General features: G+C 69.6%; 67 protein-coding genes and 2 pseudogenes. 41 read left to right on the top strand and 28 right to left on the bottom strand.

Annotated elements, in window-relative coordinates:
• The 6 genes from AB0C20_RS04315 to AB0C20_RS04290 all read left to right on the top strand — a co-directional run.
• The coding region (locus AB0C20_RS04315) for a serine hydrolase (protein WP_357567301.1) at positions 1-1,677 on the top strand (1,677 nt) is incomplete at its 5' end.
• A gap of 25 nt (positions 1,678-1,702) precedes the next feature.
• A complete protein-coding gene (locus AB0C20_RS04310) occupies positions 1,703-2,671 on the top strand; it encodes an ornithine carbamoyltransferase (protein WP_357191336.1) in 969 nt (322 codons plus the stop codon).
• Positions 2,641-3,939, top strand: a complete 1,299-nt coding sequence (locus tag AB0C20_RS04305) for an MFS transporter (protein ID WP_357191338.1) — start codon at positions 2,641-2,643, stop codon at positions 3,937-3,939. Before AB0C20_RS04310 ends, AB0C20_RS04305 begins: the two co-directional genes overlap by 31 nt.
• Positions 3,936-4,691, top strand: a complete 756-nt coding sequence (locus AB0C20_RS04300) for an alpha/beta fold hydrolase (protein ID WP_357191340.1) — start codon at positions 3,936-3,938, stop codon at positions 4,689-4,691. Before AB0C20_RS04305 ends, AB0C20_RS04300 begins: the two co-directional genes overlap by 4 nt.
• 16 nt (positions 4,692-4,707) lie before the next feature.
• Positions 4,708-5,652: a TauD/TfdA family dioxygenase gene (locus AB0C20_RS04295; protein WP_357191343.1), complete on the top strand. Its 945-nt coding sequence runs from the start codon at positions 4,708-4,710 to the stop codon at positions 5,650-5,652.
• Positions 5,653-5,687: 35 nt separating this feature from the next.
• Complete coding sequence (locus tag AB0C20_RS04290) at positions 5,688-6,632, top strand: TauD/TfdA family dioxygenase (protein WP_357567300.1); 945 nt, start codon at positions 5,688-5,690, stop codon at positions 6,630-6,632.
• A gap of 178 nt (positions 6,633-6,810) precedes the next feature.
• On the opposite strand, the gene AB0C20_RS04285 is transcribed toward AB0C20_RS04290, so the two are convergent.
• The 4 genes from AB0C20_RS04285 to AB0C20_RS04270 all read right to left on the bottom strand — a co-directional run bounded on the left by AB0C20_RS04285 (position 6,811) and on the right by AB0C20_RS04270 (position 11,646).
• Positions 6,811-9,288, bottom strand: a complete 2,478-nt coding sequence (locus tag AB0C20_RS04285; RefSeq protein WP_357191347.1) for an FtsX-like permease family protein — start codon at positions 9,286-9,288, stop codon at positions 6,811-6,813.
• Entirely contained in the window at positions 9,282-10,019 is a 738-nt protein-coding gene (locus AB0C20_RS04280) for an ABC transporter ATP-binding protein (protein ID WP_357191350.1), read from the bottom strand. Before AB0C20_RS04280 ends, AB0C20_RS04285 begins: the two co-directional genes overlap by 7 nt.
• 128 nt (positions 10,020-10,147) lie before the next feature.
• The gene (locus tag AB0C20_RS04275; protein WP_357191352.1) at positions 10,148-10,927 is read right to left on the bottom strand and encodes an AfsR/SARP family transcriptional regulator; all 780 of its coding nucleotides are present in this window, start codon (positions 10,925-10,927) and stop codon (positions 10,148-10,150) included.
• 185 nt (positions 10,928-11,112) lie between these two features.
• Entirely contained in the window at positions 11,113-11,646 is a 534-nt protein-coding gene (locus AB0C20_RS04270) for a DedA family protein (protein WP_357191354.1), read from the bottom strand.
• A 180-nt stretch (positions 11,647-11,826) separates the two neighbouring features.
• Between AB0C20_RS04270 and AB0C20_RS04265 the strand changes: the two genes are divergently transcribed.
• From AB0C20_RS04265 to AB0C20_RS04245, 5 genes and pseudogenes are all read left to right on the top strand, one after another.
• Positions 11,827-13,116, top strand: a complete 1,290-nt coding sequence (locus AB0C20_RS04265) for a sensor domain-containing protein (protein ID WP_357191356.1) — start codon at positions 11,827-11,829, stop codon at positions 13,114-13,116.
• 47 nt (positions 13,117-13,163) lie between these two features.
• Positions 13,164-13,748 (top strand): response regulator transcription factor, encoded by a 585-nt coding sequence (locus tag AB0C20_RS04260; RefSeq protein ID WP_357191359.1) that lies wholly within the window; start codon positions 13,164-13,166, stop codon positions 13,746-13,748.
• A gap of 281 nt (positions 13,749-14,029) precedes the next feature.
• A complete protein-coding gene (locus AB0C20_RS04255; RefSeq protein WP_357191361.1) occupies positions 14,030-15,025 on the top strand; it encodes a helix-turn-helix domain-containing protein in 996 nt (331 codons plus the stop codon).
• A gap of 64 nt (positions 15,026-15,089) precedes the next feature.
• Positions 15,090-15,200: pseudogene (locus AB0C20_RS04250) on the top strand (transposase); the annotation flags it as partial.
• Positions 15,201-15,324: 124 nt separating this feature from the next.
• Positions 15,325-16,131 (top strand): FkbM family methyltransferase, encoded by an 807-nt coding sequence (locus AB0C20_RS04245; RefSeq protein WP_357191363.1) that lies wholly within the window; start codon positions 15,325-15,327, stop codon positions 16,129-16,131.
• A 318-nt stretch (positions 16,132-16,449) separates the two neighbouring features.
• On the opposite strand, the pseudogene AB0C20_RS04240 reads toward AB0C20_RS04245, so the two are convergent.
• A pseudogene (locus AB0C20_RS04240) lies at positions 16,450-16,919 on the bottom strand (tyrosine-type recombinase/integrase); the annotation flags it as partial.
• 2,067 nt (positions 16,920-18,986) lie between these two features.
• Between AB0C20_RS04240 and AB0C20_RS04235 the strand changes: the two are divergent.
• The 7 genes from AB0C20_RS04235 to AB0C20_RS04205 all read left to right on the top strand — a co-directional run bounded on the left by AB0C20_RS04235 (position 18,987) and on the right by AB0C20_RS04205 (position 33,057).
• Positions 18,987-21,866, top strand: a complete 2,880-nt coding sequence (locus AB0C20_RS04235; RefSeq protein WP_357191365.1) for an AAA family ATPase — start codon at positions 18,987-18,989, stop codon at positions 21,864-21,866.
• Positions 21,867-22,017: 151 nt separating this feature from the next.
• Positions 22,018-23,043 (top strand): hypothetical protein, encoded by a 1,026-nt coding sequence (locus AB0C20_RS04230; RefSeq protein WP_357567299.1) that lies wholly within the window; start codon positions 22,018-22,020, stop codon positions 23,041-23,043.
• A 151-nt stretch (positions 23,044-23,194) separates the two neighbouring features.
• Entirely contained in the window at positions 23,195-25,471 is a 2,277-nt protein-coding gene (locus AB0C20_RS04225) for a TOMM precursor leader peptide-binding protein (protein ID WP_357191368.1), read from the top strand.
• A gap of 79 nt (positions 25,472-25,550) precedes the next feature.
• Positions 25,551-27,014: a SagB family peptide dehydrogenase gene (locus AB0C20_RS04220; RefSeq protein WP_357567297.1), complete on the top strand. Its 1,464-nt coding sequence runs from the start codon at positions 25,551-25,553 to the stop codon at positions 27,012-27,014.
• Positions 27,011-27,820, top strand: coding sequence for a hypothetical protein (locus tag AB0C20_RS04215; RefSeq protein ID WP_357191373.1), 810 nt, complete (start codon positions 27,011-27,013; stop codon positions 27,818-27,820). The genes AB0C20_RS04220 and AB0C20_RS04215 overlap by 4 nt, the downstream gene beginning before the upstream one ends.
• Positions 27,817-30,000: an NHLP family bacteriocin export ABC transporter peptidase/permease/ATPase subunit gene (locus tag AB0C20_RS04210; RefSeq protein ID WP_357567295.1), complete on the top strand. Its 2,184-nt coding sequence runs from the start codon at positions 27,817-27,819 to the stop codon at positions 29,998-30,000. The genes AB0C20_RS04215 and AB0C20_RS04210 overlap by 4 nt, the downstream gene beginning before the upstream one ends.
• 24 nt (positions 30,001-30,024) lie before the next feature.
• Positions 30,025-33,057 (top strand): ATP-binding cassette domain-containing protein, encoded by a 3,033-nt coding sequence (locus AB0C20_RS04205; protein ID WP_357567293.1) that lies wholly within the window; start codon positions 30,025-30,027, stop codon positions 33,055-33,057.
• An 8-nt stretch (positions 33,058-33,065) separates the two neighbouring features.
• Here the strand turns inward: AB0C20_RS04205 and AB0C20_RS04200 are convergent, their stop codons facing one another.
• Positions 33,066-33,845 carry a MerR family transcriptional regulator gene (locus AB0C20_RS04200; RefSeq protein WP_357191379.1) on the bottom strand — a complete coding sequence of 260 codons (780 nt, stop codon included), beginning with the start codon at positions 33,843-33,845 and terminating at the stop codon, positions 33,066-33,068.
• 323 nt (positions 33,846-34,168) lie between these two features.
• On the opposite strand from AB0C20_RS04200, the gene AB0C20_RS04195 reads away from it, so the two are divergent.
• The 5 genes from AB0C20_RS04195 (at position 34,169) to AB0C20_RS04175 (ending at position 39,775) form a co-directional block, all read left to right on the top strand.
• Positions 34,169-34,531 carry a hypothetical protein gene (locus AB0C20_RS04195; RefSeq protein ID WP_357191381.1) on the top strand — a complete coding sequence of 121 codons (363 nt, stop codon included), beginning with the start codon at positions 34,169-34,171 and terminating at the stop codon, positions 34,529-34,531.
• Positions 34,532-34,679: 148 nt separating this feature from the next.
• Complete coding sequence (locus tag AB0C20_RS04190; protein WP_030487871.1) at positions 34,680-35,054, top strand: class IIb bacteriocin, lactobin A/cerein 7B family; 375 nt, start codon at positions 34,680-34,682, stop codon at positions 35,052-35,054.
• A 27-nt stretch (positions 35,055-35,081) separates the two neighbouring features.
• On the top strand, positions 35,082-36,248 hold the full coding sequence (locus tag AB0C20_RS04185) for a YcaO-like family protein (RefSeq protein ID WP_357191383.1): 1,167 nt from the start codon (positions 35,082-35,084) through the stop codon (positions 36,246-36,248).
• Positions 36,241-37,638: a TfuA-like protein gene (locus AB0C20_RS04180; protein WP_357191385.1), complete on the top strand. Its 1,398-nt coding sequence runs from the start codon at positions 36,241-36,243 to the stop codon at positions 37,636-37,638. The genes AB0C20_RS04185 and AB0C20_RS04180 overlap by 8 nt, the downstream gene beginning before the upstream one ends.
• A 10-nt stretch (positions 37,639-37,648) precedes the next feature.
• Complete coding sequence (locus tag AB0C20_RS04175; protein ID WP_357191387.1) at positions 37,649-39,775, top strand: radical SAM protein; 2,127 nt, start codon at positions 37,649-37,651, stop codon at positions 39,773-39,775.
• Positions 39,776-39,913: 138 nt separating this feature from the next.
• Here the strand turns inward: AB0C20_RS04175 and AB0C20_RS04170 are convergent, their stop codons facing one another.
• Positions 39,914-40,807 carry a LysR family transcriptional regulator gene (locus AB0C20_RS04170; RefSeq protein WP_357191389.1) on the bottom strand — a complete coding sequence of 298 codons (894 nt, stop codon included), beginning with the start codon at positions 40,805-40,807 and terminating at the stop codon, positions 39,914-39,916.
• A 92-nt stretch (positions 40,808-40,899) separates the two neighbouring features.
• On the opposite strand from AB0C20_RS04170, the gene AB0C20_RS04165 reads away from it, so the two are divergent.
• From AB0C20_RS04165 to AB0C20_RS04140, 6 genes are all read left to right on the top strand, one after another.
• Positions 40,900-41,826 carry a DMT family transporter gene (locus AB0C20_RS04165; RefSeq protein WP_357191392.1) on the top strand — a complete coding sequence of 309 codons (927 nt, stop codon included), beginning with the start codon at positions 40,900-40,902 and terminating at the stop codon, positions 41,824-41,826.
• 34 nt (positions 41,827-41,860) lie between these two features.
• Positions 41,861-43,375: a leucyl aminopeptidase gene (locus AB0C20_RS04160; RefSeq protein WP_357191394.1), complete on the top strand. Its 1,515-nt coding sequence runs from the start codon at positions 41,861-41,863 to the stop codon at positions 43,373-43,375.
• A complete protein-coding gene (locus AB0C20_RS04155; protein WP_357567302.1) occupies positions 43,376-43,597 on the top strand; it encodes a PhzF family phenazine biosynthesis protein in 222 nt (73 codons plus the stop codon).
• Between the two features lie 123 nt (positions 43,598-43,720).
• On the top strand, positions 43,721-45,238 hold the full coding sequence (locus tag AB0C20_RS04150) for a hypothetical protein (RefSeq protein WP_357567291.1): 1,518 nt from the start codon (positions 43,721-43,723) through the stop codon (positions 45,236-45,238).
• A gap of 1,110 nt (positions 45,239-46,348) precedes the next feature.
• Positions 46,349-46,690, top strand: a complete 342-nt coding sequence (locus AB0C20_RS04145) for a hypothetical protein (RefSeq protein WP_357567290.1) — start codon at positions 46,349-46,351, stop codon at positions 46,688-46,690.
• A gap of 331 nt (positions 46,691-47,021) precedes the next feature.
• Positions 47,022-47,633 (top strand): hypothetical protein, encoded by a 612-nt coding sequence (locus tag AB0C20_RS04140; RefSeq protein WP_357185329.1) that lies wholly within the window; start codon positions 47,022-47,024, stop codon positions 47,631-47,633.
• A gap of 105 nt (positions 47,634-47,738) precedes the next feature.
• Here the strand turns inward: AB0C20_RS04140 and AB0C20_RS04135 are convergent, their stop codons facing one another.
• From AB0C20_RS04135 to AB0C20_RS04120, 4 genes are all read right to left on the bottom strand, one after another.
• The gene (locus AB0C20_RS04135; RefSeq protein ID WP_357567288.1) at positions 47,739-48,275 is read right to left on the bottom strand and encodes a hypothetical protein; all 537 of its coding nucleotides are present in this window, start codon (positions 48,273-48,275) and stop codon (positions 47,739-47,741) included.
• Between the two features lie 395 nt (positions 48,276-48,670).
• On the bottom strand, positions 48,671-50,164 hold the full coding sequence (zwf, locus tag AB0C20_RS04130; RefSeq protein WP_357185334.1) for a glucose-6-phosphate dehydrogenase: 1,494 nt from the start codon (positions 50,162-50,164) through the stop codon (positions 48,671-48,673).
• Positions 50,165-50,857: 693 nt separating this feature from the next.
• Positions 50,858-50,992 (bottom strand): hypothetical protein, encoded by a 135-nt coding sequence (locus AB0C20_RS04125; protein ID WP_258395732.1) that lies wholly within the window; start codon positions 50,990-50,992, stop codon positions 50,858-50,860.
• Between the two features lie 445 nt (positions 50,993-51,437).
• On the bottom strand, positions 51,438-51,896 hold the full coding sequence (locus tag AB0C20_RS04120; RefSeq protein WP_357567286.1) for a hypothetical protein: 459 nt from the start codon (positions 51,894-51,896) through the stop codon (positions 51,438-51,440).
• A gap of 328 nt (positions 51,897-52,224) precedes the next feature.
• On the opposite strand from AB0C20_RS04120, the gene AB0C20_RS04115 reads away from it, so the two are divergent.
• Positions 52,225-52,773 carry a hypothetical protein gene (locus tag AB0C20_RS04115; protein WP_357185341.1) on the top strand — a complete coding sequence of 183 codons (549 nt, stop codon included), beginning with the start codon at positions 52,225-52,227 and terminating at the stop codon, positions 52,771-52,773.
• Positions 52,774-52,887: 114 nt separating this feature from the next.
• Here the strand turns inward: AB0C20_RS04115 and AB0C20_RS04110 are convergent, their stop codons facing one another.
• The 7 genes from AB0C20_RS04110 to AB0C20_RS04080 all read right to left on the bottom strand — a co-directional run bounded on the left by AB0C20_RS04110 (position 52,888) and on the right by AB0C20_RS04080 (position 61,411).
• Positions 52,888-54,141, bottom strand: coding sequence for an iron-containing alcohol dehydrogenase (locus AB0C20_RS04110; protein ID WP_357567285.1), 1,254 nt, complete (start codon positions 54,139-54,141; stop codon positions 52,888-52,890).
• Between the two features lie 129 nt (positions 54,142-54,270).
• Positions 54,271-55,731, bottom strand: coding sequence for an NAD-dependent succinate-semialdehyde dehydrogenase (locus AB0C20_RS04105; protein WP_357567284.1), 1,461 nt, complete (start codon positions 55,729-55,731; stop codon positions 54,271-54,273).
• Between the two features lie 245 nt (positions 55,732-55,976).
• Entirely contained in the window at positions 55,977-57,053 is a 1,077-nt protein-coding gene (locus AB0C20_RS04100; RefSeq protein ID WP_357567282.1) for an ABC transporter ATP-binding protein, read from the bottom strand.
• On the bottom strand, positions 57,053-58,120 hold the full coding sequence (locus AB0C20_RS04095) for an ATP-binding cassette domain-containing protein (RefSeq protein WP_357185356.1): 1,068 nt from the start codon (positions 58,118-58,120) through the stop codon (positions 57,053-57,055). The genes AB0C20_RS04100 and AB0C20_RS04095 overlap by 1 nt, the downstream gene beginning before the upstream one ends.
• Positions 58,120-59,031 carry a carbohydrate ABC transporter permease gene (locus AB0C20_RS04090; RefSeq protein ID WP_357185361.1) on the bottom strand — a complete coding sequence of 304 codons (912 nt, stop codon included), beginning with the start codon at positions 59,029-59,031 and terminating at the stop codon, positions 58,120-58,122. Before AB0C20_RS04090 ends, AB0C20_RS04095 begins: the two co-directional genes overlap by 1 nt.
• Entirely contained in the window at positions 59,031-59,981 is a 951-nt protein-coding gene (locus AB0C20_RS04085) for a sugar ABC transporter permease (protein ID WP_357567280.1), read from the bottom strand. The genes AB0C20_RS04090 and AB0C20_RS04085 overlap by 1 nt, the downstream gene beginning before the upstream one ends.
• Positions 59,978-61,411: an extracellular solute-binding protein gene (locus AB0C20_RS04080; protein ID WP_357185367.1), complete on the bottom strand. Its 1,434-nt coding sequence runs from the start codon at positions 61,409-61,411 to the stop codon at positions 59,978-59,980. Before AB0C20_RS04080 ends, AB0C20_RS04085 begins: the two co-directional genes overlap by 4 nt.
• A 378-nt stretch (positions 61,412-61,789) precedes the next feature.
• Between AB0C20_RS04080 and AB0C20_RS04075 the strand changes: the two genes are divergently transcribed.
• The 3 genes from AB0C20_RS04075 (at position 61,790) to AB0C20_RS04065 (ending at position 64,033) form a co-directional block, all read left to right on the top strand.
• Positions 61,790-62,533 (top strand): GntR family transcriptional regulator, encoded by a 744-nt coding sequence (locus tag AB0C20_RS04075; protein WP_357185370.1) that lies wholly within the window; start codon positions 61,790-61,792, stop codon positions 62,531-62,533.
• 89 nt (positions 62,534-62,622) lie between these two features.
• Entirely contained in the window at positions 62,623-63,192 is a 570-nt protein-coding gene (locus AB0C20_RS04070; RefSeq protein ID WP_210781253.1) for a DJ-1/PfpI family protein, read from the top strand.
• A 19-nt stretch (positions 63,193-63,211) separates the two neighbouring features.
• Positions 63,212-64,033 (top strand): alpha/beta hydrolase, encoded by an 822-nt coding sequence (locus AB0C20_RS04065; protein ID WP_357567278.1) that lies wholly within the window; start codon positions 63,212-63,214, stop codon positions 64,031-64,033.
• A 144-nt stretch (positions 64,034-64,177) separates the two neighbouring features.
• On the opposite strand, the gene AB0C20_RS04060 is transcribed toward AB0C20_RS04065, so the two are convergent.
• The gene (locus tag AB0C20_RS04060; RefSeq protein ID WP_357567277.1) at positions 64,178-65,749 is read right to left on the bottom strand and encodes an LPXTG cell wall anchor domain-containing protein; all 1,572 of its coding nucleotides are present in this window, start codon (positions 65,747-65,749) and stop codon (positions 64,178-64,180) included.
• A gap of 195 nt (positions 65,750-65,944) precedes the next feature.
• Here AB0C20_RS04060 and AB0C20_RS04055 point away from each other — a divergent pair, with 195 nt between their 5' ends.
• Complete coding sequence (locus AB0C20_RS04055; protein WP_357185380.1) at positions 65,945-66,286, top strand: VOC family protein; 342 nt, start codon at positions 65,945-65,947, stop codon at positions 66,284-66,286.
• Between the two features lie 37 nt (positions 66,287-66,323).
• Here AB0C20_RS04055 and AB0C20_RS04050 read toward each other — a convergent pair whose 3' ends face one another.
• On the bottom strand, positions 66,324-66,833 hold the full coding sequence (locus tag AB0C20_RS04050) for a DUF2199 domain-containing protein (RefSeq protein WP_357567275.1): 510 nt from the start codon (positions 66,831-66,833) through the stop codon (positions 66,324-66,326).
• A gap of 284 nt (positions 66,834-67,117) precedes the next feature.
• The gene (locus tag AB0C20_RS04045) at positions 67,118-68,362 is read right to left on the bottom strand and encodes a PQQ-dependent sugar dehydrogenase (protein WP_357185386.1); all 1,245 of its coding nucleotides are present in this window, start codon (positions 68,360-68,362) and stop codon (positions 67,118-67,120) included.
• A 180-nt stretch (positions 68,363-68,542) separates the two neighbouring features.
• Between AB0C20_RS04045 and AB0C20_RS04040 the strand changes: the two genes are divergently transcribed.
• Positions 68,543-69,052: a hypothetical protein gene (locus AB0C20_RS04040; protein ID WP_357185389.1), complete on the top strand. Its 510-nt coding sequence runs from the start codon at positions 68,543-68,545 to the stop codon at positions 69,050-69,052.
• 44 nt (positions 69,053-69,096) lie between these two features.
• Here AB0C20_RS04040 and AB0C20_RS04035 read toward each other — a convergent pair whose 3' ends face one another.
• Entirely contained in the window at positions 69,097-69,513 is a 417-nt protein-coding gene (locus AB0C20_RS04035) for a hypothetical protein (RefSeq protein ID WP_357567274.1), read from the bottom strand.
• A gap of 237 nt (positions 69,514-69,750) precedes the next feature.
• On the opposite strand from AB0C20_RS04035, the gene AB0C20_RS04030 reads away from it, so the two are divergent.
• The 4 genes from AB0C20_RS04030 to AB0C20_RS04015 all read left to right on the top strand — a co-directional run bounded on the left by AB0C20_RS04030 (position 69,751) and on the right by AB0C20_RS04015 (position 73,585).
• Positions 69,751-70,986: a low temperature requirement protein A gene (locus tag AB0C20_RS04030; protein ID WP_357185395.1), complete on the top strand. Its 1,236-nt coding sequence runs from the start codon at positions 69,751-69,753 to the stop codon at positions 70,984-70,986.
• Between the two features lie 193 nt (positions 70,987-71,179).
• Entirely contained in the window at positions 71,180-71,509 is a 330-nt protein-coding gene (locus tag AB0C20_RS04025; protein ID WP_357567273.1) for a hypothetical protein, read from the top strand.
• Between the two features lie 71 nt (positions 71,510-71,580).
• On the top strand, positions 71,581-72,144 hold the full coding sequence (locus AB0C20_RS04020) for a hypothetical protein (protein ID WP_357567272.1): 564 nt from the start codon (positions 71,581-71,583) through the stop codon (positions 72,142-72,144).
• A 1-nt stretch (position 72,145) separates the two neighbouring features.
• Positions 72,146-73,585: an NAD(P)/FAD-dependent oxidoreductase gene (locus tag AB0C20_RS04015; RefSeq protein ID WP_357567270.1), complete on the top strand. Its 1,440-nt coding sequence runs from the start codon at positions 72,146-72,148 to the stop codon at positions 73,583-73,585.
• A 97-nt stretch (positions 73,586-73,682) separates the two neighbouring features.
• On the opposite strand, the gene AB0C20_RS04010 is transcribed toward AB0C20_RS04015, so the two are convergent.
• Positions 73,683-74,291 (bottom strand): helix-turn-helix domain-containing protein, encoded by a 609-nt coding sequence (locus tag AB0C20_RS04010; protein ID WP_357567268.1) that lies wholly within the window; start codon positions 74,289-74,291, stop codon positions 73,683-73,685.
• Positions 74,292-74,472: 181 nt separating this feature from the next.
• Here AB0C20_RS04010 and AB0C20_RS04005 point away from each other — a divergent pair, with 181 nt between their 5' ends.
• Positions 74,473-75,246: an alpha/beta hydrolase gene (locus AB0C20_RS04005; RefSeq protein ID WP_357567267.1), complete on the top strand. Its 774-nt coding sequence runs from the start codon at positions 74,473-74,475 to the stop codon at positions 75,244-75,246.
• A gap of 94 nt (positions 75,247-75,340) precedes the next feature.
• On the opposite strand, the gene AB0C20_RS04000 is transcribed toward AB0C20_RS04005, so the two are convergent.
• From AB0C20_RS04000 to AB0C20_RS03980, 5 genes are all read right to left on the bottom strand, one after another.
• Positions 75,341-75,715, bottom strand: coding sequence for a DUF1152 domain-containing protein (locus tag AB0C20_RS04000; protein WP_357567266.1), 375 nt, complete (start codon positions 75,713-75,715; stop codon positions 75,341-75,343).
• Positions 75,716-75,995: 280 nt separating this feature from the next.
• Complete coding sequence (locus AB0C20_RS03995) at positions 75,996-78,203, bottom strand: UvrD-helicase domain-containing protein (RefSeq protein ID WP_357567264.1); 2,208 nt, start codon at positions 78,201-78,203, stop codon at positions 75,996-75,998.
• A 318-nt stretch (positions 78,204-78,521) separates the two neighbouring features.
• Positions 78,522-79,076 (bottom strand): hypothetical protein, encoded by a 555-nt coding sequence (locus AB0C20_RS03990; RefSeq protein ID WP_357567263.1) that lies wholly within the window; start codon positions 79,074-79,076, stop codon positions 78,522-78,524.
• A 128-nt stretch (positions 79,077-79,204) separates the two neighbouring features.
• Positions 79,205-81,052 (bottom strand): glycoside hydrolase family 15 protein, encoded by a 1,848-nt coding sequence (locus AB0C20_RS03985; RefSeq protein WP_357185420.1) that lies wholly within the window; start codon positions 81,050-81,052, stop codon positions 79,205-79,207.
• A gap of 145 nt (positions 81,053-81,197) precedes the next feature.
• Positions 81,198-82,202: a LacI family DNA-binding transcriptional regulator gene (locus tag AB0C20_RS03980; RefSeq protein ID WP_357185423.1), complete on the bottom strand. Its 1,005-nt coding sequence runs from the start codon at positions 82,200-82,202 to the stop codon at positions 81,198-81,200.
• A 139-nt stretch (positions 82,203-82,341) separates the two neighbouring features.
• Here AB0C20_RS03980 and AB0C20_RS03975 point away from each other — a divergent pair, with 139 nt between their 5' ends.
• The gene (locus tag AB0C20_RS03975) at positions 82,342-83,649 is read left to right on the top strand and encodes an extracellular solute-binding protein (RefSeq protein WP_357185426.1); all 1,308 of its coding nucleotides are present in this window, start codon (positions 82,342-82,344) and stop codon (positions 83,647-83,649) included.
• Positions 83,650-83,703 lie beyond the last annotated feature (54 nt).

The raw sequence follows: 83,703 nt of genomic DNA, 5'->3' as shown, positions 1-83,703 counted from the left end.
CGGGTGCGGTTGCCGGAGTACATGGTCCCGTCCGCGTTCGTCGGTCTCGACGTCATCCCACTCAACGCCAACGGCAAAGTCGACCGGCGGGCCCTACCGGCGCCCGACCGCGCCACGATGGACACCGCTGACGAGTTCGTCGCGCCGGAGACGCCCACCGAACGGCTCCTGGCCGGCATCTGGTCCGAGGTCCTCGGCGTCGACCAGATCGGCGTGCACGACCGCTTCGCCGACCTCGGCGGCCACTCGCTGCTGATGATCAAGGTGCTGGCTGCGGCCAGGCAGGCCGGGCTGACCGTCTCTATCTGGCGCATGTACCAGCACGAGACCCTGCACGCACTCGCCGCGGCCGTCGACGCCGACGAAGCCGAGGCAGCCGAGGAGGCCACGCAGGCCGCCGCCCCCGAACCCCAGGTGACGGTGTCGGCCGAGCTCCTGGCCGACCTGCTCTGGCGGGCCGGCGAGGCACCCGGGGCGCAGGACCCGAAGTTCGCCGTGGCCGCGGCCCTGGTGGACCGCGCCCGCGCGGCGGCGTCCCGGGCCGTCCTGCCGGATCTCGCCGACGGCCTCCGCGCTGTCATGGCGGAGAACCACGTGCCGGGCGCGAGCATCGCGCTGCTGCGCGACGGCGAGGTGGCGGAGACGCTCGGCCTCGGTGTGCTCGGCGCGGAGGCCGACCCGGCCGTCGAGCCGGGCACGATCTTCCAGACCGGGTCGATCAGCAAGCACCTGACCGCGTTCGCCGCCTTGCGGCTCGTCGCGGACGGGGTGCTGGACCTGGACCTGGACGTCGACGCGTACCTCACCTCCTGGCGGCCCGCGGCCGACGCGAACGCGCCGGGCCCGCTCACCCTGCGGCACCTGCTCGGCCACCGCGCCGGACTGGCCCGGCACCGCAGCGTCGGCTTCCGCCCTGGCGAGCCGGTGCCCACGCTGCTGGACCTGCTCACCGGACGGCCGCCCGCGGTCAACCCGGAGGTCCGGCGCGAGCTGGTGCCCGGGTCGGCGTTCCGCAAGTCCAGCACCCACTACTGGGTCGTGCAGCAGGTCCTCGAGGACGTCACCGGCGAAGCCTTCGAGCCGCTCATGCGCCGGCTCGTGCTCGACCCGCTCGCGATGACCAGCAGCAGCTTCGCGCAGGACTTCCCGCGTACGGCGGGGCGCAGCGTCGCGCTCGGGCACGACCGGCGGGGGACGGTGCTGGACGGCGGCTGGCGTGAGCGCGGGCACCTCGCGGCGGCCGGGTTGTGGTCAACCGCGGGCGACCTCGCCACCTTCGCCGCGCAGGTGCGCCGCTGCCTGCTCGGGGAGCCGGGGGCGCTGCTCGCCCAGCCGTACGCGCAGCAGCTCGTCGGCGCCGAACCGGGCAGCTTCTACGGGCTCGGCACGATCGTCGACGACACCGGCGCGGACCTCGAGTTGGGCCACGGCGGCGAACCCGCCGGCTACTGGAACATGGCGATCAGCCGGGTCACCGGTGGCTCCGGCTTCGTCGCCCTCACCAACGCCGACGGCGGCAAGGACGTCGTGCGGCACCTGACCGCCGCGCTCGCCGAGCGCGACGCATCCTTCGGCCGCGGCACTCTCGCGGCCGGCTGGGCGGGCACCGCCGGCCCCGACGCGGGCGCCGCGGCGGCCGTGCTGCGGCCCGTGATCACCGACGACGAGCGTGCCTGATCCGGCGCGCAGCCAGGGAGCGGACATGACCCAGCAACGCGTACGCCATCTGATCTCCATCGACGACCTTACCGACGACGACCTGCGGGCCATCGTCGCGCGGGGCGTGGAATTCTCGGCGGCCGCCGGCGACGGCACCAGCGGACGGGCGGCTCACACCCGCCCGCTCGCCGGGCGGGTGGCCGGCATCTACTTCAGCAGGACCTCCACTCGCACCCGTACGGCCTTCTCCGCGGGTGCGCTGCGGCTGGGCGCGCAGATCATCGCGTTCGGTCCCGCCGACCTGCAGCTGAACACGGGGGAGACCAACGCCGACACCGGCCGGGTCATGTCCCGGATGCTCGACGTGCTGGTCGCGCGGACCGCCGCCGACCCGGCCGAGATGCGCGAGTGGGCGGCGCAGGACCGGATGGCGGTCGTCAACGCGATGAGCGCCGACGAGCACCCGACCCAGGCGCTGACCGACCTCACCACGATGACGCGCCGCTTCGGCCACATCGACGGGCTGCGGGTGCTCTACGTCGGCGAGGGCAACAACACCGCCACGGCCCTGGCCCTGGCTCTCACCCGCTTCCAAGGCGTGACGCTGGAGATGCGCACCCCGCCCGGGTACGGGCTGCCGCCTGCGTACCGGCTCGGGGCGACCGAGCAGGCGGCGCGGTACGGCTGCTCGTTCGCCGAGCGCCACGACATGGACGACCTGCCCGCCAACCTCGACGTCGTCTACACGACCCGCTGGGAGACCACCGGCACGGTCAAGCCCGACCCGCGGTGGCGGGAGGTCTTCGCACCGTTCACAGTGGACGCCGGGCTCTGGCAGGCCAGCCCGAAGGCCGTGTTCATGCACGACCTGCCGGCCAACCGAGGCGACGAGGTGAGCGCCGAGGTGCTCGACGGTCCGGCCAGCATCGCGTTCGACCAGGCGGAGAACAAGATGCACAGCGCCATGGCTGTGCTGGAGTGGTGCCGGCCCGCGGACGGCTCGCCGCGGTGACCGCCGTCGGCCAGGCTCCGCCCGGCAGGGACGCGCCGCCGCCGCTGCGCCGCAACCGCGACTTCCTGCTGCTCTGGTCGGGCGCCGGCGTCTCCTTCGTCGGCGCCCGGGTCAGCGCCGTCGCCTACCCGCTGATCGTCCTGTGGCACACCAACTCGCCGCTGGCGATGTCCGCGGTCTCGTTCGCGGCGCTGCTGCCGGTGCTGCTCGTGCAGTTGCCGGCCGGGGCGCTCACGGACCGGTGGGACCGCCGCCGGCTGATGATCACCTGCGAGGCGGGCCGTGCGCTCGTGCTCGGCAGCGTCGCCGTGGCGCTGGCGCTCGGCTTCGTGTCGGTCGCCCACCTCGCGGCGGCGGCGTTCGTGGAGACCAGCCTCGCCGTCTTCTACAAGCTCGCCGAGCGCGGGGCAGTACGCAACGTCGTGCACCCCGCCCACCTCGGGCAGGCCCTGTCGCAGAACGAGGCACGCAGCCGGGCCGCCGGCCTGATCGGTCAGCCCGGCGGGGTGCTGCTGCATACCGCGGCGCGCTGGGCCCCGTTCTCGTTCTCGGCGCTCGCCTCGTTGATCTCCCTGGTCGCCCTCCTGCTCATCAAGAAGGAGTTCCAGGGCGAACGGGCGCCCCGCCGCAAGCTCACCGCCGAGGTGCTCGACGGGCTTCGGTGGCTGTGGCGGCAGCGGTTCCTGCGCGGAGCGCTGGTTTTCGTGGCGCTCAGCAACATCCTGTTCCAGGTGCTCGCCCTGACCCTGATCGTCGTGGTCAAGGAGGAGAACCGCAGCCCGGCGACGCTGGCCGTGATCGTCGGCATCGGCGGGATCGGCGGCGTCGCGGGCGCCCTCACCGGCGGCTGGTGGCTGCGCCGCCTCACCCAGCGCGCGACCCTGCTCGGCGGCGCGAGCGCCTGGGCGGTGCTGATGAGCGCCATGGCCTTCACCCGCAACCCCGTCGTGCTCGGCGTGCTGTTCGCCGCGACCGGCTTCGTCGGCGCGATCTTCAACGTGACCGCCGCGGTCTACCAGGTACGGGTCACACCCGACGCGCTGCAGGGCCGGGTCGCGGCGGCGATGAACATCGTCGGCTCCGGCACCAACGCGCTCGGCGCACTTGTCGGCGGCGTGCTGCTCGCGGCCTGGGGCGGGGGAGCGACCCTGCACACCATCGGCGCCGCGATGGCCGTGCTGGCCCTCGCGTGTGCGCTGAGCCCGGCACTGCGCGCCGAGGACCGTGCCGTGGGTGTCTCCCGATCCGAGCAGAGCGGACAACGATGACCGACATCCGCCGGCAGGCCCGGCCCGAGGACTGGTTCCGCGCGTACCGCCGGGTCGTCGAACCCCGCGTACGCCTCGTCTGCTTCCCGCACGCCGGCGGCAACGCCCAGCTCTTCCACGGCTGGTCCGCGCTGCTGCCGGCGGACGTGGAAGTGCTCGCGGTGCGCTACCCGGGCCGGCAGGACCGGCTCGCCGAGCCGTGCGCGACCGACATGGCCGAGCTCGCCGACGACATCACTGCGGCGCTGAGCCGGTGTCCGCCGCGCAGCGTCGCGTTGTTCGGGCACAGCATGGGCTCCTCGGTCGCATACGAGGTCACGCTCCGCCTGGAGGCTGCCGGCATCCCGGTGCGCAGGCTCTTCGTCTCGGCCCGCGCGGCCCCGCACCAGGCCCAGCGGACGGGGCTGCACGAGCTGGGCGACGACGCGCTCGTCGCGGGCGTCCGAAGGCTGGGCGATCTCGGTTCGGCGGCGTACGACAACGCCGAGCTGCGCGAGCTCCTGCTACCGGCACTGCGCGCGGACTACGCCCTCATCGAGGGCTACCGGCCGGCGGCTCCGGCCCCGGTGCGCGCTCCGATCACCGCGTACGTCGGCGACCGTGACCCCGGATGCGCGCCGGAGCGCGTCCGCGGCTGGTCCGATCTCACCGCGCCCGGGCGGTTCGAGCTGCACAGCTTTCCGGGTGACCACTTCTACCTGGCACCGCGCCAGGCCGAGCTCGTCTCGCACATCACGAGGCGGCTGTCGTGAACGAGAGGGTAAGTCAGTGACGCAGACGGAGCACACCAAGGTCTGGTCCCCGCTGGAGATCCCTGCGGTCGGCCGCAGCGGGCCGCAGGGGATCGTCGCACGCCTGGGCGACCTGGGCACCGAGCTGGGCGACCTGCTCACCGAGCACAAGGCGCTCGTGTTCCGGGGCTTCGGCATCACGCCGGAGACGCTGGACCCGGTCTTCGACCACCTGCTGCCCAACCGGCTCGCGTACGTGCACGGCAACTCTCCGCGAACCAAGGTCGGCAGCAACGTCTACACCTCCACGGAGTATCCGCAGGAGTTCACCATCTCGATGCACAACGAGATGAGCTACGCGCACGCCTGGCCGACCCGGCTGGCCTTCTACTGCCAGGTGCAGCCGGGCGGCGGGGGCGCCACGCCCGTGCTGGACGCGGCCCTGTGGCTGAACTCGCTCGACCCGGAGGTCCGCGAGGCCTTCGCCGGCGGCGTGCGCTACGTGCAGAACCTGCACGACGGGTACGGCTTCGGCAAGAGCTGGCAGGACACGTTCGAGACCACCGACCGGGCGCAGGTCGAAGCGTTCCTCGCCGACGCGGGTGCCACGTGGGAGTGGAAGCGCGACGGCAGCGTCCGGATCTGCTCGGTGCGCCCCTCCACCATCCGGCACCCGGTGACCGGCGTGGAGGTGTGGTTCAACCAGGCCGATCAGTGGCACACCGCCGGACTCGGCGACGACACCGCGGCCGCCCTGGCCCAGATCATGCCGGAGGAGGACCTGCCGCAGCACGTCACCTACGCGGACGGCTCGCCCATCCCCGCCGAGTACATCCTGCAGATCCGCGACCGAGGGCTGGACAACGCCGTCGACGTCGACTGGCGGGCCGGCGACCTCATGGTCATCGACAACATGGCGCTCGCGCATGGCCGCCGGCCGTTCACCGGCGGCCGCCGGGTCCTCGTCGCGATGTCCGACTGAGTCGCGGCCGACGGCAACGAAGGGAGCACGCCGACATGACGAGCAGCATCAGGCAGACGGTGGCCGCGGTCCGGCGGGCCCCGCACCCCGGCACCGATGTCCACGACTACATCCGGGACAACCGCGAGGACCTGCGCGCGAACCTCAGGGACCGGGGAGCCGTGCTGCTGCGCGGCTTCCCGGTCGGCGGGGTCGAGGGCTTCGACGGTGTGGTCCGGGCGTTCTCCGGCTCGGCCCCGCTCACGTACGCGGAGCGGTCCTCGCCGCGCAGCACCATCCAGGGGCAGGTCTACACCTCGACGGACTACCCCGCCGAGGAGGAGATCTTCCTGCACAACGAGAACTCCTACCAGGCCGTTTGGCCGCAGACGTTGTACTTCTACTGCATCGAGCCGGCGCACACGCGGGGCGCGACCCCGCTCGCGGACATCCGCGAGGTCTACCGCAACCTCGACCCGGCCGTACGCGAGGAGTTCGAGCGGCGCGGCTGGCGGGTGATCCGCAACTTCCACGCCGACTTCGGTGTGCCGTGGCAGCAGACCTTCGGTACCGACGACCGGTCCACAGTGGAGGTATACTGCCGCGACAAGGGCCTGACCCCGCACTGGCGCCCGGACGGTGGCCTGCGGACCGTGGCGGTGCGCTCCGCGGTGCACACCCACCCGGTGACGGGCGAGCGGGTTTGGTTCAACCACGCCACGTTCTTCCACGTGACCACGCTCGCGGAGGACGTTCGGGAGGGGATGCTGGCGATCTTCGAGGAGGAGGATCTACCGACCAACACGTACTACGGCGACGGCGGGCGCATCCCGGACGACGTTATGGACCACCTGCGCGCCACGTACCGGGCCGCGTCGTCCCGTTTCGACTGGGAGCGCGACGACGTCCTGGTCGTGGACAACATGCTGGCCGCCCACGCGCGGGAGCCTTTCACCGGGCCCCGCCGGATCGCGGTGGCGATGGCGGAGCCGTCCGCCTGAGCCGTTGCGCGGCAACTGCGCGACAAGTCGTGCCCCCAGACATCCCGGCCGCACCCGGCGGGACTGTCTGGGGGCACTGGTCCTTCGGGTCGCCGGGAGCCCGCAATGGGGGAAACGGGCTCCCGGCGGGACCGACCCGAAGCGGTCGGTGCCCGGCGCTGTCAGGGCCGGGCGGCGCTCACTCGCGGGCGCCGGCCAGCTCCACCGGGCGGGTGCGCAGCGCGCCGGCGGCGGGCAGCACGGAGGCGACCACGGCGACCACCACGCACGCCCCCAGCGTCGCCGCGAGCGTCTGCCAGGGCAGCACCACGCTGGACCAGACCGACAGGGCGGCCAGCGAGCCCCAGATGCCCAGGATGTTGACCACCGTCACGATCGTGCCCAGCACCGCGCCGACGACCACGACGGTCATCGCCTCCACGGCGACCAGGATGAGGATCTGCCGCTTCGTCGCACCGGCGAGGCGCAGCACCGCGAGGTCGCGTACCCGGTCGGAGGTGGCCATCACCATGGTGTTGCCCAGCGCGATGCCGGTGTAGATCAGCGCGATGCCGAGCACCACCAGGTAGCCGACGCGGGTCTGGCGGCTGTTGCTCGGGTACTCCGACTGGATCCACTCCGCCCGGGTCTGCACATCCGCGCCGGTGGGCTGCAGGGCGGCCCGGACCGCCGCGGTCCCGGCGCTCGCGTCGGCGCCTGCGGCCCAGGTGACCTCCAGCCGATCCGGCGTGACCCCGGGAGCGTTGCGCGGGGTCAGGTAGACGCCGTTGTTGCCGGTGCCGGCGGCGATCACGGCCGCGATCCGCAGCGACTTCTTGGTGCCGTCGCCGAGCCACACGTCGACCTGCTCGCCGACGGTGTGCTGCGCCCACTCCTCGTTGACGACGATGCTGCTGTCGTCGAGGTCGGCGATGTCGCCGGCCTGCACCGGCAGCTTGCGCGCTGCGGTGAGCTCGCCCGGGTCGACGGCCTGCGCGTCCGAGCGGATCAGCGCCGTGCCCTCCTCGAGGGTGTAGACGGCGGTGGCGGCGCTGGCCATCACCGTGGCTCCGGGCACCTGGCGGACCTGCGCCACCGTCTGGGCGGCGAAACCCCCGGCGGCGTCGTCGGCCTGCACGATCAGGTCGGCGCGGGTCTGCTCCCGGATCTCGTTCGCCTTCGCCTCGTTGATGGTCGCCGTCGCACCCAGCAGCGAGCCGGCCAGCGCCACGGTCACCAGCACGGGCGCCGCGATCGCCGCGGTGCGCCGCACGCCGGCGGCCGCGTTCTCGCGCACCAGCATGCCGGTGGCGCCGGGCAGTTGGGCCGGGAGCCACGCGAGCAGCCGGGTCAGCGGCCGCACGAGGATCGGCGCGAGCAGCGCCACCGCGGTGATCAGCAGCATCGGCTGGGTGGTGTATGTCTTGCGGTGCAGCGCCTCGCCCGGGTCGGCGATCAGCCGCCAGACGAGCATGCCGAGCCCGGTAGCGAGCAGGCCGGCACCGAAGATCCAGCGCCCCAGCGTCATGGCCCTGGTGTCCACCGAGGCCTCCCGCAGCGCCTCGACGGGACGGATGCGCCCCGCCCGCACCGTGGCGACAGTGACCCCGCCGAGCGCGACGAGCAGCCCGGTCCAGAACGCCACGTGGTACGGCCAGGTGTACGCCCCGATGGTGAACCACGGGGGCGCGAGCTGTTCGTCGACGAGCAGGCTCGCGAGCCACGGGGCGCCGTACGAGCCCAGCACACACCCGGCGACCGAGGCGAGCACGCCCACCACCACCGCCTCCATGAACATCATCGAACGCACCTGCCGCGGGGTGGCGCCGGCGGTGCGCATCAGCCCGATCTCGCGGCGCCGCTGGGCGACGGCGAAGGCGAAGGTGGACGCCACCACGAAGACTGACACGAACGTGGTGACGCCGCCCGCCGTGCCCAGCAGGGCGTTCATGGCGATGAGGGCGTCGCGGTCGCGGTTGGGCTCCGGGTCGGCCTTGTGCCGGTCGCTGCCGGTGAGCACCTGGACGTCCGAGCCGGCGCCGACCACCGTACGCACCATCTCGGGCGCCGCCTGCACGACCAGGTTGTCGATGCGCGGCGAAAGTTTGGTGGCCTCCGCGTCGGCGAAGAAGATGGGCTCCTCGAAGCGGGCCGGCGCGACCACGCCGGCGACCGTACGCGTGCTCAGCCCTGCCGGCGTGCGTACCGACAGCGCCTTGCCGACCAGGGACGCGTCGCCGGGGAGCACCACCTCGGTGGGCATGCGGGGCTCGTGCCCGGCGGTCAGCCGGTATCCGCCGAACGCGGCGATCGACCACGGGTGCCCGACCAGGCCGTCGTCGCCGCCGGGTCCGACCACGCGTACGGGGAACGACCGGTCGGCGACCGTGGGGGCCTTCGCGGCGAGCGCCTTGGCGACCTCGGGCGCGACGCCGCGCGGCTGGGCGAGGGGCTGGGTGCGGTCACCGATCGGCGAGGGCACCCGCAGCTCGTCGGCGCCGCGCACCACGACCGGCGCGCCGGCGAAGCGCTCGGGCTTCTGGTCGGGGGCGTCGAGGGTCGACGCGAGCCCGAGGCCCATCGTGGCGATCAGCGCCACGCCCAGCGCCAGCGCGACGAACGTGCCGACGAGCGTCACCCAGCGGGTCCGCAGGGTGCTGAGGGTCACGGTCAGCACGCGACGATCTCCATCTGGGTCATCCGGGCGGCGACGGCCTCGGCCGTGGGCGCCTCGAGCTCGCCGTTGAGGTGGCCGTCGGCGAGGAAGACGACGCGGTCGGCGTACGACGCGGCGACCGGGTCGTGGGTGACCATCACGATCGTCTGCCGCTGCTCGTCCACCATGGCCCGCAGCATCGTCAGGACCTCGCGGCTGGTGGTGGAGTCCAGCGCGCCGGTGGGCTCGTCGCCGAAGAGCACCTCGGGCTGGGTGATCAGCGCCCGGGCGATCGCGACGCGCTGCTGCTGGCCGCCGGACATCTCGCCCGGCCGGTGCTTGGCCCGACCCGCGAGCCCGACCTGGGCCAGCACGTCCTGCACCTGCGAGCGGCCGGGCCGGCGCCCGGCCAGCCGCAACGGAAGCGCCACGTTCTGCTCGGCGGTCAGCGCCGGCAGGAGGTTGAAGGACTGGAACACGAAGCCGATGCGCTCGCGGCGCAGCAGGGTCAGTTTCGTCTCGTTGAGCGTCGTCAGGTCCGTCTCGCCGAGCAGCACCGAGCCGGAGGTCGGCCGGTCGAGGCCGGCCGCGCACTGCAGCAGCGTCGACTTGCCCGATCCGGAGGGGCCCATGACGGCGGTGAAGGTGCCCTCGGTGAAGGACAGGGAGAGGTCGTTCAATGCGGTCACCGCTCCGTCGCCCGCGCCATAGGTGCGGGTGACGTTGCGGAGCCGGATCGCGTCACGGGTCATGGTTCAACCTTGGTGTACGGCGAGGCTTTGCACAGCCTCGCGGGAGCGAATCTTTGGGGTAGTGCTAGCGATACCGGGAAGGGGCACCGGCGTCGGGAGACGCCGGTGCCCCTTCCCGGGTGGAACGGTCAGACCGTGACGAGCGCGGACTCCCGGCTCAGGGCCGGCGTGCGCTCGAGCTCACTGTTGAGCACGGCCTGATAGGTGCGGGTGATGTGCGCTCCCGGATCCACGCCGAGCTCGTCGGCGAGCCGGCGGCGCCCCTCGTGGAAGATCTGCAGCGCCTCCGCCTGCCGTCCGTTGCGGCACAACGCCGTCATCAGCTGGGCGCGCATCCGCTCCCGCAGCGGGTGGTCGGCGACGAGCCCGGTCAGCTCGGCGACGAGCTCACGGTGCCGGCCGAGCATGAGATCGGCCTCCACCCTGTTCTCCACCGCGGCGGTCCGCAGCTCCTCCAGGCGAGGCAGCTCCACCGCGGCCATGTGCTCCGTGACGTTGGACAGCGCGTGGCCGGGCCACAGCTCGAGTGCCTCCCAGAGGCAGTCGCTGGCCCGTTCGTACCGTCCGTCCTGCAGCGACTGGCGGCCCTGTTCGGCGAGGTCCTCGAAGCGCACGAGGTCCACCTGAGCGCCGCCGGTGCGGATCACGTACCCCGGAAGTCGGCGCTCGATCTCCGCGCCGCCGCCGAGCTGCTTGCGCAGCCGCGAGACGTACGTGTAGATCTGGGCGCCCATCGTGACCGGTGGCGACCAACCCCACAGCAGGTCCGCCAGCCGGCCGTCCGAGACCACCCGTCCCCGGGCGAGCAGCAGCGCCGCCAGGACGGTCGTGACCTTCGTGCCCGAAAGGGTCACCCGGGTCATGTCGTCGCGGGTCGCCTCCACCGGACCGAGAATCCTGAATTCCATGTATCCCCCGCTGCCGAACCGTGTTGGGTGCCCACCGGTCATGGGCGATCAACCCGGAGTAATCCTCCGGGGTCCCAACCTTCACCCGGGCGTCCCTACGGCGTCAGGAGGCTGCGATGGCAGCAGGTTGCCACGTGCGAATCCCGCAATGGGGCGACAAATATGGAAGTCTTACGAGTATTCGCTCACGTAACGAGGCTGGTGACACTGCCTGCCCCGCGGGCGACGAGGACGCCGATGAGCGTCCAGGTCACCGCCCACACCACGCTTCCCGCCACCGACCAGGTCAGATACGCGCGCCAGGGGGTCCGTACCATGCCGCACAGTGTGGGCACGAGCGTGCGCAACCCGGGCAGAAACCGTCCGATGAGGACGGCCGCGCTGCCCCGCCCCTCGACCAGTTCGAGCGCCTTCGCGGTGTGCCGGCGGCGCAGCCCGTCACCCCTCGCCGCGGTGGACGCCGCCGCCTTCCACCGCTTACCGGCCCAATATCCGATCAAGTTGCCGAGCACGGCGCCGAGCAGAGCGGCGGCGATGGTCGCGGGTAGCGGGACGACCCGGTGCGAGGCGAGTATCCCGCCCACGACCACCGCGCTCTGTCCCGGCACCAGAATGCCGATGAAGGGAACTGCCGCCTCGAGCGCGGGAAGCAGCAGGACCACCAGCAATGTGCCCCACAGTCCCAGCATCATGACGTTGCCGGCCAGCCAATCGGTCATGGGGTGCTCACCCTTCAGTGGGGTGGTCGTTGCGGTGCGGATGCACTTCATCAAGAGAACAGGATTTGTGGGCCCGACACACGCCTCCGGAAGTGAGTCTTGTTGGTAACGCAGGCACTACCTCCGCCGGTCGCACCTGCTGGCTGGAAACGCGATCACCGGCCGTCTACGGTTGTCCAGGTGAGCGCGCAAAACGTATGGCAGGCCCTGGCCCGGCCGGCTTTCCTGCTGTCCGGGTGGCCTTTGCGCTCGATCGGATATCTGATCGCCAATGCTCTGACGGGATTGCTGACGCTGGTCGTCGCGGTGCTTCTGCTCTCGGCCGGCGGACTGCTCGCGGTCGTGGTCGTCGGCATCCCGCTGCTGGGCGCGATCGCCCTGCTCGGCCTGCCCGTGGCGGTCGTCGAGCGCTGGTCGCTGCGGATGATCGACGCCCGGCCGGTGCCCGACGCCCACCGCATCCCGCCGCGCCCGGGGCTCACCTCGTGGCTGCGGACCCGCTTCACCGAGCCGGTCACGTGGCGCGAGCTCGGCTACGCGGCGCTGCTCATGCTGGTGCTCTGGCCCATCGACCTGCTCGCCGTGACCCTGGGGGTGACCGTGCCGCTCGCGCTGCTCGCCACCCCGCTGCTGCTCGCCACCGTCGGCGAGGGCGAGCAGGTCAACGTGCTGAAGGCGTACGCGGTCACCACCTGGTCGGGCGCGTTCGCCGCCTGCGCCGTGGGGGTCCTCGCGCTGGTCGCCTGCGCGTACGGGCTGGGCCTGCTCGCCGGCTCGCGCGGGGCGCTGGCCCGGGTCCTCATCACCTCGACCGGCAGCCAGCTGGGGGAGCGGATCACCGAGCTGACCCGCTCCCGGGTACGCCTGGTCGACGCATTCGAGGCCGAGCGCGGCCGTATCGAGCGGGACCTGCACGACGGCGCCCAGCAACGGCTCGTCACCCTCACGATGATGCTCGGGGTGGCCCGGCTCGACGCGCCGGCCGGACCGCTGGCGGAGCAGCTGACCCGCGCGCACGACGAGGCCGGAATGGTTCTGGTGGAGCTGCGGGAACTGATCCGCGGCATTCACCCGCCGGTCCTCACCGATTTCGGCCTGGCGGAGGCGGTGGATGATCTCGCGGCCCGCTCGGCGATCCCGATCGACGTTTCCCTGACGGTGCCGCAACGATTCTCCCGGCCGATCGAGTCGACGGTCTATTTCGTCGTCTCGGAAGCGCTGTCGAACATGGCCAAACATTCCGGCGCCGACCGCGGGGAGATCTCCGGCGGATATGCGCAAGGCCGCCTGACGGTGAGCATCTGCGACAACGGTCGTGGCGGCGTCGACATCGACGCAGGGACCGGCCTGCTCGGCCTCGGTGACCGGGTCTCCGTCGTCGATGGCAGACTGACGCTGTCCAGCCCACCGGGCGGACCCACCCGAATAGTTGTGGAGATTCCTTGCCAGCCGCTTCCGAACTCCGAATAGTCCTCGCCGAGGACGGCGTTCTGCTGCGGGAGGGCCTGATCGGGCTGATGGCGCGGTTCGGTCACCGGGTCGTCGCCGCGGTTTCCGATGCCGACGGCCTGCGAGAAGCGGTCGAGACGCACGACCCCGACGTGGTCGTGACCGATGTGCGCATGCCGCCGGGATTCAAGAACGAAGGGCTGCGCGCCGCGGTGGAATTGCGCCGCACACACCCGGCCCTGCCCATCCTCGTGCTGAGCCAGTACGTCGAGACGATGTACGCGACGGAATTGCTGAACGCCGGCGACGGAACGGGCGTCGGCTACCTGCTCAAGGACCGGATCGGGCAGGTGGAGGAATTCCTCGACGCCCTTGACCGGGTCGTGGCGGGTGGCACAGTGGTGGATCCCGAGGTCGTGCGACAGATGCTGCGCCGGCGCCGCAATCCCCTCGAAGCGCTGACCAACCGTGAGCGCGAGGTGCTGGCTCTGGTCGCCGAGGGCCGGTCCAACGCCGCGATCGCCGCGAAGCTGGTGGTCACCGAGGCGGCAGTGGCCAAGCACATCCGCAACATCCTCTACAAGCTCGACCTCCCGCAGACCGAGGAGAACCACCGGCGCGTGCTCGCGGTGCTCACTTTCCTGCGATCCTGAGCCCTGACCTGCGGATCCTCGCCCTCCGCCCGGGCTCGCCGCGTTCGGTGCCCGGCGCGGGCCGAGCCCGGGGATCGATGGCATCTTCCGGCCATGGCAACTTTCTGCCACCGCCTCCAAACAGGACTGAAACCTAACTTGCGCGCCTCGTTCACCACCTTCGATGGGGTTCGCCGGGTTTAAGGGCCTTGGGTTGGCGACGTTGTTTCGTGCAGAATTCCCACCGTCCGTCGCGCTCCGCCGCGGGTGGTGCGGTTCGGTGGTCATGGGGGAGGAGCAGGATGCTGGCCGATCTCGGCTTGGGAACGGATGCTGAGGCTGTCTATCAGCAATTGCTGAAACATTCGGTAGCGACCGCAGTTGATATATCTCGACAATTGAAATGGTCGTCACAACGGGTGCACGCCGCCCTCGAGGAATTGGCAAGGCTCTCCCTCGTGCGCCCGTCGCTGGAGGCGCCGGACGCGCTGCGGCTCATCCATCCGGAGATCGGCCTCGGCATGTTGCTTCAACGTCGGGAGGCTGACCTGCTGGAACGCCAGCGAGCAATGGTCGACACGCGCGCCGCGATCAGCCAAATGGTCGTCGAATACGGCGAGACCCGTCCGCATTCGGACCGGGTCAGCGTACAAGCACTGACCGACCTGGATTCCATTTACGCCTGCAGCGAGCGACTATCACAAACCGTCGTCAGCGAGGTGGCCGTCGTCGCCCCGAGCGTCTTCCGCGGCCCGGAAGGACGGGTCTTGGAAACGGTCGACACGCGCCTGCTGTCCCGGGATGTCACTGCACGATGCATTTTCCTGGACAGCATCGTGAACGACGCCGAATCCACCTCCCGCGCCTGCACCCTGATCGACGCGGGCGCCCAGATCCGCACGGCGCCCTACCTGCCGCCCCGCATGACCATCTACGACCGGGCGACCGCCATCCTCGACCTGGACCCCGAATGCCCCGGCAGCGGCGCCCTGGTCCTGACCGGCGCCGCACCCGTCGCCGCACTGCACGCGCTGTTCGAGAACGTCTGGCGGCAGGCGAGCCCGCTCGGCAAGGGCGAGCAGACACCGGACGAGGAACTGACCCGGCAGGAGCGAGTGATCACGGAACTTCTCGCCGCGGGCTACACGGACGAGGTGGTGGCCCGCAAGCTCGGCGTTTCGGTCCGCACGGCCAGGCGCATCGTGGCGTTCCTGATGAAGCGGTTGCGCGCCAGCAGCCGCTTCCAGGCCGGCGTCCGCGCTGCCGAACGGGGCTGGATCAGCTCCGGCCGGGTCTGAACCGCTCTGGCCGGATCGAACGGCTGCGGCCGGAGCTGAACCGCTCCGGCCGGAGTGGGTGCCCTCGACGTGGCGTGACCTGCCGGAACGGTTCGGGCCGTGGAAGACCTGCCACGAACAGCTACGCCGCTGGACCGCGGACGGCGCCTGGGATCGGATCCTGGCCGCAGCGCAAGTCCGCCTTGCGCCGCGCCTCCGCAGCGGGGCCAGGGTTCGGGCGGGTCCCGCGATATAGATGCCGTATAGCGACCACCCCCACGCTGGCGTGACTTCGCGCTCCTGGAAGGGACGGTTCAGCCATGGACACAGGGACACGCCCGGCCCCGAGCCCGCGCCCGTTCGAACCGGTCGAGGTGCGTCTGCCGGGTCACGCTCCCGTCTGGGGCGTGGGCTCGGCCGAGACCATGTCAGTGTGGCGCGAGATGACCCCGGACGGCATGTACGGCCGCGCCGCCGCCCGTCTGCGCCCGGGCGACCGCGTACTCGACATCGGCGCGAACATCGGGCTGGCCTCGGTGTTCTTCCACGATGTCCAGCCGGGGATCACGACCGTCGCCGTCGAGCCCGCCCCCGACCTGTACGCCTGCCTGCAGGCCAATCTCGCCGCGCACGTCCCCGGCTCACGGGCCGTGAGGGCTGCGATCACCGACCACGTGGGTCACAGCAGGTTCGTCTATTACCCGAACGCCCCGAGCAACTCCGGGCTACACGCCGACCCGGTGACCGATGACGCGCTGACCCGCCGCTACCTGGAGAACTCCGGTGTGGAGGAGGAGTTCATCGAGATGGTGCTCGAGGGGCTGCACGACGGTGTGAGCCTCGAGGTGCCGACGCTGACGGTCTCCACGCTGCTGCGCGAGCGCCCGTACGGCGACATCGCGCTGCTCAAGGTCGATGTCGAGCGCGCCGAGCTGGAGGTGCTGCGAGGTGTGGAGGCCGCCGACTGGCCCCGTATCGGTGAGGTCGTGGCCGAGGTGCACGACGAGTGTGGCCGCCTCGACGCCTGTTGCGAGCTGTTGCGGGCGCAGGGCTTCCGCATCAGCGTCGATCAGGATCCCGCGCTGGCCGGGACGGAACTTTATGAGATCGAGGCCCGACGCGCCTGACCGGGGGCGCGATGCCTCACATCGGGGTGCCGTACCGTCCAGGCCCGCACGGTGTGTTGGATGCCGCCGTCCGGTCCGATCGGCACGCGCCGGCGCAGCGCATCGTGCACGGCGGCCTGCTGGTCGCTGCTCAGCGACTTCAGGCCTGTCAGTCGGGTGTGCTGAACGTGCGGCATTGTTGGCGGGTGGCGGTTTCGCCTCGGGTGAGACGGCGAAGCACCCGGAGGGGGTCGCTGCGGCATGGGCCACGCGCCATCGGCGTTTCTTGTCGGAAGATCGAGAAGGCCCCTCTGTCGTGCCTGGTGACTGACTGAGTGACTACGCTTCACCGTCGAAGATCCGATCCATGGCGACTGCGTCGCCCAGGAGCACCGGCCGTAGTTGGTGCCGGTAGACGCTCTCGGTGACCGCCGTGCCTGAGTGGCCGCAGAGGTCCGCGATCTGTTCGAGGCTCATGCCGCTGTCCGACAGTAGGGACACGAAGCTGTGCCCGGGGTGTCCAGTCGCGCGGGTCGAGGCCCGCTTTGGCGACGACGGGGCGGAAGGCCCGAAGCATGTTGTGCCGGTCGAGGGCCGTGCCGGCGGTAGAGGCGAAGACGAGGTGGTGAGGGACAGGCTGGCCTTGGCACTCGCGGTGGGTGGTGAGCGCGGTGACGCAGCGGGCCGGCAGAGCCAGGGTACGACGCGACTTCCTTGGTCTTGGTGTCTCCATCGGCGCGGACCGAGCGCCAGACCTGAATGGATGGCGGCACCGGGGGATCGTTGGCCGGCTTGCCGGCGAGGTCGACGTTGGTGTCGCAGGGAATGACGCACCCGCAGATCGCTCAAGTCGTCGGCATGACACGCGCCCGCGTTGGACAGCTCCCGTCGTCTGGACCCCGACCGGAACGAGCGATGCTGGGCAGTGGCCCACTCACCGACGCGGTCGGCGGCAATCTCGAGGCGGGCAGAACAACCCCTTACGCGGTCGTCTCCGCCGAAAAATGCTGGCCGCGTACGAGAAGCTGTCCAACCTGGCCCGGGGACTCGCCTTGAGGACCGAGTACGAGGTGGTGCCCCCTGCCGTTCGTCGGGCAGGTGCTCGCGTCCGATCCGAAGCTGGGCTTCGGCGTCGGTCTGTGCCCAGCACTATCGATGCTGGTCGGCGGTCCACAGAAGATCGGTAATGGCAAATTCCGGTAGCTCAAGTTCAGCCGCCGGGGTGACTTGGAACGTCCCACCCGACGCCTCCGGCGTCCAACCAGCACTCAGCCCGTAACAGACAAGAACGCGTACGTTCGCAGCTGTCGGGAACGGATACGTTTCCCCACTGCCATGCACGTCGGTCTCGACGTACCGATAGCCAGAGGCAACGGTGGGTTCCGAGGAGGGCAGCTCGGTCAAGTCGACTTGTAGGACACGGCCGTTCTTTCCTGAACCCCACACGCGGAGCCTTATGCAGCGGTGCAGACGACCGTCGGGGCCAGATACGGATCGGATGTCGGCCTTCCAGGTGGCGGCGTCGCCACTGTGACCAGCGCAAACGGTGGGCGATGCTACGGGTCGGTCGGGCGAGCAGGACGTTGATCAGACGGCCGATCTCGTTGACGGTCAGCCCGATCATGTCGGGCTGAGCGTGGCGGTCTGCTGCTCGGGCATCCGTGGCGCAGATCGCAAGGACGGCGAGGGCGGCCAGGGCGAGGGTGGTGAGCCGGTGCCACGAGGTCCAGCGGCGGACTTGGTGCTGGTCAAGACCGACCTGACCCTTTCCGGCCTGGAACGACTCCTCCACGATCCAACGAAGCGATGGTCTACTACGCCGAGCACGATGCCTACCGGCCTGAGTGACTAACTGGATGACGATCACGGAGTACACGGCTGGACGTTGGCGGACGACGATGGACGCTGACGCCAGCCCAAGGCGTGCGTTGAGGGAGCTTGACGGGTTCTGATCGTTGCCTGGGGGCCAAGGGGGCGTCGGTACGAATCGGGCCGTCCGGTCAGCGCGGTGGGATCTTCGCAAGGTTTTGTCGGTCCCCCGTTACCCCCCCGAAAATCCCGTCCGTGGTTGACGGTCAGTGACAAGAGGTGATCAACGCTTGATCGGGCCTGTGCGGCTCCGGATCACCCCTGACAGCAAGCAGCGGCTCAAGTTTTTGCGGTTGGCCACCGCACCGGCTCGCCGGCTGGAAGCCGGCGGGGCGCAGACACAGGGTGACGACAACGCAGGAGGGTGTTGTCCAGGGTCTGGTTCGTCACGGGCACTTGGCGCCGGCTAGCGCAGGGAGCAGGCCGCTCGGCCCGATTCCCGTCGGCTGGATGCCTGCGGCTTTTCTGTGCTCGTCTCGTATGTGCTTGTTGCGTCTGCATGTTGCTGTTCGCATGTTGAAAATTGGCGGCAGGGGGCCGGTTCTGGCGGTGGGATTCCAGTCAATTGCGGTCTGGGAATCCTTTGCCGTCGGCTCATAGTGTGGGATGAGCGTCACGACTGAGGAGTAAAGGTGGAAATATGGCCGCTTCGGGCGATTCAATATGGACGGCCATTATCGTGGTGATATCAGATTGGGCGCGGCCCTCCGATGATTGTCCAGGTGGGCTGGTCGTAGCCCCGGAGCCCGGTAGTGACCTGGGGTTCGTTGGCGATAGCCCGGGCGTAGTAGACGACAGGTGATTTATTGGGTTTCATGGACATCATTCCACGCTTCTGACTACCGGTCCTTTTCTGCCGGTTGTGGTGCGATGCCGGGAAGAACTGCATCTCGCCGCCACCTGTTCAATAGGGGTTGACCGCCGCGGTTTGTTTCGACAATTGGCGGTGCTCCGGTATAGTGCGACCAATTCCCATTGAGTGTGCCGGAAGGCGTCTGGTCTGCGTGATGACACCTGGGCTGGAAAGCGCATCATCGAGCCCGCGCTTCGTCGGGCGACGACCACAGTTGGCACGTATCGGGAGAGCCCAGGCCGCCGTGCTGAGCCGTGGCTGGCAAATGGTCTGCGAGGTGGTCGGAGAGCCGGGCATCGGCAAGACCCGGTTCGTCCGCGAGGCCCTGGAGCGGTGCGACTCCACAGTCCCCTCGGCCGTCGGGACCTGTTCGCCGGATGAGCGAGGAGTCCCCTTCCATGTGTTTCGACATGCCTTTACGGAGGGGCAGTCACTCCGACGCGGGGTGCGTGCTGGACGGCCCACTGGGGAGAGCTGGGCGGAGTCCGTCGCCGCGGTGCCGGCGTCGCCGGCGCGGGCATCGGACGCCCGGCGGTTCCGGACTTACCAGCTGGCCCGCCGGCTGATCGGCCTGGCGGCACGGGACGGTCTGGTGCTGGTCCTCGACGACCTGCACTGGGCGGATGCCTCCTCCACCGGTCTGATCACCCACCTACTGCGGTATCCGGTGCCCGCCCCGCTGCTGCTCGTGCTCGTCTACCGCCCGCGGCAGATGGCGACCCCGATGCCGTTCGGGCTACCGGATCCCGACAAGCACGCCGATGTGGAACCGACGTCACGCGATCGGATCGAACTTCGCCCTCTCAGCCTCGCCGAGGTCGCGCTCCTGCACCCCCACATCGACCACGTGGAGCTGCGCGCCCGGTACGACCTGACCGACGGCAACCCCGGTTACCTGGCGGTGCTGCCGAGCGACCCCACCTCGAACAGCGCGGACCCGGTCCGTGAAGCACAGGGTGGCCGGCTGTCCGACGCGGCGGTGGCCGTGCTGCGCCGCGAGTGGACGGACCTACCCCCCGTCGAGCTGGCCTGTCTGCGGGCCGGGGCGATCGTCGACGCGCCCTTCACCGCGGACCTGCTCGCCGAGGTTGCGCAGGTCCCGACGTCACTGGCGGTCGAGGCCTGCTGGCGGCTGGCCCGGCTTGACCTGATCCGCCGCGTCCCCGGCACCGGACGGTTCGCCTCCCGGCACCCGGTGCTGCGGATGGCGGTCGCTCAGGACACCGACACGCAGTGGCAGGTGGAGGCGTGTGCGCGGGCGCTCACCGCGCTGGTCGATCTGGGCGCGCCACCCGCGGATCGGGCCCGCTACGCGGAGCGCCTGCTCGCCCTGCCGAACGGTGGCTGGGCCGACCGCTGCGTCAACGTGCTCTGCCGGGCCGCGCAGGAGGTCCGGCGCGAGACGCCGGACCTGGCCATCCGCTGGCTGCGACTGGCGCTGCGTGCGCTGCGGCCGACGGCCGGTCTGACGCGACGTCGCCAGGACGTGTCGCTCGCGCTGGCCGAGATCACCGGGGAGGCGGGGAACCTGGCCGAGAGCAGGGCCCTGCTCCAGGAGATCGTGCCGCTGTTCTCCGCCGACCCGGAGGGACGGCGGGCGCAGGCAGTAGCTCTCTGGGCGCGCGTGGAACGTCTGCTCGGCAACTACGCGGAGGCGGTGGCCATCAGCCGGCGGGAGCTGTCCGCCCTGCCAGCCGATGCCGGACCTAGCGACAGCTACCGCCTCGCCACCGAGATCGGCGTCGCCGGCATCCTGGCCGGCCGCCCCGTGACCGGGCTGCCCGACGTGCTCAGCGGAGATCTCGGCGGCTCCGGCGCGGACCGGGCCAGCCTGCTGGCGGTGCGTAGTCTGGCCGCCAACCTCGACGGCGCACTCGACGCCGCCCAGGGCTTGCTCGATGCCGGCGCCGGGATCGTCGACTCGCTGCCGGACCGGGACGTGCGGGACCACCCCGACTGCTTCACCGCACTCGGCCTGAGCGAGTTGTATCTCGAACGGCAGGCCGACGCGGTGCGGCACCTCGACCGAGGGCTGACACTCGTCCGCGCCTCGCACCGCGACGACGGACTGTGCCAGCTGCTGCTCGGTCGTAGTCAAGTGGCCTACCACGGCGGGCAGCTGAGCGCCGCCATCGGATTGGCTACCGAGGCGGGCATCGTTGCCCGGCGCATCGGCAGTCGCGACCTGTTGAGCTTCGCCCTGGCGTTCGAGGCGGAGGCGACGGCGTGGCGTGGTGGCCTTCGGGACGACGACCGGGCGGTGGCGCTGGCCCGCAGCGCCGCCGGAATCGCCACCGACCTCGCCACCTGGTGCGGTCGTACCGCCGCGACGGCGCTGGCGACCGCGGCGCTGCTGGCGGGTGATCCGGCGACCTGTGCCGAACTGGTGCGCTCAGCCGGCGGCGACAGCCGGCTGAGCCGTCTCCAGACGTCCCTCCGGCCCAGGTGGTACGAGCTGCTCTGCGCCGCCGCGCTCGCCGCGGGCGACGTGGCAGACGCCGAGCGGCAGGCGCGGCTGGCATTGGCCGAGGCGGATCAGGTCGGTCTGCCCGGGCAGCGGGGCTTCGCCGAGTCGGCGTACGGCGAGGTGCTGCTCGCCCGCGGCGAGGTCCGGGCGGCGTTGCTGCACCTGGAGACCGCGGCTGACCTGTTCCGCGCCGGCGGGATGGTGCTACGGCGCAGCCTCGCCCTGGCCTCCCTGGTCCGGGCAGCCGAAGCCGCCGACCAGGCCGGCCTGGCGGCGCGGGCCCGCCGCCGGGCGCTGGAACTGGCCGGGTGGTGCGGAACGGAACGGGTCGGCCTGCGACTGGCCCGTCCGGTCGGCCCGCGCGAGGTCGCCGCCCTGACCGACAGGGAGTGGCACATCGCGCGGCTGGCGGCGACCGGGGCCACCAGCCGACTGATCGGGCGGCAGCTGAACATCAGCCCCCGCACGGTTGAGGCGCACCTGACCCGCCTCTACCGCAAGACGGGCGTCGCTTCCCGGTCGGGCCTGGCCGCCTGGGTCGCTCGTCTCGATGACACCGATCGGTGACCGCATTCCAGGCCGGATGACGTCGTTCGGTGCAACGTCGACAGGCCGGGCAGCACGAGGCCGCGCCGCCACCGTCGTGGCCGGACAGCCGCTCACATACTCGACTGCATCGGGCGCGATTCCCGTGCACCGGTGGTGGATGGAGGACGAGATGCTGGGCAGAAGATCCGTCAGCAGCCCGCGTACCCTCGCCGGGCCGGTGCGGGTGATGCCGTTCGCCGCCGCCACGGTGGCGTTGCTCGTGCTGACCGGCTGTGCTGGTGAGCCAGTGGACGCGGCGACCCCGGCACCTCACGGTTCGGCCACTTTCGGTCGGGACCGGGCCGCGCTCGTGCTCACCGTCTTCGACCAGGCCGACTCGGCCGCCTCGGTGGCCGGTGACGTCGAGGCGCTGCGGGCGCAGGAGGTTTCGCCCTCGCTGGACATCAGCATCGCCGCAGTACGTCGGGCCGCGTACAACCAGCGTGCGCAACCGTCCTTCCAGCACATCAACCCGGTCTTCGCGGTACCACCCGCCGACCCGGCCTGTTTCCTCGCCACGGCGACTCTCCGGCTGACCGGCTCGGAGCTGGCGCCCACGGACGTCAGCCAGTTCGTGCTCGGTGCTGACGGCCAGTGGAAGCTCAGTCACAACGTTCAGGTCACCCAACCTTCGCTGGTGGTCGCCCGGAGCATCGACGGCCGGCCGGCCACCGCGGGCGGCGCCGCCCTGGACGAGACCAGCCGTCGGGCCCTCACCGCCGAGGTGTTCGCCCGCAGCATCGGGTCCACGACGGGCAACCGGTCCCTCGTCGTGTCGAGCCCGCTGCTCGACGGCCAGTTCGCCGGCGGTTGGGAGGTCTACGGGCAGCAGCTCGCCGGTGTCGGCGGGGCGGTGCAGCGGACGATGGACCGGGCCGAGTGGTCCGACTGCGCGGTCGCGGTGCCGACCGGCACGCTCACCTTCTTGACGATCCACGCCACCGACACGCTGCGCCCGGCGCCCGGCGGTCCGGCCACCGTCCGATTGGAACCGCAGAGCCCGGATCTGATCGCCACCGGTCACCTCAAGGCGATCAGCGGAAAGTCGATCCGGGTCACCCGGGTGGAGACCTTCGTGCTGCTGGTGCCGGCACAGACCGTCGGCACATCGGTGCTGGGGCTCAACGACACCGCGTTGACAGTCACCGCCGACTGACCCTGCCGCCGAGCGTCCACGGCGTCGGCGACGGCAGAAACCGGTGGCATCACTCGGATTGGACGCCACCGGACCGCGACGATGACAGCAGCCGTGATCGCCGGCGGGGCCGCCGGTGCCGCGGTCCGGCCACGAAGCTCGGGAGGAACCCATGTGGCGTCCGCGCTTCCGATCGGACTACGTGCCGGTGCGGCTGCCCGACGGTCCGCTCGTGGTGCTGGGGGAGACCCGCAGCCTACTCATCGACGACCCGGTCGCCGCGGACCTGGCCGACCAGCTCGACGGTGCCGCCCCGTTGGCCGACGTGGTGGCCCGGCTGGCCACCCGACACCCGGTCGCCGCCGTCGCCGCAGCCCTCGCCCGGCTGCGCGACCACGGCCTCCTGGTGTCCGGTCCGGCGCACACCTCGGCAGCCGAGGCCGCCGGCTGGGACGCCCGGGGTGTGCCGCCCGACGTCGGGCGGCGGTGGATGGCCGGCGGAAGGGTCACCATCGTCGACCTCGGGGCGCCCCGGGTGGCCGAGACCGCCGACGCGCTGCGTGCCCTGGGCCTCGCCCCGACAGTGGTCGGGCCGGACGCACCGGACCCTGGTCCGGGAGACGCACAGGTGCTGGTGCTGCCGTCGTCGATGCTCGACCCCCGGCTGGCGCTGATCAACGACCGCCACCTGGCCGCCGGTCGCGCGTGGACGCTGGCCCGGCCACACGGCAACGTCGTCTTCCTCGGCCCGCACCTCGTGCCGGGCCGTACCGGCTGCTGGGCCTGCCTGCGCCAACGCTGGCAGGAGAACGAACAGGTGAACGCCTTCCTCGACGGGCAGGATCTGGCCGGTCCGCTGCCGCAGCCCGGCCGAGCGGTCCTGCCCGGACTGGCCACCATGGCGGCCGGGCTGCTCGCTGCGGAGCTCGCCGTGCTCGCCGTCCGGGGCGCGTCGCCCCGTCTCACCGGCCGGATGGTCGCCCTCGACACCCGGGACCTGAGCACGGAGAGCCACCAACTGGTACGCCAGCCGCAGTGCCCCGCCTGCGGTGACCCGGACCTCGTCCGCAAGGCCGAGCCACGGATCGACCTGCCACCTAGTGGCGCCCAGCCCAGTCGGGCCGGGGACTCCCGTGTCCGCGAACCCGCCGAGGCGTACGCCGCGCTCGTCCACCACGTCAGCCGGTATCTGGGCGTGGTGAGCCGGCTGACTCCGCTGGAGACGACCGACAACGGCGTCACCCACACCTACTCGGCCGGGCACAACTTCGCCCAGCCCCGCCAGCTCGCCGCGCTGCGCCGGAATCTGCGCGGGCAGAGCGGCGGCAAGGGCCGGACCGACCTGCAGGCCCGGATGAGCGCGGTCGGGGAGGCGGTGGAACGCTACTGCGGGGTGTGGCGCGGCGACCGCCCGGTGCACCGGGCGACCTACCGGCAGCTCGGTCCGGACCGCGCGGTACACCTGCGGGAGCTGCTGCTCTTCTCGGAACGCCAGTACGCCGACCGGCACCGGCTCAACCGCGACCTGGGCCACCTGCACCGCATTCCCCGCCCGCTGCCCGACGAGGTGGAGCTGGACTGGACCACGGGCTGGTCGCTGACCCGGCAGACACCGCGCGAGCTGCCCGCCGCGCACTGCTGGTACGGGCATCCGGAGCTGACCGGGTTGGGGGTGTGCTCGGCCGACTCGAACGGCTGCGCGGCCGGCGGCAACCTGTCCGAGGCAATCCTGCAGGGCATCTGCGAACTCGTGGAGCGGGACAGCGTGGCCCTGTGGTGGTACCACCGATCCCGGATGCCCGGGGTGGACCTCGCCTCGTTCGGCGACCCGTGGACGGCCGCCTGCCTCGACCATCACGCCACCGCACTGGGCCGCGAACTGTGGGCCCTCGACCTGACCGCCGACCTCGGCGTACCCACGTTCGCAGCGGTGTCCCGGCGGGTCGACCGAGGGCCGGAGGACGTCCTGGTCGGCTTCGGCGCGCACCTGGACGCGCGGGTCGCGCTGACCCGGGCGCTCACCGAGGTGAACCAGTTCCTGCCCGCCGTCGCCGGTCCCACTTCCGCCCGCAACCGCTACGGCGTCGACGACCCGGACACCGCGCGTTGGTTCGGCACCGTGCGGGTGGCCGACCAGCCCTGGCTGACCCCGGATCCCACCCGGCCGTCGCGCACCGCGGCGGACCACCCGACGCTGACCACCGGCGACGTCGGGGATGACGTGCGTCGTTGCGTACGCCGGGCGGAGCGGGCCGGCCTGGAGGTGATCGTCGTCGACCAGTCTCGTCCGGATGTCGACCTGGCGGTGGTGAAGGTCGTCGTGCCGGGCCTGCGGCACTTCTGGCGCCGGCTCGGTCCCGGCCGGCTGTGGGACGTGCCGGCCCGCCTCGGTCGGGGCCCACTGGCCGTCGACGAGACATCGGCCAATCCGCTGAACGTCTTCTTCTAGCCGCGCTCCCGGGCCACCGGGACCGTGGGAAGGATGTGGGGATGACCACCGTGGTGGACCCGGTCGGTCGGCGGTCGTCGTGAGCGGCTCCGTCGGCGGTCCGCCGATTCAGGAGTCGTACCGGCTGCGCCGGGACGCTGAGCTGCGGCTCGGCGAGGACGGCTCGCTGACGCTGCGGCAGACCCGCTTCCAGCTCACCCTGGAGCAACCGGGCATAGGCCGGCGGGCGCTGCTGCTGCGACTCGCCGCCGACTGGGTCAACGACGTCGAGGTCGGCCGGCTGATCAGCGGCCTGGAGGGGGAGAACCGGGTGTTGCCCGCGCAGATGCTGCTGCGCCGGCTGCTCGCCCACTCCTGGCTGGAGCGCCGCGTACAGGTCGACGATCGGCCGCTGCTCGACCTGGTCCCCACCGGCCTGGGCCGGGGCAGTCTGCCGGAAAGTCGCCCACACGCGCCCGGGGTCCGCTACCGGCTCTCCCGCTTCGCCGCCCTTCAGCACGAACGGGGCATGCTGGTGGCCGCATCACCGCTGAGCACCCTCGTTGTCGGCTGCGCCGACGCCGCCCTCGGCGCGGTACTGGCCGCCGCCGCGCCGGGCGTCGGACCCGAGACGGTGGCCCGCACGCTCGGCGTGCCGCCGGACGTCGCCGGACGGGTGCTCGACGAGCTGGCCACCGCCCGGATCCTGGTCACCGACGCCGAGTTCGAGGCGGAGTGCGACGACGCGCCGCTGGCCTACTGGTCGCCGGAGGAGCTGCGGCTGCACCACCGATCCCGGGCCGGCCGACACGCGCTGCCGGTGGGCGGCACCTACCGGATGCGGGGGAGCTTCGCCCCGCAGCCGCTGCGCCGCCCGTACGACGGGGGCCGGGCGGTGGACCTGCCACTGCCGGACCTGGCGACGATCGCCAAGGCGGATCCCGCGTTCAGTCAGGTCGTCGCCGAGCGGCGCAGCGTGCGCGAACACGACGACGCGGCGCCGCTGCCGCTGGAGCGGCTGGCGGAGTTCCTGCACCGGTCGCAGCACACCAGCGCCGTCGGCGAGGCCGGCGGGCAGGAGATCGGCCACCGGCCCTACCCGGGCGGCGGCGGCGTCTACGAGCTGGAGATCTACCCACTGGTCGCGCGCTGCGCAGGGCTCGACCCCGGGCTCTACCACTACGACGCCGTCGGGCACCGGCTGGAGCCGGTCGCCGGCTGGGGACCGGCCGCGGACCGGCTGCTGGCGTACGCCCGGGCGTCCGGCGCCCTGCCTCGGCCGCCGCAGACGGTCCTGGTGGTCACCGCCCGGGTCCAGCGGCTCATGTGGAAGTACGAAGGGATGAGCTACGCCATGATTCTCAAGGACGCGGGTGTGCTGACCCAGCAGATGTATCTCGTCGCCACCGCCATGGGGCTGGCACCGTGCGCCCTCGGCGCCGGGGACTCCCAGGCCTTCGCCGAGTTGTCCGGGCTCGACCCGCTGGTCGAGCCGAGCGTGGCCGACTTCCTGCTCGGCTCACACCGCGCCACCGGCCCGGCCGCGGCACAGGGCCGGCCATGAAGTTCCGGCGGCAGGCTCTGCGCCAGTTGGAGGCGCCCGAGCAATTGGACCGGGCGGTCCGGCTGACCACGGTGCCGAATTGGCTGGCCACCACCGCGCTGGTCATCGTCGTCGTCGCCGCAGGTGTGTGGTCGGTGCGCACAGTGGTGCCCCGGACCGTCGAGGCGGCCGGGGTGCTGATCCACTCGAACGGGATCTCGGCCCTCGACGCGCTCGACAGCGGCCAGGTCACCAAGGTGTGGGCGGCACCGCACCAGCGGGTGCCGAAGGGCATGCCCCTCTACAGCCTGCGCACGGCGGACGGCAAGGTGCGGGTGGAGACCGCGCCGGGTGACGCGTACGTCGTCGCCTGGCTGGTCTCGGAAGGCGAGATCGTCACCCCGGGCACGCACCTGGCCGACCTGGAACGGCTCGACACCGCCGGGGACGCGTTGCAGGCAGTCGTCTACGCCCCCGCCGTCGCCGCCCCGCTGCTGCAACCCGGTGTGACCGTCGAGGTAGCCGCCGCGGCCGCGCCGCGCAACGTGTTCGGCACCCTGGCCGGCCAGGTGACCACGGTCGGCGCCTTCCCGGAGACCGAGGCATCGCTGCGCGCCTTCCTGGGCACCGGGCCGGACGTCCGGCGACTGCTCGCCCGCGGCAGCGTGGTGCGGGTGACTGTCGCCCTGGAGCCCGACCCGGCCGCCCCGGGCGGCCTGCGCTGGACGAAGTCTCCGCCGCCGTTCCAGCTCAACTCGGCCAGCGAGGTCACCGCCTGGTTCACAGTGGACCGGGAACACCCGATCGATTGGTTGCTTCGGCGATGAGCGCGCCGACGACCGCCGTCAGCGGCACGCCGGAGCTGCCCAGGATCCGGCGTCGACGGGTCCGTACGCCCACCCTGATCCAGATGGAGGCGGTGGAGTGCGGTGCTGCCGCGCTGGGGATCCTGCTCGCGCACCACGGTCGGCACGTGCCCCTGGAGGAGTTGCGCCGGGTGTGCGGAGTGAGCCGGGACGGCTCCACCGCGGCCACAGTGCTCAAGGGCGCCCGCCGCTACGGCATGGTGGCCAAGGGTTTCCAGATGGACCTGGCCGGCCTGGCCACCGTGGCGTTGCCGGCGGTGCTGTTCTGGCGGTTCGAGCACTTCGTGGTGCTGGAAGGGCTCGGCCGCAAGGTCTCCATCAACGATCCGGCCACCGGTCCCCGTGCGGTGAGCTGGGAGGAGTTCGACGGCGCCTTCACCGGCATCGTGCTCACCATGGAGCCCGGCCCGCAGTTCCGGCCCGGCGGCACCCGCTACCGGCTGGTGCGGGCGCTGGCCGAGCGGTGGCGCGGCCCGGGCTCGGCGATCGCGCAGATGCTGCTGCTCGGCCTGCTGATCGCCGTGGTCGGTCTGACCATCCCGGTGATGGCCAAGGTCTTCGTCGACCGGGTGCTGTTGCAGGAGGATCGAGCCGCGTTCGCCGGTCTGGTGGCGGCGGTGGCGGTGGCCACCGTGCTGACCTTCCTGGCCAGCCTGCTTCAGCAACGCCTTACCGTACGCGCGGAGACGGCGCTCGCCCTCGCCAGCGCCGCCCGGTTCTTCCGACATCTGCTGCGGCTGCCGCCGACCTTCTTCGACCAGCGGCAGGCCGCCGACCTCAGCCAGCGGGTCCGCGGCAACGAGGTGGTCGCCGAGGTGCTCACCCGCCGGACTGCCACCACTGTGGTGGACACCGGCCTGGTGCTGGCGTATGGGGCTCTGCTCTGCCATTACGACCTGCTGCTCGGACTGTGTGCGGTGGTCCTCGCCGGGCTGAACGTCAGCGTGCTGCGCTATGTCGCCTCGACCCGGTCCACCGCCGTCGCCGGTCTTCAGGCGGACCGCAGCAAGCTGGTGACAACGGTGTACACCACCGTCCAGATGATCGAGACGGTGAAGGCCGGCGGCGAGGAGGAACGCGCCGTGGCCCGGTTCGCGGCGCGCCACGCCACCGTCGCCAACCGTCAGCAGCGGCTGGGCGTGCCCACCGCGGTACTCTCCGTGCTGCCGGCGTTGCTCGCCTCGGGGACCACCGCGGTGCTGCTGGGGTTGGGCAGCCGGCAGGTAGTGGCGGAGGCGATGAGCGTCGGCGTGCTGGTCGGCATGCAGAGCCTGGCCGCCGCGATGAACCGCCCGCTGGGCAACCTGACCGCGCTGGGCTCGCGGTTGCAGGACATGAGCGCCGACCTCAACCGGCTGCGTGACGTGGAGCGGTACCCACTGCCGTCGGCCCCGGACCGATCCGCCCGACCGATGACGCCGATGGAGGGGCACCTGCGCATCGAGGAGGTCACCTTCGGCTACAACCCGTTGGGTCGTCCACTGCTGGAGAACTTCAGCCTCGACTTGCCGCCGGGCGCCCGGGTGGCGCTCGTCGGGCGCTCGGGCAGTGGCAAGTCGACGGTCGGCCGGCTGGTCGCCGGGCTCTACCGTCCCTGGGCCGGACAGGTCACCGTGGACGGACTTGAGCGGGCCGCGGCCGACGACGGGCTCTGGGCAGCCAGCGTCGCCATGGTGGACCAGGACCAACGGCTGTTCGAGGGGACGGTCCGGGACAACGTCACCATGTGGGACCTCACGGTCGCCGATGAGGACGTCGTCAGCGCGCTGACCGACGCGTGCCTGTACGACGAGGTCGCGGCCCGTCCGGGTGGCCTCGGCAGTCCGGTGCGGGAGAACGCCCGCAACTTCTCCGGTGGGCAGCGGCAGCGGCTGGAGATCGCCCGAGCGCTCGTGCGCAATCCCCGGGTGCTGGTGCTGGACGAGGCCACCAGCGCGTTGGACGCCGAGACCGAACGTCGGATCGACATGCACCTGCGCCGGCGGGGGGCGACCTGCCTGATCGTGGCCCACCGCCTGTCCACCGTCCGCGACTGCGACCTGATCGTCGTGCTCGACGGCGGCCGGGAGGTGGAGCGCGGCACCCACGAGCAGCTGGTTGCCCAGGACGGGGCGTACGCGCGCCTGGTCCGGGACCACTGACCACGACGATCCGAGGAGACGCTGATGAGTGGCGCGGTGGAGGATCCCCCGGCCGGCGGCCTGATCGGCTTCTGCTCGGACGGCGTACGCCAGGTCTGCCGCCTGGACGGCCCGGCGGCCGGCTGGCTGGTGACCGGGGGCGAGGCCGACCTGTTCGCGGTGCGTCGGGCCGGAGTGAGCCCCTCGCGTCGTCACCATGTGGCCCGGCTGCCCGCGGGTGGCCTGGTGCCGACGTCCACCGCGATCGGTGCGTGGCGGTTGATCCTGGTGCCGCTGCCCGGCACGGAGTTGCGTGGGTTGTCCCGGCGTCACCTGTCCCTGCTGGAGCGGCATGTTCGGCTCGGCCGGGTGGCGGACGAGGGGGCGTCGCTGCGGGCGCGGACCGCCGCGACGGAGCTGGTCGCGGCGGTTGACCTGGTGCTGGTCACCGTTGCCGACGCGCTGCGCCGCGGGCAGGCCCCTCGGGAGGCGTCCACGCTCTCTGGCCGCGAGATCATCTCGCTGTCGGAGGGTAGTGCCCTCACCTCGACCGGCGGCGCGTGGTGGCTGCGCAGCGCTGGTGGGCAACTGCGACGCAACGACGGTGGCCCGGCGGAGATGTCGGGAGAGCGGGAGCTGCTGCTGGTCGCCGAGCGGGACTGGGTGGTGGCCGAGTCGCCGTGCGCGGTGGAGAGTCACGGCAGCTGGGACCTGCTGGTCAACGGCCAGCTCCGGCCGGCCGTCGACCAGCATGTGGCCCGGCTGCTGCGGATGGTGGAGACCCGGATCGAGGAGGCCGACGCGGCGTTGCTGAGTGCCGTGCAGCGGCGCCGGGAGACCGACGCGGCGGTGCTCGCCGCGGCGGCCCGCCGGTCGATCGGGGTGATCGGCGCGGGCGGTGCGGTTCCGGTTCCCGACGACGAGGCCGGCTTCGACCGGTATGGGCGGGCGGCCTCGGTGCTCCGGGTGGTCACCGAGGGGATGAGCAGCCCGATCAACGAACCGGCCGACCGCAGCCGGGCGCCGCTGGACGACCGGACGGCGGTGCACGCGGTGACCCGAGCGTCCAGCCTGTTCTTGCGTGAGGTGCGGCTGCCGGACCGATGGTGGCGGCGGGACCTGGGGCCACTGGTGGGGTGGCGGGCCGGCGATGCCCCGGAGCGCGCCGTCGCGGTGCCGCTGGTGTTCCGCCGGGGTCGCTACCACCACGTCGACCCGGACACCCGCGCGTACGGTCCGATCGACGCGACAGTGGCCGCGACGTTCGCTGCCGAGGCGACCGAGGTGCAGGCGCCGCTGCCGCCGACCGCTCGGATGCGCCACCTGCTGCGGGCCGGGCTGGTCGGTGCGTCCCGCGATGTGCGGGGTCTGCTGTTCGCCGCCACCTGCGTGGCACTGCTGGGCCTGGGCGTGCCGCTGGCCACCGGCGAGGTGCTCGGCCAACTGGCCCGGCAGGGCGAGGTGAACGGCCTTGGCGGTTTCCTCGCGCTGATGCTCAGCGCTGCGGTGGTCGCGGGGCTGGTGGGTGTGGTGCAGAACCTGCGCCTGCTGCGGTTGGACGGCCGGATGCAGTCCGGCGCGCAGCTGGCGATCTGGGACCGACTGATGCGGCTACCGGCCCGGTTCTTCGCCGGTCGCAGCAGCGGTGAGATCGCCAACTCGATGTTGGGGATCTCGTTCGTCGGTGAGGCGCTGAGCGCGCTGCTGCCGCAGCTCGTCGCGGCGGCCGCGACCGTCGCGGTGACCCTCGGCATGCTCCTGGTGGTCGAGCCCGTGCTCGGGCTGTGGGGAGCGGGGATCGTCGCTGTCACCATGCTGACCTTCGGCGCGTTCGCCGTGCTGATCGTCCGTCAGCAACGGTCCGCGCTGCCGGCCGAGCACCGGGCGGCGGCGATGACCAACCAACTGCTCGGCGGCATCGTCAAGATCAAGTTGGCGGCGGCCGAAACCCGCGCTCACGCACGTTGGTCGGAGGTCGCCGCGACGGCTCGAGCGGCGCTGCAACGGGTCCGGCAGAGTCAGGCGGGCCTGGTCGCCTTCGGCACCGTGCTGCCGGTCGCCGGCCAACTGGTCCTGTTCGCCGTGCTGATGGGGCCGCTGGCCGGCCGGGTTACGCCGGCCGACTTCTTCATCCTCAATGTCGGGTTCGCGATGCTGCTCGGCGCGCTGCTGGTGCTGGTGTCGGCCGGGGTCGAAGTGATCGCGGCAGTGCCCCGGCTGGGGAGCCTGCGGGAGATCCTGCGCGCCGATCCCGAGGCGCGGCCGGACCGGGTGGACCCGGGCGAGTTGCGCGGCGAGATCGCGCTGCACCGTCTCACCTTCGCCTACCAGCCGGACGAGCCACCGGTGCTCATCGACATCGACCTGCACGTCCGCCCGGGTGAGTTCGTCGCCATCGTCGGACCGAGTGGTTGCGGGAAATCCACACTGCTCCGGTTGCTGCTCGGCTTTGAACGCCAGCAGCAGGGCGCAGTGCTCTACGACGGCCAGGATCTCTCCGAACTCGACGTCCACGCGGTCCGCAGGCAGTGCGGAGTGGTCCTGCAGGACGGTCAGCTCTTCGCCGGCTCGGTACGCGACAACATCTGCGGCGCCGGCAGCTTCCCGCTCGACCAGGTCTGGGAGGCGGCGCGGATGGCCGGCCTCGCCGATGACCTGGAGGCGCTGCCGATGGGGATGAGCACGATGGTGCCGTTCGGCGGCGGGACGCTCTCCGTCGGGCAGCGTCAGAGGGTGCTGATCGCCCGCGCGCTGGCCCCGCTACCCCGGATCATCTTCCTCGACGAGGCGACGAGCGCTCTGGACAACCGGACCCAGGAGGTGGTCAGCCGGAGCACCGCGGCCCTGGCCGCGACCCGGGTGGTCATCGCCCACCGGTTGTCCACGGTCCGTGCTGCGGACACCATCGTGGTCCTCGAAGCGGGACGGATCGTCCAGCGGGGCAGTTTTGACGAGTTGATGGAGCACCCTGCAGGGCTGTTCCACCGGTTGGCGCGGCGGCAACTGCTCACTGAACCGGAACGGTCTGACACAGTGCCGGAGAGCCGAGAGGCGGACGGGCAGCCCGCGACAAGCTGACGACCCGGTCAGCCGTTGTCGATGACAGTGCTGTCCTCCAGGCACACGTCCGCGTCGAGGTGGTTCTCCAGCAGTTCGGCGATGTGCGCCTCCGACTGGTTCTCCACGGCGAGCCGGAACGCCTCGGTGAGCACGTTGACCACGCCCTGGGTCAGTAACAGGGTTTCCCGGTCGAGTTCGGCCCAGGACGACCGGGCGTCGCTGTGGACCAGTTCCGGGGCGAGGGTCAGCAGCCGGGCGGTGACGGCGGCGACCAGCTCGTCAGCCACCGGTCGGAGGCTGTCCAGCACCTCGCTGAGGGTCTGCAGTGCCGGCACCGTGCCCACTCGTACCCGATGCAGGTCCAGGGCAGCGCGCAGCGGGCGTGGCCGGACGGTGCGGACGGTGCCGTCGGTGGTCCGGCCGATCACGCCGTGCCGGGTCAGCGCGTGGGCCAGCGCGGGACGGTCGGCGGTCAGGCGTTGCAGCATCGCGGTGAGCCCGTCGGGCGCCTCGTCACTGGCCCGGACCCCGAGCATCGCCTCGATGGACACCAGGTTGAAGCCCTGACGTTGCAGTGCGAGGATCGCGTCCAGTCGGCGGACGTGGGAGTCGTCGTAGAGCGCGGCCCGACCGCGCCGCACCGGCGGGGGCAGCAGCCGTCGGGCCTGGTGCGCTCGGATGTTGCGCGGCGACATCCCCACCTTGCGGGCGAGCTCGTCCACGCTGTACCCGACCGGCCCGCCCGGCGTCGTCGTCACCTCGTCGATGGTCACGGTGGCCTCCGGCAGCACTCGGTGACGGAACACGGCAACCCCGTCGAACCGCTGTCACGCTGTGCGGTCCGCCGATCGCAGCGTAGGTGTGGGCGCCGGGCGGGTAAAAGGCGAGGAATTACTACTTGCCCACAGTGGTGACATTGATTAAGATCGCCGTCCGCCGTAAGTCGCTGATTCCCAATTACCCGGCTTTCGCCGCAGCGCGACCTTTTCGCGGCCACATTCGATGAAATTGCCGCTCTCCGGACGGATCGCATCCACAGGTGACCCACGATGAAGCGAAACCGGCGGCCCGGAACATCCCGCGCTGCCTGTCGCCGCCACCGGCGGCCGACCATCGAAGGGAGCAGGGTGTGACACCTGTCGATCGAGCGGTCTTCGTGGCCGCGTACAGCCGGCTGGTCGCCGACGTCTGGGCCGACCCGGTCAAGGAGCAGGCGCTCGACCGGGACCCGCGGGGGTTCCTCGCCGGCTACGGGCTCCAACTGTCCGAGGATGTGCAGGTCCGGGTGGTCCGGGACGTCGCCGACGCCGACCCGGATCTAGAGGTGCAGGTCGAGTCCTGGCAGCAGGCGGCCGCCAGCGGCGCCTTCGTGCTCTTCGTGCCGTCGCTGCTGCCGGTGGCTCAGGCGGAACTGGCCGAGGACGAACTGGACAGCGTCGTCGCCGGCCTGGACCCCAGCTGTGCCTGCTGCTGCCCGTGCTGCTGCACCTGACACCGAAGTTGGCCGCCCATGAGCTCGCGCGGCAGATTCTGATGGCAGTCACACGGAATCATTGATTGTCGAAGCTCGATCTTCGTAGCGTTCTCGCCACACCGATCAACCGCCCGTCTCGCAGCGATCCCGAGGAAAGGACCGAACGATGAGCAACGACGAACAGGAATATGGCGCGAGGTTCGTGACCAAGTACTCGGAACTGGTCACCGCCGTATGGCGCAGCGACGATGAACTGCAGCGCCTGCTCGCCGACCCGACCGGCTACGCGACGGCGGCCGGCCTGCCCGTCGCCGCCGGCTCCCGGGTCGAGGTCGACCGCGCCCAGCCCGCCACGCTCTACACCAAGGACCAGATCGTCGCCGACTGGGCCGGCACGCCCGGCCTGCACGTGCTGCACGTGCCCGAGGTGCCGCTGGTCGACCTCAACGAGCTGACCGAGGCCGAGTTGGAGACGGTCGCCGGCGGCGTGGCCCCGATCGCCGACAACAACGTCAACATCATCGCCGTCCTCATCCTCTGAGTTCCCCACCCCTCGCCGGGAGCCTCGATGACTGACACGACCGAGACCATCGCGTTCCGATCCGGCACCTACCGGACGGCCACCGTGGAGCAGACCTGGGAACGGATCGGGGGCCTGCTCGACCGGTTCCGGATCACCCGGGTCGCCGACATCACCCGGCTCGACGAGATCGGCCTTCCGGTGCACGTCGCCTACCGGCCGGTCGGAGCCACCATGGCGGTGAGCGTCGGCACCGGCGCCACGACGACGCAGGCCCGGGTCAGCGCGGTCATGGAGAGCATCGAGTCCTGGCATGCTGAGAACCTCCGGCCGGGGACCGTCGTCCGGTCCCCGGCGGAGGCGCTCGACCTGCCGTACGACGTCCGGTGGCTGCACCTGGCGGAACGGTCACCACTGACCCCCGCCGTCGAACTCGACTGGGTGGCCGGCCGCGGGCTGGTGACCGGTGCGGATTGCCTGGTGCCCCGCGCCACCATCGAACTCGACTTCACCATCCGGCGGGGCTGGGACCGTGCCCTGTTCACACCCAGCAGCAACGGGCTGGCCACCGGGAACACCTTCGCCGAGGCCAGCCTGCACGCTCTGCTGGAGGTCGTCGAACGCGACTGCATCGCCCCGTACTGCACCTCACCGTTGGCCGAGCGCACCTACGCCGACCCGGGCACCGCCACCAACGTGATGACCCGCACGGTGCACGAGGCGCTGGTGCGGGCCGGTTGCTGGGTGGAGGTCTGCGACATCACCAACGCGGTCGACGTACCCTGCTACGCCGCCTCGATCTGGTCGGAGGACCTGCCGGTCACCTTCGGCGGCTTCGGCTGCCACGTCGACCCGGAGATCGCCGTCGGTCGGGCCATGGCGGAGGCAGCGCAATCACGGCTGGTCATGGTCTCCGGAGCCCGTGATGACATCGACGCCACCGCCTACCACGATGTCGGCGCACCGCCGGTGCCGCCTCCCACAGTCGACCGGCCCGTCCGACCGGTCCGCCGGAATGCCCCGCCGGTGGGGGACGTGACCCAGGTGCTGCGCGAGCTGGCATCGCGGGTGCAGCGGGTCACCGGCGTCGAGCCGTTCAGCGTCGACCTGACGCACGACGACATCGGCATTGCGGTGAGCAAGGTGTTCGCCCCCGGCCTGCGGATGTTCGACGAGCGGGCCCTGAGTACCCGACCGGGAGTGCCCCGTGACTGACGTCGTCTTCATCGGTCCGAGCCTGCCGGCCGACGAGGTCGGTCGGCTGCTGCCCGACGCGGTGGTGCTGCCGCCCGTCGCGCACGGCGACCTGCTGCGCCTGGACGTCGCCCGCGGCGACCGGGTCCTCATCATCGACGGGTTCTTCCTGCAACACCCGCCGGTCCGCCACCGGGAGATCCTCGACCTGCTCGACCGTGGCGTGACCGTGGCCGGCGCCGCCAGCATGGGCGCGCTGCGCGCCGCCGAGCTGTGGCCGTTCGGCATGCGTGGCGTGGGCGAGGTGTTCCAGCTCTACCGCGACGGGGTCGTCACGGGCGACGACGAGGTGGCCGTCGTGCACGGACCTGCCGAGGATGGCCACCGCGCCTTGAGCGTCCCACTGGTGAACATCCGGGTCGCGCTGCGTCGCGCCGTCGCGGCCGGCGTACTCAGCGACGCCGAGGCGGTGCTGCTGCTGGACATCGGCCGGGACCTGCCCTTCCGGCGGCGGTCGTACCAGGCGCTGGAGCGCAGCGCGCCACCCGAGGCGGCGGCTGTGGTGGGCCGGTTCCTGACGTGGCACCGGCGGGACCCCTGCGACACCAAGGGCGCCGACGCGCGGATGCTGCTGTCAATGGCTGCGGACAACGCGCCCGAGCTGTGCCCGGCGAACGCCGGCGACCAGCCGCTCGACAACCTGCACACCCGCTTCCTCGACAGTTGGCGCGCACGGTTCGCCGGGAAGTCGGTCGGCGGGCACTGGGCCAGCGACCGGGAGGCCGCCGCGGTGCTGATGCTGCTGCATCCCGAGTCGGCGGCCTGGCACCGGCGGGGGGTGCTGGCCGGGCTGGCCGAGGTGGACATCGACGACCCGATGGTCGAGGAGCGCGCCAGCGAGGTGGCCCGCCGGCGAGGGCTGACCGGTGCGCCGCCGAGCGGGTGGGACTGGCTGACCGACCGGGAACGGGGTCTCGACGACCGCGAGGCGGTGTTGCGGGTGTTGGTGCGGGCGTTCGGCACCACGCCGCACCGCAGCCTGGCTCTGTGGATGCTCGCGCCGCCGCTGCGTACCCCCGCGTTACTCACCGCGGCACGGCAGGTCGCGGCGACCGCAGCGTCGCTGAACGAGACGCTCGTCCCGCGTACGACGGGGCATCGCCGCCCGGGTGCTCGGCTGCACTTCCGCACCGAGATCGTCGATGCGTGCTTCGCGAGGCTGTGGGGCTGTGCCGCCGACGGGCTGGAAGCGGCGGCGTGGGACCGGGGCTTCGTCGACCTTGCGGCGTTCCGGTACGCCGCCGAACCGCTTGTCGCGTACGTCAAGGCGTTCGGTACCCCGCGACTGCCTGCGGTGGGCATGCGCGCCCAGGAGGACACCCTGGCCGGTTCCGCGGCCCGGGTCGGCTGAGGAGGAATCGATGAGCGGCACGGTGAAGGCAGCATTGATCTACCCCCCGCTGACCGATCCCACCTCGGGATACCACTCCCTGAACTACCTCGATTCGTACGCCCGGGCACAGGGGCACCAGCCGGCGGAGATCATCGACGCCAACATCGAGGCGTTCCACCACTCGTACACCCCGTCGGCGTACGACTGGCTTCGGCGGGAGCTGTCCCGGCTCTCGATCGACGACCTCAGCGGCCCGGACGCGCTGATGGCCCGGGCGAACCAGCTCGGCCTGCCCGACCCCGATCCGGAGCGGCTGCGCCGGTCGATCGGGGTGCTACAGGATCCGACCCTGTTCTACGACTACCGGCACTACCAGGACGCCGTCGAGGGCGTGATCTCCTGGATGGACGCCCTCGGCACGGTCGGGTTCCCCGGGCAGTTCCACGCCGGCTTCCGGCTCCACCCACCGCCGATGATCTCGATCGGCTCGGTGGCCGCACTGACGGACGAGGCGCTGCTCGCTCGGCTCAACCGACCTTTCCTGCCGTACTACGAGGACGTGCTGATCCCGCGGCTGGCCGCCGGCGGGCACCAGGTGATCGGCATCAGCGCCACCTACCAGTGGCAGTTGCCGTTCGCGCTCTGGATCGCCCGACTCGTCCGGCAGGCCTGCCCGGACGTCTTCCTCATCGCGGGCGGCACGGAGATCTCCGACGTCTGGAAGTGCGCCAGCAAACCCGAGTACGTCTTCCAGGTGCTGGCCGACTTTGACGCGATCGTGGTCGGGGAGGGGGAGAGCGCGTACACGGAGATCCTGGACGCGGTGGCGGCGGGCACGCTGCCAGCCGGGCACCCCAACGTCCGGCTACACCCCAAGTACGGCCGCCAGCGTCAACTGCCCCTGCGTTATGAACGCCTGGCGCAGGTGCCGGTCCCGGACTTCTCCGGCCTGCCCTGGGACCTCTACCTCAGCCCGGAGCGGTTCGTCTACTATTCGCCGACCCGAGGCTGCTACTGGAACAAGTGCACGTTCTGCGACTACGGACTGAATACCGACGGTCCCACCAGCCCATGGCGGCAGGACACGGTGAGCACCATGATCGCGGACGTCACCGAACTGTCGAAGTTCGCCAAGTTCATCTATTTCTCGGTCGATGTGCTCGCTCCCGCGACCATCCTGCGCTTCGCCGAGCAGGTCGTCGAGCGAGGGCTGGACTTCCGCTGGGGTGCCGAGATCCGGCTGGAGAAGTACTGGTCGGACGAGCGCTGCGACCTACTGAGGCGCAGCGGCTGCGTGGCCATCTCAGTCGGCTTCGAGTCCGGTAACCAGCGCGTCCTCGATCTGATCGACAAGGGCACGAAGCCGGAGCAGGCACGACGCACCATGATGGCGATGACCAAGGCGAACATTGGTGTGCAGATGATGGGCTTCACCGGGTTCCCCACCGAGACCCGCGAAGAGGCACTGGACAGCGTCAATTTCCTGCGTGACAACCCGGACCTGTGGACCCTCGGCGGGCTCGGCGACTTCATGCTGACGCCGGGCGCCATCGTCGCCAAGGAGCCGGACCGGTTCGGCATCACCAACGTGCGGCCGGTGGAGGGATCGGACATCGTCCGGATGCTCAAGTACGACGAGCCGGTCACCGAGGCCGCGCAGGCCGAGGTCGCCCTGGCCAAGGCCGGCCTCAACCCCGGTCACTACCACCGTCCGTGGCTGGGCGCCACCGACACCCCGCACACGTTCTTCTACCACGACCGGTACGGCACTGCGGTACGCGGCGTCCTCGCCCACGACCGGGTACGCCACGACACCGACGACCAGACCGAGTTCCTCGCCAACGGCGCCTTCGTGGATCGCGACGACGAGCAGGTCTGGGAGGCGTACCGGCGAATCCGATCCGACGAGCAGGAAGGCGTCCCCGGCGACCTGCCGGCGGACCGGCACCTGTTCCGCCGGATCGACGGTCAGGTGTTCGCACTCAACCGCAGCAGCCGGCTTTTCCTGGATCTCTTCAGCGCGCCGCTCACCCTCGCCGAGGCGCAGCGTCGGCTCTGGATCGTCGAACCGACTGTCGCGGACCGGGTCTGGCGAACCTTCATCGGGCAGCGGCTGATCCGCCGGCATCGGCTCCCGGCTGATCCGGCGCGGTGACCCGCTGTCAGGCGACTCCCCGAAAACCCGCCCAGCGTCGACGAAGGGTGACAAGGGTGATGAGTGCCTGGCGATGTCTCTGCCGAGAGGCTGCGGCCGGATCAGCCATGTCGCGACCGCTACTGGGGACGCTTGGGTTCACTCCTTCGTGGCGTTCGTGAGGGCGTCGATCAGCGCACGCACCGCGGGCTGTGTCAGTGAAATTTCCCGAGCGGCCGCATAGATCGTGCGGATCGGCTCCGGATGGCGGACCTGCCGGACGACGATCCCCGGGTGGCGTGTGCCCAGCGCCAGGCGGGGGATGAGGCTGACTCCGAGGCCTGCGGCGACGAATCCCTGAGCCGTCGCGTAGTCCTCCGACTTGGCCACGATGTCAGGGGTGAAGCCCGCTGCGGCGCAGGCGTCGACTATTGGCTCCAGGCAGGGGCCGGGCGGTTCGCTGCCGACCCAAGGTTCGCCGGCGAGGTCGGCCAGGGTCACCACCTGCTGTGTGGCGAGCGGATGCCCGGTGGGCAACACGACCTGGTACGGGTCGTCGAGCAGGCGTACCAGTCGAATTCCCGGGCGGCTCTCGCCGGTCGGCCGGCGAACGACGATGGCCAGGTCGCCGTTGCCCTGCTCGACGTCCGGCAGGGATTCCTGCGGGTCGGTCAGCTTGGGGTCGACCGTCACGCCGGGATGCTCGCGTCGGAGCCGGGCGATGGCGGGCGCCAGCAGGGTCGGGCCGACCGAGGCGAAATAGTGGATCGTCAGGCGGCCCGTACGCCCGGCGCGCAGGTCGGCCAGCGCGGTCTCGGCCTCGGCGACGTGCTGGCTGATGATTGCCGCGTGCCCGATGAGCAGCTGGCCCGCCGCTGTGGGCTGTACGCCCCGGCCGACGCGTTCGAGCAGCTCAACCCCGGTTTCCTTTTCCAGTGCCGCTACCTGCTGGCTGACGGCGGAGGGGGTGTAGCCGAGGTGCGCCGCCGCCGCGGTCACCGACCCGCTGGCCGCCACCGCCCGCAGCACCTGCATCCGCCTCACATCGAGCATGTAGATGAACTTAACAGATATGCAGAATCTTTTGCTTGTCCTTCACGATCACCCAGGGCACCGTTCAGGCGAGAACCGACCGAGGAGGTCAAGTGAACGGTGTCGCAGGCAAGGGCTGGACGTGGGCACGCGTCGGGGTGCTCGCCCTGCTGTGGGGATCGACGTTCCTCTGGATCGAGCTGGCCCTGACCGCGCTGACACCGGTGCAGGTCACCCTCAGTCGATGCGTGTTCGGAGCCGCCACCCTGCTGATCGCCTGCCTCGCTACCGGCCGGCGGCTGCCCCATCACCGGGCGACCTGGGGTCACATCACCGTGGCCGCGTTCTTCTGCAACGCCCTGCCGTTCGCACTGTTCAGCGTCGGCCAGCAGACGATCGACTCGGGGATTGCAGGCGTCCTGAACGCGACTACACCGCTGTGGACCCTGCTGGTCGGCCTCGCCCTCGGCTCCGAGCGCGGACTGCGTCCGACCCGGCTGGCCGGGCTCCTGCTCGGATTCGCCGGCGTCGTACTGATCTTCGCTCCCTGGCAGATGACCGGGCCGGTTGGCTGGGGCGCGCTCGCGATCGTTGCCGCTGCGGCGAGCTATGCCGTGGGTTTCGCATATATGGGCCGCCACCTGGTCGGGAAGGGCATCCCCACCATCTCTTTGTCCGCCGCGCAGCTGATCGCCGCGACCGGCATGACCGCGCTGACCCTGCCGGCGGGCGGCCTCACACCGATCGACATCGACCCGCCAACGGCGATCGCCGTACTGATCCTCGGGATCGTCGCCACCGGGATCACGTTCCACCTCACCTACCGGATCATCGCCACTGAGGGCGCCACAAACGCTGCGACGGTCGGCTATCTGCTGCCGGCGGTCTCAGTGGCGCTGGGGACCATCGTGCTCGACGAGGGTTTCAGCCTCCGGATCGCCGCTGGGATGGTGGTCGTGCTCGTCGGGGTCGGCCTGACCCGCCGGCACAAGCCGCCGCCGGCGGTAACCCCGGCCGCGCTGGCCACGCCGAGAACCTGACCAACCTTCCGGGAAGAGAACAGGACGTACGTAAGTGACCGCACTGACGGTAAGCGCGACCCCCGCTGCATCGCTGCCCGCGGACTGCATCGTGATCGGTGTCGCGAAAAGTCCCAAGGGGCCGATGCTGGCGCCCGGCGCGGCGGCGGTGACCGACGCGTTCGACGGCACGCTGGCAGAACTCCTCGGCATCCTCGGCGTGACTGGTGCCGAGGGCGAGGCGGTCAAACTCCCCGCGCCCACCGGCATCGAGGCCAGACTGGTCCTCGCGGTCGGCCTCGGCGACGCCGCCGACAACGACACCGAGTGCGACGCCGAGGCGCTGCGCCGGGCCGCCGGGGTGGCCACTCGGGTTCTGGCCGGCGCCGGGACGGTCGCACTGGCGCTGCCGGCCGGGACCGTCGAGGCCGTGGAGGCGGTGGCCGTGGGTGGCTTACTCGGCGCGTACGCCTTCACCGCCTACCGCACCACCGATCACGCCGCGGCCCCGGTCCGCGAGCTGGTGATTCTCGTGAACCCTGACGGCCGGACGGACGCCGAGGCCGCCGTGCGACGCGCCGGCGTGCTCGGCCAGGAGCTGAACCGGGCCCGTGACCTGGTCAACACGCCGGCCAACGACCTGCATCCTGAGAGCTTCGCCGCCGCCGTGGTTACGGCCGGCCGGGAGCATGGGCTGGCGGTCGAGGTGCTCGACGATGACGCGCTCGCGGCGGGCGCCTTCGGCGGCATCCTCGGCGTCGGGCAGGGCTCGGCGCGACCGCCGCGGCTGGTGCGGATCGCCCACACCCACCCCGAGGCGGAGGTGAGTCTCGCCTTCATCGGCAAGGGCATCACGTACGATTCGGGCGGCATCTCGTTGAAGCCGGTTGGTGCCAACGAGATCATGAAGCGCGACATGTCCGGCGCGGCGGCCGTGTTCGCCGCGGTGCTGGCCGTCGCCCGGCTCGGCCTCCGGGTCAACGTCACCGGCTGGCTTGCGCTGGCCGAGAACATGCCGTCCGGCTCCGCCGTCCGTCCCGGCGACGTGCTGCGGATGTACGGCGGCCGGACCGTCGAGGTGCTCAACACCGACGCCGAGGGACGCCTGGTGCTTGCCGACGCGCTGGTGCGCGCGGGCGAGGAGCGGCCCGACGCGATCGTGGACGTGGCCACCCTGACCGCCGCCATGCGATTCGGCCTGGGTAACCATCTCTTCGGGGTGATGTCCAACGACGACGCCTTCCGTGACCGGGTCCTGGCCGCCGCCAGCCGGACCGGCGAGCGGGCCTGGCCGATGCCGCTGCCGGCTGAGCTGCGCAGAAGCCTGAACTCCCGGGTGGCCGACATCGCCAACGTCGGCGAGCGGATGGGCGGCGGCCTGGTGGCCGGCCTGTTCCTCCAGGAGTTCGTGCCGGCCGGCACCCCCTGGGCGCACCTGGACATCGCCGGACCGGCCTTCCACGAGGGTGAGCCCTACGGTTACACCCCCAACGGCGGCACCGGGTGCGCGGTCCGCACCCTGGTTCGGCTTGCGGAGGACACCGCGATCGGCGGCCATGATGTTTCTTGAATCAGTGGCGACGGCCGAGGCGCCCGAGCCGTTCGGCAACTATTCGCAGTGGCGTGGGAGCTGAACAACTCTGAAACGGCCTTCGTGCTGCCCGCCGACGCCGCCGATCACGACGTACAGGTGCGGTTTTTCGCTCCGACAACGGAGGTCCCGACCTGCGGGCACGATCGGTTCCTCAACGTCCATGCCGCAAATCCGCGACTACGGGCAACCAGGGATTGACCGCGGTCCTGGCGCGCGCCATGATCTCTCTCAACTTGATACTGATGGCCGTCGCTCGCACATCCAATGCTGATGCGAGGCGGTGGTCGCGCGTCGGCGTCTCACGGGGGAGATCGTTGCCGAATGACCATGTCCAGGATCAGGGCTGCCACCACGTCGGAAATCCGGGTGCAGGCGGCCGAGGACGACACACCGAATGATCGGCGGCTGACCGTCGGTCGTCGCCGGCTGCTCGTCGGCGGGTCCATCGCAGCCGCATCGCTGGTAGGCCAGGGCCTCGTGGGAAGCGCCGCACGGGGTGCGGCGGGCACCGAGCTGTCAGTCGGGAAGGTGGAAATCACTCGACCGGCGGGCACGTACCTGGCCGGTTACGGCGTCGACGTGCCCCGCAAGGCGACCGGGACCGCTGCCCCGCTGTTCGCGCGGTGCACGATCCTGTGGCACGCGGGTGTGCCCCACGCCATCGTCACCGTCGACGTCCTCGGTTTCGCGCGTGGCCTGCACCTGTCGATCCGCAGCCAGGTGGTCGCTCTTGGGCTGGCGTCGGAGAGCTTCGCGCTGACGGCCACGCACACGCACAACGGTCCCGTGCTCCCCGACAAACTCGACCCGTTCATCTCGTACTCGATGGACTCGGCCCAGCAAGCACAGGTGCGTGCCTACGGCGACCAGTTGGCCACGAAGATCGTGCAGCTGGTCCGGAACACGCTCGACGGCCCCCGCACGGCGTGCGTCCTCGACTACCAGGTCGTCGACCAGCACTTCTCGTACAACCGGGAAAGTCTGCCGTACGTCGAGTCGGACGTGCCTGTCCTGACGGCTCGTACGCCGGGTGGTGAGCCGCTGGCCGTGCTGTTCAGCTACGGGTGTCACCCGGTGGTGGCGGGGTCGCAGACCTTGTTCGACCCGGACTACCCGGGGGACGCGGTCACCCGGATGGAGCAGGCGACCGGCGCCTTCGCCCAGTTCCTTCTCGGGCCAGCCGGTGACCAGAACCCTGCCGGCGCGCGGGGTTGGGCCCAGCGGAGCATGCGGGGTGCCGAGCTCGCGCAGGCCGTCACGACGGCGATGCTGCGGCCGGGCCGGCCGGTCGCCGGCCCGACGAGGACCCACTACCGGGAGGTGAACCTGCCACTGGACGTGACGCCAACCGCGGATAACCTCCGGCGGGTGATCGCCTGTTACACCGCGCGATCGACCAACGCGGGCCTGCCGGGCTACTACCGACGGCACGCGCAACAGATGATCTCGCAGGTCGAGGCCGGCACGTTTGCGACGTCGATCCCGGTGCCCGTCCAGTCGTGGAGGTTCACCGGCAGCCCAGACCTTCGGCTCCTGCTGGCCGGCGGCGAGATCGTGTCCGGATACGCCGTCTACTTCCGGGCGCGATACGGCACGTCGAGCCGACTGCTGTTCGCCGGCTACGCGAACGAGGTGAGCGCGTACCTCCCCAGTGATGAACTGTTGCGGAGAGCTTCGACGTACGCCGGCGGGATCGACAGCGACTTCCCGGGCATCGCCGGCGGTTCGATGACTGTCTACGGCTGGTTGGGGCACCTCAAAGGAAAACCGACCGCTCAATCTCCCGACGGAGCAGAGCAGATCCTCATCAGCGCGATTGACGCGGCGCTGGCGGCGTAGGCCAGCCGCGTAGAGAAATACCTTGCTTCTGGAACCTCGACTGAGACCTCTACGACGTAACCCGGCGTCCCGCCATTTGGATCCCTGCGTTCGTCGGCTCTCGCAGCGAGTCAGCTACGAGGCATGTCGAGCATGGGGTGGGACGCGGTCCGAGGACTGCTCACCGCCCTCGTAGTGCGATCAACTCACCCACCCGAGCACGTCTGGGCCTGGTCACGATGGCGCCGACGACGCCGGCTACCCCTGACCAACTGCCGTTGCAGTACTAGACGCCGTCGTCTTGGCCCACCGAGCGGCTCCTGCTTATTCGCAGCTCACGGACTGCGTCCTGCGACTCAGGTCGATTCCATAGAGGAAGCGGGTCCGATTCGATCATTCTTTGTCCCCGCTCGACCGAAATAGAGTCATGCGAAGTGGAGCTGCGAGGCGCACGGATGAAAATTCCCAATGTCGTGCACCTGGCATGAGCCGACGTCGTTGACCGTGACGGCGGGGCCCTCACCCGTCCGGCGTATTGCGGCGCCGGGGTAAGACGTCTAGCGTCACGTCCAGCGGGTACCCATGTTCAGCCTAAAGGAGCACTCGGTCACCGGAAGTCTCATCGTGCCCGTCGCGCACAATGGATCCGAGCGAGAGGTGCTACATGGACTGTGTTCTCACGGGCCCTGGCCATCGGCTGCAGGATACGCATTTCATTTGGCTTGAGATAACGAGCAACTGCCAGCTCGAATGTCGGAAACTGCAACCCCGTCGTAAACCCGCCGCCCTGTAATCCTACTGCTGGCTCCCTCCACGGCCAGAGCCTGAGCCTCGACCGCCAGGACCCGTCTGTGGTCCATACTCGAGATAGTAAACGGTTTCCGGTCCCCTTCTTGCCTAAGCGTTTGAGTGGGGAAGGGGCCGGGAGGCACGATACTGCCCGGTGTGTGACCCCGATCCTCGCAGGCATCTGGAAGCTCCCAAGGGCGGCCACCAACCGAAGACGATAGTCATCTGCGCGGACTGCCCGATCGACCGCCGCTCGAGGGTGTGGGCGCGGCTGAGGTGATCCTCGACATCTCCGCTGAGCCTGCCCCCGGTTACGCCTAGCAGAAATGCAAGAGGTGTCTCATGGACCACCAGCTTTCCGAAAGTCAGAAAAATGAGTATCTAAATGAGATTCGAAAATTCTTGGCATGGGCGGCTAGCGATGGCCTTGGCCGTATGTCAATGATCCTTCGCATGACTCTTCCATCTGTGCACACTGATGCCCAAGGGCTAGTAGAAATGCGTGAGTATCTGGACGTTGTTCGCAGAGAGGGGTTGACCCCCGACGTCGGCATACCAGTGATTAAATTGCTCATTCAGACGGGGAAGCATGTGGAGGAGTTCGGCGCCCCGATGCCGTCCCATGAAGCGGTCTCCCATCTATCGGCAGGCAGGCTTGGTCATGGTGGCGGATCGTTGCTCTAGCTGCACAGTGCCGCTATCGAAGCGCAGGTGCACCAATACTTTGACCTGCGAGCCAGTCAGCGATGGCCCGTGGGCGTTGTTGACCATCAGGTAGTCAATGAGGTCGTGACCGCCGTCACCGGGCGTCTCGACCTAACGCTGAAGATCCGCGGCAGTCAGCCCGTTCAGACGGCCGATGTAACTCGAGCGATCCCGCGTCGGAGGTGCATGTGCCGTCATCGGCAAGAGGCGGCCAGTGATCGGGCCGTAACGACGGCCCGCATGAGGTACGAGCCAGTCGCGCTCCCGTCCCGCGTGGCTGAGGCAGCGCCTGACGTTGTGGGAGGAACCGTTGCCTGACAAGAAGACCTACGAAGCCACCACCCCGGACTGGGCGCGCATCCGGGCCTATGCCAAGCGCGTCGCCGGGGAGACCCGCAAGGCGAGGGAAAGCGCCATCTCCTACACCACGACCGAATACCAGACGCAGACAAAGCAGGTGGAGGTCAGATACGGCCTCTTCGATTTGTTCACCAGGGTCGAGAACAGGTCGGAGCGGGTCGCGGTGGCCCGACGGGTGGACGTCGTCGGATCCCACTGGCTGCTCGATCGACGTCACCATCACATCCAGCGCAACACCAAGCACCGGAACGTCACGCAACAAGAAACCACCCACGAGCAGCACTACGTGGTCCTGCTGCCGGACGGTGGGTTGAAGAAGATAGTGGTATGGGAAGAGGAGTTCCTCCGCACCGAGAACGGCAAATCGACCTTTTTTACCACCCGCAAGCACTTGGTGGCCGACCTCGACGATCGCGACGTGCGAGCGATGGATTTCGAGAAACGCCACACTTCGTACAGTGCCGACCGCATCCAGACCTGGGGCGACCACGAACTCGGCAAGCGGTTACTTACCCACGCTAAGGGCGTCGGACTTACCCAGGCCTTGAAACGCCTGCTCTGATGCGGCCGGAATCGGTCACAAAAGGCGTCGCTCTGAGCTGGCGACAAGATCCGGAACCTTTGTCGGCCGGGAACGCCCCGTAGCCGGACGGCACAGGCCGGATGCCTACCGCCCGGCCGTTGCGCGGGCGATCAGGGGAAGCCCGTGGTCGGGCAGGACAACGATGAACTGCCACGGTCCGTGCTCGACCCTGGCAAGCCCGACCCTTCTGTTGACGCTAAGCGCCGCGACCATGGCGGGGCCGCCTTCGACGGAATGCTCCAGTTGGACGTAGTGCTTGGCCAGGCTGACGGCGGGGCCGTTGATCCACAGCTTGATCTCGGCACCTCGGTGCAGAGCGTCGAGCAGTTCGTCGCGCGTTGGTCCCGCCGCAGCCGCCAGGACCCGGTCGTAAAGGCGTTCCTGATCGCAGGGGCGGGTAGGGGCGACGGCGGCCTGCTGCCGGCAGGTCGGGCAGGCTGCGGCGTCCTCGCGGTCGAAGAGGTGCCGGCACAACTCGATCTGGTCCTCGACGAGGCCGCACAGGGTTTCCTCGCTGTTCCAAGCGTGCTCCACGCCTGGTCTGAGCAGGTGGACCGCAGCGGCGAACTCGGCCGGTACGCGTGCGATGGCGAACGACCAGCCTTCTTGATCAGCAGACATCACGGCGCGAGGTTACCGAACCAGGGTTGAGGCGGGGCACCTCTGCCGCCAGGACCCAAGGAGCACGCTGGAAAAAAAGCCTCCCGGGGCGCAGCCGAGTGACCAATCCGGTGATCTGACACCTGCACCACCCGGCCCCGATGCCGAACGGCCCCATCGACGCCGCCCGCCGGTCCGAAACCCCGGCTCTGCCGCCCGTCGACGTCGCTACATCGTTCAGGCGCAGGCTGGCCCTTGTGGTGCCGTTGGACGCAATTCGCAGCCAGAGTCACTGACCCGTCCGCAAGGCCGGCCATCGACTCCGATGACCGGCTCACTGAGAGGACCGCGCTGCGCGTCGGTGGTGAGACCAAGCGATAGGGCTCAGCAGCGCGGTCACACTCGTTGTGGCAGGGTCACGCGGAGTTGCGCCACTTGCGGCCGTGCCGGCCGATGAGTCGGTCGGCGTCGGTCGGGCCCCAGGAGGCGGCCTCGTAGGTGGGGATCGGCGAGTTGTCCTTCTCCCAGTTGTCGATGATCGGGTCGACGATCCGCCAGCACTGCTGCACCTCGTCGCTGCGGATGAACAGCGACGCGTCACCGATCAGCGCGTCCAGGAGCAGACGCTCGTACGCCTCCGGGGACTCCTCGGCGAACGTCTGGTCGTAGGAGAATTCCATTGTGGCGGTGCGGACCCGGAAGGAGTGGCCCGGCACTTTGGCACCGAAGCGCAGCGAGATGCCCTCGTTCGGCTGAATCCGCAGGATCAGCGCGTCAGCATCGAGACCGGTGAGCTGGTCGGTCGGGATCGGCAGGTGCGGCGGCCGCTGGAACTGTAGCGCCACCTCGGTGAGCCGGGCCGGTAGGCGCTTGCCGGTGCGGACGTAGAACGGCACTCCCGCCCAGCGCCAGTTGTCCACGTTGAGCCGCATCGCGGCGTAGGTCTCGGTCCGCGACAGGGGGTCGACGCCGGCCTCCTCGCGGTAGCCGGCCATCAGCTCCTCGCGGGTGCCGCCCCGGGTGTACTGTCCCCGGACCGCCGCCTCGGCGATGTCCCGGTCGGTGGGGAGCCGGATCGCCTGCAGCAGCTTCACCTTCTCGTTGCGCAGGCCCTCAGCCTCGAATGAGGCCGGCGGCTCCATCAGTGCCAGCGCGAGCACCTGGAGCACGTGGTTCTGCACGATGTCCCGCATCGCGCCGGCGTCCTCGTAGAAGCCGCCGCGGCTGCCGACGCCGAGGGTCTCGGCGACGGTGATCTGCACGTGGTCGACCCAGGAGCGATCCCAGATGGGCTGGAAGATCGAGTTCGCGAAGCGAAGCGCCAGCACGTTCTGGACAGTGTCCTTGCCCAGATAGTGATCGATGCGAAAGACCTGGCGCTCGTCGAACGCGCTGTGCACGACGCCGTCGAGCTCGCGGGCCGTGACCAGGTCGCGCCCGTACGGCTTCTCGATGACCAGGCGGGAGAATGAGCCTTCGCGTGGCTGGTTGAGCCCGACACCGGCCAGTCCGTTGATCACCGGCTCGAAGGCCCCGGCCGGGGTGGACAGGTAGAAGAGCCGGTTGCCGGACGTGCCCCGCTGTGCGTCCAGCTCGTCGAGGGTCTCGACGAGCCGCTTGTAGGTCTCCGGGTCGTCGTAGCCGCCGGCCACGTACCGTACGCCGCCCTGGAGCTGGCGCTTGCTGACGAGGGTGCGTTCGCCGAGGGCGCTCTCGGCGAACTGCTCGTCGGTCATCGACGTACGGGCGACGCCGACCAGCGCGAACTGGTCCGGGAGCCGCTCGTGCCGAGCCAGGCTCTCGATGGCGGGCAGCAGCTTACGCCGGGTCAGGTCACCGGAGGCGCCGAAGATCACCAGCGTGGCCGGCGGGGCACTCCGCTCCTGGATGAGCTGAGATGCGTGGTCCATGGTCTGCGTTCCTCCGGGCACAAGGGGTGTGGGATCGGGGGCGGTGCTGTCCTGCCAGGGATAGCGCGGGCTGTGGCGGTAGTGTCCGGGGCCACGCGGCGTGCCCCGTTGGTCACGGAGCTTGAGCGTCCCATGCTCGGCTGATGGGTAGGCGATCCGGTGCGGTCTGTCGGCGTACGTGATGGTGGTACGAATGATCGTGGCCAGATAGCCCGCGGAGGTCAACGGTCTCGCCGACGGCGGCGCCGCGGACCGCCAGCGGGCGGTTGCGGCGTTGCGCTGGTCTGGTGGTGGTGGCCCATCCTGATGCCGGTCTCATTGAAGGGCTGTTCGTATCCGCCTGTGACCGGAAGATGACCGGCAGAGTGCTCGCCCCGCAGCACCAGGCCGCAGCGGATTCTTGAGGTGCCCAACGCGAGCGGGAGCGGCGTCGGTGGGCAGTGGGGGACCTCATGCTCGCTGCGTCAGCCAGCTCCACCGCAGCGGTTTTGCCTGCGGCTCTCATCTCGGAATGGGGCGTAGCTCATCATCCGCGGTCTGCTGGTCCTCGCTCGGCGTCCCAGCGCCCGCCGGATCCTCTGGGACTCTGCGACTGGCCCGCGGTTCTACGGCAGCAGCGGCAGGTGGGGACGTGACGATTGTCAGTCCCCACCGTCATCGCCGTACTCGGAGAATGGAGCGATTCTGCCGGCGTCAGCGCCCGGTGGACACGATGTTTGAGGATTGCCCGTTCTGCTCGTCGCGCTTCAGGCGCTTCGCAGTCTGCTTCTCCTTGATCGTCTTGCCCTTCTTCTTGACGTTCGCCTTGCTCGTCGAGTCCTTGGACATGATCGAACCTCCTGGAGCAGGTCGGTGAACGTGCAGCGTGGTACTCGCCTGATCGCGGCGGCAGATGACAGGAGACCCGCGGCGGGCGCGAAGTCCTTCACTGCACGCCGACCCTACGCTGTTCCAGCTCTTGCCGACGTTGGGAAGCGCATCGACGATCGTGGGGCGATAGTTCGTGCCGCCTCACCGCTGCGGTAGGCGGGTCGCGATAGCGCGGCCGGCGCGGCGGTCCTCGCCCACAGGGGCGTATTCCCAGGCCGCCTCCGGCGGGGCGCTCAGGCTGCGGGGATGGGTGGCCACCCCGTCGACCCTCGACCAGGCAGTAGCAGATCAGACCTGCCTGCGGTGACAAGCGCATTCGTCCGGTAAGGGGCGCTCCAGCTTGTCATCGGAGGGCGTGCCCGCTCCACCGTGTGCGGGTCAGCGGCGGACGGGCGGCACGGCCTCAGCCTGCGGCCGCAGCGGTGATGTAGGTGTGGAACGCCGCTACTTGTTCATCAGTGACAACTGGTTCGAAGTCCAGGTGCTCGCTCGGAACGATGCTGGTACCGGTACCGGTGACTGTTACGAACCAGGCGCCTTCGTGGCCGAACCAGCGCGCCTGCGCCAGGACACCGATGTCGGCGCTCTCGGAGGGGTCATCCCGATCCGCCACGAAGACGATGCGAACCCACTGCCCGTCCTGGCCGTAGGGCGGCTGGGGAACGTGCAGGGTGAGATTGTCCGCGCCGAGGCTTTCACCGAATAGGCGAGCTGCACCGGCCTGGGTCAGTGCCCAGAGATCTGCTGTCTTACCCGTGCGGCCTACCTCCACCTCGCCGTCCGGACCCTCGACCAGTACGGCGTATGAGCGATCAGGCTCGTGCCGCACCCGTGCTCGCACCTGCATCCTGGGGTCGCTCATCAGTCAATGATGCGGCAGCCGCCCTAACGGCAGCGCCGCCGTACAGCTTCTTTCCAGTCATGCCGGTCGACGCTTGCCGGCGGAGGGCGCTATCGGCCGGCGACCGAGCCGCCCAGGAGCACCCGGCCGTAGTTGGTGCCGGTGGACGCTCTCGGTCACGATCGTGCCGGCGTGTCCGCAGTGGTCTTACCGTGGTGCCGGTGGACATCCACCCCCTCGCCGCGGGGTATGCCTTGCGCGCGTCTGCGATCGTTGGCGGCGGATATGCGGCAGAGGTTAGGTGCCGTGGTGTCTGCCCTTGCGGGTTCGAGGCAGGTTTGGATGGTCGATGGTTGTCTTTGCCCAGCAGCTTCCGGCGCTGATCGGCGTGATCGTGGGAGCCCTCGCCTCTTACCTTGTCAGCAGCGCGGGGGAGCGAGCACGTTGGCGACGCAGCCAGGCGGTCCGTTGGGATGAGAGCCGCATGCGGGTGTATGCCGAATATGGCGGCTCCGTCAAGCGGTGGGCCTACCTGTCGTGTCGTATCGCGGCAGCACGAGGGTTCGACCACTCCGCAGCCCACCTGACCCCGGAAGAGGGACTCCCGCTCCTGGCCGCAGCGGAGGACGATCGTGGAGCGCGGTGGGAATCGATGCTGCTATTGGGCAGCCCGGAGACTGTTGCTGCTGCCCGTGATTGGCATCAAGCTGTCCACCGTCTCGATTGGTACGCACGTGGACGATTGACGGATGCCGAGCAGTGGCTGCCGGCGATTCGGGAGATGGAGAAGTACCGCGACAGGTACTACGAATGCGCGCGGAACGATCTCGGTGTAGGTGGCGGGTCGCTACCGCCGCCGGCATGGCCTCCTTCATGGGTTCCCGAGACCGGGACATGATCCAGCATCCCTGGGCTGGATTGCCGGGGACGCTCTACCGAGGGGGCAGCTACGTCCGGCGCGATGACGTGGCCGAGCACGCCGAGCCCCAGGGTGGGGGCAGTCAACTCGTCGTCATGTGGAGGGCCGGTCACTGTCTCCACTGGAAGTCAGGGCGTGTCGGTTCCGGTCCCCGGTCCAGGCCGCTTCGAGGATCGCGGTCAGGCTGGCGGTGTCGGTCGGGCCCGGATGGTTCTGGATCAGGCGGGTGACGCCACTGGCCATCTCCGCGAAGCGCGGGAGGTCGGCGCGTGCCACGCCGATGTCCGCCAAGGTGCGAGGGATGCCGATGTCGGCAAGGAGCCCGTCGAGCCAGGTGAGGAACGTGTCTGCGGCCTCGGCGTCGGAGGCGTCGGTCACGTCGAGCCCGCACACCCGGGCGAGGATGGCCAACCTGTCGCTGATGGCATCCTTGGCCGCGTCCAGCGCGTAGGGCAGGAGCAGCCCGACGCCCACGCCGTGCGGCGTGTGCGTGGCTGCGCCGATGGGGTACTGGAGAGCGTGCGGGGCCGCGTTGCCCGCGTGGGAGAAGGCGAGCCCGGCGAGCATGGACCCATAGGACATGTCCGCGCGCGCGTCCGTGTCGCCTCCGTCAGTGACAGCACGGCGCAAGCTACGGGCGATTCGCTCCGCGGCCAGGAGCGCGTAGTGGTCGGTGATCGGGTTGCGGCCGAGGAACACCTGCTCCACTGGGTCGCGCGGGCCGTGGGCCCGGGGTTGCGCGGTGTAGCTCTCCACGGCGTGACAGAACGCGTCGATGCCCGAGTGGGCGGTGACGGTCGCCGGGCAGCTGTAGGTGAGTTCGGGGTCGACGATGGCGAAGTCGGGCACGATGTGGACGCTGGAAACCCCCACCTTCAGCTCGCGGTCCGGGTCGGTCAACACCGAGACGGGTGTGAGCTCGGAGCCGGTGCCTGACGTCGTCGGGACCGCGACGAGAGGAATCGTCGGCCCCGGCACCTTCGACTCACCGTAGAAGTCGCGTGGGCTCCCACCGTGGCGCCGGATGACGCCGACGATTTTGGCGAGGTCGATCACCGTGCCACCCCCGACGGCGAGGATCACGTTGGCGTCCACCTCGGCGGCGGCCGAGACGGCCACTGCGACATCGGAGAGTGGCACGTCTGGAGTCGCGTCGGAGAACACCTCGATGGCCTTGACCCTCTCCCGCACGGCGGCCACGATCTCGGCCACGCCCGGCTGCCTCAGGAGAATCTGGTCGGTCACGATGAGGACTCGCGAGCCACTCTCGGCCACCACTCGTGGGATGTTCTGCGCGACCCCTTCGCCCACTATCAGCTGGCGTGGTCCGCGGACGGTCTCAAGCATGTCGGTGCCTCTCCGGAACGTCGGCGGCGATGAGCGGGGCGGACGTCCAGGTCATCTGCGAGACCGGGACGGCGTCGGCGAGGGTGGCCGCGCGGGCACGCGGGCCGGGTGCCCGGAGCGGCAGGCCGGTCACGGGAGGTCGATCGCCACGTAGGTGAGGTCGAGGTATTCGAGGATGCCCTCGTGCGACCCCTCCTTGCCGATCCCGGACTGCTTCACGCCGCCGAACGGAGCTGACGGGTCCGATATCAGGCCACGGTTGATGCCGAGCATCCCCGTGTCCAGGCCTTCGGTGAACCGGAGCGCCCGCTGGAGGTCACGGGTGAAGACGTACCCGGCCAGGCCGTGCTCGGTGTCGTTGGCCTTCGCCATCACCTCGTCGTCGGACGTGAACGAGATGATCGGCGCCACCGGGCCGAAGATCTCCGCCTTCAGCATCCGGGCGTCCTCGGGCACGTCGACGAGGACCGTAGGCGGGTAGAAGTGGCCCGGGCCATCGGGACGCTCGCCGCCCACCAGGACCCGGGCGCCGCGATCGACCGCGTCGGCGACCAGCTCGTCGATTTTGGTGACCGATGCCTCGTCGATCAACGCCCCGACGTTCACGCCGTCGTCGAGACCGTGGCCCACCGAAAGCGCGCCCATCCGCTCGGCGAAGCGCGCCGCGAACTCCTCGCGTACGGGCTCCTCGACGTAGATCCGGTTGGCCGCGATGCAGGACTCCCCGATGTTGCGCATCTTGGCCACCATGGCACCGTCGAGCGCGACGTCCAGGTCAGCGTCGGCACACACGATCAGGGCCGCGTTGCCGCCCAGTTCCATGGACGTGCGCAGCACGTTGTCCGCAGCCTGTCGAAGCAGTACGCGTCCGACCTCGGTCGACCCGGTGAACGAGAGCTTGCGGGTCCGACCGTCGGCCAGCAGTGCGGAGACCACATCGCCGGAACGCTTGGTGGTCACCACGTTGACGACGCCCGGAGGAACGCCGACCTCCTCCATGATGCGGGCCAGGAACAGCATGGTGAGCGGCGTCTGGCCCGCTGGCTTGGTGATCGTCGTGCAGCCCGCGGCCAACGCAGGAGCGATCTTGCGGGCACCCATGGCCAACGGGAAGTTCCAGGGCGTCACGAAGACACACGGTCCGACCGGCTTCGGCACGGTGAGGATGCGATATCCACCCGCGGGAGCGATGCTGTAGCGACCCTCGACGCGCACCGCCTCCTCGGCGAACCAACGGAAGAACTCGGCGCCGTACGCCACCTCTCCCCGGGCCTCGGCGAGCGGCTTGCCCATCTCGAGCGTTATCAGCCGGGCAACCTCCTCGGATCGCTCGGTCAGTGCCCGGTACGTAGCGGTCAACAACTCTGATCGTTTGCGCGGCGGGGTCGCCGCCCACTCCGCCATCGCCTTGCTCGCCGCACCCAAGGCGGCGAGCCCGTCGACGACGTCGGCGTCCGCCACCTCGGCGATGGTCTTGCCGGTGGCCGGGTCCTCGACGGCAAAGGTGGCTCCGCTTGCGGCGTCGCGCCAGGCGTCGCCGATCCGTAGCCGCCGATGCTCGGGGGCCAGCACGTTCATCGGGTCACTCATCGCGTCGCCTCCTGTGATCTTCTTCGTGATGTCCGGCGTGCCTCAGCGATCGCGCTGTGCGCGGAGACGGACGGGTCACACGCCCTCGTCGGGGGAGAGGTTGTCGAGCGGGGCGAAGCCCCGCGCCATCGATCGCCTTCGCGGGCCGCTGTCGTATCGCGTCGTCAGGTCGTGCGCACTGGTGACGGTCCGCCGAGGCTCGATTGACGCATGCTGGCGCATGTCGCTGTCGCCGCTGGGCGCCGTTACCGTCCCGCCTCGGACAGCGACAGCCCGGTGCCCGCATCGAACAGGTGCGCACGATCCAGGTCGACAGTGACGAGCAGCCGCTCGCCCGGCGTACCGGTGACTGTGGGTCGTGCCTTGACCTTGAGGATCTCCGTCCCCACTCGGACGTCGACCACCGTTCGGTCACCGAGTGGCTCGAGCCCGTAGAGCTCACCCGACAACGACGCGTGCCCACGTTGCTCGACGGACAGGTCCTCCGCCCGCAGGCCCAGCAGCAGCTCACGACCGTCCTCGGCCGTGGTCCAGCGGGGCCGCGGTAGCGTCCAGCCTGCCGCACCGACCAGACGATCTCCCTCGGCGTGGCAGGCGAGCAGGCTGATCGGCGGGCTCCCGACGAATCCCGCGACCCACTGGTTGGCGGGACGCTCGTACACCTCGGTCGGCGTTCCGACCTGTTGCACCTCTCCCTCCTTGAGGACCGCGACCTGGTCGGCCATGGACAGGGCTTCGACCTGGTCGTTCGTCACGTAGACGAAGGTCGCTCCGAGGCTCCGGTGGATGCGGGTGAGTTCGGTGCGCATCTCGACGCGGAGCTTGAGGTCGAGGTTCGTCAGCGGTTCGTCCATGAGGAACGCGCGCGGGCGACGGACCAGCGCCCGGGCCAGGGCGACGCGCTGCATCTCACCGCCCGACAACTGGGCGGGACGACGCTGCAGCAGACGTTCGATGTGCAGCAGGCCCGACATCTGCTCGACGGCGGCGGCGATCTCACGTGACGAGCAGCGGCGCGCCCGCAGCGGCGAGGCGATGTTCTCGTACACAGTGTGTCGCGGGTAGAGGGCGTAGCTCTGGAAGACCATGGCCAGGTCGCGGGCGGCCGGGGTGTCACCGGTCGCGTCCCTGCCGTCCAGATGCACCGACCCGGCGTCAAGCTTGTCGAGGCCGGCCATCGCTCGCAGGGTCGTCGTCTTGCCTGCCCCGGAGGGCCCGAGTACGACGAAGAACGAGCCGTCCGGCACGTCCAGCGTCACCCCGTCGAGGGCCTGGACTTTTCCGAAGGACTTGCGCAGCCCGTGCACTGCCACGGTTCCCATCAGGCCACCAGCTCTTCCGTGCTCACGTCGTAGACCGCCGGGGTCCCGCCGGTGTGCCGCAACCCGACCGTTGCGTCAGCCGCGAAACGGACAGTCGGTGGCATGCGAACCCGTACGTCGCGCTGGCCGCCGTGGTCGACCACGTAGATGATTTCGTCGCCCAGCCACTCCGCCGAGACCACGCGGGCCGGGACCGACTGTTCCGCCCCTGGTGCGGTGACTTCCAGCGCCTCCGGCCGGACGCCTGCGACCAGGCGACGGTCGCGCGGCAGGCCTGGCGGTGGCGCGAGGGCCAGTCCGCCCTCACCGCGCAGCTTCCCGTCGGCCACCTCCACCTCGATCAGGTTCATCGGCGGGGAGCCGATGAAAGCGGCGCAGAAGAGACTCGCGGGACGGTCGTAGACCTCCAGCGGCGTGCCGATCTGCTCGACGCGGCCCTTGTTGAGGATGGCGATTCGGTGACCGAGCGACATCGCCTCGACCTGGTCGTGGGTGACGTAGACCATCGTCGCCCCCAGCTCCCCCTGCAGGTGCTTGATCTCGGTACGCATGTCCGCCCTCAGCTCCGCGTCCAGATTGGTGAGAGGTTCGTCCATGAGGAATGCGCGCGGCCGCCGCACCAGGGCGCGAGCCAGCGCGACGCGCTGCTGCTCCCCGCCGGACAGCTGGCGCGGTCGCCGGTCCAGGAGCGGACCAAGCCTCATCAGCCGGGCAGCCTCGGTGACCCGCTCGTGCACCTCCGGCTTGGGCAGACCCTCTGCCCGCAGCGGGAACGCCAGGTTGTCGCGGGTCTTCAGATGCGGGTAGAGGGCGTAGAACTGGAACACCATGGCGATGTCGCGCTCGGCGGGCGGCATGTCGTTGACCAACGTGTCGCCGATGCGGATGTCGCCCGTCGTCTGCCGCTCCAGGCCGGCTATGGCCCGCAACGTGGTCGTCTTGCCGCAACCCGAAGGGCCGAGCATCACGAACAGCTCGCCGTGACCGATGGACAGGTCCACGTGTTCGACCGCTACCGTCCCGTCGGGGTAGCGCTTGTGCAGTGCTGTCACCTCGATGCCCGCCATCAGCGTCGCACCGCCCCGAGCGTCACACCGGCGATGAGGTGCTTGCGCACCAGGTACGCGAAGACGAGCACCGGCAGGGCGAACACCACGGAGGCGGCGGCCACGAGACCCCAGTCCGTCGTGGTGCCGCCGATGAGGCCGGCGATGGCGGGTGGGGCCGTCCGGACGTCGTCGCTGGAGGTGAGGAAGGTGGCGAACACGAACTCGTTCCACGAGAAGATGAGTGCGAAGACCGCCGTCGCGGCGATGCCGGGCACGAGCAGGGGAAGGGTGAATCGCCGGAACGCCTGTAAACGGGTGTAGCCGTCGAGCATGGCGGCATCCTCGTACTCCGCGGGCACCTCGTCGACGAAGCCCTTCATCATCCAGATCGTGAACGGGACGTTGAACGCGCTGTAGATGAGGATCAAGCCGAGCTTGTTGTCGATGAGTCCGACTTGGCGGTACATGAGGAAGATCGGGATCACGACCACCACGGGCGGCATGAAACGCGTGGACAGGATGAAGAACAGTTGGTCCTTCTTGGCCTTCACGGCGAAGCGTGAGTAGGCCCAGGCCGCCGGGACTCCCAGCACGGTGGCCAGCACCGTGGAAGCTCCGGCGACCACGACGGAGTTGAGGAACGAGACGGACAAGGCCGAGCGACCGCCGTCGGGGGAGACGAACACGTCCTTGTAATGGTCCAGAGTGACTGTGAAGTCGAACAGCTTCGCCGGGATGGCGTAGACGTCCCGGTTCTCCTTGATGGACGTCTCGATCATCCACAGCACCGGGAAGAGCATCACGACGGCCAGCACGGTCAGCAGCGTGACCTCCAGCACGGAGCGGCCTCGGCTGCCAAGGCGGCGCGCGGGGGGCGTGTGATCCCGGGCAGGACCTGTGGACACGGCCTCGTCGACGGAGACGGCCATCAGCCCTCCTTGAGCTTGTTCAGGTAGCGCAGGTAGAACTGCGTGAGGACGATGACGACGAGGACCATGAGGATCCCGTACGCCGAAGCGGTTCCGGTGTTGAAGCCCAGGAACGCGACCTTGTAGATGTGGAACGACAACGTCTCGGTGGAGACACCCGGGCCACCGTTGGTGAGGATGTAGACGAGGTCGAACAGCCGGAACGCCTCGATGGCCCTGAACATCACGGCAATGAGAAGCAGTGGCCATACCAGCGGAAGAGTGATGGTGCGGAACCGGAACCATTCGGACGCCCGGTCGATCGAGGCGGCCTCGTACAGGTACTTGGGAACCGCGGTGAGGCCCGCGAGTGCGATGAGCATGATGAACGGCGTCCATTGCCAGGTGTCGACCACGATCAGGGACAGCAGTGCCGTCCGCTGCCGGGTGAGCCACTCCACCTGCCCCAGGCCGATCGAGCCGAGCATGCTGTTGACCACGCCGAACTGCGCGTCGAGCATGAAGCGCCAGAACAGCCCGACCACGACCGGCGACAGCATCATCGGGACCAGGAACAGAGTGGTCAGCACTCCTCGCCCATGTGTGCGCCGCGAGATCAGGTAGGCGATGCCGAATCCGAGCACGGTCTGTAGGCCGACCGCACCGACCACGTAGATCAACGTCGTCAGGGCCCTCGTGTGGACCTGCGCCGACGTCAGGATGGCGGTGTAGTTCCCGAATCCGATGAAATTGGCGGGCCCTCCGCGGGTGGCCGAGTAGTCGGTGAAAGACAGGTACAACGCCCACAGCAACGGGAACACCGACATGGCGAGCAACAGCAGCATCGCGGGGGAGATGAAGGTGACGGCGAGCCAGCGGTCGCTCAGCCGAGGGGACCGACCCCGGGCAGGTGGGCTCGCGGACGCCACCTGCCCGGGATCGTCGGTCGTCAGAGGGACGGGGTCACTCACAGTCCGCCGCCACCCTTGCGGTTGCCGGAGTCGAGGACGCTCTGCTGCTCCTTGGCGATGTCGTCGAGCGCATCCTTCGGCTTCTTCGCACCGTTGAGAGCCGCGTTCACGTTGGTGTTCTCGATGTCGACGAGGCGCGCGTACTCGGGCACGTTCCACATGTCCCGCATCCGCGGAACCGAGTCGGTGTACACCTGGTTGAACGGCCCGGCGTTGAGGAACTCGGGCGACTCCAGGGCGTCCGTACGCGATGGCACGCCACCTGCCGCGGCCCACTTCTTCTGGACGTCAGCCCGCTCGAACCACTTCATGAAGTTCAGGGCCTCGGTCTGGTTCGCCGTGGCCGAGTAGGCCGACACGTGCATCCCCATGCCGCCGAGAGGGACCAAATTCGTCTTCTGGCTCGGCAGGGTGGCAAAACCCAGCTTGTCGAGGATCTGCTCCCGGGTGGTGCCGAGCGTCGACTGCTTCGGATCGAGCAGGCCGCCGCTCGCGGCGATCCAGTTGAACGCGATGCAGGCCTTGCCCTGGGCGACAGCCGCGTTCACCTCGTCGATGAACCAGTTGCCGGAGCCCTTGGCGGTCAACGGCTTCATCTTGTTGACCAGGACGTCCATCGCCTCCTGGCCCGCTGCGTCGTTGATGACGCCATCGATCTTGCGAGTCTTGGAGTCCCAAAGGTTGCCGCCGTAGACACCGTTGACAGTGTTGTAGGTGACGGCCGCGGCATCGGAGCCGTTGGCCTGGTGGAAAGCCAGCCCGCTGACGCCAGGGTTGTCCGCCTGGCACTTCTCGGCGGCTGCGATCATCTGGTCCCAGGTCTGCGGCGGCTTGTCGCCGATCAGGTCCTTGCGGTAGATCATCGTCCAGGTGTCGCCGAGCAGCGGCAGTCCGTACAGGCTGGCGTTCTCGTCGCGCTTGCCGGTCTCCGCCTGGGGAAACTGGCCGTAGGCCGCCAGGAGGTACGGGTTGTAGGCCGCGACGTCGATGTTCTCCTTGACGAAGTCGGTGAGGTCGAGGATGTTGCCGTTCGTCACGGCCTCGCCGATGTGTTGCGAGTCCAGGATCGCGATGTCGAAGTCGGTCTTGCGCGCCGCGAACTGGGTGAACATGGCGTCGTGCCAGTTCGCGTTCGGCACGGTGTTGACCTTGATGGTCGCGTTCGGTCGTTCCTTCTTGTACTCCGCGTTCGCGAAGGCTTCCAGTGCCTTGGCGGGCGGCCAGTCGAACCAGATGAAGCTGAGGGTCAGCGGATCCTTGGTGAGCTCCGGGATGGTCGCCGGCGCCTTGGGGGCGCTCGCCTTCTCGCCGTCGTCCTTGCCCTCGCCGCAAGCCGTCATGGTCGTGGCCACCAACAGCATGGCCGCCGTCGCCAGCTGCACCTTCCGGCCGGGATCGGACAATCGTCCTATTCGCTTCGGATACCGCATCTTCTTGCCTGCTTTCTGGATGGGGACTTCTAAGGCCTCGCTATGTGCTTCGCCGAGCAGTTGCTGGGTTGTTCAGGCGTGTTGCCGGGCCGTCGCGGGGACCGGCGTCACGAGTACACCGCGATGTACTGGGTCTCCCTGCCGTCGAGAAGTCCGTCGGTCCAGCTGCGACCCGGTGACGACCCGAGCAGGACGTCGAGCATGCTCATGGGAGTTCCAGGTGATCGAAGTAGAGCGGTGGCGGGCGGTGCCGCGATGTGCAGGATGGCGGGCGTTCGTCACTTTTCCTATACGATCGCGTGGGGGCGTCAGCATGCCGCAGCGTTGTGACTGATGTCAATAGGTTCGCGAAGGCGCAGGAAGGGACCTCACGTCACGATGGACGACGAAGCGATGATCGTGCGGGGCCGCAGGGCCGTGACGGGCGCAACGCCGCCGGGAAGATCTGGCGGCCGGCTTGCCGACGAGGTGTACGACACGCTGCTCGGACAGCTGATGTCGCTACGGATCGAGCCTGGCTCCCGCGTCACGATCGACGTCCTGGCTCGGGAGCTGGGGGTCTCACAGACGCCGATCCGAGACGCTCTGAACCGCATGGAGGCCGAGGGTCTGGTAGTGCGCGTACCCCATGCCGGCTACCGCATCCCTCCCCAAATCACCCGTCACCGATTCGAGGACATGCTCGAGGTCCGCCTGCTCCTCGAGCCGGCGGCGGCGCGCAGGTCCGCCGAACGCGCATCCTCGGAGCAGGTGGCCGGCCTGCGACGGATGCTGGAGGAGATGGCGGAGCTGGAGGGGGGCAACGGGCCCACGGCCTATGGCGCCTTCGGGCTACGCGACGCCGCCTTTCACGATCTCGTCGCCCTGAGCGCGGAGAACCAGGTCATCCGTGAAGCGCTCGCTCGCCTGCACAGCCACGTGCACCTCTTCCGGCTTCACCACGACACCCAGGTCACTCACCTGGCGATGGCCGAGCACGAGGAGGTGGTGGCCGCGATCGCCGCGCGTGACCCGGACGCCGCCGCGTACGCGATGCGTCGGCACATCTTGCGGTCCGGCGAGCGTTTTCGACGGTTGTTCGACGAGATCGAGGGCGCGGGCGCAATGGCGGTAGAGGCTTGACGAGCGCGCTGGGCCCAGGAATGCTAACTCAATCCTGATCGGATCGGATTGGATCCACCTCACCCGCCCCTAGATGCGAGGAGAAGCAGGTGCCCAGAGCGCTGCTCCTGACCGGCGATGCCGCCGAGGAGCTCGACACCATGTATCCCTACTACCGCGTGCAGGAGGGCGGCTGGGACGTCGACGTCTCGTCACGGACGATGCGCGACGTGCAACTGGTCATCCACGAGTTCGACCCCAACTCCGATGCCTACGTGGAGAAGAACGGCCGCAAGCTGCCGGTCGACGTGCCCTGGGCCCAGGTCGACGTCGAACGCTACGACGCCCTCATCATTCCCGGGGGACGCGCCCCCGAGTGGATCCGGGTCGACGCCGACGTCAGGCGCATCACCGAGCACTTCTTCGCGCGCAACCTACCCATCGCACTGGTCTGCCACGGCGCGCAGGTACCAGCGGTGTACGGGCTGCTGAAGGGTCGAAAGACGGCGTGCTTTCCCCCCATCACCGGGGACATGGAGAACGCGGGCGCGACGGTCATCGACGCTCCCGACGTCGTGGACGGCAACCTCGTCTCCTGCCGGGGGTGGCCCGACATGCCGCAATTCGGCAGGGCGATGATGGAGCTCTTCTCGAAGTCCGTCGACCCCGCATCGGCATGAGCGCACCGGGCCTGCCCTGGTGACCGCACTTCGGACCGTCACAGTCGACGGTTGCCCCGTCCACGTCCTGGATAGCGGCTCGGGGCACGCGGTGCTGATGCTGCACGGCTCCGGACCCGGCACGACCGGGTCCGGCGCCTGGGCAACGACGGCGCAGGCGCTGGGCACGTCCTGGCACCTGGTCGCTCCCGACCAGGCGGGGTTCGGACGTACACCCCTCCCGGCGGGCTCCAGGGCTGGGCTCCGGCTGTGGACGGAGCAGGCCGCGGGCCTGATGGATGCTCTCGGTATCGAGTACTACGACGTGGTGGGTCACTCGATGGGCGGTGCTGTGGCGCTGGCGTTGGCGGCCGCGCGCCCTGAGCAGGTCACCCGTGTCGTGGCTGTCTCGACGATGGGCGCCCCCGGGGCGCCGCTGTCCGCCGAGCTCGACGCGGTCTGGGCCGCCCCCGCCGGCCCGATCGGGGCCCGAGACATGCTGGGTCGCCTCGTTCTCGACCAAGCGCTCGTGACCGATTCGGCCGTCGACGCCCGTGCAGCCGCGATGCGAGCGGGGGCGGCCGCATTCGCGTCGTTGTTCCCGCCGCCCAGGGCACGATGGGTCGACGAGCTCACCCTCTCGGCGCAAACGCTGGCAGCGGTGCGCGCGCCCGTGCTGCTCGTTCACGGCGCCGAGGACCGGGTCACCCCGCTCGAGACGGCAGCCCAGCCACTGCTCGACCACCTGGCCGACGTCCGTCTGCACGTGTTCGGCCGATGCGGGCACGTGCCGTCGATCGAGCACCCGCAGGAGTTCAGGCAGCTGCTGTCGTGCTTCCTCCGCCCGGACCGAGGTCACTAACCGCTGCGGCAGGCTGCGCGACCTCAGGGCCGAGTGCTCTTGAGCGCCAGGGCGACGACCGTGCGGAGTCACGGCAGGTGCCGAGGGCGAGCCCGTGCCCCGCCGACCTGAGGTCGACGGGGCACGGTTGGTGCAGGGAGTGGATCAGGCGACGAAGCGGGTCTTGCGGCGGCGGGCCGCCACGAAGCCCGCAGCGCCGGCGGCGAGCAGTACGCCACCGATGCCGGCGGTCAGGCCGGCCTTGGCACCGGTGATCGGCAGCGGGCCATCGGTGTCCCCGCCTCCCTGGCCGTCATCCCCACCGGGACTCTCGCTCCCGCCGTCAGCGCTCGCGATGATGGTGATCTTCGCGCTGTCGTTGGCTGGGTTGAGATCCACGCCCGTGTCGAAGGTCAGCTGCACCTTGGCGGCCCGGGTGCCGGCCTCGTCGAGGCGCAGCTCGAACTCGTACTCGATCTTCTCGCCCTGCGCCAGGCGTCTGTGCTCGACGCAGCGGTACTCCTTGGCGCCGAGCTTCCCAGGCACCCAGTCGCCGCGGCTCGAGCAGGTCATCGGAACGCGTACGGCCGTGACGCCACTCGGCAGCGAGAGCACGGTACGGGCCCGGAGGTCCTTGGCTCCGTCGACGTTGACAGCCGCCGGGCCGTTGTTGACGTAGCCGACCTTCAACGGCACCGTGGCGCCGACCTTTCCGGTCGCGGTCGCCGGCGTCCCGAGCGCCGCCACCTCAGCCCCCTGGTCACCGCTGACGAGAAGTCTCATCACCGTATTGTCGTCTCGGTCGTTGATGTCTGTCTGCCGCGACCTACTTTGCAGACCAACCGGCTCAAGCCTCAGCTCCTCCTCGGTGCCCTGCTGCCCAAGTCGCGTTGGGTTGTGGGACTGGAACTCCTCCCAGTCTGCCGGCGTGTGCCAGCGCGCCGAGCCGGTGTGACCGTTCGGGGCCGAGTCGTCGGCCGGCACTGTGAAACCGAAGCTGGAGTCCAGTCGTGCGGCGCCGCCCGGCTCGATGGTGTTGGGGAACCGGCAGGCGAAGGCGTGGCGGAAGGCGTCGGCGGGGCTGTACTCGCAGTTCTTGTACCGCTTCGACGGGCCGAAACCGTAGCCGCCTTCGAAGTGCAGCACCACGCTGTGGACGGCCTTCTCGCCGCGGTTCGCCACCGTGAGCGGGACGTCGAGCGTGCCGCCGAGGACGCCTGTCAGCTGGAGCCCCTGCTCGACGCCGGCGAGATCCACGCCCTCACCGATGCTGACTCTCGAGCGGTGGGTGGCCGAACCGCCGTCACTATCGGTGATGGTGAACTTGATTTCGCCCTGCTGGTCGGGCTTGGCGCTCTTCTTCGCTCGCACGACCAGGTTGACCATGGTGATGTACGTGTAGTAGTCGTTTTCTTCTGCCACCACCTTGCAGGTGAGGATCGCACCAGACTCGGTGCAGGAGTCAGCACCGCCGTCGTTCCTCACGTCGGCGAAGCCAGCGACCTTGCTCCGGTCCACCTTGACGGTGTATTCGCCCCACTCCATGGTGCTGGTGCGGGTGCGGGCAGAGAGGTTCGATCCTTTTGCAGGGCCGCCGGGGGCGACAACCACATCTCTGGCGTAGAAATCGAGGTCCTCGGCGGCAGGGGCGGCGAAGGCGGGGACGGCGGAGGCCGCGATGAGCGCGCCTACGACCCCGAACCCGGCAAGCCAGCGCCGGGCGAGTTGCTTGGGCATTACCGGGTTCCTCCGTGGGATTGATCAGTGGAGCCCGTGGAGCTTATGAGGCCGTTAGGGCTGGTGCTGCCCCGCTCAAGCGCCAACGGCGGAGATGGGCCGAACGGAGGGCCAGCATCGCCGTAAGGTCGGGTGCCGCATCAGGGCGATTGTCATTTTTCTGATCCTCCGGGATCGAGCCCCTAGCATGGCGTCATGACCGTAGATCTCTTCGCGGGCATCCCCGTTCGCGACTACGCCGCCGCGGCGGCCTGGTACGAGCGACTCCTCGGGGCCCCGCCGTCGTTCCTACCGAACGACACCGAGGCGGTGTGGGAACTCGCCGAGCACCGGTACGTGTTCATCGAGGTGCGGCCCGACCACGCCGGGCACGCCATGCACACCGTCTTCGTCAGCGACTTCGACGCCCGCATCGCCCAGATCGTCGAGCGCGGCCTGGAGCCGGCCGTGCGCGAGACCTACGACAACGGCGTCCGCAAGGCGACTTTCCGCGACCCGGACGGCAACGAGATCGGCATCGGCGGCGAGCCGGTCTGACGCAGGCCGGCGGCGTGGAGGAACCCGGACATGGAAGCTATCCCCGTGGGTGGAGGAGCAGCTCCGCGATCTCCTGTACGCGTTTCACAGTGATACCGCTGCGTTGTTCCACTGCCAGCGGGTGGTCGGTTGGTTCGAGTACGACATGTGGACGAGTGCCGACTGGCCCGGAGTGCACCTCTGTCTTCAGGTTCAGCGTTCCCACGGGGTACACCGGAAGCTCGGTGGACAGCCAACCGAAATATGCCGGTTCCTGCTCCCGGCCTGGGGTGGTCCACAGGTCCAGAGTGCGACGGAAGCTGTCCCTGCTGAGCGACACCCATACGCCCCAGTCGAAGTCGTCTTCGGCGTCGAGGACGGGGATGACCAGCCGGGCCCGGACGAAGTAGTGCTGCGCCTGGATGACGCAGGTCTCGTCTTCGAGAACGCTGCCCTCGTCGCTGGCGAGATCGTCGCGCCAGTACGCCGGCGCTTCGGCCCCGTAGGAGAATGGGAGGCCTTCGTGGCGCCGGCCGCAGCGGCGGCAAGAGAACTCTTGATCAACCATGGCGCGACGGTACAGCCCTCCTACCGGGCCGGAAAGCGGGTGGGCGGCCGCCCCTTGAGCCGCCGCACCCTGATCCCGACCGTACGAGCTGGTGGGGCGCGACCAGCTCCGAGCGGGGGCGGCGTCAGCCTGATCACGGCTGCGACGATCCGTCACAACCGACCCTCTTCTAAGCCAGGATGGGTGTCCTGCAAACAGAGGTGCCCGAGTCTGCATCGGAGTGAGCCTGGGGACGGCCGCCGAACGCGGCCGTCCCCAGAGGTAGCGCGGGTGTCACCCGAGGTTCAGCGGATCGCCGCCCCGCCGGTGGGGGTCGGCTGGACCCGCTCGAACCGCACCTTGCTCAGCCACCCCGGGAGGTCACTGAGCACGTACAGCTCGCCGTTCACATCGGCGCCGAACGCCGTCGGCTGGGTGGGGAAGGTGCCGATCTCGGCGGTCTCGTAGCCGCCCGTGGACTTGGGACGCACGGCGAAAGCGCGGGTCGAGCAGTAGTCGCTGGCGATGTAGGTGCCCCGCGCCTCGGGGGTGACGGACCCCCGGTACACCAGGCCGCCGATGATGGAGCAGTTCTCCGTCATGTAGTGGTCGTACTCGACGATCGGGTCGGTGAGCCGCACGCCCGGCCGGCACTGCGTCTCGTCGAAGACCGGCGTGCCCTCTCGGCAGGACCAGCCGAGGTTCGCGCCACGCTGCGACGGGCGGACGTGGTTGATCTCCTCGATCAGGCCCTGACCGACATCACCGATCCACAGCGAGTTGTCGGCCGGGTCGATGGAGAACTTCCACGGGTTGCGCAGCCCGTAGACCCAGATTTCCGGCCGCGCGCCCGCCGTGCGGACGAACGGGTTGTCGTAGGGCACGCAGTAGGGCTTTCCCCCGCAGCTGCGGTTGACGTCGATTCGCAGGATCTTGCCGAGGAGGGTGCCGAGGTTCTGGCCGCTCTTGAACGGGTCGTTCGCGAAGCCACCGTCGCCGAGGGACCAGTAGAGGTAGCCGTCGCGGCCGAAGGCCACCTGTCCGCCGTTGTGGTTGCCGTACTCGGCGTGCTCCTGGGTGAGCAGCACCTGCACCCGGTCAGGAGCGTTGATGGGCACTCGCGCCAGGGTCAGCGCGCCGGCCGGCAGGCTGGTGTAGGCCACGTAGAGCATCCCGGTCCGCGCGAAGTTCGGCGCCGGAGTGATGCCGAGAAGGCCGCGCTCGTTGTCCGACGTGTCGATCCGGGCGGTCAGGTCGATCACCGGGTCGGGTGCGAGGCCGGTGTCGGGGTGGTAGGCGCGGACGGTGCCGTTCTTCTCCGCGATCAGCATCCGGCCGTCCGGCAGCCCCGTGATCGCGATGGGACGCTGCAGACCGAAGGCCACCCGTTCGGAGACCACTGTCAGCTCAGCGAGTGGCACAGCACGGGGTTTGGATGGGCCGGCCGCGGCGGTGCCGGCCACCGGCGATGGTGGCGACAGAGACGCAGCCAGGGCCAGAACGAGCAACCCGGCCAGCATGGCGGCCGGGCGACGACGTCGTCGTGACATGTTCAGCTCCTCGAGCAGGTGGGTGGTGGACGCGGTCTGGGAGCGTTCCCACGATACATTGGCCTAATTCAATATCCAACCGGCGTCTGCGTGTTGCGGAGCCGGGCCGTCGCGCGACTCCCGGAGCGGGTGACAACGGACGGTAGTGTGAGTCATCGATCAATACGAACGGTGGTGCCGGTGAGTCTGATCCAGGCGGGTGTCACAGCGGCGACGACGATGCTGGCCGTCCTGATCGGTGGATGGCTCACCGTCCGGGCTCAGGATCGGCTGTGGCGGCGCGACCAGGATCGACAGTGGCGAGACATCCGGCTGAACGCGTACACCGACTTCATCGGCGCGGTCCGGGAGTACGTGGCCCACGTCCTCAACCCGGCGGCGCGCATCACCGCCGTGCCGCGCCCGCGTGAACCGGGTGATCTCATGCCGTTCTTCGACGACGAGGGCAGCCGCTACCGGGAGCGACTGGAGAGCACCAAGACCGCGCTTCGACTGGTGGCCGGCAACGTCGAGGTGGTGAGCGGCTCGTCGGAGCTGGTGCGCCAGGCCCGGCTCCTGGCGGCCACACGAGCGGGTAGCGAGGCCCAGGCGTTGCCCGCGGATCGGTTCGACGCCCTGTGGGAGGCCGAGCGCCGATTCATCGAGGTGGCCCGGGCCGAACTCGGGCTGCCCTCCGCGTTCGTGCCATGACCGGTCAACGCCCGCCCGTCACGGTCACGCCAGACGCGCCGCCGTCATTCCAGGCCGAAGTCGACGGGGCTATCAGCAGCTCTGGCTCTGAACGCCGTCGCCACGGGCTCGCCTCGGGGGCCGAGGAGGGTCTCCAGGTCGTCGTCCCGGGAATCGGCGTGGTCACCGTCCAGGTCGTGCTCGATGACGTCTGCTAGCAGCTCGGCGAGTTCCGCCAAACCGAAGTACCGCATCGCGTCCACGGCTCGTCTCAGCCGGAAGGGCTCGTTCACCTCGACCGCGAAGCCCAGGCCACCACCCATCACCGAGTTGTAGACACGTAGCAGGTACGACAGCTGCACGATCCCGGGTGGAGTGCCGTCGGGAGCCTCGCCGTCAGCGCCGTAATCAGCGGCCTGGTTCCGGATGATGTTCAGGTCATCCATATCGGCGGGCGTCCACCCCTCCTCTACCTCATCCAATGTGCACCTGGGGCCCATGCGGGCGGGTTGTGTCATGAGGTGGAGGTCGGAGCACCGACGCAGGGTATCCAACCAGTAACCCCTCCCGGCGGCAGGCACACGTCAACGGCGCTCAGCCGCACGATCTGCACCTCAGAGACACCGGCGTGCGGTGCCACGCCAGACTCCAGGTGAAGCGCTGACGCAACTCCGCTGGTGGCCGGCTCGTTGGTAGTCAGGGGCGGACGGAGGCGGACGATGGCGGCGGGGCGGGGTGCCGAGCTGCTGCGCCCTCCACGGAGTTCGGGTCGGGCGACGTTCCTGGAGCTGTTCTTCGATCTGGCCTTCGTTGTGGCCCTCACCCGGGTCTCGCAACGATTCGCGGGATTGGGCGACGACACTGGCTGGGCGCTCGTCACGGGGGTCGGGCGTACCCTGCTGCTCTTTCTGGCGCTCTGGTTGATCTGGTCGCACACCGCCTGGATCACCAGCCGGTACGAACCGGAGCAGCCGATCATCCAGGCCGTCGTGGTCGGCACCATGTTCGCCGGCCTGGTCATGGCGGTGACGCTGCCCCGCGCCATGGAGGAGCGAGCGCTGCCGTTCGCTGTCGCGTACCTCTTGGTGATGGTGGTGCGGCCGCTCGTGGTCGCCGTCGCGCTGCGTGGCCATCCGCGACGGCTGGTGCCCTTCCGGCTTGTCGTGTGGGCTCTGGCGAGCGCTCCGCTGTGGCTGGCCGGCGCGTTGGGCCCGGATCACCTCCGCCTGCCGCTGTGGGTTGTCGCCCTCGCTGTCGACTACGTCGCCTGGACACTGGGCTGGCCGCTGCCGTGGCTCGGGGTCTCGAAGGTGGGTCGGTGGCGGATCGCGGGCACCCATCTCGCGGACCGTTACCAGCAGATGGTCCTCATCGCGCTCGGTGAGTCGATTCTGGTTATCGGCGTGGTCTTCAGCGGCGCGGACTACTCCGCGGAGCGGGCAGCCGCCTTCGCGGTCGCGTTCGCCACCAGCGCGCTGCTCTGGCGGATCTACTTCCACCGCGCCGGTCTGCTGCTGACTGAGGCGTTCGACCGGGCGGGTATGCCCGGCCGGCTGGGCGCGGTGTCGGAACGGACGCATCTGTTGATCGTGCTCAGCGTGCTCGTCACGGCGGTCGGCTACGAGCTGGTGATCGATCATCCGTTCGGGCAGCCTCGACCCAGTTGGCTGCTGTTCGTGGTGGGCGGTCCGATGCTCTTCCTCGTCGCCCGTATACGGCTGCAATACGAGATCTTCGGCCGTGTATCCCGATCCCAGATCATCGGCTTGGCCGCCCTGCTGCTGTTCACGCCGTTGTTGGCCCGTTGGACGCCGATGGCCGGGCTGAGCGTGGTGGCCGGTGTGCTGGCGGTGGTCGCGCTCCTGGACGCGTTGCGAAGGCGGGGCCGGCCGCTGGAGGTTTCCGCCTCGCCGATCGGTCGGGAGACGTCCGGAGATCGCGACTCCGAGGCGTGACGCGGGTCGGTCGCCGCGATAGGCCGTTTCGTCGCGTAACCGCACGGCCGGGCACACACCGCGCGTGATGTCGGATCTGTAGCGCGCCACCACCGATCGAATTTTCAAGATAGAACGGTCGGTCTTGACGGCGCGGGTCCAGGTCGGTATGGTTCTCACAGACAGAACGTTCGTTCTACCTGACGGTAGTCAGATGGAACGGCTGTACCTGAAGGAGAGCGCCGTGCCCACCAAGATCACCCTCGTCATCGGTAACCCCGCAGAACCCGACGAGTTCGAGAAGGTCTTCGCCGACGTACGCCGGGCCGCCGAGACGTTCCCGAAGCTCCAGCGGGTCGAGTCGGCCAAGGTGTGGCCGAAGGAGGACGGCACGCCGACTCCCGCGTACCGGACGCTCGACCTGTACTTCGCCAGCTACGAGGACGCCTCTGCCGCAGTCGCGACGCCCGCCGCCGGTGCCGTCTTCGGTGGGCTCCAGGGCGCCCAGGTGGAGATCACGGGGCTGTTCTCGAACATCGAGTAGCACCGCCCTTCCCCTCCCGGCGGCGGCCTCCACCCCGCTGGGCGTCCCTTCGCACCGGAATCACCGAGAGGATGACCATGACCACCCTCGCCGTCCCCGGCATCTCGACGACGGCCGCTGCCCTACGGCGGTTGTACTTCGGTCGCTTCGCCTTCGCCATCGTCTGGGCTGCCGTGACGTTCCCACTCGCCACGCACCTCAACCCCCTCACCGCCGCACTGCTCGTGCTCTACCCGCTGTTCGACGTGGCCGCGGCCATCGTCGACGTCCGCGCGTCAAGGGCCACCGGATCGCCCACCCTGCTGTACGTGAACGTCGCGATCAGCCTGCTCGCCGCGGTGGGCCTGGGCGTCGCCGGCGCGTCCGGCATCCCTGCGGTCCTGCGCGTCTGGGGCGCCTGGGCGGTCGTGGCCGGACTGGTCCAGCTGATCGTGGCCGTCACCCGCCGCAAGATGGGCGGCCAATGGCCGATGATCATCAGCGGTGGCATCTCCGTCATCGCCGGTGGATCGTTCGTCGCTGCCGCCTCCGCGGACAACCCGGCGCTGACCAACGCGATCGGGTACGCCATCCCCGGCGCCATCTTCTTCCTCATCGCGGCCATCCGCCTCGGCCGCGCCGCGAAGGGAAACTGACGTGGAGAACGCCACGTACGACGTCATTGTCATCGGCGCGGGGCCGGTGGGGGAGAACGTCGCCGACCGCGTCGTGCAGGGTGGCCTGACCGCCGCGATCGTCGAGCGGGAGCTGGTGGGTGGCGAGTGCTCGTACTGGGCCTGCATGCCGACCAAGGCGCTGCTGCGCAGCCAGACCGCGCTCCGGGCGGCTCGACAGCTGCCCGGTGCGCGCGAGGCGGTGACCGGCGAGTTGGACGCTGCGGCCGTGCTTCGCCGTCGGGACTCCTTCGCCTCGCACTGGCAGGACGACGGTCAGGTGTCCTGGCTGAACTCCGCGGGGATCGCCCTGTATCGGGGTCAGGGGCGGATCGGCTCCCACCGGATCGTCGAGGTGACCGGCGCGGACGGCGTCACCACCTCGCTCACCGCCCGACACGCGGTCGTCATCGCCACCGGAAGTAGCGCCCTGGTGCCGGACATCGCCGGTCTGCGCGAGGCGGCACCGTGGACCAGCCGTGAGGCATCCGCCGCGAGCGAGGTTCCCGGCCGGCTCGCCATCATCGGTGGTGGCGTGGTGGCCACAGAGATGGCGACCGCGTACGCCGGCCTCGGATCGGCGGTGACGGTGCTCGTCCGCGACGGAGTGCTCACTCAGGCGGAGCCGTTCGTCGGCGAGCGGGTCACGCAGTCCCTGCGGGAAGCTGGCGTGGCGGTCCAACTCGGTGCCGAGGCCACGTCGGTGATCCGCGACGGCGACGGCACGGTGCACATCACGCTCACCGACGGCGACCAGGTCGAGGCCGACGAAATCCTCGTCGCGATCGGCCGTACCCCGAACACGCACGACGTCGGCCTCGACCGGATCGATCTGAAGCCGGGTGCCTGGCTCACCGTCGACGACACCCTGCGGGTGGTCGACGATGCCGGCGCGTTGATCGGCGACGGATGGCTGTACGCGGCCGGGGACGTCAACCGGCGTGTGCTCCTGACCCACCAGGGCAAGTACCAGGCTCGCGCGGTGGGCGACGTGATCGTGGCGCGGGCCACTGGCGAAGCGGCAGACGACCGCCAGTGGGGTCGGCACGTCGCCACCGCCGACGAGCTCGCCGTGCCGCAGGTCGTCTTCACCGACCCGGAGGTCGCGTCGGTGGGGCTGACCGCAGCCGCCGCCGAGGCCGCTGGACTGCGGATCCGGGTCGTCGACTACGACCTGGCCGCCGTCGCCGGGGCCGCGCTGCACGCCGACGGCTACCAGGGGCAGGCCCGGATGGTCGTGGACGAGGACCGGCGGGTGATCGTCGGCCTCACCCTCGTGGGCCCGGACGTCGCGGAGCTGATCCACGCCGCGACGATCGCCATCGTCGGTGAGGTCCCACTGGAGCGGCTGTGGCACGCCGTGCCCGCGTACCCGACCGTCAGCGAGGTCTGGCTGCGCCTGCTGGAGGCGTACGGCCGCTGATCTGAGCCGTGCGGCCGTCCGCGCGATCGCCGACGAGCTGGGTCATCCCTCACCCGGGGTGGCCCAGCTCCAGTCGTGCGGGGCGGTCGCGCTGGGGCTAACCGGCTGACTCCGCCGACTGACGCTCCGAGTTGACTCTGAGGAGCCCTTCGACACCGCGCAGGAAGGTCTCGGACACCAACGTCGGGTCGGAAAGGCAACCGGCTGCCATGGCGCCGTCGCGGAGCATGACGAAGTGGCGCGCTGCGGGATCCGCCGTTCCTTCGTGGACCTGTGCCATGAGCGTGGTGATGGTGTCCAGGAACCATTGCCGGTGGGCCATGAGTTCTTGGTGCACGGGATGGTTCGTGTCGGGATATTCCGCCGCGGCGTTCAGGAACGCGCACCCACGAAACCCGGGGGACTGGATGTTCTGGGCGATGGAAGTGGCGATGGCCAGGAGCGGATCGACCGGCGATCGGTTGGCGGCGAGGGCCTCGTCGACCATGCCGCGCTCCAGCTGATGCACCTCACGCAGGTAGGCCAGGATGAGGTCGTCCTTGCTGGGGAAGTGACGGTAGAAAGTAGCCCTGGTCACCTTCGCTTCGGCAATGATCCGGTCGACGCCGACGGCGTGAATGCCCTCCGCGTAGAAGATCCTGGTCGCCGTCCGGAGAAGCTTGAGGCGTGCCTCGGAGGGCCGGGCAGTGGGTTCAGCGCTCGCCATCCCACCATCTTAGCGACAGAACGTTCGGTCTGATTGGTGCCTGCCAGGCATTTCGCTCCGACGTTCGGCGCGGCGCTTCCTTCTCGATCTCGCTGACAGTGGCCTGATCAGTGCTGGATTCTGGGTGCTGCCAGTCACCGGAGCCGGGATCGCCGGCGAGGCCACTCGAAAGGAACTCCAGATGAGCGCTGCTTCTGACATGTCTGCCCAGGAGATGCCGACAGTTGTGCTGATCCACGGAGCATTCGCCGGCTCGTCGAGTTGGAATGGGGTGATTGCCAACCTCAAACGTCGGGGTTACCCGGTCATTGCCGTCGCCAACCCGCTGCGCGGTGTGCAGAAGGACGCCGCGTACGTTCGGGCTCTTCTGGACAGCTTGCCCGGACCGGTCGTGATGGCCGCCCATTCCTACGGCGGGCTGGTCATGACCGAGGCCGCGGCCGGTGCCTCCAACGTCAAGGCCCTGGTGTACGTCGCCAGCGTGAGCCCGGACGTAGGCGAAAGTGTGATCGGGTTGGTCACCAAGTACCCCGGAAGTCAGCTCGCCACCAGCATCAACATGGTGCCGATCCCCTCCGACGACGGCGGCACGACAATGGATCAGTACATCTTCCAGGACAAGTTCCCCGAGGTGTTCGCCGCCGACGTCGACCCCGAAACCGCCAAGATCATGGCGGCGACGCAGCGACCGGCCTCGGCGAGCGCCCAGGAGGAGGGCGTGACCAAGGCCGCCTGGAAGACGATCCCCTCCTGGACCCTGATCACCACGCAGGACCAGGGCATTCCGCCGGACCTGCAGCGCTTCCTGGCCGACCGGGCGGGGTCCACGGCAGTGGAGATCGCCGCCTCCCACGCTGTGGCGGTCTCGCAACCCGGCCCGGTCGCAGACCTCATCGACACCGCCGCCCGCGCCACCGCCCGCTCGATGCAGATGTCCAAGAGCCGTCAAGGTTGACGAGGGCTCGCCGAAGCGGCGATGAGCCTTCGGTGGATCAGTCAGCAGGATTGACGGTGGCGGGCATGCCCGGCCGGCTGGGCGCGGTGTCGGATCAGTGCGGGAAGGCGCGGGGGATGCGTGCGCCGAGAAGCTCGTCGCGGAACGCTTGGATGCGTGTGATGACCTGCCGTCTGCCGATGGTGTTCTCGATGCGGTCGAGGTAGAGGCATCGGGCGTCGAGCGCGGCCAGGTTCTCCAGCACCTCGACATGGTTGACGCCGTCGTAGGCGTCGATGCCGAAGCCCAGACTGGTCACCAGCTTGACCGGTATGTCCAGCGCGGCCACGGCGGCCACGCTGGTCATGTCCTCCACTGGAGTGCCGAGGTTGCTTTCGTCGCCACGCAGCAGCACATCGGTGCCGCCGTCGACCAGCACCACCGCGTCGATGTCGAGGTGTTTCACCAGGTGCCGGTACCGCTGCGACATGCTCCACCACCCACGCGTCTCGGTCGATCAACTCGAGTTCCGAGAAGGAGAGGCTGGCCAGGTGCACCTGCGCGCCAGCGCCCCACAAGGCAAACGCCAAGGGCAGGCCCACGTACACGTCGAAACCCCCGCCCGCTCCGGCGATGAGGATGTTCCGCGCCGGAGCCAACGCGGCGATCAGTGGCGGAACTGCCAACGAGACCGCACCGGAGCCGGCCGGCGGCGCCACAGGGGTCATCACCGCTCAATGATCACTGACGGTCGGTGGACACGGCCATCCCTACTGCCTACGCGGCTCAGCCGCACAGCCTGATTGCTGCGCGAGTGTGACCTGTCCGAGTTCCTGGGTGCATCGGGTGAGCGCGACGTAGAGGCCGTTCCAGCCGCGCGGTTCGGCGGCGATGCCCTGAGGGTCGATGAGGAGCGTCGCATCCCATTCCAGTCCCTTGGACTGGGTTGCGGTGAGCACTGGCACATCACCCAACACGGCTTGGAGTGTGTCGATGCGCTCCGCGGGGGCGATGACGCCGACAGTGCCGCCGTGCCACCGTTGCCGCAACTGCCGCACCGCTTCCACGGCGGCGTCGGCGAGCTCAGCCGGTGTGATCGTGCGCTCCCAGGGGGCGATGCCGGAGGAGCGTACCGCTCGTGGCGGAACGTTGTGGCTGCCAGCCCTCTTCAGGACCGGTTCGGTGAGGTCCATGACCTCGCGCGGGGTCCGGTAGCAGATAGTGAGTTCCGCGGCGGTCCAACGGTCGCCGAAGGCAGCTCGTACCGCTTGTGCCCAACTGGTGTGCCGGTGGGCTGCCTCGGCCTGGTCGATGTCGCCGACGGCGGTGATGGAGCGACTGGGACAGCGCCGGAGGACCATCTGCCACTGCATTTCGGACAGTTCCTGCGCTTCATCGACGACGACGTGGCCGTACACCCAGCCGCGCTGGCGACGCGCGCGTTCGGCGAGGAACTCGCCCTGGGGTCGCGGCGTGTCGACCTCGCCGAGCAGGTCGGCGAGGGCATCGAGCAGCGGGATGTCGCTTGATGCCCACGGGGTGGGCTCGGCCGCGACGGCGGCGATCTCGTCGGGGGACAGTTGCGGGGCGAACCTGGCCAGCAGGGTGCTGTCGGTCAGGAAGTCACCCAACAGGGTTTCGGGGTCGAGGGTGGGCCACCATGCCTCGATGAACCGGGCGATGGTGGTGTTCTCGGCGATACGACTACGAAGCTGCTCGACTTCCTCCTCGGAGAGCAACCCGTCGATGTCGCTGCCGGTGGACGTCCGGGTGGAGGAGTGGTCCTGCCCCATGCCCTTGTCGACGCGGGCGAGGATGTCCTCGAAGCCTTCCTCCATCTCCGCCATCAGCGCCTCGCGCTGCTCGGCGACGACATCGGCAAGGAGGTGGTGCACCTGCTCGGCGAACGCCGCGCGGGCGCGGTGGTACGGGCGTCCCTGCACCGCCGAGGCGAGCGCCTGCGCCACGGTCGCGGCTGGAACGACGTAGAACTCGCCCTCCCAGCGCAGCTTCAGCTCGCGCGGTCGGGGGAGCAGCGACGCGACGTAGCCTTCGAGCGTGGGCTGCCAGAGAGCGCGACCCTTGATTTCGGCGAGAAGTCGGCTCTCGTCGCGGCCCACCTGAACGTCGGCCAGCAGGGTGTCGCAGGTCGCCGAGACGACGGCGGTCTCACCGAGCGCGGGCAGCACCTGGGCGATGTACTGCAGGAACCGCGGCGAGGGGCCCAGGACCAGGACCGCCTGGTCGGCCATCTTTCGGTGGGTGAACAGCAGGTACGCGACGCGGTGCAGGGCAACCACTGTCTTGCCCGTGCCGGGACCACCCTGGACGATCAGCGGGCCGGTCGCCTCGGCCCGGACGATGTCGTCCTGTTCGCGTTGCAGGGTGGAGATCGCTGTCGACATGCGACCGGTGCGCCGCTGGTCGAGGGCGGCCAGGAGAGCGCCTTCGCCGACGAGTTCCTCCGTTGCGCTCCCGTCCAGGGGCTCGTCGTCCACGCCGACGACGGCCGATCCCGTCGTACGGATGTGCCGGCGCCGCGCCTGACCCTGTGGGTCGACAGCCGTCGCGGTGTAGAACGGCCGAGCCGCAGGAGCACGCCAGTCCACCAGCAGTGGCTCAGTGTCGTCGCTGTCATCACGGAGACCGACACGGCCCACGTGGCGCACTGTGCCGTCGAGGCCGTCGAGGCGGCCGAAGACCAACCCCTCATCTGCTCGCCGTAGCTCGTCGTACTGCTGCCGGAGCATGCGCTGCCGGGCCCGCTCCAACGCGTCCATGGGCTCCGACGAAAGTTCGACCTGTAGGTGATCGGCCAGCCTGTCGCGCCGGGCCGTGGCCAAGTCCAGAAACGCCTGTTCCTCGGCGACCGCGGACCGGCGCGCGGCACCCTCTGCGGTAGAGGCCGGCAGTTGGCCGTCAGGTGCTACTTCGCCAACGCCGGCGGTGCCGTTGCTCGGGGCAGACTTCCGGTGCATTCGCAAATCCTTGTATCGGGGTAACCCTCGGCCCGGATGAGCCGCAGCGCATTCGGCGGCAAGCATAGAGTTGGTTCCCCTCAACGGCCACGAAATCCGCCGGCAGAGATCGGAATCTCAATGCCTTGCAGTTCCGGGGATGCTTATGGCCTCACCGGTGCCATTTTCTTATTGACAGTCGAGTCTTTTTCTGTTCTGCGGATGCTTTCCGAGCAGTGAGGCGCTCTTCGGCCTCAGGCGGGGGTTGGGTTGTTCTCAGCCGGACTCCGGGCGGAGTCGGCTGTCGCATCAGGGGCGGTGAGGGCCGTTCCGCGCAGGTCAGCTCAATGTGAAGGACACGTCGTCGACGTCGAAGGCGGTAGCGCCGTTGCCAGCCGTCTCGCTGGCGAGGAAGCTGGCCGTCGCGGTGCGCTCGATAGTGCCCGTTCCGCTCGACATGACGTACTGCCGCCACTGCGCCCCGCCGTCGAAGGCCAGCGAGAACCTCGTCTTCGGGGGTATCCCGGTGACCGCCAGTCCGACGTTCAGGTAGTCGCCGCGGCTGGTCTCCGTGGTGGTGGTCCGCACCCAGAAGCGGACCGTCAGGTCGCAGTTGGCCGGCACTGTGACGGTGGTGCGCAGCAGGTCGGCACGCGTCACGTCCAGCCCGGCGAAGGTGGCGTACGCGCGGCCGGTGTGTGCGGGTCGGGCCGCGTCGCCGAGCACGACGATGCGGGGGCCGGCCGTCCAGTCGGCGGTGCCCCGCTCGAACCCCGGGTTCGGGTGGATCTGCCCGCTGCAGGGCGGGTCGGCCGCTGGCTGGCCGTGGGATGCGCCGCCCGTGGCCAGGAGCAGCACTGCCGCAACCGAGATGGTGGTGACGAATGCCTTCATCGGTTCCCCCAGCGTCCATACATTCGAAATGGTCTATGTCTGTCGACCATGCGCGATGGACGTGGGCGCGTCAAGCCCTTCCCGCCGTCGGCTCCGCGCCGGCGGCGGCTGACCGGAACATGCTGGCGCTACCGGCGGCGGCGGGCGTCGGCCTCGGTGTCGAGAAGGTCGTTGAGCGTCAGCGCCGAGTTGATCAGTGAGAGATGGCTGAACGCCTGGGGATAGTTTCCGATCTGCTCCCCGGTCGCGGCGATCTCCTCGGCATAGAGGCCGAGGTGGTTGCTGAAGGTGAACATCTTCTCGAACGTGAGTCGGGCGTCGTCGAGGCGGCCGGAACGGGCCAGCGCCTCGACGTACCAGAAGGTGCACATGTTGAAGGTGCCCTCGTGGCCCGGGAGGCCGTCGGGGGAGTGGACCGGGTCGTACCGGTGGACCAGGCTGTCGGAGACCAGCTCGCGTTCGATCGCCTGCAGGGTGGACTGCCACAGCGGGTCGCTCGGCGTGACGAAACCGACCGCCGGCATCGCGAGCAGCGCCGCGTCCAGCACGTTCTCGTCGTACGCCTGCACGAAGGTGCCGCGGGCCCGGTCGTATCCGCGCTCCATGACCTGGTTGTAGATGCGGTTGCGTTGCTCGGTCCAGCAGGTCATGTCCCCGGGGCGGCCGGTGCGGGTGGCCAGCCGGATGGCCCGGTCCAGCGCGACCCAGGACATCACCCGACCGAATGTGTAGTTGCGGGGGTGGTGGCGGCTCTCCCAGATGCCGGCGTCGGGCTGGTCCCAGTTGTGGCAGAGCCAGTCGACCAGCCGGACGGTGCTCTTCCACACCTGGTGTGAGACGCGGATGCCCTGCTCGTCGGCGAGGTGCATGGCGTAGAGGGCCTCGCCGTGGATGTCGAGCTGGAGTTGGTCGGCGGCGCCGTTGCCGATCCGCACCGGCCGGGAGCCTCGGTAGCCCTCCAGGTGGTCCAGCACCTCCTCGTGCAGGTCGGAGGAGCCGTCCACCCGGTACATGATCTTCAACGGGTCCTGGTGGTCGCCGGCCTCGCGGATCCGCTCGTCGAGCCAGTTCATGTACCGGCTGACCTCCTCGGTGAAGCCGAGGCCGAGCAGCGCGTGCACCGAGAACGACGTGTCGCGTACCCAGGTGTAGCGGTAGTCCCAGTTGCGGGTTCCGCCGACCAGTTCGGGCAGCGCTGTGGTGGGTGCGGCGATCATCGCGCCGGTCGGCGCGTACGTCATGAGTTTGAGCGTGATGGCCGAACGCTCGACCATCTCCCGCCAGCGGCCGGTGTAGCGGGAACGTTCGAGCCAGCGCCGCCAGTAGTCCCGGGTCCACTCGAACATGCCCTGGATCTCTTCCGGCGCGAAAATGCGCGGCTCGGTTCCGCCCGTCTCCAGGACCACCCCGCCGGTGTCGCCCTCGTTCAGCGTGCCGTACGCGACAAGGTCGCCGCCCTCAAGGTGGACGTCACCCTGTTCGGAGATCAACCGCCGCACCGGGTCGACCGGGTTGAACGTCAGCGTCGCCGACCGGCTGCGGAAGACGAAACCGTTGTGGTGGCGCTCAAGCTGATGCTCTTCGCGGGCGTAGTTGAACCGCGGCCGGCACTCCACCCGGAAGCGCATGCTGCCCCGGACCATGGTGACGGTGCGGACCAGCCGATGCGCGTCGGTGGCCCGCTCGCCGGTGACCGGCATGAAGTCCATCACCTCGGCCACCCCGTCGGCGCTGATGAACCGGGTGATCAGGATGGGTGTGCCGGGGAGGTAGAGCTGCTTGGTCACGTACCGCACGTCGTGCGGCGCGATCTGGAAGTAGCCGCCCTTCTCCTTGTCCAGCAGGGCCGCGAAGATGCTCGGCGAGTCGAACCGCGGCGCGCAGAACCAGTCGACAGTCCCGTCGCACGTCACCAGCGCGGCGGTCTGCAGGTCGCCGATGAGCCCGTGATCCTCGATCGCCGGATAGCTGTCCACGTCTCTCCCCGGTTCGGCTGCGTCCTGCGCACCGAACCTAGGGGAGGAATTGTCGACTTAGGTGAGATTCACGTTCCGCCACCCTGTCGCGTGCCCCCACGTGTCACGGCGACGGCCGGGGTCCTGCGCTGCCTGGACCCGGACGTCAGTGCAGCGGGCGGCAGGAGGAACGGATGACCAGCTCGGTGGGGAGCCGGATGTGGGTGTCGCGCTCGACGCCAGCGATCAGGTCGATGAGCAGGCGCAACGCCTCGGCGCCCATCCGTTGCAGCGGCTGCATGATGGTCGTCAGCGGCGGGTTGACCAGCGCGGACTCCGGTACGTTGTCGAAGCCGATCACCGACAGGTCGTCGGGCACCGACAGGCCCATGTCGCGGGCCACTGTCATCGTGGAGATCGCGGAGAGGTCATTGCCCGCGAAGATCGCGCTCGGCCGGTCGGTACGGGCGAGGAGCTCCGCGGCGGTGCCGGCGGCGCTCTCGATCCGGAACCCGCCGACGCGGACGAGCCGCTCGTCCACGGGCACGCCGGCGTCGGCCATCGCACTGCGGAAGCCGGCCTCGCGCAGCTGCGCGGACTTCAGGTCGGTGCGTCCACTGATGTGCCCGATCCGCGTGTGGCCTAGGGACAGCAGGTAGTTGGTCGCCAGCACGGCGCCGGCGAAGTTGTCCGAGTCGACGGTGGGCAGGTCGGACGGCCCGGTGTGGGGGTCGACGGCCACGACGTGGAAGCTGTGTTCGGTCTCGACCACCGTCGGTGTGACGATCACGGCGCCGTCGATGAGTGTGCCGGAGAGCCGGGCGAGCGAGCGCCGCTCCCACCCCACGGCGGCGCCCTCGCCGTCCCCGCTGGAGTAGGCAAGCAGTTGGTATCCGCTCCCGGCGACCTCCTGCGACGCCCCCTTGAGTAGTTCGGTGGAGAAGGGCTCGAACTCGGCGACCAGGATGCCGAGCACGTTGGTGCGGTGGCTGCGCAGGCTCTGCGCCCCCAGGCTCGCCTCGTAGCCGAGCTCATGGATGACCTGCTGGACGCGCTCCACGGTTGCCTGGGCCACGCCGTAGCGGCCGTTGACGACCTTCGACACGGTCGCGACCGAGACGCCGGCAGTACGTGCCACATCCGACATCTTGACGCGCTGCTGAAACACCACGTCGATGATGATAGGGCCCCGTCGGGGGCACGTCGCCACCGACTCGAAAACGTTATCGATACCGATTGACATCAAGTTACATGACTGTAAAACTTCGCCGCAGGCCGAGTACCGCGACTGACTAGTCGAGGAGACATCGATGGCAACGAAGCGGCGTGCGAGTGCCGTCCTGGCACTGTTAATGACAAGTGTTGTCGTCCTCGCCGGGTGTTCCGGCGGCGGCGAAGAGGCAGCCCCTCAGAGCGAGCTGTACAAGGACCCGGTAACCCTGAGCTGGTGGCACAACGCCTCACAGGACGGGCCCGGCAAGACCTACTGGGAGAAGGTCGCCAAGGACTTCTCCGCACTTCACCCCACCGTCAAGATCGAGATTGAGGCGATCGAGACGAACCAGCTCCAGCGCACCCGGCTCCCTGCCGCGCTGCTGAGCAGCGACCCGCCGGACATCTTCCAGGCCTGGGGCGGCGGCGAGATGAGCGAGCAGGTGGAGGCCGACTACCTCAAGGAGATCACCGACCAGACCAAGACCGAGGTCGGCGACATCGGCAGCGCCGCGGAGATCTGGCAGGTCAAGGGCAAGCAGTACGGCCTGCCGTTCCGGATGGGCATCGAGGGCGTCTGGTACAACAAGGAGATGTTCGCCAGGGCGGGCATCGCGGCGCCGCCGACCACCTTCGAGGAGCTCAACACCGCGGTCACCAAGCTCAAGGCGATCAACGTCATCCCGATCGCCGTGGGTGCCGGTGACAAGTGGCCGGCCGCGCACTGGTGGTACAACATGGCGCTGCGCGCCTGCTCGGTCGACGCCCTCAAGAAGGCCTCCGCGGAGAAGAACTTCGACGATCCGTGCTTCGTGAAGGCCGGCCAGGACCTGAAGACGTTCATCGACACCAAGCCGTTCCAGCCCAACTTCATCGCCACGCCGGGCCAGAACGACCCGACCAGCGCCAACGGCATGCTCGCCAACGGCAAGGCCGCGATGGAGCTCATGGGCGACTGGAACCGCGGGACGCTGGACACCGTCACCACGGACAAGGCGAAGCTCGCGTCGTTCCTCGGCTGGTTCCCGGTGCCGGCGATCTCCGGTTCCCCGGGTGACCCGAAGGCGGCTCTCGGCGGTGGCGACGGGTTCTCCTGCGCCAAGAACGCCCCGGCCGAGTGCGTCGAGTTCCTCAAGTACATCGTGAGCCCCGAGGTGCAGAAGGGCTACGCCGAGACCGGCACCGGCCTGCCTGTCGCCAAGGGCGCGGCGGACGCCGTGAAGGACCCCGCGCTGAAGTCCATCCTGGAGGCCACCTCCGGGGCGAGCTACGTCCAGCTCTGGCTGGACACGGCGTACGGCAGCACGGTCGGCAACGCGATGAACGACGCGATCGTCGCCATCTTCGCCGGCAACGGGACGCCTGAGAAGGTCGTCTCGGCAATGAAGGCGGCCGCAAGCAAGTGACCTCCGCCAACCAGATCCGTATTCCCGCCGCGACCGCATGACCGTCAGCAACTC

The sequence above is a fragment of the Micromonospora sp. NPDC048843 genome, assembly GCF_040649965.1.
In the GTDB taxonomy this organism is placed as follows: domain Bacteria; phylum Actinomycetota; class Actinomycetes; order Mycobacteriales; family Micromonosporaceae; genus Micromonospora; species Micromonospora hortensis.
This window is presented reverse-complemented; position numbering and strand designations above follow the sequence as displayed.

Excerpts from the sequence above, each read along its gene's own strand:
- AB0C20_RS04310 (WP_357191336.1), top strand. The coding sequence starts at position 1,703 with ATGACCCAGCAACGCGTACGCCATCTGATCTCCATCGACGACCTTACC.
- AB0C20_RS04300 (WP_357191340.1), top strand. The coding sequence starts at position 3,936 with ATGACCGACATCCGCCGGCAGGCCCGGCCCGAGGACTGGTTCCGCGCG.
- AB0C20_RS04290 (WP_357567300.1), top strand. The coding sequence starts at position 5,688 with ATGACGAGCAGCATCAGGCAGACGGTGGCCGCGGTCCGGCGGGCCCCG.
- AB0C20_RS04280 (WP_357191350.1), bottom strand. The coding sequence starts at position 10,019 with ATGACCCGTGACGCGATCCGGCTCCGCAACGTCACCCGCACCTATGGC.
- AB0C20_RS04275 (WP_357191352.1), bottom strand. The coding sequence starts at position 10,927 with ATGGAATTCAGGATTCTCGGTCCGGTGGAGGCGACCCGCGACGACATG.
- AB0C20_RS04270 (WP_357191354.1), bottom strand. The coding sequence starts at position 11,646 with ATGACCGATTGGCTGGCCGGCAACGTCATGATGCTGGGACTGTGGGGC.
- AB0C20_RS04260 (WP_357191359.1), top strand. The coding sequence starts at position 13,164 with ATGGCGCGGTTCGGTCACCGGGTCGTCGCCGCGGTTTCCGATGCCGAC.
- AB0C20_RS04255 (WP_357191361.1), top strand. The coding sequence starts at position 14,030 with ATGCTGGCCGATCTCGGCTTGGGAACGGATGCTGAGGCTGTCTATCAG.
- AB0C20_RS04245 (WP_357191363.1), top strand. The coding sequence starts at position 15,325 with ATGGACACAGGGACACGCCCGGCCCCGAGCCCGCGCCCGTTCGAACCG.
- AB0C20_RS04235 (WP_357191365.1), top strand. The coding sequence starts at position 18,987 with ATGACACCTGGGCTGGAAAGCGCATCATCGAGCCCGCGCTTCGTCGGG.
- AB0C20_RS04230 (WP_357567299.1), top strand. The coding sequence starts at position 22,018 with ATGCTGGGCAGAAGATCCGTCAGCAGCCCGCGTACCCTCGCCGGGCCG.
- AB0C20_RS04225 (WP_357191368.1), top strand. The coding sequence starts at position 23,195 with ATGTGGCGTCCGCGCTTCCGATCGGACTACGTGCCGGTGCGGCTGCCC.
- AB0C20_RS04215 (WP_357191373.1), top strand. The coding sequence starts at position 27,011 with ATGAAGTTCCGGCGGCAGGCTCTGCGCCAGTTGGAGGCGCCCGAGCAA.
- AB0C20_RS04210 (WP_357567295.1), top strand. The coding sequence starts at position 27,817 with ATGAGCGCGCCGACGACCGCCGTCAGCGGCACGCCGGAGCTGCCCAGG.
- AB0C20_RS04205 (WP_357567293.1), top strand. The coding sequence starts at position 30,025 with ATGAGTGGCGCGGTGGAGGATCCCCCGGCCGGCGGCCTGATCGGCTTC.
- AB0C20_RS04190 (WP_030487871.1), top strand. The coding sequence starts at position 34,680 with ATGAGCAACGACGAACAGGAATATGGCGCGAGGTTCGTGACCAAGTAC.
- AB0C20_RS04185 (WP_357191383.1), top strand. The coding sequence starts at position 35,082 with ATGACTGACACGACCGAGACCATCGCGTTCCGATCCGGCACCTACCGG.
- AB0C20_RS04175 (WP_357191387.1), top strand. The coding sequence starts at position 37,649 with ATGAGCGGCACGGTGAAGGCAGCATTGATCTACCCCCCGCTGACCGAT.
- AB0C20_RS04170 (WP_357191389.1), bottom strand. The coding sequence starts at position 40,807 with ATGCTCGATGTGAGGCGGATGCAGGTGCTGCGGGCGGTGGCGGCCAGC.
- AB0C20_RS04150 (WP_357567291.1), top strand. The coding sequence starts at position 43,721 with ATGACCATGTCCAGGATCAGGGCTGCCACCACGTCGGAAATCCGGGTG.
- AB0C20_RS04145 (WP_357567290.1), top strand. The coding sequence starts at position 46,349 with ATGGACCACCAGCTTTCCGAAAGTCAGAAAAATGAGTATCTAAATGAG.
- AB0C20_RS04135 (WP_357567288.1), bottom strand. The coding sequence starts at position 48,275 with ATGTCTGCTGATCAAGAAGGCTGGTCGTTCGCCATCGCACGCGTACCG.
- zwf (WP_357185334.1), bottom strand. The coding sequence starts at position 50,164 with ATGGACCACGCATCTCAGCTCATCCAGGAGCGGAGTGCCCCGCCGGCC.
- AB0C20_RS04125 (WP_258395732.1), bottom strand. The coding sequence starts at position 50,992 with ATGTCCAAGGACTCGACGAGCAAGGCGAACGTCAAGAAGAAGGGCAAG.
- AB0C20_RS04120 (WP_357567286.1), bottom strand. The coding sequence starts at position 51,896 with ATGAGCGACCCCAGGATGCAGGTGCGAGCACGGGTGCGGCACGAGCCT.
- AB0C20_RS04115 (WP_357185341.1), top strand. The coding sequence starts at position 52,225 with ATGGTTGTCTTTGCCCAGCAGCTTCCGGCGCTGATCGGCGTGATCGTG.
- AB0C20_RS04110 (WP_357567285.1), bottom strand. The coding sequence starts at position 54,141 with ATGCTTGAGACCGTCCGCGGACCACGCCAGCTGATAGTGGGCGAAGGG.
- AB0C20_RS04105 (WP_357567284.1), bottom strand. The coding sequence starts at position 55,731 with ATGAGTGACCCGATGAACGTGCTGGCCCCCGAGCATCGGCGGCTACGG.
- AB0C20_RS04100 (WP_357567282.1), bottom strand. The coding sequence starts at position 57,053 with ATGGGAACCGTGGCAGTGCACGGGCTGCGCAAGTCCTTCGGAAAAGTC.
- AB0C20_RS04095 (WP_357185356.1), bottom strand. The coding sequence starts at position 58,120 with ATGGCGGGCATCGAGGTGACAGCACTGCACAAGCGCTACCCCGACGGG.
- AB0C20_RS04090 (WP_357185361.1), bottom strand. The coding sequence starts at position 59,031 with ATGGCCGTCTCCGTCGACGAGGCCGTGTCCACAGGTCCTGCCCGGGAT.
- AB0C20_RS04080 (WP_357185367.1), bottom strand. The coding sequence starts at position 61,411 with ATGCGGTATCCGAAGCGAATAGGACGATTGTCCGATCCCGGCCGGAAG.
- AB0C20_RS04075 (WP_357185370.1), top strand. The coding sequence starts at position 61,790 with ATGGACGACGAAGCGATGATCGTGCGGGGCCGCAGGGCCGTGACGGGC.
- AB0C20_RS04060 (WP_357567277.1), bottom strand. The coding sequence starts at position 65,749 with ATGCCCAAGCAACTCGCCCGGCGCTGGCTTGCCGGGTTCGGGGTCGTA.
- AB0C20_RS04055 (WP_357185380.1), top strand. The coding sequence starts at position 65,945 with ATGACCGTAGATCTCTTCGCGGGCATCCCCGTTCGCGACTACGCCGCC.
- AB0C20_RS04050 (WP_357567275.1), bottom strand. The coding sequence starts at position 66,833 with ATGGTTGATCAAGAGTTCTCTTGCCGCCGCTGCGGCCGGCGCCACGAA.
- AB0C20_RS04045 (WP_357185386.1), bottom strand. The coding sequence starts at position 68,362 with ATGTCACGACGACGTCGTCGCCCGGCCGCCATGCTGGCCGGGTTGCTC.
- AB0C20_RS04030 (WP_357185395.1), top strand. The coding sequence starts at position 69,751 with ATGGCGGCGGGGCGGGGTGCCGAGCTGCTGCGCCCTCCACGGAGTTCG.
- AB0C20_RS04025 (WP_357567273.1), top strand. The coding sequence starts at position 71,180 with ATGGAACGGCTGTACCTGAAGGAGAGCGCCGTGCCCACCAAGATCACC.
- AB0C20_RS04020 (WP_357567272.1), top strand. The coding sequence starts at position 71,581 with ATGACCATGACCACCCTCGCCGTCCCCGGCATCTCGACGACGGCCGCT.
- AB0C20_RS04010 (WP_357567268.1), bottom strand. The coding sequence starts at position 74,291 with ATGGCGAGCGCTGAACCCACTGCCCGGCCCTCCGAGGCACGCCTCAAG.
- AB0C20_RS04005 (WP_357567267.1), top strand. The coding sequence starts at position 74,473 with ATGAGCGCTGCTTCTGACATGTCTGCCCAGGAGATGCCGACAGTTGTG.
- AB0C20_RS04000 (WP_357567266.1), bottom strand. The coding sequence starts at position 75,715 with ATGTCGCAGCGGTACCGGCACCTGGTGAAACACCTCGACATCGACGCG.
- AB0C20_RS03995 (WP_357567264.1), bottom strand. The coding sequence starts at position 78,203 with ATGCACCGGAAGTCTGCCCCGAGCAACGGCACCGCCGGCGTTGGCGAA.
- AB0C20_RS03990 (WP_357567263.1), bottom strand. The coding sequence starts at position 79,076 with ATGAAGGCATTCGTCACCACCATCTCGGTTGCGGCAGTGCTGCTCCTG.
- AB0C20_RS03975 (WP_357185426.1), top strand. The coding sequence starts at position 82,342 with ATGGCAACGAAGCGGCGTGCGAGTGCCGTCCTGGCACTGTTAATGACA.